Source organism: Pseudoalteromonas sp. A601 (genome assembly GCF_002165575.1).
In the GTDB taxonomy this organism is placed as follows: Bacteria; Pseudomonadota; Gammaproteobacteria; order Enterobacterales; family Alteromonadaceae; genus Pseudoalteromonas.
In genome coordinates this window covers 173015-288357 of sequence record NZ_MXQF01000001.1, presented here as the reverse complement: position 1 = coordinate 288357, position 115343 = coordinate 173015, and the positions used below count along the sequence as shown (strand labels likewise).

119 protein-coding genes and 1 tRNA gene (2 of these 120 running past the window's edge) are annotated in these 115343 nt (G+C 39.7%); 83 read left to right on the top strand and 37 right to left on the bottom strand.

Features of this window, described 5'->3' with window-relative positions:
* On the top strand, positions 1-363 hold the 3' portion of the coding sequence (locus B5G52_RS01400; RefSeq protein WP_087530907.1) for a 6-hydroxymethylpterin diphosphokinase MptE-like protein. 2469 nt of this gene lie to the left of the window's left edge; the window shows 363 of its 2832 coding nt (coding positions 2470-2832); its start codon lies off the left edge, out of view; the stop codon is at positions 361-363.
* Positions 364-411: 48 nt separating this feature from the next.
* Here the strand turns inward: B5G52_RS01400 and B5G52_RS01395 are convergent, their stop codons facing one another.
* Genes B5G52_RS01395 through B5G52_RS01370 form a run of 6 tightly spaced genes read right to left on the bottom strand, consistent with a single transcriptional unit; the run spans position 412 to position 8518 of the window.
* Complete coding sequence (locus B5G52_RS01395) at positions 412-1128, bottom strand: hypothetical protein (protein ID WP_087530906.1); 717 nt, start codon at positions 1126-1128, stop codon at positions 412-414.
* Entirely contained in the window at positions 1125-2654 is a 1530-nt protein-coding gene (locus tag B5G52_RS01390) for an FkbM family methyltransferase (protein ID WP_087530905.1), read from the bottom strand. The genes B5G52_RS01395 and B5G52_RS01390 overlap by 4 nt, the downstream gene beginning before the upstream one ends.
* Before the next feature lie 4 nt (positions 2655-2658).
* Entirely contained in the window at positions 2659-4845 is a 2187-nt protein-coding gene (locus B5G52_RS01385; protein WP_087530904.1) for a bifunctional 2-polyprenyl-6-hydroxyphenol methylase/3-demethylubiquinol 3-O-methyltransferase UbiG, read from the bottom strand.
* Entirely contained in the window at positions 4839-7151 is a 2313-nt protein-coding gene (locus tag B5G52_RS01380) for an HAD-IA family hydrolase (protein ID WP_087530903.1), read from the bottom strand. Before B5G52_RS01380 ends, B5G52_RS01385 begins: the two co-directional genes overlap by 7 nt.
* Positions 7152-7165: 14 nt before the next feature.
* The gene (gene tagD, locus B5G52_RS01375) at positions 7166-7624 is read right to left on the bottom strand and encodes a glycerol-3-phosphate cytidylyltransferase (RefSeq protein ID WP_033020803.1); all 459 of its coding nucleotides are present in this window, start codon (positions 7622-7624) and stop codon (positions 7166-7168) included.
* Complete coding sequence (locus B5G52_RS01370) at positions 7625-8518, bottom strand: nucleoside-diphosphate sugar epimerase/dehydratase (protein ID WP_087530902.1); 894 nt, start codon at positions 8516-8518, stop codon at positions 7625-7627.
* Positions 8519-8651: 133 nt separating this feature from the next.
* Here B5G52_RS01370 and B5G52_RS01365 point away from each other — a divergent pair, with 133 nt between their 5' ends.
* Genes B5G52_RS01365 through B5G52_RS01325 form a run of 9 tightly spaced genes read left to right on the top strand, consistent with a single transcriptional unit; the run spans position 8652 to position 16491 of the window.
* Positions 8652-9653: a hypothetical protein gene (locus tag B5G52_RS01365; RefSeq protein WP_087530901.1), complete on the top strand. Its 1002-nt coding sequence runs from the start codon at positions 8652-8654 to the stop codon at positions 9651-9653.
* Positions 9654-9655: 2 nt separating this feature from the next.
* Positions 9656-10732, top strand: coding sequence for a pseudaminic acid synthase (gene pseI / locus B5G52_RS01360; protein WP_087530900.1), 1077 nt, complete (start codon positions 9656-9658; stop codon positions 10730-10732).
* Entirely contained in the window at positions 10729-11469 is a 741-nt protein-coding gene (locus tag B5G52_RS01355) for an NTP transferase domain-containing protein (protein WP_087530899.1), read from the top strand. The genes pseI and B5G52_RS01355 overlap by 4 nt, the downstream gene beginning before the upstream one ends.
* 1 nt (position 11470) lies before the next feature.
* Positions 11471-12019 carry a GNAT family N-acetyltransferase gene (locus B5G52_RS01350; protein WP_087530898.1) on the top strand — a complete coding sequence of 183 codons (549 nt, stop codon included), beginning with the start codon at positions 11471-11473 and terminating at the stop codon, positions 12017-12019.
* A 1-nt stretch (position 12020) separates the two neighbouring features.
* Positions 12021-12260 (top strand): acyl carrier protein, encoded by a 240-nt coding sequence (locus B5G52_RS01345; protein ID WP_087530897.1) that lies wholly within the window; start codon positions 12021-12023, stop codon positions 12258-12260.
* Positions 12253-12999 carry an SDR family NAD(P)-dependent oxidoreductase gene (locus B5G52_RS01340; protein ID WP_087530896.1) on the top strand — a complete coding sequence of 249 codons (747 nt, stop codon included), beginning with the start codon at positions 12253-12255 and terminating at the stop codon, positions 12997-12999. Before B5G52_RS01345 ends, B5G52_RS01340 begins: the two co-directional genes overlap by 8 nt.
* Before the next feature lies 1 nt (position 13000).
* Positions 13001-14344, top strand: a complete 1344-nt coding sequence (locus B5G52_RS01335; RefSeq protein ID WP_087530895.1) for an AMP-binding protein — start codon at positions 13001-13003, stop codon at positions 14342-14344.
* Entirely contained in the window at positions 14331-15374 is a 1044-nt protein-coding gene (locus B5G52_RS01330; RefSeq protein ID WP_087530894.1) for an acyl-protein synthetase, read from the top strand. The genes B5G52_RS01335 and B5G52_RS01330 overlap by 14 nt, the downstream gene beginning before the upstream one ends.
* The gene (locus B5G52_RS01325) at positions 15358-16491 is read left to right on the top strand and encodes an aldehyde dehydrogenase family protein (protein ID WP_087530893.1); all 1134 of its coding nucleotides are present in this window, start codon (positions 15358-15360) and stop codon (positions 16489-16491) included. The genes B5G52_RS01330 and B5G52_RS01325 overlap by 17 nt, the downstream gene beginning before the upstream one ends.
* Here the strand turns inward: B5G52_RS01325 and pseC are convergent.
* Together pseC and pseB are read right to left on the bottom strand one after the other, a co-directional pair.
* Complete coding sequence (gene pseC, locus B5G52_RS01320; protein ID WP_087530892.1) at positions 16449-17651, bottom strand: UDP-4-amino-4,6-dideoxy-N-acetyl-beta-L-altrosamine transaminase; 1203 nt, start codon at positions 17649-17651, stop codon at positions 16449-16451. The genes B5G52_RS01325 and pseC overlap by 43 nt on opposite strands.
* 8 nt (positions 17652-17659) lie before the next feature.
* Complete coding sequence (gene pseB, locus B5G52_RS01315) at positions 17660-18661, bottom strand: UDP-N-acetylglucosamine 4,6-dehydratase (inverting) (protein ID WP_087530891.1); 1002 nt, start codon at positions 18659-18661, stop codon at positions 17660-17662.
* A 209-nt stretch (positions 18662-18870) separates the two neighbouring features.
* On the opposite strand from pseB, the gene B5G52_RS01310 reads away from it, so the two are divergent.
* From B5G52_RS01310 to B5G52_RS01300, 3 genes are all read left to right on the top strand, one after another.
* Positions 18871-19656 (top strand): flagellin, encoded by a 786-nt coding sequence (locus tag B5G52_RS01310; RefSeq protein WP_087530890.1) that lies wholly within the window; start codon positions 18871-18873, stop codon positions 19654-19656.
* Between the two features lie 47 nt (positions 19657-19703).
* Positions 19704-20978: an MBL fold metallo-hydrolase gene (locus B5G52_RS01305; RefSeq protein ID WP_087530889.1), complete on the top strand. Its 1275-nt coding sequence runs from the start codon at positions 19704-19706 to the stop codon at positions 20976-20978.
* 149 nt (positions 20979-21127) lie between these two features.
* On the top strand, positions 21128-22564 hold the full coding sequence (locus B5G52_RS01300) for a sigma-54-dependent Fis family transcriptional regulator (protein ID WP_087530888.1): 1437 nt from the start codon (positions 21128-21130) through the stop codon (positions 22562-22564).
* Positions 22565-22677: 113 nt separating this feature from the next.
* Here the strand turns inward: B5G52_RS01300 and B5G52_RS01295 are convergent, their stop codons facing one another.
* Positions 22678-23265, bottom strand: coding sequence for a DNA-3-methyladenine glycosylase I (locus B5G52_RS01295; protein ID WP_087530887.1), 588 nt, complete (start codon positions 23263-23265; stop codon positions 22678-22680).
* A 126-nt stretch (positions 23266-23391) separates the two neighbouring features.
* On the opposite strand from B5G52_RS01295, the gene B5G52_RS01290 reads away from it, so the two are divergent.
* The 31 genes from B5G52_RS01290 (at position 23392) to B5G52_RS01140 (ending at position 53925) form a co-directional block, all read left to right on the top strand.
* Entirely contained in the window at positions 23392-24504 is a 1113-nt protein-coding gene (locus B5G52_RS01290) for a PAS domain-containing sensor histidine kinase (protein WP_087530886.1), read from the top strand.
* Positions 24501-25922, top strand: a complete 1422-nt coding sequence (locus B5G52_RS01285; RefSeq protein ID WP_087530885.1) for a sigma-54 dependent transcriptional regulator — start codon at positions 24501-24503, stop codon at positions 25920-25922. Before B5G52_RS01290 ends, B5G52_RS01285 begins: the two co-directional genes overlap by 4 nt.
* A gap of 167 nt (positions 25923-26089) precedes the next feature.
* Positions 26090-26422, top strand: coding sequence for a flagellar hook-basal body complex protein FliE (fliE, locus tag B5G52_RS01280; RefSeq protein ID WP_087530884.1), 333 nt, complete (start codon positions 26090-26092; stop codon positions 26420-26422).
* A 20-nt stretch (positions 26423-26442) separates the two neighbouring features.
* On the top strand, positions 26443-28158 hold the full coding sequence (fliF, locus tag B5G52_RS01275; protein WP_087530883.1) for a flagellar basal-body MS-ring/collar protein FliF: 1716 nt from the start codon (positions 26443-26445) through the stop codon (positions 28156-28158).
* A complete protein-coding gene (gene fliG / locus B5G52_RS01270) occupies positions 28151-29197 on the top strand; it encodes a flagellar motor switch protein FliG (protein WP_087530882.1) in 1047 nt (348 codons plus the stop codon). Before fliF ends, fliG begins: the two co-directional genes overlap by 8 nt.
* A 3-nt stretch (positions 29198-29200) precedes the next feature.
* On the top strand, positions 29201-30016 hold the full coding sequence (gene fliH, locus B5G52_RS01265) for a flagellar assembly protein FliH (RefSeq protein WP_087530881.1): 816 nt from the start codon (positions 29201-29203) through the stop codon (positions 30014-30016).
* An 18-nt stretch (positions 30017-30034) separates the two neighbouring features.
* Positions 30035-31369, top strand: a complete 1335-nt coding sequence (fliI, locus tag B5G52_RS01260; RefSeq protein ID WP_087530880.1) for a flagellar protein export ATPase FliI — start codon at positions 30035-30037, stop codon at positions 31367-31369.
* Positions 31369-31815 carry a flagellar export protein FliJ gene (gene fliJ, locus B5G52_RS01255; RefSeq protein WP_087530879.1) on the top strand — a complete coding sequence of 149 codons (447 nt, stop codon included), beginning with the start codon at positions 31369-31371 and terminating at the stop codon, positions 31813-31815. The genes fliI and fliJ overlap by 1 nt, the downstream gene beginning before the upstream one ends.
* A gap of 100 nt (positions 31816-31915) precedes the next feature.
* A complete protein-coding gene (locus B5G52_RS01250) occupies positions 31916-34282 on the top strand; it encodes a flagellar hook-length control protein FliK (protein ID WP_087530878.1) in 2367 nt (788 codons plus the stop codon).
* Between the two features lie 66 nt (positions 34283-34348).
* Positions 34349-34870, top strand: coding sequence for a flagellar basal body-associated protein FliL (fliL, locus tag B5G52_RS01245; protein ID WP_087530877.1), 522 nt, complete (start codon positions 34349-34351; stop codon positions 34868-34870).
* Positions 34871-34879: 9 nt separating this feature from the next.
* A complete protein-coding gene (fliM, locus tag B5G52_RS01240; protein ID WP_087530876.1) occupies positions 34880-35974 on the top strand; it encodes a flagellar motor switch protein FliM in 1095 nt (364 codons plus the stop codon).
* An 18-nt stretch (positions 35975-35992) separates the two neighbouring features.
* Complete coding sequence (gene fliN, locus B5G52_RS01235; protein WP_087530875.1) at positions 35993-36391, top strand: flagellar motor switch protein FliN; 399 nt, start codon at positions 35993-35995, stop codon at positions 36389-36391.
* Positions 36388-36774, top strand: coding sequence for a flagellar biosynthetic protein FliO (fliO, locus tag B5G52_RS01230; protein WP_087530874.1), 387 nt, complete (start codon positions 36388-36390; stop codon positions 36772-36774). Before fliN ends, fliO begins: the two co-directional genes overlap by 4 nt.
* Before the next feature lies 1 nt (position 36775).
* A complete protein-coding gene (gene fliP, locus B5G52_RS01225; protein ID WP_087530873.1) occupies positions 36776-37516 on the top strand; it encodes a flagellar type III secretion system pore protein FliP in 741 nt (246 codons plus the stop codon).
* Between the two features lie 45 nt (positions 37517-37561).
* Positions 37562-37831, top strand: coding sequence for a flagellar biosynthesis protein FliQ (gene fliQ / locus B5G52_RS01220; protein WP_087530872.1), 270 nt, complete (start codon positions 37562-37564; stop codon positions 37829-37831).
* Position 37832: 1 nt separating this feature from the next.
* Positions 37833-38612 carry a flagellar biosynthetic protein FliR gene (gene fliR / locus B5G52_RS01215; RefSeq protein WP_087530871.1) on the top strand — a complete coding sequence of 260 codons (780 nt, stop codon included), beginning with the start codon at positions 37833-37835 and terminating at the stop codon, positions 38610-38612.
* 9 nt (positions 38613-38621) lie between these two features.
* On the top strand, positions 38622-39752 hold the full coding sequence (flhB, locus tag B5G52_RS01210) for a flagellar biosynthesis protein FlhB (RefSeq protein ID WP_087530870.1): 1131 nt from the start codon (positions 38622-38624) through the stop codon (positions 39750-39752).
* 82 nt (positions 39753-39834) lie between these two features.
* On the top strand, positions 39835-41943 hold the full coding sequence (gene flhA, locus B5G52_RS01205; RefSeq protein WP_087530869.1) for a flagellar biosynthesis protein FlhA: 2109 nt from the start codon (positions 39835-39837) through the stop codon (positions 41941-41943).
* A gap of 25 nt (positions 41944-41968) precedes the next feature.
* Positions 41969-43471 (top strand): flagellar biosynthesis protein FlhF, encoded by a 1503-nt coding sequence (gene flhF, locus B5G52_RS01200; protein WP_087530868.1) that lies wholly within the window; start codon positions 41969-41971, stop codon positions 43469-43471.
* Positions 43464-44324, top strand: a complete 861-nt coding sequence (locus B5G52_RS01195) for a MinD/ParA family protein (RefSeq protein ID WP_087530867.1) — start codon at positions 43464-43466, stop codon at positions 44322-44324. Before flhF ends, B5G52_RS01195 begins: the two co-directional genes overlap by 8 nt.
* A gap of 26 nt (positions 44325-44350) precedes the next feature.
* Positions 44351-45061, top strand: coding sequence for an RNA polymerase sigma factor FliA (locus B5G52_RS01190; RefSeq protein WP_087530943.1), 711 nt, complete (start codon positions 44351-44353; stop codon positions 45059-45061).
* A gap of 40 nt (positions 45062-45101) precedes the next feature.
* Positions 45102-45485 (top strand): chemotaxis response regulator CheY, encoded by a 384-nt coding sequence (cheY, locus tag B5G52_RS01185; protein ID WP_087530866.1) that lies wholly within the window; start codon positions 45102-45104, stop codon positions 45483-45485.
* Positions 45486-45501: 16 nt separating this feature from the next.
* Entirely contained in the window at positions 45502-46269 is a 768-nt protein-coding gene (locus tag B5G52_RS01180) for a protein phosphatase CheZ (RefSeq protein ID WP_087530865.1), read from the top strand.
* A gap of 14 nt (positions 46270-46283) precedes the next feature.
* A complete protein-coding gene (locus tag B5G52_RS01175; protein ID WP_087530864.1) occupies positions 46284-48506 on the top strand; it encodes a chemotaxis protein CheA in 2223 nt (740 codons plus the stop codon).
* Positions 48507-48571: 65 nt separating this feature from the next.
* Positions 48572-49705: a chemotaxis response regulator protein-glutamate methylesterase gene (locus B5G52_RS01170; protein ID WP_087530863.1), complete on the top strand. Its 1134-nt coding sequence runs from the start codon at positions 48572-48574 to the stop codon at positions 49703-49705.
* Positions 49698-50462: a flagellar motor protein gene (locus tag B5G52_RS01165; protein WP_087530862.1), complete on the top strand. Its 765-nt coding sequence runs from the start codon at positions 49698-49700 to the stop codon at positions 50460-50462. Before B5G52_RS01170 ends, B5G52_RS01165 begins: the two co-directional genes overlap by 8 nt.
* 3 nt (positions 50463-50465) lie before the next feature.
* The gene (locus B5G52_RS01160; RefSeq protein WP_087530861.1) at positions 50466-51422 is read left to right on the top strand and encodes a flagellar motor protein MotB; all 957 of its coding nucleotides are present in this window, start codon (positions 50466-50468) and stop codon (positions 51420-51422) included.
* Between the two features lie 11 nt (positions 51423-51433).
* The gene (locus tag B5G52_RS01155; protein WP_087530860.1) at positions 51434-52204 is read left to right on the top strand and encodes a ParA family protein; all 771 of its coding nucleotides are present in this window, start codon (positions 51434-51436) and stop codon (positions 52202-52204) included.
* 3 nt (positions 52205-52207) lie between these two features.
* The gene (locus B5G52_RS01150) at positions 52208-52990 is read left to right on the top strand and encodes a CheW domain-containing protein (protein WP_087530859.1); all 783 of its coding nucleotides are present in this window, start codon (positions 52208-52210) and stop codon (positions 52988-52990) included.
* Between the two features lie 19 nt (positions 52991-53009).
* A complete protein-coding gene (locus B5G52_RS01145; protein WP_087530858.1) occupies positions 53010-53507 on the top strand; it encodes a chemotaxis protein CheW in 498 nt (165 codons plus the stop codon).
* Positions 53508-53523: 16 nt separating this feature from the next.
* The gene (locus tag B5G52_RS01140) at positions 53524-53925 is read left to right on the top strand and encodes a DUF2802 domain-containing protein (protein WP_087530857.1); all 402 of its coding nucleotides are present in this window, start codon (positions 53524-53526) and stop codon (positions 53923-53925) included.
* 39 nt (positions 53926-53964) lie between these two features.
* On the opposite strand, the gene B5G52_RS01135 is transcribed toward B5G52_RS01140, so the two are convergent.
* Together B5G52_RS01135 and B5G52_RS01130 are read right to left on the bottom strand one after the other, a co-directional pair.
* The gene (locus B5G52_RS01135) at positions 53965-54270 is read right to left on the bottom strand and encodes an EscU/YscU/HrcU family type III secretion system export apparatus switch protein (protein WP_087530856.1); all 306 of its coding nucleotides are present in this window, start codon (positions 54268-54270) and stop codon (positions 53965-53967) included.
* Positions 54271-54272: 2 nt separating this feature from the next.
* Positions 54273-57020 (bottom strand): flagellar hook-length control protein FliK, encoded by a 2748-nt coding sequence (locus B5G52_RS01130; RefSeq protein WP_087530855.1) that lies wholly within the window; start codon positions 57018-57020, stop codon positions 54273-54275.
* A gap of 103 nt (positions 57021-57123) precedes the next feature.
* Here B5G52_RS01130 and ccmA point away from each other — a divergent pair, with 103 nt between their 5' ends.
* Genes ccmA through B5G52_RS01080 form a run of 10 tightly spaced genes read left to right on the top strand, consistent with a single transcriptional unit; the run spans position 57124 to position 64866 of the window.
* Positions 57124-57744 carry a cytochrome c biogenesis heme-transporting ATPase CcmA gene (ccmA, locus tag B5G52_RS01125; RefSeq protein WP_087530854.1) on the top strand — a complete coding sequence of 207 codons (621 nt, stop codon included), beginning with the start codon at positions 57124-57126 and terminating at the stop codon, positions 57742-57744.
* On the top strand, positions 57744-58430 hold the full coding sequence (gene ccmB / locus B5G52_RS01120) for a heme exporter protein CcmB (protein ID WP_087530853.1): 687 nt from the start codon (positions 57744-57746) through the stop codon (positions 58428-58430). Before ccmA ends, ccmB begins: the two co-directional genes overlap by 1 nt.
* A 1-nt stretch (position 58431) precedes the next feature.
* Positions 58432-59169, top strand: coding sequence for a heme ABC transporter permease (locus tag B5G52_RS01115; RefSeq protein WP_087530852.1), 738 nt, complete (start codon positions 58432-58434; stop codon positions 59167-59169).
* Positions 59170-59171: 2 nt separating this feature from the next.
* The gene (gene ccmD, locus B5G52_RS01110; RefSeq protein WP_087530851.1) at positions 59172-59375 is read left to right on the top strand and encodes a heme exporter protein CcmD; all 204 of its coding nucleotides are present in this window, start codon (positions 59172-59174) and stop codon (positions 59373-59375) included.
* Positions 59372-59851: a cytochrome c maturation protein CcmE gene (ccmE, locus tag B5G52_RS01105; protein WP_087530850.1), complete on the top strand. Its 480-nt coding sequence runs from the start codon at positions 59372-59374 to the stop codon at positions 59849-59851. Before ccmD ends, ccmE begins: the two co-directional genes overlap by 4 nt.
* Position 59852: 1 nt before the next feature.
* Positions 59853-61808, top strand: a complete 1956-nt coding sequence (locus tag B5G52_RS01100; RefSeq protein WP_087530849.1) for a heme lyase CcmF/NrfE family subunit — start codon at positions 59853-59855, stop codon at positions 61806-61808.
* Positions 61805-62377 (top strand): redoxin family protein, encoded by a 573-nt coding sequence (locus B5G52_RS01095; protein WP_087530848.1) that lies wholly within the window; start codon positions 61805-61807, stop codon positions 62375-62377. The genes B5G52_RS01100 and B5G52_RS01095 overlap by 4 nt, the downstream gene beginning before the upstream one ends.
* Entirely contained in the window at positions 62374-62835 is a 462-nt protein-coding gene (locus B5G52_RS01090) for a cytochrome c-type biogenesis protein (protein ID WP_087530847.1), read from the top strand. Before B5G52_RS01095 ends, B5G52_RS01090 begins: the two co-directional genes overlap by 4 nt.
* The gene (gene ccmI, locus B5G52_RS01085; protein ID WP_087530846.1) at positions 62836-64125 is read left to right on the top strand and encodes a c-type cytochrome biogenesis protein CcmI; all 1290 of its coding nucleotides are present in this window, start codon (positions 62836-62838) and stop codon (positions 64123-64125) included.
* Positions 64126-64134: 9 nt separating this feature from the next.
* A complete protein-coding gene (locus B5G52_RS01080; protein ID WP_087530845.1) occupies positions 64135-64866 on the top strand; it encodes a VacJ family lipoprotein in 732 nt (243 codons plus the stop codon).
* A 76-nt stretch (positions 64867-64942) separates the two neighbouring features.
* Here B5G52_RS01080 and B5G52_RS01075 read toward each other — a convergent pair whose 3' ends face one another.
* Positions 64943-66166 carry an EAL and HDOD domain-containing protein gene (locus B5G52_RS01075; RefSeq protein ID WP_087530844.1) on the bottom strand — a complete coding sequence of 408 codons (1224 nt, stop codon included), beginning with the start codon at positions 66164-66166 and terminating at the stop codon, positions 64943-64945.
* 367 nt (positions 66167-66533) lie between these two features.
* Here B5G52_RS01075 and putP point away from each other — a divergent pair, with 367 nt between their 5' ends.
* On the top strand, positions 66534-68012 hold the full coding sequence (putP, locus tag B5G52_RS01070; protein WP_087530843.1) for a sodium/proline symporter PutP: 1479 nt from the start codon (positions 66534-66536) through the stop codon (positions 68010-68012).
* A gap of 94 nt (positions 68013-68106) precedes the next feature.
* Here putP and B5G52_RS01065 read toward each other — a convergent pair whose 3' ends face one another.
* A complete protein-coding gene (locus B5G52_RS01065; RefSeq protein WP_087530842.1) occupies positions 68107-68418 on the bottom strand; it encodes a YebG family protein in 312 nt (103 codons plus the stop codon).
* A gap of 260 nt (positions 68419-68678) precedes the next feature.
* Here B5G52_RS01065 and B5G52_RS01060 point away from each other — a divergent pair, with 260 nt between their 5' ends.
* Positions 68679-68978, top strand: a complete 300-nt coding sequence (locus B5G52_RS01060; protein ID WP_087530841.1) for a ComEA family DNA-binding protein — start codon at positions 68679-68681, stop codon at positions 68976-68978.
* A gap of 46 nt (positions 68979-69024) precedes the next feature.
* Here B5G52_RS01060 and B5G52_RS01055 read toward each other — a convergent pair whose 3' ends face one another.
* Together B5G52_RS01055 and dsbB are read right to left on the bottom strand one after the other, a co-directional pair.
* Positions 69025-69336 (bottom strand): hypothetical protein, encoded by a 312-nt coding sequence (locus B5G52_RS01055; RefSeq protein WP_087530840.1) that lies wholly within the window; start codon positions 69334-69336, stop codon positions 69025-69027.
* Positions 69336-69848, bottom strand: a complete 513-nt coding sequence (dsbB, locus tag B5G52_RS01050) for a disulfide bond formation protein DsbB (protein WP_087530839.1) — start codon at positions 69846-69848, stop codon at positions 69336-69338. Before dsbB ends, B5G52_RS01055 begins: the two co-directional genes overlap by 1 nt.
* A 309-nt stretch (positions 69849-70157) precedes the next feature.
* Between dsbB and fadR the strand changes: the two genes are divergently transcribed.
* Both fadR and B5G52_RS01040 read left to right on the top strand, forming a co-directional pair.
* On the top strand, positions 70158-70871 hold the full coding sequence (gene fadR, locus B5G52_RS01045; protein ID WP_087530838.1) for a fatty acid metabolism transcriptional regulator FadR: 714 nt from the start codon (positions 70158-70160) through the stop codon (positions 70869-70871).
* A gap of 256 nt (positions 70872-71127) precedes the next feature.
* Entirely contained in the window at positions 71128-71733 is a 606-nt protein-coding gene (locus B5G52_RS01040) for a peroxiredoxin (protein WP_087530837.1), read from the top strand.
* A gap of 69 nt (positions 71734-71802) precedes the next feature.
* Here the strand turns inward: B5G52_RS01040 and B5G52_RS01035 are convergent, their stop codons facing one another.
* On the bottom strand, positions 71803-74394 hold the full coding sequence (locus tag B5G52_RS01035; protein WP_087530836.1) for a TonB-dependent receptor: 2592 nt from the start codon (positions 74392-74394) through the stop codon (positions 71803-71805).
* A gap of 184 nt (positions 74395-74578) precedes the next feature.
* Positions 74579-75058, bottom strand: coding sequence for an SsrA-binding protein SmpB (gene smpB / locus B5G52_RS01030; protein ID WP_087530942.1), 480 nt, complete (start codon positions 75056-75058; stop codon positions 74579-74581).
* 143 nt (positions 75059-75201) lie between these two features.
* Here smpB and B5G52_RS01025 point away from each other — a divergent pair, with 143 nt between their 5' ends.
* On the top strand, positions 75202-75642 hold the full coding sequence (locus B5G52_RS01025; RefSeq protein ID WP_087530835.1) for a type II toxin-antitoxin system RatA family toxin: 441 nt from the start codon (positions 75202-75204) through the stop codon (positions 75640-75642).
* Complete coding sequence (locus B5G52_RS01020; RefSeq protein ID WP_087530834.1) at positions 75639-75968, top strand: RnfH family protein; 330 nt, start codon at positions 75639-75641, stop codon at positions 75966-75968. Before B5G52_RS01025 ends, B5G52_RS01020 begins: the two co-directional genes overlap by 4 nt.
* A gap of 58 nt (positions 75969-76026) precedes the next feature.
* Here the strand turns inward: B5G52_RS01020 and B5G52_RS01015 are convergent, their stop codons facing one another.
* Complete coding sequence (locus B5G52_RS01015) at positions 76027-76386, bottom strand: outer membrane protein assembly factor BamE (RefSeq protein ID WP_087530833.1); 360 nt, start codon at positions 76384-76386, stop codon at positions 76027-76029.
* 182 nt (positions 76387-76568) lie between these two features.
* Here B5G52_RS01015 and B5G52_RS01010 point away from each other — a divergent pair, with 182 nt between their 5' ends.
* Complete coding sequence (locus tag B5G52_RS01010) at positions 76569-76850, top strand: GIY-YIG nuclease family protein (protein ID WP_087530941.1); 282 nt, start codon at positions 76569-76571, stop codon at positions 76848-76850.
* Here the strand turns inward: B5G52_RS01010 and B5G52_RS21990 are convergent.
* The 4 genes from B5G52_RS21990 to ilvC all read right to left on the bottom strand — a co-directional run bounded on the left by B5G52_RS21990 (position 76819) and on the right by ilvC (position 81870).
* A complete protein-coding gene (locus tag B5G52_RS21990) occupies positions 76819-76995 on the bottom strand; it encodes a hypothetical protein (RefSeq protein ID WP_176372478.1) in 177 nt (58 codons plus the stop codon). The two genes, B5G52_RS01010 and B5G52_RS21990, sit on opposite strands and share 32 nt — an antisense overlap.
* Entirely contained in the window at positions 76985-78178 is a 1194-nt protein-coding gene (locus tag B5G52_RS01005) for a tetratricopeptide repeat protein (protein ID WP_087530832.1), read from the bottom strand. The genes B5G52_RS21990 and B5G52_RS01005 overlap by 11 nt, the downstream gene beginning before the upstream one ends.
* An 86-nt stretch (positions 78179-78264) precedes the next feature.
* Positions 78265-80178, bottom strand: a complete 1914-nt coding sequence (locus tag B5G52_RS01000) for a methyl-accepting chemotaxis protein (protein WP_087530831.1) — start codon at positions 80176-80178, stop codon at positions 78265-78267.
* Positions 80179-80397: 219 nt separating this feature from the next.
* Positions 80398-81870 carry a ketol-acid reductoisomerase gene (gene ilvC / locus B5G52_RS00995; RefSeq protein WP_087530830.1) on the bottom strand — a complete coding sequence of 491 codons (1473 nt, stop codon included), beginning with the start codon at positions 81868-81870 and terminating at the stop codon, positions 80398-80400.
* Between the two features lie 149 nt (positions 81871-82019).
* Here ilvC and ilvY point away from each other — a divergent pair, with 149 nt between their 5' ends.
* From ilvY to B5G52_RS00970, 5 genes are all read left to right on the top strand, one after another.
* Positions 82020-82943: an HTH-type transcriptional activator IlvY gene (gene ilvY / locus B5G52_RS00990; protein WP_087530829.1), complete on the top strand. Its 924-nt coding sequence runs from the start codon at positions 82020-82022 to the stop codon at positions 82941-82943.
* A gap of 106 nt (positions 82944-83049) precedes the next feature.
* Positions 83050-83907, top strand: a complete 858-nt coding sequence (locus B5G52_RS00985; protein ID WP_087530828.1) for a MipA/OmpV family protein — start codon at positions 83050-83052, stop codon at positions 83905-83907.
* Between the two features lies 1 nt (position 83908).
* Positions 83909-84295 carry a DUF3019 domain-containing protein gene (locus B5G52_RS00980; RefSeq protein ID WP_087530827.1) on the top strand — a complete coding sequence of 129 codons (387 nt, stop codon included), beginning with the start codon at positions 83909-83911 and terminating at the stop codon, positions 84293-84295.
* A gap of 14 nt (positions 84296-84309) precedes the next feature.
* A complete protein-coding gene (locus B5G52_RS00975) occupies positions 84310-85002 on the top strand; it encodes a response regulator (protein ID WP_087530940.1) in 693 nt (230 codons plus the stop codon).
* A 6-nt stretch (positions 85003-85008) separates the two neighbouring features.
* Entirely contained in the window at positions 85009-86250 is a 1242-nt protein-coding gene (locus tag B5G52_RS00970) for an ATP-binding protein (protein ID WP_087530826.1), read from the top strand.
* 96 nt (positions 86251-86346) lie between these two features.
* On the opposite strand, the gene B5G52_RS00965 is transcribed toward B5G52_RS00970, so the two are convergent.
* The 3 genes from B5G52_RS00965 to B5G52_RS00955 all read right to left on the bottom strand — a co-directional run bounded on the left by B5G52_RS00965 (position 86347) and on the right by B5G52_RS00955 (position 88827).
* Positions 86347-86568 carry a DUF3820 family protein gene (locus tag B5G52_RS00965; RefSeq protein WP_087530825.1) on the bottom strand — a complete coding sequence of 74 codons (222 nt, stop codon included), beginning with the start codon at positions 86566-86568 and terminating at the stop codon, positions 86347-86349.
* 108 nt (positions 86569-86676) lie between these two features.
* Positions 86677-86958, bottom strand: a complete 282-nt coding sequence (locus B5G52_RS00960) for a hypothetical protein (RefSeq protein ID WP_087530824.1) — start codon at positions 86956-86958, stop codon at positions 86677-86679.
* A 297-nt stretch (positions 86959-87255) separates the two neighbouring features.
* The gene (locus tag B5G52_RS00955; protein WP_087530823.1) at positions 87256-88827 is read right to left on the bottom strand and encodes a cation:proton antiporter family protein; all 1572 of its coding nucleotides are present in this window, start codon (positions 88825-88827) and stop codon (positions 87256-87258) included.
* 266 nt (positions 88828-89093) lie between these two features.
* Here B5G52_RS00955 and B5G52_RS00950 point away from each other — a divergent pair, with 266 nt between their 5' ends.
* Positions 89094-89837 (top strand): sporulation protein, encoded by a 744-nt coding sequence (locus B5G52_RS00950; protein ID WP_087530822.1) that lies wholly within the window; start codon positions 89094-89096, stop codon positions 89835-89837.
* A 62-nt stretch (positions 89838-89899) separates the two neighbouring features.
* Positions 89900-90355, top strand: a complete 456-nt coding sequence (locus B5G52_RS00945) for a GNAT family N-acetyltransferase (RefSeq protein WP_087530821.1) — start codon at positions 89900-89902, stop codon at positions 90353-90355.
* Positions 90356-90371: 16 nt separating this feature from the next.
* On the opposite strand, the gene B5G52_RS00940 is transcribed toward B5G52_RS00945, so the two are convergent.
* From B5G52_RS00940 to B5G52_RS00915, 6 genes are all read right to left on the bottom strand, one after another.
* Positions 90372-91724 (bottom strand): sodium-dependent transporter, encoded by a 1353-nt coding sequence (locus tag B5G52_RS00940; RefSeq protein WP_087530820.1) that lies wholly within the window; start codon positions 91722-91724, stop codon positions 90372-90374.
* Positions 91725-91929: 205 nt separating this feature from the next.
* Complete coding sequence (locus B5G52_RS00935; protein WP_087530819.1) at positions 91930-93216, bottom strand: HAMP domain-containing sensor histidine kinase; 1287 nt, start codon at positions 93214-93216, stop codon at positions 91930-91932.
* Positions 93217-93247: 31 nt separating this feature from the next.
* A complete protein-coding gene (locus tag B5G52_RS00930; protein ID WP_087530818.1) occupies positions 93248-93952 on the bottom strand; it encodes a response regulator transcription factor in 705 nt (234 codons plus the stop codon).
* A gap of 10 nt (positions 93953-93962) precedes the next feature.
* The gene (locus B5G52_RS00925) at positions 93963-94355 is read right to left on the bottom strand and encodes a DUF3019 domain-containing protein (protein WP_087530817.1); all 393 of its coding nucleotides are present in this window, start codon (positions 94353-94355) and stop codon (positions 93963-93965) included.
* Positions 94345-95151: a MipA/OmpV family protein gene (locus B5G52_RS00920; RefSeq protein WP_254911130.1), complete on the bottom strand. Its 807-nt coding sequence runs from the start codon at positions 95149-95151 to the stop codon at positions 94345-94347. The genes B5G52_RS00925 and B5G52_RS00920 overlap by 11 nt, the downstream gene beginning before the upstream one ends.
* 143 nt (positions 95152-95294) lie before the next feature.
* Positions 95295-96101: a hypothetical protein gene (locus B5G52_RS00915; RefSeq protein ID WP_087530939.1), complete on the bottom strand. Its 807-nt coding sequence runs from the start codon at positions 96099-96101 to the stop codon at positions 95295-95297.
* A gap of 115 nt (positions 96102-96216) precedes the next feature.
* Between B5G52_RS00915 and B5G52_RS00910 the strand changes: the two genes are divergently transcribed.
* Both B5G52_RS00910 and B5G52_RS00905 read left to right on the top strand, forming a co-directional pair.
* A complete protein-coding gene (locus tag B5G52_RS00910) occupies positions 96217-97365 on the top strand; it encodes a serine hydrolase (protein ID WP_087530815.1) in 1149 nt (382 codons plus the stop codon).
* Positions 97366-97379: 14 nt separating this feature from the next.
* Positions 97380-97856, top strand: coding sequence for a histidine phosphatase family protein (locus tag B5G52_RS00905; RefSeq protein ID WP_087530814.1), 477 nt, complete (start codon positions 97380-97382; stop codon positions 97854-97856).
* Between the two features lie 91 nt (positions 97857-97947).
* Here the strand turns inward: B5G52_RS00905 and yhbY are convergent, their stop codons facing one another.
* Positions 97948-98244 carry a ribosome assembly RNA-binding protein YhbY gene (gene yhbY, locus B5G52_RS00900; RefSeq protein WP_058559834.1) on the bottom strand — a complete coding sequence of 99 codons (297 nt, stop codon included), beginning with the start codon at positions 98242-98244 and terminating at the stop codon, positions 97948-97950.
* Between the two features lie 88 nt (positions 98245-98332).
* Here yhbY and rlmE point away from each other — a divergent pair, with 88 nt between their 5' ends.
* The 8 genes from rlmE (at position 98333) to B5G52_RS00860 (ending at position 107076) form a co-directional block, all read left to right on the top strand.
* Positions 98333-98962: a 23S rRNA (uridine(2552)-2'-O)-methyltransferase RlmE gene (rlmE, locus tag B5G52_RS00895; protein ID WP_087530813.1), complete on the top strand. Its 630-nt coding sequence runs from the start codon at positions 98333-98335 to the stop codon at positions 98960-98962.
* 66 nt (positions 98963-99028) lie between these two features.
* A complete protein-coding gene (gene ftsH, locus B5G52_RS00890; protein ID WP_087530938.1) occupies positions 99029-100969 on the top strand; it encodes an ATP-dependent zinc metalloprotease FtsH in 1941 nt (646 codons plus the stop codon).
* A gap of 92 nt (positions 100970-101061) precedes the next feature.
* Positions 101062-101928 carry a dihydropteroate synthase gene (folP, locus tag B5G52_RS00885; RefSeq protein ID WP_087530812.1) on the top strand — a complete coding sequence of 289 codons (867 nt, stop codon included), beginning with the start codon at positions 101062-101064 and terminating at the stop codon, positions 101926-101928.
* Positions 101918-103267 carry a phosphoglucosamine mutase gene (gene glmM, locus B5G52_RS00880; RefSeq protein WP_087530811.1) on the top strand — a complete coding sequence of 450 codons (1350 nt, stop codon included), beginning with the start codon at positions 101918-101920 and terminating at the stop codon, positions 103265-103267. The genes folP and glmM overlap by 11 nt, the downstream gene beginning before the upstream one ends.
* A gap of 72 nt (positions 103268-103339) precedes the next feature.
* Positions 103340-104089 (top strand): triose-phosphate isomerase, encoded by a 750-nt coding sequence (tpiA, locus tag B5G52_RS00875; RefSeq protein ID WP_087530810.1) that lies wholly within the window; start codon positions 103340-103342, stop codon positions 104087-104089.
* 1 nt (position 104090) lies between these two features.
* Positions 104091-104441: a preprotein translocase subunit SecG gene (secG, locus tag B5G52_RS00870; protein WP_087530809.1), complete on the top strand. Its 351-nt coding sequence runs from the start codon at positions 104091-104093 to the stop codon at positions 104439-104441.
* A gap of 80 nt (positions 104442-104521) precedes the next feature.
* Positions 104522-104606, top strand: a tRNA-Leu gene (locus tag B5G52_RS00865).
* An 844-nt stretch (positions 104607-105450) separates the two neighbouring features.
* Entirely contained in the window at positions 105451-107076 is a 1626-nt protein-coding gene (locus tag B5G52_RS00860) for a methyl-accepting chemotaxis protein (protein WP_087530808.1), read from the top strand.
* Between the two features lie 87 nt (positions 107077-107163).
* On the opposite strand, the gene B5G52_RS00855 is transcribed toward B5G52_RS00860, so the two are convergent.
* Together B5G52_RS00855 and B5G52_RS00850 are read right to left on the bottom strand one after the other, a co-directional pair.
* Positions 107164-107571 carry a phosphate ABC transporter substrate-binding protein gene (locus B5G52_RS00855; protein WP_087530807.1) on the bottom strand — a complete coding sequence of 136 codons (408 nt, stop codon included), beginning with the start codon at positions 107569-107571 and terminating at the stop codon, positions 107164-107166.
* 12 nt (positions 107572-107583) lie between these two features.
* Positions 107584-108729, bottom strand: a complete 1146-nt coding sequence (locus B5G52_RS00850) for a porin (protein ID WP_087530806.1) — start codon at positions 108727-108729, stop codon at positions 107584-107586.
* Positions 108730-109149: 420 nt separating this feature from the next.
* Here B5G52_RS00850 and B5G52_RS00845 point away from each other — a divergent pair, with 420 nt between their 5' ends.
* Complete coding sequence (locus B5G52_RS00845; protein ID WP_087530805.1) at positions 109150-109809, top strand: hypothetical protein; 660 nt, start codon at positions 109150-109152, stop codon at positions 109807-109809.
* A gap of 26 nt (positions 109810-109835) precedes the next feature.
* On the opposite strand, the gene B5G52_RS00840 is transcribed toward B5G52_RS00845, so the two are convergent.
* Entirely contained in the window at positions 109836-110204 is a 369-nt protein-coding gene (locus tag B5G52_RS00840; protein ID WP_087530804.1) for a hypothetical protein, read from the bottom strand.
* A gap of 100 nt (positions 110205-110304) precedes the next feature.
* On the opposite strand from B5G52_RS00840, the gene B5G52_RS00835 reads away from it, so the two are divergent.
* The gene (locus B5G52_RS00835) at positions 110305-110841 is read left to right on the top strand and encodes a GNAT family N-acetyltransferase (RefSeq protein ID WP_087530803.1); all 537 of its coding nucleotides are present in this window, start codon (positions 110305-110307) and stop codon (positions 110839-110841) included.
* A 121-nt stretch (positions 110842-110962) separates the two neighbouring features.
* Positions 110963-112591 (top strand): gamma-glutamyltransferase, encoded by a 1629-nt coding sequence (ggt, locus tag B5G52_RS00830; RefSeq protein ID WP_254911129.1) that lies wholly within the window; start codon positions 110963-110965, stop codon positions 112589-112591.
* Between the two features lie 219 nt (positions 112592-112810).
* Here the strand turns inward: ggt and B5G52_RS00825 are convergent, their stop codons facing one another.
* Together B5G52_RS00825 and B5G52_RS00820 are read right to left on the bottom strand one after the other, a co-directional pair.
* Positions 112811-113860 (bottom strand): alpha/beta hydrolase, encoded by a 1050-nt coding sequence (locus tag B5G52_RS00825; RefSeq protein ID WP_087530801.1) that lies wholly within the window; start codon positions 113858-113860, stop codon positions 112811-112813.
* 335 nt (positions 113861-114195) lie between these two features.
* A complete protein-coding gene (locus tag B5G52_RS00820; RefSeq protein ID WP_087530800.1) occupies positions 114196-114525 on the bottom strand; it encodes a stress response translation initiation inhibitor YciH in 330 nt (109 codons plus the stop codon).
* Between the two features lie 142 nt (positions 114526-114667).
* Between B5G52_RS00820 and B5G52_RS00815 the strand changes: the two genes are divergently transcribed.
* Both B5G52_RS00815 and B5G52_RS00810 read left to right on the top strand, forming a co-directional pair.
* Positions 114668-114973: an STAS domain-containing protein gene (locus tag B5G52_RS00815; RefSeq protein WP_087530799.1), complete on the top strand. Its 306-nt coding sequence runs from the start codon at positions 114668-114670 to the stop codon at positions 114971-114973.
* On the top strand, positions 114973-115343 hold the start of the coding sequence (locus tag B5G52_RS00810) for a fused response regulator/phosphatase (protein ID WP_087530798.1). Its footprint extends 1273 nt past the window's final position; 371 of the gene's 1644 nt are visible here — the first part of the coding sequence; the start codon lies at positions 114973-114975; the stop codon falls past the right edge of the window. Before B5G52_RS00815 ends, B5G52_RS00810 begins: the two co-directional genes overlap by 1 nt.

The window sequence follows — 115343 nt, the reverse complement described above, 5'->3', positions numbered from 1 at the left end:
GAAATTACTAGCAAGCTAATGTCAATGGTTAAAGCATTCAAGGATAAGAAATTTAGGTCTATAATTTCAAGTGGTCAATCTTCTTTAGCTAACTTTTGTTCTTATTATAACTATAAATTTAACCTTAACTTGAATAGCATGGTGGTAATTAAATTTGAAGATTTTATTCTCAGTCCATCAATCATTAACACTGAGATAGCGAATTTATTAGATGAAGATATAGTTAAAAAAGCTGAAGAAGAAATTGTAAGCCTCAACTCATACATTGAGAATGACAAGTTACTTCTCAAATATATAACAAATGAAGAAAGAGCAGAAATAGAAGCTAATTGTTATGAGTTACTCAACTTATATGGGTACTAATATTATCTAACCAACGCCTAGACGTTGGTTAGATAAGTTAATGTATTATTATACGTAATCAAAATAAGCTTGGTAAGCTTGGCACTCTTCAGAAAGCTTTTCAGCTTGTTGGATATCTTTTTGAACAATATGCCTGTAAGGCTTATCTCGTTTTCTTATTTGACCTTTAAATAATTCCTGTTCAAATGTCCTATTGTAGATGTCAAAATTTCTATCTACAACACCTTCCCCTTCAAGTTCTAGTAGTTTGCAAAGCTCACTTCTGTAATCATAAGAATCAATAAAGTCTTCGTATCGAATGATTTTAGAACAGATATTCTTTTTGCAAAAACTTAATATGTACTTTGATTCTCTTAAGCAATATTCGTAAGACCAATCTTCGTTTAAAGGCACATTTTGTTGCCTGTGTTTCTCAACTAAACTTAAATAAATATCTTTAATATTTCTGCATGTTACAACGATTTTTTCAGGAGAAATAAGCTTGTTAACTTGAGAGTGTATGTCAGACTTTACTTCTTTTATTCCTATTTTATAGTTTTTTTCTTTTAATGATTTTAACGTTTCAGGCAATGAGCTAGGGTCATTTTGTAAAGAAAAGTCAGTTAATTGATTTATTAAATTAACATTAAAGCGATTGTTTTCTGAAACATTAGGTTCGACAAACATAAACTGTTTGGCATCAGGCTTTGTAAAGTAATTAGCGATTAATGTGCTTCCTGAACGCCCCATTGATGCAAAGTAGATGTACACTTCAAATTGATTCATTTAGGAAGCCTCAATAATGTAGCTGTGATGTCTTTATGGTCTTTTGTAAAAGCGTAACCATGGTCTATAAGCCATTGTTGAACCTCTAATTGTTCATCTTTTGGTAGATTATAGTATTCAAAGTTTATAATCATTGGCTTTATTTTTTTTATTGGAAATGAAGATAACACTTGCCAATCGTGGCCTTCCGTATCTATCTGAAGTAAATCTAATTCTAAGATGTTATATTCTGAAATTAAGCTTTCAAGTGTTACACAATCAACCTCTTCAGAGACCATATATTTTTGTATTAGCGAGAGGGTTTCATTGTCTACTTGCTTTCCCCCTAATGCATTTCTGTCTGTATATATAGATGAAATTCCTAATGCCCATTCAGGTAAGATTTCATTTTCTATTATATCTCTGGGGATCCTATTGAGTATGATTTTTTCTTCATCATGAATTGCAGCATTGATGAGTGTTAATTGATCATAAACTCGGTAATTTTCTACCAATAAGTCAAACATCTCTTTATTTGGCTCTAATAGAACTCCTTTTAAATTTTTCGCTTTTATATGCTTGTGAAGGGGATCGAATCGTTTACCATCCATAGCACCCACTTGAATAAACTCAAAGCGCTTATCAGAGCCACCTTTAATACTGTAAAGTCTATCTATTAATATATTGAGGTCCAGAATAATGTCTGGCCAAGTATAGTCATCAATTGATGTTCCTGTAGGCAAAATATCAAACCTCTCTTCATTAGCTATATTGTTTTTACGTAAAGATACTAGCCTATTACTAAAGTTAGGTTTTTTCTTCTTAGTTTGCGTGCGTGATTCTTGATAATGGATTATGTGCGGCGTAGAAATACAGTTTTTTTGATCGAATATATAAGTGTAACTATTCGGTAACCAACAAGTGATCAGTGGCGAAGAAGTCGAAACTTCACACCAAGCCTGATCTAATAACATTTGATCCCATATCAAGGGCTTTATTTTGCTTAAAAAGGTCCATTTTTCTAATAACTCAATAGCGTTTTTGGTGTAATTGAAAAAAAGAGTTCCACTGGCGAATTCCCAGCCATCGTACAAATGAACACCAAAGTCTACAAAATGAGGGAGCGATGGAGCTCTTTTTACTTTTGCATCTGCGTCAACCCAAAGAACGGGGCCTTTAGTTTCTTTTAATGTGTTTAAAATGAATTCAGGCTTTAAACTGCAATTGACTTCCCAATCACCCGCGGAGTCAACACCATGTATTAGGTAATTATTATACCCAATAGTATCAAGTGAACTTTTAAGTTCCATTGCGCAATCTTGATAACTTGTATTTTTAGTGTAGTAGCTGATTACTTTTGGTTTTAAACCTTTGTCAAAAAGTCTACTGCTTTTTGCACCAACCCATATGTTTTCACCAAAATTAGAACTTACAATAGGTAAAAATTTTGTTTTTAGTTCATTTTTTAATTCGTGATTTCTTAAGATAAGAGTGTCGTGCTCATCATATACACTTTTAATGTTATCTATTAATTTGTCTAAACTCATCTCATTATTCCCTTATAGAGATACTTAATGATTTTATATTTTTTGGAATTTGATTCTTAATTGTATCAGCCGATGTTATAGAGCAAATGATTATTAAATCTGGATGCTCTTTATACGCCTCTAGCGGTGTCATCATAGTCTTCGTAAGTGACGAAGCATGTTTATCAGGATTAGAATCGATGAAGAAGTAGTTATCACCAATGTACTCTTTCAAGGAACTCTCTAAATGCTTTGATAAAGCTGAAATTCCCCAAAAAGCTACTTTCTTTGGTTGAATAAGTTTTATTTTTTTAATCAAATTAATGTCGATAATTCTTAGAACTTGATCAACTAGATGAGAGTCTACCCGAGAATTAAGTAGTTTGAGTTTTTCTGAAAGATCGAATAAACCAAACCTACGAGAGTTCAATATGTTAGCAATCGTAAGTTTATTCTTTTCTATATTTGCTCCATCAAGCGCAAGAATACAGCGGTTTATGCTATCACCCAAGTCAATAATTTCTGCAAGTTCTGTCCATAAGAATGGAGCGTTATTATCACGGCCATTTTTAAGTTCATGATAAATTGCTTCACTCGCTTCTAGAACTTTATTCTTGGCAAGTGTTAAGTGACAGTGGCTTTTCTCTTTCAATCCTCTTGGTAGTAAAATTAGTGCTAAATATAAGCTTGATTGAGCAGTTTTTGTTACTAATAGTGAGCAAAACCTCTCAATTTTATAGCCTTCAAGAATGCAAAATTGTTTTTCAGCTTCTGCAAAGTTACCTGTGCTATAGAAGTAACTTCCGAGAGAGAAGCGCAGTGAAATTATCCACCTTAATGTAAAGCCAGAAGGTTTTGCCTTTTCAGCTTCATCAAGTAAGGCCAAGCTGTCATCGAGCCATTTTTGGGTATGTTCATCTTCTGCATAGCTAATAATAGTGTTAAGTAGCAATTTGTTTTGCAAAGAAGTATCGCTATTAAGGAGTTCGAGAGCATAAGAAGATCTTAATTTTTTGTCTTCAATACGCTGGCCAACCTGAATAACCTGTCTATGCAGCCAAGGAGAGTCCATACCGTTCGCAAAGTCAATATACGAAGGTAAGTTGTTACTTGAGTATTGGGGATTCTCGTAGCTTAAATCACTATTGATTTTTGCCCACATTGGATTCGTTAAATTTGGCGTCGCAACAACGATAATCCATTCAGTTTCAAATTCGCCTTGGCTAGGTGATATTTCGCTACAGGTTCTTGCAGCATCAAGGAGTTTAAATCCGCCAGGCGCGGTTTGTGCGAATCTTTTTTCGATCATGAACCCATAGCTTTCAATAAGCGTTTTAAACTTATTCCAATCAAATTCATGAAAATGGAACGGGTTAGGGTCTTTACCTGTCTCATCCACCCATAAATATGGGACGCTAAGGACTAAACGGCCATCAGGTTTTAAATTGGTAGTGCAAAACTTAAAAAAGTTCTCATAGTTTCTTAGATGCTCAATCGTTTCAAAAGACGTTATGGTATCTACGCGAGGAGTATTTAATTTATCGAGTAGATCTAAATCATATTGTTGATAAGATAATTCACTATTGCCATAAATAGTATTCGAATAATTGACGCTATCTTGGCAAATATCTAAGCCATAAGCACGTTGTGCTTTTGATAATTTTGAAAGTAAATAGCCACCATAGCCTAACCCTGAAGCGCAATCGATGACAGTATCACCTTCACGAATAAAGTTACATGCCCATACATAACGGTAGGTGTGGGCATCTGAGCGGGCGCCGGACTCCCTAAGCATGTCCATATGCAAGTCGCGGTTCTCTTTCAACCATATTAACGAGTCTTGCGTGTCTTGAGTGTTTCCTAAAAATCGAAAACTACCCAAAGTAAACTTCTGATTATCATAAAGCTTATCGTAAGTGTAATAATGATAGTCGATATAACTTCTTACAAAACCATGTTCAAATAATTCATTCTCAATTTCTTCTTTCGCAGTATTTAAGTGCTCATTTACCAATGTAAGTATTAGTTCTTGTTGAAAGTCTAAAGCATGGATCTCTTCTATAAGAAGGCTTAAGTCTTTAATGTCAGATATAATATGTGACTTCAAACTACAGTCTAACTCCGCCAAGCTCTTGCTAACTCGCCAATCTAAAGTTTGCTCCGGATGAAATATAAACTTTCTTTTTTCTAATTCATTCTTGAAGTTCAGCATTTAATTATAACTCCGTTACTTATATTCAGATTTTCAATGTGCTTTTGGATTTCATCTAAGAATGATTCAGATGCTACCACGACAGGTAAATTCAAGTTAGATGCTTGAGTAGGGCTTATAACGTTAAAGCCTCGTTTGCTATAATTTCCAAATTCTGCTTTTTTATCAACTAAGTGAACAATTCTTATACTAAGGGACTTTAGTAGCAACTCAAGTTCATCAAAAAAATCTCCTGCACCATAGACAATAACTTCTGTTAATTTTAGCTCTTTTAACTGTTCGTGGATTGTCATTATAGCTTCTTGGTGTTTGCTTTCAGTTTCATTGTGAAAAAAAACATTTTTTGACAAAAAGAGAGGATCAAGTCGAGTTATTAAACCTTGAGGCCAAGTAACACGCTTAGATAGAAGTCCTTTGAATGTTAAGTGATTGTTCCAAAACTCATTCAGACCAATATTTCTTATTTCATTGATCTCATTTTGTTCGATAATTGAATATTGGCTTTCTGAACCAAAATTATCTTCATGCTTCAGGTTACCCAAAAACTTTGCTTCAATTTCAGTTGGAAATCTAACTTGGCGTGCAATAGAAGTAACTGCCGCCAGTCTGTTGTTGTAAGTATGTTCATTTAAATTTAATGATTTACTGAAGTATAAGTAGCTATCAACGCCAAAATTAAATGCAGTGACTAACTGCTTGTGTTTTTCCGGTGAGGTATCTCTTGCGCAAATAGGCGTCACTTTTTCATTTTCAATAGTAAAATCTAAAGTTGTTGTGTTTTTGCCGACTAAAAAATACTCCACTATTTCAGGGCTTCGAGAAATAGCCATTACATCAGTAAAAGTAGATGTAACAAAAGGCAGAAACGACATGAAAATTAATTCATTAGCATGATTGTAAGCTCGTTCTGTTGTATAAAAAAGAATATTGAGTTTTGCGGATTTTGTTGTCGATTTTTCAATCTGATGGTTAATAGTGCCACCTGCACCAAAGTCTACAAAAGCATAGTCTTCATTTTTTGTGACTTGCTCAATGTACAAGTCTAAGAGAGCCTGTTTTTGTTTTATTGATAGTGTAAGCTGCTCACGATGCTTTTCTAAGAATGCATTAATAAGTTGAACTTTAAACTTATCATTTGAAATTTTATTAACTTCTTCAGCAAGAATTGATTGTAAAGAGTCATCTTTCTCATAAGGGAGTTGAAGGTCTGTAAGTAGATTCTTAACACAATAATTTTTTCTTGTAAGAACTTGAGATATGCCACGACTCAATTCTTTTGGATCTATTGATGGTAAATAGGTTGCTTTTCGAGAAGCATAAAACTTTCTTGTTGAAAATACTCCCGCTTCCTGAAAGAAAAAATCAAAAACATGCTTATATATTTCACCCTCACGCATCAGAAATAGAGGGTGACTTATTTTATTATGCTCACATTGATCTTTAATCCATTTGGCAAATCCTGCCAACGTTGGGCCATGTATTACAGCGCCAATAAGAAATGCTAGTTTTTCTTCGGACGATAAGAAGCTAGGAGCGAGCATTGCTGTGAAAATTCGAGCTTGATTAATCTCGTTAGGATAGAAATCTTTAAAGATTTTCTCTTGTGATAATACACGCTGAATCCATCGTGGCGGAGCAAAATGTAGCGATTTTATTTTTGCAGCTGAAGCATTTATTACATCTGATTTTAAGTTATCACCTATGTGGATTATTTGCTCTTGCGAAATGTTAAGTTGGTTCAATAAATGTGAATACATATCACCGCTTGCTTTTGTTAAGCGAGTTTCACTTGAAACAAAAATATGAGTGAAGTTAACTTCTGGAAAATTGGTTCTGAGTAGTTTTGATAAAAACGAATTACTTAAATACATATCTGATGTAGCAATAAATTCGACATTGTATTTAAACAAATGTTGGATAACTTCTTTACAGATAGGGTCAGGGTATAAATATTTTGCTTCAACTTCATGCTCAATTTTGATTAATGATAATTGAACTGATTCCGTATAAGGTGAGCATGCATAAATTTCTGGAAGAGTGATATCTTGATAGGGGCTTTGTAACCGGGCTTTTTTTTCGAAGAAAATTCTACTATTTCTGAATGTTTCAGGATCAGATTTTATTGGTATGTTTTGTTCGATAGCTGTTTCTGCAACAAACGTAAATATATCAGTTGGAGTGCCGCAGTTACGTCTTAATAATGTGTCAAAAATATCAAATGATACAGCCTTAACCTCTTTATCTTTAAAGATAAGATCAATTTCAGCGCATATTTCGCTATTTAAATATAAATCGTGTAAATTCATCAGAAGCCTATTTCTTACTGAATCGTGTTAATAATTGCTTTGATACCATCAAGCGCTTTTTTAAACTCATCGATTTTGGCTGTATTTAGTATATTGATACTTTGTTTTACAGCGGTAGACGAAATGTTTTCTGTTCTTGGTAAATAGATAACATCACATTGGTTTTTTAAGTGATCAAACTTACCTGCCCAATCATTGCCAATAGCGAATGTACTTACATGGTATTTTTCTATATCAGTTAATTTTTGTTCCCAGCTATATTCTGGAATAACTAAGTCTACACAACCAATTGCTTCTACTATATCGGCACGATCCTGATATTTATAAATACTTTGTTTGCCTTTCTCTAAATTAAACTCATCTGTGGATACACCAACAATTAAATGATCACCCATTGCTTTTAGTCTACGTAGTAGATTCAAGTGGCCAATATGGAACAAATCGAAGGTACCGTAAGTTAAAATCGTTTTCATCTACTCCCCCTTAAAAACGGTTGCATTACTTATCTGTCCTAAATGCCATTCTTTTTTCGGTGTACGCCAGTCATCACCATAGTGATCCTGTAGGTAACTCTCAGCTTCTTTAGGGATTATTAAGTTGTGAGCTTTAAACGTAATGTTTTTTCGATGAAACATATGTTTACTTTTAAAGGTGAAGCCGCGTGATGAAATAACATGATACATTTCATTACCATTGATATATTTAATAAAAAAATCAACTTGTGGGAACTCTTCGAGATTAGTTAATGGGCGTAATTTAAAACTAGCAATATCATTTTCTTCTATTGTAACGTAGTCACTCTTTGCATAATTCTCAGCAATATTCCATGCAACACCAAAACATTGCTCTAGTTTCGGTATTAGCTTATTGAGTGCATTTAAACACTGTTTTGCATGGGGGTGAGCGATAGCGATATCTAAATCATCGTCCCATGGGATTAATTCATCATCGCGAACAATCCCTAATAGCGTGCCTGCATCAACAAAGTAATCTATCGATTCAAGACTCAAGGCTCTGCAAATAAGGCCAAGTAATTGAGTTGCCCGCTGTTTAGTTTTGGTATCGCCAAGTTTTGTTACTTTAATAGCGTGAGCTGGGAGTACTTTCACTTTCTGAGCAGCTACTCCAAATTTAGTAATAAGTTGCTGCTCTATTTGTTCAAAAAACTCACTGGCAATAAAAATATAATCAAATTCAAAGTGAAGAACCTTTTCAGAGGCATATATGTTCAAACCATTTATTTTGGTTGCTTGTTTTTCAGCATCATTATCAATATAACCCTTTACACTATAGTGAGCTTTTAAAAAGTTGTATGCGGCGATACCGGCGTCACCAGCACCAAAAATATAGGCTGTTTGTTGTGTCATAGTGTTTGTATTGTTATTTACATATTAAAAATTAAGCAAACTTTAGACCATTTAGTAAATTTTGCTAGTGTACTTGAATATAAGCTTAACTGAAGGCATAGTCATTTGATAGTTTCTTCGAGCACTTATTTGTATGAAAGAACAAAGAAAAATCGCATTTTATGCAAATGCAGGTCAAGCAATTGGTTTTGGCCACATTATGCGCCAGTTAGCATTAATTGAAGCTGCTTTACTGCAAAACTATCAGGTTGTTCTATATGCACATGACATTGCCCCGACACTCCTAAAGCGCTTGTATTTATTGCCGATAAAAATAGTGTTGTTAGAAGGAAAAAGCTTAACCACGCAATTACATCTTACAGATGCAGTGGTTATTGATGACTATAATTTGACTGAATCGAATTTTATAGATTTAAAACAAACTTGTAGCTGTGTAGTTTTGTTTGATGATAATACGTATGAGCCTACTCTAGCGGTTGATTTAATAGTAAACCCTAGCGATGCGTTTGAGAGTAAGCATAATGCATCTATAATATTGCAAGGTCTAAGTTATAGGCTGATACGCCAAGAGTTTTTATTGCAATCCCATACTACTTTTCGAAAAAGTGGTCGGGTATTAGTGTGTTTAGGTGGTACTGATGTCAAAATGTTGTCGGCTAAAATATGTCATGCTTTACTGTCGCATTCTGCTGTTGAGTATATTGATGTACTAGCGACGAACTCGATGGCTAAGCAAACTCTCGAAGAATTAAAGAATTTATCGGCTTGTAATCGAATTACACTTCATCTAGATGCAATGAATGTTGCTGCAATTATGGCTCAAGCTGATATATCAATTGCAGGTGCTGGGGGGAGCCTTTACGAGTTGCTCTATTTAGGTGTGCCAACGCTTGCTTTGGTGATGGCCGATAATCAACAGCAAGCGCTTTTATCGCCTTTATGCGGTACTGCTTATATTGGTCTAGATTTGCGCAACAACGTGCAAAGCATTGAAAATATAACACATCAGGCTTTATTTTTATTACAATCAGCCGATAAGAAAAGTAATTTAAGGCAAGTGGCGAACGATTCGCTCGACGGCAAAGCCGCCACACGTATCTTAGATGCAATTAATCGACATATAGTGAAAAACTAATAATGACTCAATTTGATGTAGGGCAACTACAAAAACACATTACTATTGACGGTATTAAAATTGGTGAGGGTTGTCAGCCTTATACTATTGCAGAGCTTTCTGGAAATCACGGTGGCGATATTAATAAAGCACTTGAATTAATTGATGCTGCTGCTAAAACGGGGGCAAGTGCAATTAAAATACAAACTTACCGCCCAGATACGATTACACTTAACCATGATGGGCCAGAGTTTGTTGTTAAAGATAAACTTTGGAAAGGCCGTACTTTATATGATTTATATGAAGAAGCACATACTCCGTGGGATTGGCATGAAGCGTTATTCGCACGAGCAAAGCAACATGGTATTACACTTTTTTCTTCGCCATTCGACAAAACTGCAATTGATCTGTTAGAAGACTTAAATTGCCCTGCATATAAAATTGCTTCGTTCGAAATTACAGATATAGGTTTGATTCAATACGCGGCTCAAACAGGTAAGCCAATCATTATGTCTACTGGCATGGCCACCCTTGATGAAATTGAAGAAGCTGTGACTGCGGTAAAAGAAGTTGGTGGTAAACAGTTGGCAGTTTTACACTGTGTCAGCGGTTACCCGACACCAATCAATGACTGTAATTTATCAACACTTGCTTATTTAAAACAGCACTTAGCACTTCCTGTTGGTTTAAGTGACCATAGTCTAGCCGATACTGCTGCGATAGCATCAGTTGCACTGGGGGCGAGTATTATAGAAAAACATTTTAAATTAGAAGATGATACAACAAGTGTTGATGCTGCGTTTTCATTAAACCCTAGTGGTTTTAAAGCGATGGTTGATGCAACAACTGCAGCGTATTATGCGCTTGGTGAGCCTAGCTTTCGCTTAGCGAAAAGCGAGCAAGATAATGTCGCATTTAGACGTTCTTTGTATATAGCGCAAGATATTAAACAGGGTGAGTTATTTACTGAAACAAATTTACGCTCAGTTAGACCCGGCCTTGGTTTACATCCACGTTATTTAAACTCAATGCTAGGTAAGCCTGCTAGTAAAGCATTGAATAAAGGTAGCGCGATGAAGCTGGAGTATGTTCACAAATGAAAGTGATTGCTTGCTCACAAGCTCGGTATGATTCCAAAAGGCTACCAGGAAAAGTGCTACAAACTGTTAATGCTCAATCGTTGTTGCAATACCATATAACACGTCTTAAATCGGCAAAAAATATTACCGAACATGTAATTGCAACGAGTGATCATAATAATGACGATGATGTTGCTGTACATTGTTTAAAACTAGGAGTCAGGGTTTTTCGCGGGAGTAAGCTTAATGTGTTGCAACGCTTTACTGATGCTGTGCGGGTGCTTAGTTTGGATGATGATGATCGTATTGTACGTTTGACTGCTGATTGCCCGTTAGTGGATGCTCAACTTGTTGATCAATTAATCGCTTATCATCTTGAGCGAGGCGACGATTATTCGAGCCTGTACATCGGCGAGCATATCCGTGGTTTTGATGCAGAGATAATGTCAGTTAAGGCGTTAAAAATGGCAGCAAAAAATGCTGTGGAAGATTATCAAAAAGAGCATGTAACGCCTTATTTGTATCAGCATCCAAAGCAATTTAAAGTTAGTCAATATAAAGCACCATGTGATTATCAAGGCTATGCGCGATTATGTATTGATGAGCCAAGAGATTTGCAGATGTTTACACAGTTAGTGGCGGCTTACCCCAGTGATATTAGCGTAGCTAAGTACATTGATATTTTAGATTTTTTTAAATCACACCCTGAAATAGCTTTACTCAATCAAGATGTAAAACAAAAAAAGTTAGGAGAATAACGTGCGTCTTTCTCGATTAGCAAGTTATGCGGTACAGCTAAGGGAAGTTAAAGAAAGTGATTGTGAGCGCGTTTGGCAATGGCGAAACCTTGAGCATGTTCGAACCCAAATGAAGAATAGGGGGGCTATAGAGTGGCAGCATCATCAACAATGGTTTAATTCGATACTTGTAGATGATAAGCAGCAGCACTTTATTATTCATTATAAAGCCACAGCAATTGGTGTAATTAATATTCACGCAGAGCACAACCTTGAAATTGCCGAGTCGGCGAGTATCGGTATTTATATTTCTGATACACAATACCTAAATAATATACTGGCCTTTGCGCCGTCTTTAGTTATGCTGGATTATGCGTTTAATGATTTGAATATGTTATATTTACACTCAGAAGTAAGGCGGGAAAATCAGGCTGCAATTCGTTATAATCAACAGCTTGGCTATCAGCTCACTGAGCACCCAAGTGATAATCATATGCTCAGCATTTCTCTCAACCGATCAGAGTTTGAGCAAGCCACAACTAAAATAAAGCACTTTTTAAATCGAGGTTAATGTGTCATTAGAAAAGCTCACCACTGCATTTGTTAACGTATTAGAGATCACACCAGAAGAGGTGTGCAATGAACTTAGTTATTCTGAGCATCCTAAATGGGATTCAATGAGCCATATGATGTTGATTGCAGAGCTCGAAGGCGAATTTGATATTATGCTTGATACGGATGATATTATAGATATGAGCTCATTTTTAAAAGCCCAGCAAATTTTAGCTAAGTACGGAGTGTCATTTGAATAAGAGCGCTACTTACACGTTGATCACAGGTGCTAACAGTGGCATAGGGTTTGCCATTGCAAACAATCTTGTGGCGCAACATAAAGCTGTAATTCTGGTTGCTCGAAATGCTGAAAAGCTAAACATGGCGCGCGAGCAATTACTATTAAGTCATTCCATGGCAAATATACTCACAGAGATTACTGATTTAGGCGATAGTGCAGATATAAAACAACTTTTTAGCTCTATTTCTCAGCAGAAAATTAATATTGAAGGGGTCGTGCATTGCGCTGGTGACATGCTTGAAGCTCCCTTGATGATGAGCCGTGATGTGCAGATTGATCAACAATATCAAATACATTTAAAAGCAGCTCTATTACTTTGTCAAGGCGCTAGTAAACTGATGCTTCGTAAAAAGTGCGGTAGTATCGTGTTAGTTAGTTCAGTTGTTGCAGAGCAAGGTAGTAGCGGTCAAGTTGTCTATGCAAGTATGAAAGCCGCTATTAAAGGGTTAGTGACAAGTTTGGCGCAGGAACTAGGAAGTTATAATATTCGTGTAAATGCTTTAGCTCCAGGGGTTATAGCAACACCGTTAACCGCTCATTTTGATGATGCAAAGAAACAGCAACTCAGTCAACGAACCGCACTTAAACGTTTAGGACAAGGTGAAGATATCGCTAATGTAGCGGCATTTTTGTTAAGCAGTCAAGCGGCTTATATTACGGGTCAAACAATTGCGGTTGATGGCGGATTAAGGTTGTAATATGGCTGGAATGTTCTGGCAACTAACAGCAAAAAATTCTCAAGGACGGCTTTTTTATGGTACTCAGTCAATTGATTACATAGAACTTGAACAGCAAGTAAGCAGTGTCCAAAGTGTATTACCAATTGAGCGCGAATTAATCGCTCTTGTTGCAAATTCTTCACTTAATTTTATAGTTTATTATTTAGCATTATTAAGAACGCAACATGCTATCCTTTTAATTGACCCATCATTAAGTGACACCGAAAAACACGTTTTATACGAACATTATCAAGTTAACTCTATAATTATAGAGCAAACTATTCAGCCATTTAGCAAGATAAAACATAAACTTGCAGCTGAACTCAGTGTGCTTTTATCTACCAGCGGTTCAACTGGTTCGCCAAAGCTGGTGAAGTTAAGTAAAGCAAATATTGCGGCTAATTGTGCTTCAATCTGTGAGTTTTTACCGATAAAAAGTAGCGATGTAACAATGACATTTTTGCCGCTTTCATATTCATTCGGGTTGTCTATTTTGCACAGTCACTTGGCGTGTGGCGCCTCGATAGTTATACAAAATGAGAGCCCAATGTCAGCAAGCTTTTGGCAGCAGTTCCAAAAATTTAAAGTAAATAGCTTTTACGGTGTGCCATTTAGTTTTCAGTTGTTGGTGCGACTGGGTTTAGACAAACTACCTTTACAGCAAATTCGCTACATGGCGCAAGCTGGTGGAAAGCTGCTTGAGAAACAGTGGCAAACCCTTGCTAATTTCACAGAGGCTACTGATGTCGAGTTTTATACTATGTATGGACAAACAGAAGCCACTGCACGAATTGCTTATTTGCCCGCCGAGAATTTTACTGAAAATACAGGGGTAATAGGTCAAGCTATTCCCAATACAAAGTTGTCTCTCATTGATGGAGTTGAGCAAGAAATTACTGCCTGTAATACGCCTGGAGAGTTGTGTGTGGTTGGCGATAACGTATTTGGGGGTTATGCCACCTCTGTGGCTGAACTGAATACATTCACGCAAAATTTACCCTTAAAAACAGGTGATATTGCACAGCGTCTAGAGAATGGTTTTTATCAAATAGTAGGGCGCTCTAAACGTATTTGTAAACTTACGGGTAAGCGTATTAATCTTGATGAAGTACAAGCCTGGATCAGCACAGAGCTTGCATCAGAAGTTATTTGTACAGGAAGTGAAGATGCGTTTAATGTATATGTCACTGAACGCACGGATGTTGATGTAAAAAAAATGCTCGCCGACAAGCTCAAATGTCACAGTCGTTTAATTAGTGTCATTTACTTGCAAACTATCCCTAGGCTTAGCAACGGCAAGGTAGACTATCATGCACTTAACTGATGAACAGTTACTAGAATTACCCGTATATGGTTTAGCGAATAATGAAAAGCAATCTTTTTTACATAGCCAACTTACCTTTTTAGATAGTCATCATAAGAAACATTGTGCGCCTTATCAGCGTTTGCAGCAATCATTTGCAGACACAATGCCATTAGCTGTACCATTATTTAAGCAATTTTTATTATCCAGCATAAATGCAGATCAACAACATCGTTTGTTAACTTCGTCGGGTACCAGCGGCGCGGTATCTAAGATATCATTAGATGCACAGACTGCGCAGTTACAAAGTAAAATTTTGACAAAAACATTGCAGCATTGGTTAGGTAAACAACGTTTACCTATGTTGATTATTGATGCGAAACAGACGATACGAAAAAAAACAACAATGTCAGCACGTGCAGCAGGCATACAAGGCATGTTGTTTTTTGGTCGTGATCCGCATTTTGCCCTAAATGATGATATGACTTTAAACATGCCTGTCATTGATGCTTTTTTTGAAAAGTACAGGGCAACGCCAGTGTTTATGTTTGGTTTTACTTTTATTGTTTGGCAGCAATTTATTCAGGCATTGACTAAATGCGATAAAAACATGAAATTTGAAAAAGGGGTCTTATTGCATGGTGGTGGCTGGAAAAAAATGCAACAACACGCAGTGAGCAATAAGGCATTTAAACAAGCCGTAGCTGAGCAACTAGGTGCTATTAATGTGCATGATTACTATGGCATGGTAGAACAGACGGGCACAATTTACATTGAATGTGAGCATGGTTTTTTACATACACCAGCTTGGTCTGATATTAGTATTGTTGATGCTGCTACACAGCAGCCTTTACCTACTAATACGCAAGGGGTGATCCAAGTTGAGTCAGTGCTTGCTAAAAGCTACCCAGGACACCGTTTATTAACCGAGGATTTAGGCACTTTGCATGGTGAAGATAATTGCCAATGCGGCCGACTGGGTAAATACTTTACGGTACAAGGGCGGTTAGCTAAATCACAAGTTAGGGGCTGTAGTGACACCTTTATTTAAACATACCTCATTACAGCAATTGCAGGGGAATTTTACGCAGTTATCACCGCAGGCAGCGCCGTTTCAAGATGATACTGTTGCTGATATTGCTGCTTTCTCACAGTTCTTGTTGAAAAAGCAGCAATCGAATGCAATATCAGCACTGGGGTTTTGGTGTCGAAAGGCAAATATACTTGCTATGAAAAAACACTACATGGCGCTAAATCATAGTCAGCCAAGAGGATTGGTGTTTCATATTACTCCGGCTAATGTAGATACAGTGTATTTTTATAGTTTACTACTGAGTATGCTCTGCGGTAACTGTAATATTGTGAGGATCAGTGATCGCAGTGGCGAGCAAACTTATCAGTTGATAGCTTTACTGAATGAATTTTTATCCTTGCATCCATACTCGGTATTAAACTCATTGTGTGCCATTGTATCTTATCCAAGTAATGCGCAGGATATCACTGAGCATTTTAGTGAGCATTGCGATATGCGGATCATCTGGGGTGGCGATGATGCAATAGAAAAAATCAATCAACAAGCCAATGTTCAACACCAAGTATGCTTCCCTGATCGATACTCGTTAGCTGTCATTCGTCTTTCGACAAATCTCGATGTTGACCTTGCTGTGACACGTTTTATTCGTGACTTTAATGCTTTCTCTCAACAAGCTTGTTCTTCACCTAAAGCTATCTTGTGGTATCAGACATCCTTAGAGTTACAGCAGTTATTTTGGCAGGCACTTCGCTTAGCTCTTAGTAAAGATGAATCACAGTTTAGCCAAACCGCAAAAGCCAATCGTTTATATCATTTACAGCAGTTAATTCTACTTGCGAATATTAATATACAAGCTATTGATAAATACTCTGAATTTATGCGTTGTGAATTACTGACATTTTTACCAGATATGCTATTACATCACCAAGGTGATGGTTTGATTTTGTCTTATCAACTGCAGCGTTTAGAATTAAATAAAACGGATAAATTACAAACTATTAGTTGTTTTGGATTAAACGCCAGTGAGCAAAATCAACTTGCCACAGCTGCAATCAGAACGATTGCTTTAGGGCAAGCGCTCACATTTGATCATTATTGGGATGGTGTGGATTTACTCGAAGAACTAAGTTGTTGATAAAGACTCTTAACTGTACTTTTAACCGTGCCAATTTCTTGCTCTGTAAGTGCAGGGTGTAAAGGTATAGTAATAGCTTGAGAATAGTATTTCATCGCATTTGGGAAGGTTGATTTAGCAAAGCCCAGCTCTTGATAGAAAGGCTGCAAAAAGATTGGAATATAGTGCAAATGAGCTTGTATGCCCTGAGCTCTAAGTTGTTTGATCATCATAGCTTGCAGCGCTTGATTGCTAAACTCTAAGCGCAAAATATACAAATGATAACTACTGTAACATTCTTCAGTGACTAACAGCGATTGCATGCTTTGCTCAGTAAAAAATACATCGAATTGTTTTGCAATTAGATTTCGTACCTTAACAAAGTTGTCGAGTTGATTTAGCTGGCTTAACCCAAGTGCGGCTTGTAATTCTGTCATTCGATAATTAAAGCCAAGTTCAATTTGTTGATAATACCAAGGTCCGTGGCTTGGTTCTGTCATTTCATCAGGATTATTAGTAATTCCATGACTGCGCAAGCGCTTCAACTTGTTATCGATTTCTTCGCTGTTGGATACTGCCATACCACCTTCAGCTGAGGTAATAATTTTAACTGGGTGAAAGCTAAATACAGTGATATCTGAGTAGTCGCAACAGCCAACAGGTTTATTGTGATATTTAGCACCAATAGCATGAGATGCGTCTTCAATTATTTTGAAGTTGTACTTTTTGGCTAGATTTGCAATGGCCTGCATATCACATGATTGACCCGCAAGGTGAACAGGAATTACAACTTTCGGTAAAGAGTTTGTTTTTTCTGCTTCGAATAATTTCTGCTCCAAAGCCAATGGAGACATATTCCCTGTTTCGAGGTCTATATCGACAAAATCTACTTTTGCCCCACAATACAAAGCACAATTAGCAGAGGCAACAAATGAAATTGGGGATGTCCAAACGGTGTCACCCTCGCCAACGCCTAACGCTAAGCAAGCAATATGCAATGCTGATGTAGCGCTATTGGTTGCACAGGCAAATTTTGCACCACAGTAATTAGCAGTTGCGTGCTCAAAAGCGGGTACTTTAGGGCCTTGTGTAAGCCAGTCAGACTTTAATACATTAACAACGGCATCTATATCATCTTGTGAAATACTTTGCTTACCGTAAGGAATTACTTTATTTTTCATAGCAGTATTTACAACAATGCTTGCACATTAAAGTCTTTTATTTCTTCAAGCGTCATATACTGTGGGTTGCTTAAAGAGTTATATTCAAAACCTTGTTTTACTTTTTTGCCTTTTTCACCCAATGCATTAACAGTGAAATCATTACTGCGGCTACTAAATTTAATTCCAGGAGCTATCAAAAAATGATCTTGATATTCATAAGTTTCAAAGCATAAATCTTGCGGACACATTACTTCATGAAGCTTTTCTCCAGGGCGAATACCAATAACTTTGATAGGTAAATCAGGAGCCATTGCTTTGGCTAAATCTGTAATACGGATTGAAGGGATTTTAGGAACAAAAATTTCACCACCAAGCATACGCTCAAAGTTTGTTAGAACAAAATCAACACCTTGCTGGAGGCTTATCCAAAAGCGGGTCATTTCTTCATGGGTAATAGGGATATGGTCGCGGCCTTGGTCAATAAATTTTTGGAAAATGGGCACTACTGAACCGCGTGAGCACACTACATTACCGTAACGAACAACTGAAAATGTGGTGCGATTACCACCGGCAATATTGTTAGCCGCAACAAAGAGTTTGTCAGATGCTAACTTAGTAGCACCATACAAATTAATAGGGTTTGCCGCTTTGTCAGTTGATAGTGCAATGACTTTTTCAACATTGTTGTCCAGTGCTGCATCAATCACGTTTTCTGCACCATTAATATTGGTTTTTATACATTCCATAGGGTTGTATTCAGCCGCAGGCACTTGCTTTAAAGCAGCTGCATGAATAACATAGTTAACCTCACGCATTGCACGCCGTAACCTGTCTTTATCGCGTACATCACCGATAAAATAGCGCATACAGGGTTGATCGAACTCCTGTTGCATTTCAAATTGCTTTAGTTCATCCCGAGAAAATATAATGATTTTTTTAGGGTTATATCGCTCAAGCAATGTCTTTACGTACTTTTTACCGAATGATCCGGTACCACCGGTGATTAAAATTGTTTTGTTATCGAACATAAGATTATCCAAGCTATTTATCATTGGCGTAGCTGTATATAAAATGAAGTACGCATTGTGAGAATTTTGACACAATTCTCAATACTTTACATACTTATTAAGTATGTTAGCAAGCTCGATGCCAAGTTTATTTAGCTTAAACATGGTACAAAGTGTAAAAATTGGCAAATTAAGCTATAATTTATACGATCAGTTTGTCGGAGGCTGCCATGAAAATTCAATCACCAAACACTAGTTTACTTAGTCAAAATCAACAAACGTCCAATAAGCTTGCTGAGCAACTTGCGACAGGTAAAAAAGTTAATTCTGCGGCGGATGATGCCGCAGCTTTGCAAATTATAGACCGTTTAACCTCACAACAAGATGGTTATGGCCAAGCTGTACGAAATGCTTACGATGGTATTTCATACTCTCAAGTCACTGATTCAAGTTTGTCCGGTGTCAATGATGCGGTATCACGTATCCGTGAGCTTTCTATTCAAGCGGGCAACGGAGCCCTTAATGATAGTGACCGTGCAGCATTGCAAGAAGAGGTAGTTCAGCTACAAAGTCAAATCACAGAGACGTTTGAAAACGCGTCTTTTGGCGGTAAGCCTTTATTTGATGGTCAGCCGGTGTCGTTTCAAGTAGGGCCTGATGCCAATACCACACAAACAACCACGCCTTCAGATGGTAGTTTTGCATCAGTAATCTCAACTATTAATATCTCTACGCAAGCGGGGGCACAAGCCGCAATTGATATTAGCAACCAAGCAGCGGAAGAAATTAACGCCCAACGTGCAGAGCTAGGGGCTTTTCAAAATACTTTAGCGAGTACTATTAAGGGGCTGGGTACTCAGAAAGAAAATATTGCAGCGAGCCAAAGCCGTATTGAAGATACTGATTATGCACAGGCAATATCTCAGCAAGCCTCTAATGATATTTTGTCTCAAGCATCTATTGCACTGCGCGGTCAAGCAAATCAATCTGCTGAGTCAATTTTAGGTTTATTATAATATCATGTAGACTTCTTTCTTAGTTATTAAAGCAGGAAGAAGTCTTTATGAAGGTTCGTTATATTTATAGTGCTTGTATAGAAATCGAGACAAAAGATATTAGGATACTAACAGATCCTTGGTTTACACCTGGAGCATATGATGGAGCTTGGCATCAGTTTCCTTTGATAGATAATCCACTTGAGATTATAAAGGAACCGGATGTTATTTATATTTCACATATTCACCCAGATCATTATGATCCGATTTTTTTGCATAAACTATTTGATAAATATGGCAAAAAACCAGTGATAATACCTGTTTTTGAAAATAATTATCTCTTATATAAAGCAAGGGCTGATGGGATTGAAGTAACCCCTATAGAGTATGGCTTATACGGAGATACGCATTTATATGTGGTGCCAAATATACACGGTTCTGCTTCAGATATAGACTCTGCTTTATTTGTAAGTTGTGATGGTGTAAATATTTTAAACTTGAATGACTGTATAGAATCAGCTAAGCATACAACAAGATTACATTCGATTATTTCAAGGCATTGCTCAGAATTAGATTTGTTAGCTTTAGGCTACACTGGAGCTGGACCTTACCCACAAACCTATTATGATTTTGCTGATCCTGAATTAGAATTTAAAGCAGAACAGAAAAAGCAACAATTCTTTAAACGTTACCTAGATTACACAAAGTTATTTCCTGCTAAAAATCATCTACCATTTGCTGGTAAATATTTGTTAGGTGGTAAATTAGCTAAATTGAATGATTTTAGAGGGGTTGCAGATGCATATGAAGTAAAAGCATTTGATCCTAAAGCTATTATTCTAGCTGATAAAGGTGAGGGCGAGATAGACTTACAAACTGGTGAGCTATCAAAGGAGAGAAAGCAGTGTTATTCGAAAGAAGATTATGAAGCGCGAAAGTTAGTACTTCAAGAAGAGTTACTCGATTATGAAAGTGAAATATGTATCTCATATGAGAAGATAAAATTCTCAAAACTTGTTCAGAGTAGTCTTGTTAACGCGCTTAGAAAGTCCGAAAATTTAGAAGATTATTATTTTGTTTTTAATATTATGATTGATGACAAAATAAGAGAAAAATTTGTTATTAATACTCGTAAATCAAGTGCCGCAATCTTGTTATCTCATTCTGACAATTTAATACCAAGAAGTGAATATTATGTAGACTACAGGCATTTTTTTGGTTGTTTAACCGGTGTTTATCATTGGAATAATGCTGAAGTTGCAAGCTTTTGTAATGTACGAAGAACCCCAAATATCCATAGTCCTAAAGCACAAGCATTTTTAAACTTTCTCTCGATTTGTTAACAGATAATTCTTAAGTATTACTTAAAGTTAATCTAATGGCAGTTTTTTGGCAATGATGTCAAAAAACTGTCGCTTAGTGCTTGCATCCCTCTCAAACTCGCTTACAATTTAAATACTAATAGCTTGTTGTAACTGTGGTTCGCTGACTAATGATCTTGATTCTAGATAATAATAATAATCGTGCGATTGGTTTACATGCTTCACTGACATTTATTGGTGAAGCTGTTTTAAGCCTTGACGAGCAAAATTTCGAACAAGAGTGCAATAACTATCAAAAACAAGAATGCATGGTTATCTTGGGAGCGTTACAAGAGTTTGATCATGAGAGCTTAATTAAGCGCTATCCTGCAGTTCCTTTTTTATTGATTGGCGAGACCTTAAAACCACTACTGAGCATTGCTAATGTAGTGGGTTTGATTTCTGAGCCATTTAACCACGACGTTACTACTCAACTTTTGCATGATTGTCAGCAATATCAACGCATGTTGCCAAGCGATCATAAACACCCTAAGCCACATAAGTCGTTTGACGGGTTAGTTGGTGAAACAGAAGCAGTTAAAGATGTCCGTTTTTTAATTGAGCAAGTAGCTAAAACTGACGCAAACGTACTTATATTAGGTGAATCCGGCACGGGTAAAGAAGTGGTTGCTCGCAATGTACATTTATTATCTAAACGTAATTCAGGGCCATTTGTACCAGTAAACTGCGGTGCAATCCCCGGTGAGTTATTAGAAAGTGAATTGTTTGGGCATGAAAAAGGCGCTTTTACAGGGGCCATTTCAGCTCGAAAAGGGCGTTTTGAATTGGCTCAAGGTGGTACGCTGTTTTTAGATGAAATCGGCGATATGCCCCTGCAAATGCAGGTAAAACTTTTACGCGTGTTACAAGAGCGCAGCTACGAACGTGTTGGTGGTACGAAAGCGATACAAGCTGATGTGCGTATTATTGCGGCGACTCACCGAAACCTTGAAGATATGATTGAGCAAGGTTCATTTCGTGAAGATTTATATTATCGTTTAAATGTCTTTCCTATCGAAAACCCATCTCTTTCACAGCGGGCTGATGACATACCGCTTTTGTTGAAAGAATTAATGCGCCGTGTAAATGAGCAAAGTGGTACTACAGCTAAATTTACTGAGCGTGCCATTGAAAGCCTTAAAGAACACGCATGGCCGGGTAATATTCGTGAGCTTGCAAATCTAGTCGAGCGCATGGTGATTATGTTTCCTGAGAAGGTCGTTGATGTGCCAGATCTTCCTGCAAAGTATCGTTATATTGAAGTTGATGCCTACGAGCCTCAATACCCTGAAGAGCTGATGGAACGTGACGCGTTTAATGATATTTTTAGTACGGGCTTTAGTGATTACTATGAAGAGCCTGAGATTGAAGTAGCTTCATCTGATTCGGGGCTATTACCTGATGAAGGTATTGAATTAAAAGACTACTTAGCTGAGCTTGAAATAAGCCTTATTACTCAAGCACTAGAGCGTTATGATTACGTGGTTGCTCGCGCTGCTGAGATACTAGGGGTAAGACGTACAACCCTTGTTGAAAAAATGAAAAAATATAACCTATCACGAGATTAATTCGTGATAGGTTAAAACGAGCCTTTAAACTTTCACCTAGTACCTAGTACCTAGTACCTAGTACCTAGTACCTAGTACCTAGTACCTAGTACCTAGTACCTAACACTTAGCCCTTAATATTTTTCAATAATCTCAGCTTTTCTAAAACAATCATTACTGTGATCGTTTACCATACCGGATGCTTGCATGTGCGCGTAAACTGTAGTTGGGCCTAAAAACTTAAAGCCGCGTTTTTTTAAATCCTTAGCGAAAGCCGTTGATGCTTCAGTAATGGCGGGGTAGTCACTTAATTCATTTAAATTACTGACTTGTGGCTGGTTGTCGACAAACTGCCATTGGTAATTACTAAAACTGCCAAACTCTTGTTGAATTTCTAAAAAACGCTTTGCATTGTTGATTGTTGCACTGATTTTTAGCCGGTTACGCACAATACTCTCATCGAGCATTAAGCGCTCTATATCGGCTTCACTAAATGAGGCTACGGTTTTAACATCAAAATTTGCAAACGCGCGGCGATAGCCATCACGCTTTTTTAATATGGTGTACCAACTAAGCCCCGCTTGGGCTGATTCGAGCGTTATAAACTCAAATAACTTTTGGTCGTCATACAAAGGCACTCCCCATTCTTCATCGTGGTAGGTTACATAATCTTGTTTTGAAGTATCAAGCCATGGGCAACGACACTGTACATCTTTAGCCATAGTGTGTTTTCCTTGTGTCAGTTTATTGTCGCGTTAATTTAAAGCTAAGCTTATGAATTTTAGTTAATATAATTTTGGTATAGATCGTGCATTTAACACCGTAGAGAACCTTTATGAGAGTTTACTATGGCACTTGCAAACGTGTTGAAACCACAATTTATCACAGCTAATCAATATAACCCATGCCTGCAACAAGAAGAGTATGTAGGGGAGTTGAGTGAGCTTCGTCAACAAGCGAGTTGGTTAAGTCATTTGGTTGATACCATGCCTGCTGGCGTTATTGTGTTAGATGGTCGAGGCATGATTGCTAAAGCTAATCAAATTGCCATTGATATGCTAGGTGAACCGCTCGAAGGCGAGAAATGGTTTAGTATTATCCAGCGCTCTTTTCGTCCTCAACAAGATGATGGCCATGAAGTTTCATTAAAAGATGGTCGATTAATCAAGTTAGATATTACGGCATTGGCACCAGAGCCTGGCCAGCTAATACTAATGACTGATTTAACCGAAACACGGCGCTTACAAACGCGTGTGGCTCACATGCAGCGCTTGAGTGCGTTAGGTAAAATGGTGGCGTCATTAGCACATCAAGTTCGCACACCGTTATCTGCCGCTATGTTATACGCAGCTAATTTGGGCTCTAAACGTTTACCTGAAACTTCTCGTGGTAATTTTCATACTAAGCTCATGTCGCGCTTGAAAGATCTTGAAACACAAGTAAACGATATGCTGCTGTTTGCAAAAAGCGGTGACCAACAAGTTGTCGAGCAAGTGTCTATGCAGCAACTTCTTAGCGAAGTAAAAGCAGGTGCTGATGCCATGGTTGCACTTAATAATAGTGATCTTGAGGTTAATTTACCGGAGCCTGATATTGCCATTATGGGTAATAAAACGGCCTTAGCCAGTGCGATTCAAAATTTAATTCATAACAGCATTCAAGTAATTGGCTCAGGTGCCTTAGTGCGTGTAAATGCAGTTCGAGACAGCCATTTAGACGACCATGTGCGTATTAGTGTATGCGATAACGGGCCTGGGGTTGATATGAGTCAAGCTGAAAAACTTTTTGAACCTTTCTTTACTACTAAAAGTCAGGGGACAGGCCTTGGCTTAGCTGTTGTTAGCTCCGTAGCGAGTGCTCATCAAGGCAGAGTTGAAGTTACCAATAATACTGAAGGCGGAGCATGTTTTAGCATATTACTGCCTATTTGTACTGATTCTAAACCGGTGGAGGCATTATGAGTAATAACACTATTTTAGTTGTTGAGGATGACGCAGGTCTTCGTGAAGCATTAATCGATACTTTAGAAATGTCGGGTATTGCCTGTGTTGCGGCCGATAGTGCAGAGCAAGCTATGTTACTGCTAAAAAAAGACAGTTTTTCTTTAGTGGTGAGTGACGTACAAATGGGCGCAATGAGCGGGCTCGATTTATTGCGCAGCATTAATTTAAACTACCCAGATTTACCTGTACTCATGATGACAGCATACGCCACTATCGATGATGCAGTTGAAGCCATGCGCTTGGGGGCCATTGATTATATGGCAAAACCATTTGCGCCTGAAGTGCTATTAAATATGGTCAGTCGCTATTTGCCAGAGCCAGAAAAAGAAACTGACGGTCCCATTGTTGCGGACCCATCAAGTATTCAATTATTAGAGCTTGCCAGTAAAGTGGCAAAATCTGATGCCAGTGTCATGGTGTTAGGCCCAAGTGGTTCAGGTAAAGAGGTATTGGCTCGTTATATTCATGATAAATCAGAGCGTTCAAATGAACCATTTGTGGCAATCAATTGTGCTGCCATACCTGAAAATATGCTCGAAGCTACTTTATTTGGTTATGAAAAAGGCGCATTTACAGGGGCTATTCAGGCTTGCCCTGGTAAGTTTGAACAAGCCCAAGGTGGTACCATACTATTAGATGAAATCACCGAGATGGACTTAAGTCTTCAAGCAAAGCTGCTACGTGTATTGCAAGAGCGTGAAGTAGAACGTTTAGGTGGGCGTAAAACAATTAAGCTTGATGTGCGAGTACTTGCAACTAGTAATAGAGATTTAAAAGATGCTGTAAGCGAGCATAAGTTTAGAGAAGATTTATATTACAGACTCAATGTATTTCCGTTAATGTGGCGACCATTATGTGAGCGTCCTGGTGACATTATAGTGTTAGCAAAGCATTTAATTGAACGTCATTTAACTAAAAGTAAAGAATCACTCGCGCAGCTTAGCGAAAAAGCACAACAAAAATTACTCTCTCATGCATGGCCGGGCAATGTGCGTGAGCTCGATAATGTGATTCAACGGGCGTTGATCTTACGCCAAGGTGAAGTCATCGATGAGAGTGCTATTTTCATTGAGAATTTAACTGTCACTCCGTTTGTTGGTAAACCAGCTACAACGAATGAGGCTTACTATGATGCCGTTGCACCAGCGATTGCTGCAAAAACTGAGTCGGTAGAGCCTGTGGGGGAGTTACCAAGCTTAGACTCTGGTACTTATAAAGATGAACTCAAAGACAAAGAGCATCGTATTATTTTGGAAACCCTTACCCGTTGCCAAGGTAAGCGTAAAGACGTAGCCGAAACTCTTGGCATAAGCCCTCGAACACTACGTTATAAATTAGCACAAATGCGCGACTTAGGAATTGCATTACCAGCCTAACCCCTCAATGGGCTCCATTATATAGTAACGCTCAGCACTGCTGGGCGTTGCTATGTCAAAACTCTGACATTGAAAATAAACGCTAACTTATTGAATTTTATTATTTTGTTTTATGGCACGTTTTGTGCTTATTAAGTTATTAGTAAAGTGCAACGTCAGAGATAATTATGAAAATTCAAAATAGCGCGTTATTCCAAGAAATGCAGTCTATGGCTCTAGAAGCAGGCCGTAGTAACACCAGCAATGTAATTCCAACGCAAGCTCAACCCACTTCGTCTGCACAATTTGGTGACTTATTAACTAACGCTCTCGATACAGTTAATAATCATCAGCAAGAAGCAAAACAAAAAGTAACCGCGCTTGAAATGGGCGACCGGAATGTATCGCTTGCTGAAGTGATGATTGCATCACAAAAGTCATCGGTTGCTTTTGAGGCGACAGTGCAAGTTCGTAATAAGCTTGTTGAGTCTTACAAAGAAATCATGAACATGCCTGTTTAATTAGGTAGTGGAGAATTATTGTGGCGCAATCTAATCAATCAACAGACCTTGCATTAGCAGGTGGCGGTATCGACCAAAGCGATAACGATGATCAACAAGAGCAAAAGTCAGGCTACTTAAGTGCATTAAATGGTGTTGATGTACTGCGCCAAGTTACTTTGATCATCGCCCTTGCTATTTGCTTAGCTATCGCAATTTTTGTGATTATTTGGGCTCGTCAGCCAGATATGCGTCCGCTGGGTAAAATGCCGACAGAAGAGTTAATTCAAACCCTGGATTTTTTAGATGCGCAAAAGATTGAATATGAGCTGGATGGCAATGTCATTTCAGTTGCAGAGGGTGAATATCAGAATATTAAACTGCTTATGACCCGTGAAGGGTTAGATCAAGCGCCGAGTTCTGGCACTGACATTATAATGCAAGACATGGGTTTTGGTGTGAGTCAACGCTTAGAGCGTGAGCGCTTAAAGCATGGTCGTGAACAGCAGTTAGCGCGTACTATTGAAGAATTAAAAAACGTCACCCGTGCTAAGGTATTACTCGCCATTCCAAAAGAAAATGTGTTTGCTCGTCGTGAAAAAGAACCTTCTGCTACAGTGGTTTTAACACTCAAGCGCGGCAGAATGCTTGATAGTGAAGAAGTTGACTCAATTGTTGATATTATTGCCTCCGCGGTGCAGGGCCTATCACCAGCACGAGTCACAGTGACTGACCAAAATGGCCGTTTACTTAATTCAGGTTCGCAAAGCTCATTAGCGGCACGTTCGCGTAAAGAATACGATATTGAACGTAAACGTGAGCAAGAGTATCTACAAAAAATTGACAGCATCTTAATGCCAGTAGTTGGTATGGGCAATTATACTGCGCAAGTTGATTTAAGCATGGACTTTAGTGCAGTTGAAGAAACACAAAAGCGTTATAACCCAGATTTACCTGCAGTACGTAGCGAAACAACCTTTGAAGAAAATAACATTGGTGGACTTGCGGTAGGTATCCCAGGTGCATTGACAAACCAACCACCAGTCAATTCGGATATCCCTGAAATTGCGGGGCAAGGAGGAGCGGGTACAGGTACATCTCCGAGCAGAAGTCATAAAGAAGCGACCCGTAACTATGAGCTAGATACTACAATTTCACATAAGCGTCAGCAAACAGGTGTTATTCGCCGTATCAGTGTGTCAGTTGCGGTGGATTACTTGCCCACTGTGGGTGAAAACGGTGAAACCACTATGGTACCGCGCTCAGTTGAAGCACTGTCAAATATCCGTCGTTTATTACAAGGTGGGGTTGGCTTTGATTTACAGCGTGGTGATGCATTAGAAGTCGTTACGGTTCCTTTTGTTCGTGAGCAATTAGACGTGTTAGAAGAAGTACCACTTTGGGAGCAAAGCTGGTTCATGAAGGTTGTTCGTTTAGTACTCGGCGCATTAGTTATTATCGTATTGATTATGGCTGTGGTTAAACCTATGCTGAAACGTTTAATTTACCCTGACGACACACTTGAAGAATATGATGATGATGCACTAAGCTCAGGTGTTGATATTGGCGATAACACGCTAGATATGCTAAATAAAGATTTTGATTCTGCTTCGGTTGGCTTCTCAAGTGATGGTACACTGCAATTACCAGACTTACATGGCGACGAAGACTTACTTAAAGCTGTTCGTGCCCTTGTAGCAAATGAACCAGAACTATCCTCACAGGTTGTGAAAGCGTGGTTAAGCGAAGATGACTGATCAAGATTTAGAACAAAAACAACTACCCGCTGCATTTGATGTTGATAAACTAGATGGTGTAGACAAAGCGGCAATCTTACTGTTGAGCTTATCGGAAGAAGATGCAGCGCAAATACTTAAGCACTTAGAGCCGAAGCAAGTGCAAAAAGTAGGTATGGCAATGGCGGCAATAGATGATTTGTCGCAGGCTAAAATAAGTGCTGTACATAATTTATTTATTGAGCAAATACAAAGCTTTAGTACTATTGGCTTCCAATCTGAAGACTTTATAAAAAAAGCACTTACTGCTGCATTAGGTGAAGACAAAGCCGCCAGCTTAATTGATCAAATAGTTATGGGATCAGGCGCGAAAGGCTTGGATTCATTAAAGTGGATGGACTCAAAACAAGTAGCCAATATTATTCGTAACGAGCATCCGCAAATTCAAACCATTGTTCTGTCATATTTGGAACCAGAGCAATCTGCTGAAATCTTAGCGCAATTCCCAGAAAAAGTGCGCTTAGATTTAACCATGCGTATTGCTAACCTTGAAGAAGTTCAACCTGCAGCACTGCAAGAACTTAACGAGATCATGGAAAAACAATTTGCAGGTCAAGCGGGTGCACAAGCTGCGAAAATGGGCGGCCTGAAAGCTGCTGCTGATATAATGAACTACCTAGATACCAATGTTGAAGGTCAACTCATGGACTCTATCCGTGAGCATGACGAAGAAATGTCACAACAAATTCAAGATTTAATGTTTGTATTTGAAAACTTAATGGATGTCGAAGATAGAGGCATACAAGCTATCTTACGTGAAGTACAACAAGATGTACTGATGAAAGCGATTAAAGGTACGGACGAAGCATTAAAAGATAAAATATTGGGTAATATGTCAAAACGTGCTGCCGACATGCTTGCGGATGACTTGGAGGCGATGGCACCGGTGCGGATTAGTGAAGTAGAAGCTGCACAAAAAGAAATACTATCAACAGCTCGCCGTTTAGCTGATTCAGGTGAAATTATGCTTGGTGGCGGCGGTGGCGAGGAGTTCTTGTAAACCATGAATAAATCTCGCTCAACTCAAGGTCGGCCATTGCATGCAAATGAGGCGGTTGATGAGTTATTAGAAAACTGGCCTATCCCAGATGTAACTCAAGATACACGCAAATACGATGGTCGTTCAACGGCATTTGGTACGCCACTCGCAGAGCTTTACAAAAAAGAAGTTAAAGAACCGATTGAAGAGCCTGAAGCAGAAGAAGAGTTACCTAATTTAACGATGGCTGAACTGGAGCGTATTCGCCAAGATGCGTATGAAGAAGGTTTAAAGCAAGGCCATGAACAAGGTTATATTGATGGCTTTGAAAAAGGTGTATCAGAAGGCAAAGAAGCAGGCTACAAAGAAGGTGTTGAACTGGGTAAAACTCAAGGCCATGAAGAGGTTAAGCCATTAATTGAAGAGCAGTTAACGGGCTTAAAAACACTGCTTGATAGCTTAACAGCCCCCCTTGATAAAGTTGACGAAGATGCGGAAAAGCAATTAATTCAACTGGCGGTGATGCTGGCTGAAGCATTAATTTATCAAGAAGTTAAAACCTCGCCGAATGTGCTCTTACATAGCTTAAAACACGCTATTGATGCGCTCGGAGAGCAACAACAAAGTGTGCGTATTCACCTAAATCCTGACGATATCGAATTAGTTAAAAGCAGTTATGGTGAACAAGCGCTATCGCAAAGTAATTGGCAACTTGTGCCAGAGCCAACCTTAGAGCGTGGTGGTTGCCAAGTTAAAACCCCTCAATCATCCATTGATATGACGATGAAAACACGCGTCAAAGAAACGTTGGATAGTTTTTTGCATAGTAGTGGTATCTAACTCAATAATTGGTTTGCAATGAGTTCTCAACTTCGGCCATTAAGCGAACGCTTACAAGACTACCAAAAACATATTCACAGCCCAGCACCGGCTGTCGCGGGCATTCTTACACGCGTTGTAGGCCTTACTTTGGAAGCTAAGGGGCTTAGAGCCCCTGTAGGCAGCCAATGTAAAATCGAAACCATGCATGGCTTTGTTGATGCTGAAATAGTTGGTTTTAACGACCAAACCCTCTACTTAATGCCCAATGATCATATATCAGGTGTGTTGCCAGGTGCACGGGTTATACCGCAAGTAAATGAAACTGGCTTGCCGGTTGGTATGTGTTTACTTGGCCGGGTTGTAGATGGTTTAGGGCGCCCATTGGATGGTTTAGGGCCGATAAACGCAGAGCATCATTTAAAATTTGCCCAAAACACTATTAATCCCCTGTCTCGTAGACCAATCAGTCAGCCTATGGATGTTGGCGTGCGCGCGATTAACTCAGTTATTACAGTAGGTCAGGGCCAACGAATGGGCTTGTTTGCAGGTTCTGGTGTGGGTAAGTCTGTTTTACTGGGTATGATGACCCGAGGCTCTGAGGCCGATGTTATCGTCGTTGGTTTAGTGGGCGAGCGTGGCCGTGAAGTTAAAGAATTTATCGAAGAGATTTTAGGCGTTGAAGGGCGCAAGCGATCCGTAGTGGTTGCAGCTCCAGCAGATGCCTCACCGCTTATGCGCCTTAAAGGGTGCGAAAGTGCAGTGACTATTGCAGAGTATTTTCGCGATCAAGGTTTAAATGTTCTATTGCTGCTGGATTCAGTGACGCGTTATGCCATGGCACAGCGTGAAATAGCGTTAGCTGTTGGTGAGCCGCCTGCAACCAAAGGTTACCCGCCTTCAGTGTTTGCTAAACTGCCCGCGCTGGTGGAGCGCGCTGGGAATGGTGGTGAAGGGCAGGGCTCAATAACGGCATTTTTTACTGTGCTAAGCGAAGGGGATGACATGCAAGACCCAATAGCCGATGCTGCTCGCGCGATTTTAGATGGTCACATTGTGTTATCAAGAGATTTAGCCGATAGCGGTCATTATCCTGCAATTGATATTGAAAAGTCTATCTCGCGGGTTATGCCGCAAGTTGTTTCAGAGCCCCATATGCAGCAAGCGAGAGTATTAAAACAAGTGTATTCCATGTATCAACAAAATAAAGACATGATCACCTTAGGTGCCTACCAAAAGGGCACTGATCAAATGCTTGATCAGGCTATAAATATGATGCCAAGAGTAAACGCATTTTTGCAGCAAGGTATGAAAGATGTGATTAGTTATGATGATGGCTTGCAAGGGCTTGCCCAATTATTAGGACAAGCATAATGGCAAAGAATAAACTCGATCTATTGCTGAAATTAGAAAAAGACAAAGAAGAGTCGTTGCGAATGAATTATTTGCAAGCGCAACAACATTTTCAAGCTAATCAGCAAAAGCTCCAAGGATTAAATGATTTTCGCATGGAGTATACACAGCAACTTCACGTCAAAGGCCAATCTGGTTTGAGTAGTGCAGGGTTTAGTCAATATCATGCTTTTATCGCAAAAATAGAAGAAGCTATTCGCCAGCAAGCGAGCACTGTAAGTACAGCAAAGCAAGTTGTTACCCAGCGGCAAAGTTTGTGGTTAAAGCAGCAAATAAAGGCCAAAGCAGTTGCTAAGCTCATCGAGAAGCAGCAGCAAAAAGCGAATGCACTAATTTTAAAGAATGAACAAAAAATGCTTGATGAGTTTTCCTCCAATCAATTCTTTCAAAAACGCCAAGCCTTGTGAACTAATAACAATTTAGGCATATAAATTGCTTTATTCATTTATGAAGTCTTTATATTGGCAAACTGCGGCGGCAAATTGCCACGTTTAATGTAGGTGAATTATGTCGATTAGCGAATTATCAGTACTCATATCAGCAGAGCCAGATGCTAAATTAGCTAACAAAGATCAGGTGCATCAAAACAACACCGAAGATGGTCAGATCTCTGGTAGTGATTTTTTCAGCCAATTGCAAAGTGCTAATAATGCTGTTGAAACACCAAATAAAAAATCAAATACAGCCGAGCAGCAAGACCCCGAAGAGGTCAAGTTAGATCAAGATGAAATAAAAAAAGAGCAAGATAAACCTGAAATATCAGGTGACGATATGCTTGCACAAATTAATGCTGCAAATAATTTAGATACCAGTGTAAAGACCACATCAACTGATAAACCGGCAACTTCTGTAATTGACCTATTAGATAAATATGCTCAAGAAAAACTAGATCCAGGTTTGGTTAAAGTAAATGCACCACGCCCTATTGATGCTGTAACCCCAATTATTGACCCGCCACTTGAAGATGACAGTCAAGATGCTGAGAGTAACTATGTCAGCGATTTATTGGACAAGTACTCAAAAGAGCAGCTAGATCCTGAGTTGGTAAAAGTCAATGCACCACGCCCTATTGATGCGGTTACCCCAATTATTGATTCACCACTCGAAGATGATAGCAGTGAGAATAAGCTTGCTGTAACAAGTGATAAAACAGTTATTGCTGAAGCGATTGGTAAAGAAGTTAATTATAAAGGGGATCCTGGTGATGCTGTGACACCCATTGTTGATGAGGTTTACTCAGACAAAGAGGCTGTAGTAATCGCTAAATCACTTGAAGGAAAGTTAGTTGGTACTGCAACTAATAGCGAGAATGAATCCGCTCAGAGTGGGGGGGTAAAATCATCACACAATGGTGAGGCTAAAGCCTTAACTGACGTTGCATTGTCCCCATCAACAGATCAAAGCACAACAACTGAATTTGATGATGCTAGCAATACTGCAAAAGCAACTAGGGTGGAAAATACAACTGAAAACCCACCCGTTGACAAAGCTATGACACAAACGGCTGATACAGTAAAAGTGTTAAAAGACGCCGTTTCTGCAACGCAAACGGACGTTAGTTCAACGCCAGATAAATCCTTAGTAATGACTTCAGCGATTGCTAAAAGTCCTGACGTAACTCAAGCTGCGCAAACATTATTAAATGCAGATGAAAATAAGTCTCTAGCTGATGATAAACTACTTGCTAGCCTAACTACTGAGCAGCGTAAAGCATTACAAACGCAAGTAGCAAGCTTTCCAGCGCAAGGGCCGACATCACAACATATATCTGAGTTAAAACAGACCATTGCACAATTTGTAGTGACTAACAGCGACACTAGCCATAACTCAGTGTTAAAAAATACAACCGCCAATACAACTGCAACTATTGATGCGGCGCAATTAAGCGATGAAATAGCGAGTCTTTCAACATCAGAAAAACAAGTACTAGCAAAACAGTTAAATCAATTTCTCGCGACTGAAAAACCTCAAGGCGCGGTATTAAATCAAGTTAATGCCGCTTTGGCTGAACTTGAAGGCAAGTCAGTTACAACGATAAAAGAGCCACAACTAAACACACAAACTTCTACGCAAGCAGCAAACAATACACTTCTTGAATCAAGCAAAGCAGCACCTGTACCAAGTGCTGCGGGCAATGCATTGAGCCAAGAGCAAGCTAATAAACAGTCTGCTGTGCAAAGTATTGTTAAAGAGCAAGTCATCGTTGATAAAGATAACGCAGAAGCATTAACTCCTCGCGACACAGCTGTAACTCGAACAAATCAGCTATTCGCTCAAATTACGACTGCAACGAATCAAATTACAAGCTCTGTAGTGACGGGGATGAATGAGGTTATTGAGCAGCGTTATCAGCAAGAATTTACTGATATGCAAGTGCTTAATGCGCAGCAAACGACCGCTACATCTCAGAGCAAACAAATAAATGTTGACCCTACTATGCTACAGGCACTAAATATTGTTAAGAGTGATGCAGCTAAATTATTGCAAGAGCGCGTTAGTGCCTTATTAAATATTAATAATAAGGAAGCTGAAATTCGTTTAGATCCGCCAGAAATGGGCAGCATGCAAATTCGTATTCGCAGTGATGCGGAACAAGCACAAATAAACTTTGTGGTTCAAAACCAACAAGCAAAAGAAGCGCTTGAGCAATCTATGCCTAAATTACGTGAAATGCTTGCGGAGCAAGGCATAGAACTCGGAGAAAGTAGTATTCAGCAAGGTGATAGCCAAGAAAACATGGCAGAACAACAGCAGCAAAATGCTCAAGGTCAACTTGCAAATAATGCTGAAAATGATGATGAATCGACAGATATTCAAGCATCTACTAACAATATCAAGCAACAATCTTCATCATCAATAGATTACTATGCCTAACACCTGCTATTATAATGATATAAAAATAAATAACTTGCTGGGTCATTAAGACGCAAAGGAATTATCATGGCTGAAGAAGCAAATTTAGAAATCGAAGATGGTGGAAAAAGTAAAAAAAAGCTTATTATCATAATCGCGGTGATATTGCTTGTTATTGCGGGCGGCGCTGGTTATTTCTTCCTATCAGGCTCAGATGAACCTGCTGAAACTTTGGCTGATGAAACTGTTACTAGTGAAGAGGTGAACAATTCTGATTCAGCACAAATAGGTAGTGCTTTATATGTAGCTATGCCTAGGCCGTTTGTTTTTAATGTACCCGGTGCCAGCAGAGACCGTGTGGTGCAGATTAAAGTACAATTATTGGTCCGTGGTGACGTAAATGAAGAAATAGCTAAAAAGCATATACCACTTATTGAAGGGACAATATTAAGTGTATTTTCTACTACCACAGCCGATGAGCTAGGCACGAGTGAAGGTAAAGAAAGCTTGCGTGTAGCAGCACTTGAAAAAGTACAAACGGCATTGAATGATGTTGAAGGCAGCAAAGTAATTGAGCGGGTGTTATTTACCGGCTTTGTAATGCAATAAGGGGTCTGCGTGAGCGATTTATTATCCCAAGACGAAATTGATGCGCTATTACACGGTGTTGATGAGGTTGAAGAGGAAGATATACAAGACGGTGATGAAGGGGATGGTGGCAATACGCTACAATATGACTTCTCATCACAAGACCGTATTGTTCGCGGTAGAATGCCGACGCTGGAAATCGTCAATGAACGGTTTGCCCGCCACATGCGGATCAGTTTATTTAATATGATGCGCCGCACCGCCGAAGTATCAATCAACGGTGTGCAAATGATAAAGTTCGGGGAGTATATTCACACTCTCTTTGTACCAACAAGTTTAAACATGGTGCGTTTTCGCCCATTAAAAGGCACAGGCTTAATCACCATGGAAGCACGGTTAGTGTTTATTTTGGTTGATAACTTCTTTGGTGGAGATGGTCGCTATCATGCCAAAATTGAAGGGCGTGAGTTTACCCCTACAGAGCGCCGTATAGTGCAAATGCTGTTGAAAATAATCTTTGAAGATTATAAAGAAGCATGGGCACCGGTGATGGATGTGTCTTTTGAATACCTCGATTCAGAGGTAAACCCTGCCATGGCAAACATTGTTAGCCCAACAGAAGTTGTGGTGATCAGTTCATTTCATATTGAACTTGATGGCGGTGGCGGCGATTTTCATATTGCTTTACCTTACTCTATGCTCGAGCCAATCAGAGAGTTGCTTGATGCTGGTGTGCAATCTGACACCGAAGACACTGATTTACGTTGGAGTAAAGCATTACGTGATGAAATCATGGATGTAGAGGTTGAGCTTTCAACGCAATTATTAGAAGTGGATTTAAGCTTAGAACAAATTATGGAGCTTAAAGCCGGTGATATCATTCCAGTTGAGATGCCAGAGCATATAACTGTTTTTGTAGAAGAACTGCCTACATTTAGAGCTAAAATGGGCCGCTCACGGGATAATGTCGCACTGCAAATTAGTGAAAAAATTAAACGCCCTGAATCTGTCAAATCAGAATTACACGTCTTTACAAAAGGTGGTAAAAAACTCGATTCAGATGCAGAATTAGCAGAATTAGAAGACGATTTACACCTTTCTGAAGGTGTTGATTTAGACTGGTAAAGATTAAGGTTTTTAAGTATGAGTGATGACCAAGATACGATGGACGAATGGGCTGCAGCCTTAGCCGAAGCTGAAGGTGCAGACGAAGGTGGCGATGCAAAGGTTGCTGAACTGGATGAGTTAAGTGACGCTAAGCACGAAATGAGCAATGAAGAAAAGCGTAAGCTCGACACAATTTTAGATATACCGGTGACTATTTCGATGGAAGTAGGGCGTTCTAAAATAAATATTCGTAACTTATTGCAGTTAAACCAAGGTTCAGTGGTTGAGCTTGACCGTGTCGCAGGTGAACCGTTAGATGTGTTAGTTAATGGTACGCTTATTGCTCATGGTGAAGTGGTTGTGGTAAACGACAAATTTGGTATTCGCTTAACGGATGTAATTAGCCAAGTAGAGCGGATCAAAAAATTACGATGAGTGGCTGGTTTTTACTTTCCGCAGCTACAAGCACAGTAACTCCCTCGGCTACGCCGATGGGAGACGTTGTCTCAATGGCGATGTCGTTAATCATGGTACTGGTACTGATTGTGGTACTGGCATTTCTGGTTAAAAAACTGAACCCCAATTTGGCGAATAGTGAAGAGTTTAAAGTGGTGCGAAGTCTCCCCTTGAGCACGCGCGAACGCTTAATGGTCGTTGAGATAGACAACAGCCAGCACTTGTTAGGGGTAACACCTCATAGTATTAATTACTTACATAAATTAGAAACGCCATTAACCGAAAAAGAATTACCCGCTTTGGCACAGCGTTTTGGTAAGCTATTAAACCCAAATACCAACCACAATAAAAAGAATACATAATATGATGAAGTGGCTGCTGATACTTTTTACCCTAGTGTTTATTCCCCAAGTTAATGCTGAAGGCATTGAAGCGCTTAATATCACCACCAACCCTGATGGCTCACAAGACTACTCTGTAACACTACAAGTACTTGCTATCATGACCGCACTGAGCTTCATTCCTGCGGCCGTGATCATGATGACTTCTTTTACGCGAATAATTGTAGTGTTGGCTATTTTACGCCAAGCGATTGGCTTGCAGCAAACTCCGTCAAATCAAATACTACTTGGCATGTCATTGTTTTTAAGTATTTTCATTATGGCGCCTGTGTATCAAAAAGTGAATGAGCAAGCTATAGAGCCTTATATGAATGAACAGGTTACATCGGTACAAGCGTTAGAACTTGCTAAAGAACCGATGAAAGCATTTATGTTGTCACAAGTGCGTATTAAAGATTTAGAAACATTCGCCAAAATAGCAGGGTATGATCAGCTTAATTCACCTGAAGATACGCCCATGATTGTCCTTATTCCTGCTTTTGTCACTAGTGAGTTGCAAACTGCTTTTATAATCGGTTTTATGTTTTTCATTCCATTCTTAATTGTCGACTTAGTGGTGGCTTCTGTATTAATGGCAATGGGTATGATGATGCTATCGCCGATGATCGTATCTTTACCCTTTAAAATTATGCTGTTTGTTTTAGTTGATGGCTGGGGTCTTGTAATGGGCACCTTAGCAAAAAGTTTCGGACTCGGGGCTTAGACTATGTTGTTTATATTGACGCTTAAGCAAAACTAGGAGGGAGCCATGGAACCGGAAATTTTTGTTGATATACTCAGCGATGCATTATTTTTAGTAATTAAGTTAGTTTCCGCTATTGTTGTTCCCGGTCTACTCGTTGGTTTAGTTGTTGCGGTATTTCAGGCAGCAACGTCTATCAATGAGCAAACATTAAGCTTTTTACCACGTTTATTAATTACCATTAGTGCACTTATTTTTGGTGGTCATTGGCTAACTCAGGAGTTAATGGACTTTTTTACCCGTTTAATCATGATCATCCCTGAAATCGCAGGCTAATATGGAATTTCCATTTTCAGTTATTATTCAATGGCTCAGTGATTTTTTACTGCCATTAGTACGTATTAGCTCGATGATCATGGTTATGGCAGGTATTGGCGCCAAAAATGTACCTACCCGAATCAAAATGGGCTTGGCGGTGGTTATTACGTTTTTAGTCGTACCTGTGCTTCCTCCTGCAAGTTTCAATAACCTATTTTCTTTTCAAATGGTGTTAGTGGTGATTCAGCAAATGCTGATAGGAGTCGCTATCGGGTTTGCATCATTACTCATGCTTAATACCTTCGTGTTAGCGGGGCAAATATTGGCAATGCAAACGGGTTTAGGCTTTGCCTCTGTTGTTGACCCGTCTAATGGTATGAGCGTACCTGCGGTTGGTCAATTTTACTTAATCCTAGCTACTTTATTATTTTTTGTTTTTAACGGTCATTTAATGATGATCCAAATGGTGGTGCATAGTTTTAATGTTCTCCCTATTGATGGTAGCTGGTGGGCAGTTGATCACTATTGGGATATCGTGACATGGGGCGGTTGGATGTTTACTACTGCATTGGTGTTATCTTTAGCACCGTTAACCGCAATGCTGGTCATTAATATGTCGTTTGGAGTAATGACTCGTGCTGCGCCGCAGTTAAATATTTTCTCTATAGGATTTCCATTTACCCTTGTCGCTGGTCTTGTCATCATTTGGGCAACATTAGGAAACTTTGTCACTCAGTTTGAATTTCAGTGGTTAAAAATGGTTGAATTGATGTGTACTTTAGTTGGTTGTTCACCCTAGGAGCGCAATATGGCTGAAGATTCAGGTCAAGAAAAAACCGAAGAACCCACCGGTAAAAAAATTGAAGAGTCTAAGAAAAAGGGCCAAGTAGCGCGTTCAAAGGAGCTAGGTACTATGTTTGTGCTTATTTTTTCTGCTATTTCACTATTATTGTATGGTCCTGAAATTGGTAAAGGCCTGTATAATATTATGGGCCGAATGCTGAGTTTGAATCGCAACGAAACCTATGACACAACTAAGATGTTTTCGGTGTGGGGATCTGTAGCTGACGCGCTTGTTTTTCCAATGGCTATGTTTGTATTTATTATTGCTCTTGCGGGTATTATAGGAAATACATTACTCGGTGGGTTTAACTTTAGTTGGCAAGCCGCTGCACCTAAGGCAAGTAAAATGTCACCCGCTAAAGGTATCAAACGTATGTTTGGCCCGCAAGCTGGCGTGGAGCTGGTTAAGTCGATTTTAAAGTTTGCAGTGGTGGCTGGGTTTGCCATATTTTTAATTAATACCTTTTTTGATGAGATTCTTCATCTGAGCATTGAAAGTGCTCCGGGTAATATTATTCATGCTTTAGAGATTCTGGCGTGGATGTTTTTAGGTTTAACCTGCACATTAACGATTATTGCAGCGATTGATGCACCGTATCAAAGTCATAAACACCACAAAGAACTTAAAATGACTTTGCAAGAAGTAAAAGATGAATATAAGAATTCAGAAGGTGATCCGCAAATAAAAGCTCGCATTAGGCAAACCCAACGACAGATGTCGCAGCGCAGGATGATGCAAGACGTGCCTGATGCAGATGTAGTTGTAACCAACCCAACCCATTATTCCGTGGCACTTAAATATGATACAGAGCGTGCAGGTGCGCCAATTGTACTTGCTAAAGGGATTGATGAGATGGCAATGCAAATTCGAAAAATTGCAAAAGGGAACGAAGTCCCTGTAGTTGAATCCCCTATGTTGACTCGTGCGCTGTATCACACTGCAGAGGTTGGCGACCAAATACCAGATCAGCTGTTTACAGCGGTTGCACAAGTACTCGCTTATGTATTTCAACTTAAGCGCTTTCAAAAAGGCCGTGGTAAGCGCCCAACTGAGCTCAATAAAAAGCTTCCTATTCCAGACGCTTATAAATACTAGTCCTGCTTAATTTTAGCTTTGCAATAACTTGGAATAGTTATTGCAAATTCCGTGCAGTGTCAATTTTTTGAAATTGTGAGTTATGGAATTTAAAGCTGTATTACAACAACTTAATAAAGATAAAAAAGAGTATGCCAAAGGAGTTGGAACGCCTTTACTCGTACTAGCTGCGCTAGGTATGGTGATTTTACCGCTGCCGCCGTTTTTACTCGATATTCTTTTTTCGTTTAATATAGCCCTTGCCTTAGTGGTTTTGTTGGTGACTGTTTACACCATGAAACCTGTTGAGTTTGGTATGTTCCCCGCAGTACTGCTTATCGCAACCATAATGCGCTTAGCGCTCAATGTTGCCAGTACCCGAGTAGTTTTACTTGAAGGCCACAATGGCGGGGATGCCGCGGGTAAAGTTATTGAAGCATTTGGCTCGGTGGTTATTGGTGGCAATTATGCCGTTGGTTTAGTGGTGTTCTTAATTTTGATCATCATTAACTTTGTCGTAATCACCAAAGGTGCTGGGCGTATTTCCGAAGTATCAGCACGTTTTACCTTAGACGCTATGCCAGGTAAGCAAATGGCCATTGATGCCGATTTAAACGCCGGTTTTATCAGCGCAGAGCAAGCACGAGACCGCCGTGAAGAAGTCACCCGTGAAGCAGATTTTTATGGTTCAATGGATGGTGCCAGTAAGTTTGTAAAAGGGGATGCCATCGCAGGTATCGTGATTTTGATCATCAATATCATTGGTGGTTTATTCGTAGGTATGATCCAACATGACCTTAGTTTCGGCCGAGCGATGGAGGTGTATACATTACTGACGATTGGTGATGGCTTGGTTGCACAATTGCCTTCATTACTGTTATCAATTGGTACTGCAATTGTTGTAACACGCCAAAATGAATCGCTGAATATGGGCGACCAATTCAAAAGCCAACTTGGTAACGAAAAATCTCTGTTTATCGCATCAGGTATTCTCATAGTTATGGGCTTAGTACCCGGCATGCCGCATTTTGCATTTTTAAGTTTAGGTGCGCTGCTTGGTTACCTTGCGTACTACACACAACAAAACAAAATTAAAGAGGCCGCAGTTAAAGAAGAAGAGGCGGCAAATGGTGGGGCAGCTGGCACCGGTGTTGCTAATAAACAAGAACAAAAAGAACTTGGCTGGGATGACGTACAGCAAGTTGATGTCATTGGTTTAGAGGTCGGTTATAGATTGATCCCACTTGTTGATCAATCTCAAGGTGGCGAGCTACTTAACCGAATTAAAGGAGTGCGTAAAAAGTTATCACAAGAGCTGGGCTTTTTAGTACCACCGGTGCATATTCGTGACAATCTCGAATTAGACCCAAATGCTTACAGGATCACTATGATGGGTGTATCTAGTGGTGAAGGGGAGCTCAAACACGGGGATGAGCTGGCGATTAATCCAGGTCAAGTGTTCGGTCCAATTAAAGGCATTGAAACTAAAGATCCTGCGTTTGGCTTAGATGCGGTGTGGATCAAGCCAAATCAAAAAGATGAAGCCCAATCATTAGGCTACACAGTGGTTGATTCAGCGACTGTCGTGGCTACTCATATCAGTCAATTACTTACTAACAGTGCTGCATTACTACTTGGTCACGAAGAAGTACAAAATCTATTAGATATGTTAGCTAAAAGCCACCCTCGTTTAGTCGAAGGCTTAGTGCCAGATGTATTACCACTCACAACCGTGGTTAAAGTCCTGCAAAATTTATTAAATGAAGGCGTAGCAATTCGCGATATGCGCTCAATTGTACAAACCCTAGTTGAGTATGGTCCTCGTAGCCAAGACCCTGACGTATTAACGGCTGCAGTGCGAATTTCATTGCGTAGGTTAATCGTTCAAGATGCGGTTGGTATGTCATCAGAAATACCTGTCATAACCTTGGCGCCCGAGTTGGAACAGATGTTGCATCAGTCACTTCAGAATGCAGGCGACGAAGGTGCCGGAATAGAGCCAGGACTTGCTGAGCGACTTCAACAATCATTAAACGAAGCGCATCAGAATCAAGAAATGGCCGGTGAACCTTCGATATTGCTAACATCAGGAATGTTACGCACTGTGTTATCTCGATTCGTTAAGTACACCATTCCAGGTTTGAGAGTGATGTCTTATCAAGAGGTACCAGATGAAAGACAGATCAAGATTGTTAGCTCAGTAGGCCAATAATCGGATTTTAAAAGGGTTGTGAACCATGAAAATAAAACGTTTTTTTGCTAAAGATATGCGTACCGCACTAAAAGAAGTTAAAGATGAACTTGGTGTAGAGGCAGTAATTATGTCAAATAAAAAGCTAGCTAATGGCGTTGAAATTGTTGCTGCTGTTGATTATGACAAGTCTGCACCAAAAGAATCAGCACCACAACCTGCCGCGGCTCAAGCACAAAGAAATCCGAACTTTGTAAAACCTGCGCCGCAACGTGCTCAGCAAGAGCCACAAGCTGCGGTTGCTGATAGCCTACAAGCTTTATTAGAACGTCAGTCACCACAACCTAAATCACCAGAGCTTGCGTCTATGTTTAGCCAATCGGGTATTGATACTTCAACTCAATATCAGGGTAAGCCGCAGCAACAGCCACAGCCAGATCAAGCACACTATAGAGCAAGTGAACCGCAAGCACACCCAGAGTTTGCTCGCCGTGAAACGACAAATAAAGCACATACTCAAGCACACAGCTTAGGTTTTGATGACGAGTTAGAAAGTGGCTTTGATGATTTAGACACCCCTTTACACTCTCAAGCAGCTACAGGGAATGGCAAAAGTGACGAAATTTCGTCAATGCGTGATGAAATGAATGCGATTCGTCAACTGCTTGAACACCAAGTGTCAGGTTTAATGCAACAAGATATGGCACGGCGTGATCCAACACGAGCTTGTATGATTGACCGTTTAGTTGGTATGGGCATAGAGCATGATGTAGCCGAGCAAATGGCGTGTTTTATTCCTGATGATGTTTCTCGCCAACAAGCATGGCAGGCGCTACTGCAAATGGTTGAAAACCAAATGCATACAACGAATAACGAAATACTTCGTCAAGGTGGTGTATACGCATTAGTGGGGCCTACTGGCGTTGGTAAAACTACCACGGTTGCTAAGTTAGCCGCACTGGGCGCGCAAAAATATGGCGCAGATAAAGTCGCGCTGATCACAACCGATACCTACCGTATAGGTGCTTATGAGCAGCTTGCGACGTATGGTCGTATAATTGGCTGTGGCGTAAAACAAGTTAAAGATGCTAACGAATTAGCAGAAGTGTTATACCATTTACGAAATAAACGACTAGTATTAATTGATACGGCGGGAATGAGCCAACGTGATTTACGTTTAACACAGCAATTAAACACGCTAATGCGTAATCAACGTGTGGATATTCGTAATTATTTAGTCTTAAGCGCAACGGCACAAATTAACGTGTTACAGGAAACGGTACGACACTTTAAGAAAGTACAATTAAGTGGCTGTATTTTCACCAAATTGGATGAGTCGCTAAGTTTAGGTGAGATTATTAGCGTAGCGATTCAAAATCGCCTTCCAATAGGGTATCTTACTAACGGCCAGCGTGTTCCTGAGGACATTCGTGTCGCTAATTCAGAAAAATTAGTAAAAAAAGCTGAACAATTGTATTTAAAAAGAACAAAAGCACAACATTCACGACGTCAAGCAGTGGCGTCGAGCACAGTAGGGATGTATGATTAACACAGTATTAGATCAAGCAAGTGGCCTGCGAAAAATGAGTCAAAACAATAATAACGGTGTAAAAGTTATCGCTGTTACCGGTGGTAAAGGCGGAGTTGGTAAAACCAACGTGTCATTAAACACTGCAATCGCGCTTGGCCAGCTAGGCAATAGAGTTTTAGTACTGGATGCCGATTTAGGTTTAGCAAATTGTGATGTGATGCTAGGTTTACGTGTAGAGCGTAACTTATCCCATGTTTTATCGGGTGAATGCGAGTTAGATGAAATTTTAGTCGAAGGCCCCGCAGGGATAAAAATAGTTCCCGCAACGTCCGGCTCACAAAGCATGGTGGAATTATCGCCATCTGAGCATGCTGGTCTTATCCGTGCTTTTAGTGAGTTAAACACTGAATTTGATATTTTAATTGTTGATACCGCTGCTGGTATTTCTGATATGGTGTTGAGTTTTTCCCGTGCAGCACAAGATGTTATGGTTGTTGTATGCGACGAACCCACCTCAATCACCGATGCTTATGCCCTCATAAAGGTCCTTAGTCGTGAGCATGGTGTTTATAAATTTAAAATAGTTGCCAATATGGTGCGTAGCATGCGTGAAGGCCATGAACTATTTGCTAAATTATCTAAAGTAACTGACCGATTTTTAGATGTCTCTATGGAGTTGGTTGCTACCGTTCCTTACGATGAAAACATGCGTAAATCTACCCGCCGCCAAAAAGTAATTGTTGAATTATTTCCAAATTCTCCAGCGGCAGTTGCTTTTAAAACTTTGGCGACAAAAGCAGTTAAATGGCCAATACCTAATCAACCATCAGGCCATTTAGAGTTTTTCATAGAAAAATTAGTAAACGGCTAACTATGACAGCATCGGTGAGCAAAGCGATGGGCTATCAATCCACAGCAAATTTAAATGCAATAGTTGAAAAGCACGCGTCGCTTGTGAAAAAAGTGGCGTGTCATCTAATTGCACGTTTCCCACCGAGTGTACAGCTAGATGATTTAATTCAATCAGGCATGATAGGTTTAATTGAAGCGTCGAAAAACTTTGATGCTGCAAAAGGTGCCAGTTTTGAGACCTTTGCAGGTATTCGCATTCGTGGTGCAATGCTTGATGAAATGCGCCGTGGTGATTGGGCCCCTCGTTCAGTACATCGCAATAGCCGTATGGTTGCAGAAGCAATTACAGAACTAGAAAGTAAATATAATCGTGAGCCTAAAGATAGTGAAGTTGCTGAAAAACTTGATATTACGCTAGATGAGTACCATCATATTCTAAGTGATGTAAACTCAAGCAAAGTTCTGGGTATCGAAGACTTAGGGGTTGATGAAGATGTTATAACCCCAGTTGGGCAAGACTTAGCACTGGACAAGCCCTTTAATAACGTTAAGAATGAACGTTTTAATGAATCCTTGTTAGCAGCAATTAAGTCGCTACCAGAGCGTGACGGCCTTGTTCTTTCGCTCTATTACAACGATGAAATGAATTTAAAAGAAATTGGGCACATACTCGATGTTAGCGAGTCGCGTGTGAGCCAGATACATGGTCAGGCGATGATTAAGCTAAAAGCAAAAATCAATGACTGGATAAATTAGTAGTAAGTAAATATAGGTTCAGACCTCACCGGAGGATGTTTTGGATAAAAACATGAAAATTCTTGTTGTTGATGATTTTTCGACGATGAGACGTATTATCAAAAATCTGTTAAGAGATTTAGGTTTTACTAATGTGCAAGAAGCTGATGATGGTTCAACAGCTTTACCAATGCTACAAAATCAAGAATTTGATTTCGTAGTGACTGATTGGAATATGCCAGGTATGCAAGGTATTGATTTATTACGTGCTATCAGAGCTGATGACACGCTTGAACATATCCCTGTGCTGATGGTAACAGCAGAAGCTAAAAAAGAACAAATTGTTGCTGCTGCTCAAGCCGGCGTTAATGGCTACATCGTAAAACCTTTTACTGCTGCAACACTTAAAACCAAATTGGAAAAAGTGTTTGAGCGCCTAGGCTAATTAATAGGAGAGGCTTATGTCAGCACCTGCTGCGCCTCAGATCACTTTAGAACAAGCCCGTCAGCTTGTTGTTCACCTTGAAAACGATGAGCAAGATAAAGCTGATCAGCTCATCCTTGATGCGGCGACAAAAGAGCAATCAGAACTTTTTGCTGAAGTTGGTAAATTAACCCGCCAACTTCATGACGCGCTAAAGAATTTTGAACTCGATACGCGGCTCTCAGACTTAACAACTGATGCAATTCCTGACGCAAAGCAGCGTTTAAATTATGTTATGGAAATGACAGAAAATGCTGCTAATAAAACCATGGATGCAGTTGAAGCTAGCTTGCCAATAGCACAAGAGTTGGCTGATGAAATCGCCCAGATAAAGCCGACTTGGGACCGTTTAATGAGTCGTGAAATTGAGCTCGGTGAATTTAAGTCACTGTGTCATAGTTTAGATAAATTCATGAACCACTCCCACACTAAGACCGACGAACTGCAAGGTCTAATGACTAATGTGTTAATGGCGCAAGATTATCAAGACTTAACAGGGCAAGTTATCCGCCGCGTAATTGATTTAGTTAGAGAAGTTGAAGATAGTTTAATACATTTATTGACTGCATTTGGTAGTCATGAAATTGGCGAAGCTAAAACTAGAATAGCAGCTATAGAAGAAATACCGCCTGCAAAAACGACATTAGCAGGTCCAGAAGGGCCAATTATTGATAAAGAGTCGCGAGATGATGTTGTCAATGGGCAAGATGATGTTGACGATTTACTGTCAAGTTTGGGCTTCTAAGAGGAGAGCACTGCATGAGCTTTGAAGTCGATGAAGATATTTTACAAGATTTCCTAGTTGAAGCTGGAGAAATTCTTGAGCTTTTATCAGAACAGCTAGTAGAACTTGAAAATAATCCAGATGATACCGAGTTACTAAATGCTATTTTCCGTGGTTTTCATACCGTAAAAGGTGGTGCGGGTTTCTTAAGTATGACAGAGCTGGTAGATGCCTGTCATGGTGCAGAGAACGTATTTGATTTACTGCGTCAGGGCGTTCGAAAAGTTAACTCAGAGCTCATGGATGTAATATTACAAGCGCTCGATACAATTAATGAAATGTTTGCGACAATACAAAATCGCGAACAACCAGAACCCGCCGATCCTGAATTACTCGCTATATTACATAAGTTAAGTCAACCGCCTAGTGCCGATGAAGAGCAAGCGTCAAGCGCGCCAGCGCAAGAGTCTGAAGCGCTCGTCGAAGATGCTGATTCAGCAATCGATGAAGATGACCCTTTTGCTTTTGATATGTTGTTCAATGGCCAAGTTGACGACAAGCCAGAAGAAGCACAAATTGATGAGATCACCGAAGATGAGTTTGAAAGCTTATTAGATGAACTCCACGGTAAAGGTCAGAGTCCGATAGCGAATACAAGCGCTGCGCCTCAAGATAATGCCAGTAGCAGCGATATTACCGATGATGAATTTGACAGTTTACTCGATGAACTACATGGGGTAGGTAACTTTGGTGCGGTAAATCCTGCTCCAGCGCAAGAAGAACCTATTGAAGCAGCTACAACAGCTGAAGTGAAAAGTGTAGCGGCAAGCTCAGCATCAGACGATGAAATCAGCGATGACGAATTTGAAGCACTACTAGATGAATTACATGGCAAAGGTACTGCTCCTAAAGCGCTTACTGCGAGTAGTGTAGAAGATGATGCACCGAAGCCTGCTACAGAAGCGAAAAAACCTGAAGCAAAGGTTGAAAAACCTGCACAAGTAAGCAAGCCACAACCGGCAGCATCAAAGCCCGTTGAAAATAAGGCACCTGCGCCAGCAGCAGGTACAGCTAAAAAACATGCTCCACCTCAAGCTGAAACAACCGTGAGGGTTGATACGAAGCGCTTAGATCAAATCATGAATATGGTTGGTGAGCTTGTATTAGTGCGTAATCGCTTAGTAAGTTTAGCGACTAACACAAATAATGAAGTGATGGGCAAAGCAATCTCTAATTTAGATGTTGTGACTGCCGATTTACAAGGTGCGGTAATGAAAACCCGCATGCAACCAATCAAAAAAGTGTTTGGTCGTTTTCCACGCGTAGTCCGTGATTTAGCGCGTAGCTTAAAAAAAGATATTAACTTATTGTTAGTGGGTGAAGAAACAGATTTAGATAAAAACTTAGTTGAAGCGCTTGCAGATCCTCTGGTTCACTTAGTGCGAAACTCGGTCGACCACGGAATTGAAATGCCTGACGTACGTGAGGCCGCGGGTAAACCAAGAACAGGTACGGTTACTTTATCGGCTTCGCAAGAAGGCGACCATATTTTGTTGACTATTCGAGATGATGGTGCAGGTATGGATGCTGAGAAGCTGAAAAAAATAGCCATTAGCAAAGGTGTGCTTGATCATGACCAAGCGAGTCGTTTGTCAGATACTGAAGCATATAATCTAATTTTTGCGCCAGGCTTTTCAACCAAAGAACAGATTTCAGATATTTCCGGCCGTGGCGTTGGCATGGATGTAGTAAAAACTAAAATAACCCAATTGAATGGCTCAGTAAGTATTCAATCTGAGTTAGGTGTTGGCACTATATTAGAAATCAAAGTACCACTGACATTAGCTATACTACCAACCTTGATGGTTGTCGTTGGTCAGCAAACGTTTGCGTTACCGTTAGCCGGGGTAAATGAGATTTTCCATCTAGATCTGACTCGTACAAATGTAGTTGATGGGCAACTAACTATCATAGTGCGTAAAAAAGCAATACCATTATTCTATTTAGAACATTGGCTTGTAAAAGGCGCCGATACCTCGCAGCGGAAAGCTCAAGGGCATGTTGTTATCGTACAAATCGGTACTCAGCAGGTTGGCTTTGTTGTGGATTCATTAATCGGCCAAGAAGAAGTTGTTATAAAACCACTGGATGCTCTTTTACAAGGGACGCCTGGTATGGCAGGTGCGACAATTACTTCAGATGGCGGTATCGCCTTGATTTTGGATGTCCCAAGCTTGCTAAAATACTACGCAGGTTAGAGTAATCTTTATCTTTTTATGGGAGCCACTGGCTCCTGTAGATAAAATTTAACAAGAGTACGCCAATGGCAGTTAAAGTATTAGTTGTTGATGATTCGAGTTTTTTTCGCCGCAGGGTGAGCGAAATTCTAGAACAAGATAAGGACATTGATGTAATTGGTTTTGCGGTTAATGGCCGTGAAGCAGTCGATAAAGCGCGCCAACTTCGCCCTGATGTCATCACGATGGATGTCGAGATGCCGGTGCTTGATGGAATTAGTGCCGTGAAAGAAATCATGGCTGCAAACCCGACTCCTATTTTGATGTTTTCGTCGCTGACTCGTGATGGAGCAACCGCGACGTTGGATGCGCTTGATGCTGGCGCCTTAGATTTCTTACCGAAGAAGTTTGAAGACATTGCGCGTAATAACGAAGATGCGATTAAACTTTTACAAAACAAAGTAAAAGAAATCGGGCGTAGACGTTTATCAAGATTTAGCCGCCCAACTACGAGTATAAATAAGCCATCAGTTAATAAAGAAACAGCTCCAAGGGCGAGTATTACGCAGCCAGATCGCAGTTTTAGTCGCTCAGCGCCCCCCGCTGATACAAGCGCTGCGTCAGTGCGTGCCTCAGGTAAAAAATATCAAATTGTAGCGATAGGTACGTCAACCGGTGGGCCTGTCGCATTACAAACTATTTTGACTCGATTACCAGCGAATTTTCCGCATCCCATTTTGCTTATTCAACATATGCCTGCTGCGTTTACCCCAGCATTTGCAGCCCGCTTAAATGGTTTGTGTAAAATTCAAGTGAAAGAAGCGCAACAGGGTGATAAGTTAATGCCCGGTACGGCTTACTTAGCTCCAGGTGGCCAACAAATGTTGATTGAAGGGCGTGGTGGTAATCGAACGTTAAGAGTATTTGAAGACGACAGTGCGCGTATCACATATAAACCCAGTGTTGATGTGACATTTGCTAGTACTGCAAAAGCTTTTCAAGGAGATGTTTTGGCGGTGGTACTCACAGGAATGGGGGCTGATGGCCGCGATGGTGCGCGGATGCTCAAACAAGTAGGTGCAACGATTTGGGCCCAAGATGAGAGCACCAGTGTGGTTTATGGTATGCCACAAGCTGTTGCTGCTGCAGGGCTTGCTAGTGCTAGTATTGCATTAAATGATGTGGCAACTCGATTAGTACGTGAGATTGGTTGTGGATAAGCTATCAATCTTAGGGCTAGTAATTGCGTTAGGTGCAATAGCTCTTGGCTATACATTAGAAGGCGGTGCTGTTGCTGCTTTATTTAACGGCCCTGCACTGATCATTGTACTAGGCGGAACCTTGGGGGCAGTCATGCTACAATCGCCCTTAAGCACTTTTTTAAAAGCCCTAAAAATTAGTTACTGGGTTTTCTTCCCCCCTCGTCATGATATTGACGCAGCCATTGAAGAGGTTAAAAGCTGGTCCCACAAAGCGCGCCAAGAAGGGTATTTATCACTTGAAGATACGGCGCTGACTCACCCTGATAGTTATGCAGCAAAAGGCCTCAGCTTACTTATCGATGGTGTGAGTGAGAAAAAGCTGCGTGATACGCTTGAAATTGATTTGTTGCTAGAGCGCGAGCGACTACTTGAAGCAAGCCGTGTTTATGAAGCTTTAGGCGGTTATAGCCCAACAATTGGTATTTTAGGTGCAGTACTTGGACTTATTCAGGCTATGTCATTTATTACCGAGCCGCAAAAGCTAGGTGCCGGGGTGGCTACTGCGTTTATAGCGACAATTTATGGTGTTGGTTTAGCAAACTTATTGTTTTTACCTATGGCAAATAAATTAAAGCAACAAGTTGAGCAAAAAATGTTGTTTCATGAGCTACTCGCGGAAGGAATTATAGCCATCAGCCAAGGCGATAGCCCTGCTAATATTGAGCTAAAACTAGAAGCTTACCGAGTTGAACGACCTAATCTATTAGCCAATTAATTTATGATCCGTCGCCGACTTCGTCATCAACCTAGCAACAATCAGCACACAGAGCGTTGGTTAGTCTCCTATGCAGATTACATGACTATTATGTTTGCGTTTTTTGTGGTGATGTATGCAATTGCTATTAATAAAGAAGAAAGCTTTCAAATTTTATCAGACTCATTAGAGCAAGTATTCGATCAATCTGCGCGTCAGCATAGTCAAGAGGGCACCGGAGTGACGGGGACAGGTTTATTAACTGATAGAGTTAGCCCAGAAAAAGAGTTGCTATATGGTGAAAGTATCCAAAAGCAAGAAGCAGGTCCAGAGCTACTTGATGGGCAAAGCGATACCAGTAATATCAAACAAAAGCATTTAGGCAAGCCTTTAGATAGCTTATTAACCAAATTACAATCAGCGCTGATTGACGAAATTCGCGATGGTGAGGCGAGCCTAGAGCTGCACCAAGACTGGCTGATCATAGAGCTGAGCTCAGGCATGTTATTTTCAAGCGGCAGTGCGGTTGCACATAGTCGCGCTAAAACCGTGATTGGTATGGTTAACGATATTATCGCACCGGTTGATAATTATGTCAGAGTGCGTGGGTACACAGATAACGAAACAATTCGAAACGAAATATTTCGCTCTAACTGGGAGCTTTCTGTTGCGCGGGCAACCTCAATTTTAGTTGAACTTGAATCTCTGGGAATTAACCCAGCTAGAATGGCTATTGAAGGCTACGGGCAATATTCGCCATTTGCAGATAATAGTACAGAGCAAGGCCGCGCTGAGAATAGAAAAGTAGTGGTTGCATTATCTAAGTATGGCTTACCAGAGCAAGAAACGCCCCGAGAAGGAGATCTTGAAGAAGAAAAAGCTGAACCTGAAGTAATTGAATTGCCTTCGGACGATAACACGATTAAAGTAATTCAATTACCACATGGCGGTATACGAATTACAACGCGCAATGAACAATAATAAGGTGTGATGTGAAAATTTGGACGGTGGCGAATCAAAAAGGTGGCGTAGGTAAAACAACAACTGCGGTAAGCCTTGCTGGTACATTAGCATTGCAGGGAAAGCGTGTGTTATTGATAGACACTGATCCGCATGCCTCTTTGACTTACTATTTTGGTATCGATTCTGAAGATTTAGAAGTCAGTGTTTATGATATATTCGCTCGCGGCAATACCATGCAAAGTGAAGAAATACTGCAATCACTGTGTCCGTCAAATATTGCTAATTTAGATATAATGCCTGCGACAATGGCCATTGCTACCCTTGATCGCAGTATGGGCAATAAAACTGGTATGGGGCTTATTTTAAAAAAAGCGTTAGCCAAAATCAGTGAGCATTATGACTATGCAATCTTGGATTGCCCACCCGTTTTAGGGGTCTTAATGGTCAATGCACTTGCGGCGAGTGAACGCATTTTAGTGCCAGTACAAACTGAGTTTTTAGCCTTAAAGGGCTTAGATCGTATGATGCGTACAATGGAATTGATGCAAAGCTCGCAATCAAAGCAGTATCAATATACCATCATCCCAACAATGTACGATAAGCGCACAAATGCGTCGTTAGAAGCATATAAAACGTTGCAAAAAACGTATAATGATAAAGTTTGGCCAGGTGTTATACCTGTCGATACCAAATTTCGAGATGCAAGCTTAGCACAACAAGTGCCAATTCAATTTTGCCCTCGTTCACGTGGTGTATTTGCCTATCGTGCGTTATTAGATTATTTGATTGAGCAAGGTTAATTAATGAGTAAACAATTGTTTGCTAATGAAAAAGTGATGACCCAGTACTTGGGTGCTTTGCTGTGCGAAGAAGATGAGAATACAGACTTAGAACCTGTCGCAAAATTACTTGAACAAGTAGGGCCAGTTCAAAAGCAGACTCAGATGCCAGCAAAAGCTGCTAAGCAGGTAATTGTTCAAGAGCACGCCCTTGAAGAACCCCAAGAAATACCACAAGATACCAAAACAGCGCTTGAGAAACCGCAAATTCAAGCTAAAATCAAAGATATAGATAATATTGCCAGTGATGCTCTAGCTACACATGCTAAAACCCCGACTGAGCGACAGCAGGATTATTTTGACGGTGAATTCCAGGCATTATTTTTCGAAGTGGCAGGGCTTACATTAGCTGTGCCCCTTAAGGCATTGGGTGGCATTCATCAATTGGGCGATGTGAATCAATTGTTTGGTAAGCCCAAGTGGTTCAAAGGGGTTATGCTTAACCGTGATGAGAACCTCAATGTGGTTGATACCGCTCGGTGGGTAATGCCAGAGAAATACACTCAAGAATTAGAAGAGAAACTAAACTATCAATATTTAATAACGCTTGGTGATAGTCAGTGGGGATTATTAGCTGAGAAGCTTGTTAATAATATAACCCTGCGTACAGAAGATGTTAAATGGCGAGCTAAAACCGGTAAACGACCATGGTTGGCTGGCGTCATTAAAGAAAAAATGTGTGCCTTAATTGATGTAGAAAATTTAAATCAATTACTGGAGCAGGGCTTAGATAGCCGTGAGCAGTAACGATATTCGGAGTAATAGCATGAGTGAAGAAAGACTAGTATCAAACAGTAAAAATGCCGATAGTAATGATGAAGTATTGCAATGGGTAACATTTAAACTGGAATCAGAAACATACGGCGTTAACGTGATGCAAGTTCAAGAGATTTTGCGTTATACCGAAATAGCCCCTGTACCAGGTGCGCCAAGCTATGTACTTGGTATTATCAACTTACGTGGTAATGTGGTTACCGTGATAGATACTCGTGCTCGTTTTGGTTTAATTTCTGCTGAAACAACAGATAACTCACGGGTATTAATTATCGAAGCGGAAGAGCAGGTAATTGGTATTTTGGCTGATAGTGTGGCTGAAGTTGTTTATTTACGTAGCTCAGAAATTGATAGCGCACCGAATATTGGCACTGAAGAAAGTGCTAAGTTTATTCAGGGTGTGAGTAACCGTGATGGGGAACTTTTGATTTTGGTTGATTTAAATAAGCTATTAAACGATGAAGAGTGGGATGAGTTAAGCAATATTTAATGCTGACGGATAAACTATGTTACTACTCTCTTTAGTTATAAGCGCACTGGGTTTAATCCTTGTGTGCTTTGTTATTTTATATAGCTTGAATAAAAAAATATCGCATGGTGAGGCTAAAATCCAAAAACAGCTTACAGATACGCTACAACAAAACAGCATTTTACGCAGCGAAGTTGCTGAAATGCGTGCGGGCATGCTGAGTATTGGTAAAAGGTTAGTTGCTGTTGAGCAGCGCAATCAAGAGCTAGCGCAACAGCAAGATGCACAAAAATACGATGATCCTGATGCTAAAATTTATTCACGTGCAGTGAAAATGGTGGAATTAGGCGCTGATATCGAAGAGATAATTCGTGAATGCGAATTACCTCGTGCAGAAGCTGAATTACTTATGTCGTTACATAATCAAAAAGGGCGCTAAATAGCGCCTTTTTGCTAATTCAATTTTTACTTACTGCGTTTAAGCCTTAATATTTAACTTACCCTGAAAATCTTCCCAGCCAGGTGGAAACTTACCTCGAAGTACATATGAAAATGCAATAAGCTCAGCAATTACGTAGTAGAGTTCTTTAGGTATCTCTTCGCCAAGTTCTAAATGCGAAAGCGTTTTAGCAAGTGCTTCATCCTGATGAATTAATATGCCTTTTTCTTTCGCTGTTTTGATTATCTGTTGTGCTAACTCACCAAACCCTTTACTGGAGACGGTAGGCGCTCTACCTGCTTCATATAATAAACCAATGGCTGATTTATGTTGTGAATCACTCATGATCAAACCTTAATATTGATAATTGCATGGGACTGATAAAAAGCTTGGTGTTGTGGTGCACCTTGGCTTAAATTTAATTCGCCCACTTGCAAACCGTGTGCTGATAATTTATGACGTAGGCTCTCTAAGTGTGGGTGGGCTATTGCTGTTACCTCTTGGCTTGAAGCGAGTAGCTTACAATCTAAAGCTTTATCCATCAGCTCGGCGGTGATTTGTAGCTGGCCAAGAGTTGCATAATCAAAATTTAAACGCACAAACCAAACGTCTTTTCCTTCGGGTTCATCTTTACTTGGTTTTTTATATTGGCCAAGTGATATTTCAGTTTGCGCAGCGTCCGGCGGAAGTCGCATAGGTAAAAAAAACTGCACAAGCGCATTACTATCCGTTTGTTGATTAACAGCTGTGGTGGCAACTTGGCTAATATTACTTTTAATTTGCCCAAGCTCTGCTGCCAGAGTTTGGCTGCTGGCTTGTTGTAATTGCTCTTGAAGTTTTTCGCTGTTCACAGCTTTAAAATTCGGCACTAACACTTGTAGTAAAGCATCAACTGAGCTTTGGCCAGTAAAATTCAAGGCACTAATATTATTCAGTGCCGGGGCTGCCAAAATTGCGACACTCAAATTTTCGATTGCTTGGCTAAAGCTTTGTTGCATCGCGCTTGTTGAGAGACTATTCGGTGAAATAAGGCTCAATATTTCTCGTTGTACAATTGAAGGGTGAGCGGATTGGCTGTTTATCATTCGATTAAATGCCTGGTTAACAAGTCGATTTAGATCCACATTATCGCTTATTTTCCCCTGCGCTAGTTGTTCTATTTTTTGGCTTAAATCTATTTTTGTTGAATTATTTTCACTGCCAGTAGCTGCATTTGATGAGGACTGCAATTGTGGTTTTGCTATGTTTAGTAATGGAGCCGTCAGCTTTGCTTCTATCGGGAGGGTAACTTGGCTGCGCACTGGTGTGGCAGTTAAAGGTGCTTTGATGTTTTCCTTTTGAGTTTGCACCATAAGTGTAGGCGACACTGAAGCAAGTTTTTGGGTTTTGCTCGTTTCATTTACGCTGCTAGAGTGAATGTTTACTTTGTCTGTGGTCTTTGTAAAGTTAGGGTTGCTTGCTAGCTTTTTATTAACTGTCGATGCTTGTTTTAACTTGTTTGCTGTTTCACTAACTGATTGACTCACCGTATTAGGATTTTTAACTTCAATTAATGGCGCATTGCTATTTTTAGCAATTAGAGGGGAGTTAATCGTTGAGCTGTTTTTTTGGTTGGTGAATTGGCTATCCACTTTTGCTGTATTTGTGTTTGTTATGTCTTTGTTTATTGTACTGTGTGTTTTTGCAGTCTCTTTCTCTGTGGTTGAAAAAGATATTTTTTTGTCGACAGCGGGCGTTTTAGCTGTATCAGCTTTAGCCGCTATTTCAGCCTGAGGTATTGATGCTTTGCCGCTACTGATTGATAGGTTGTTATTACTTACAACAGGGTTGGCTGTTGGTGTAGTGATACTAGCCAATGTCGCTTTAACTTGTTGAAATAGTTGTATCAGCGGTGGAGCGCTATGGAAGTGCTTAGGTAACGCGGTGCCTTTACTTATATCAGTTAAAAGTGGGGGTACATTCTCACGAGCTAAAGCTGCTAAGTTTATTTGCGACACTGATTTTGGGATCAAACTTAATTGTTTCGGCGCTTTTTCGTTACTCGTTGAGGAAATAGCTGCTTTAAGTGGATTATCATTTTTATCAGCTAATTGATTAAATGGTTTATTTTCAAAGTAACGAACAGCATCGTTTACCCGAGTTTTTAAATCGGCAAAACTGGCTTTTAACCATGACTTTATTGGGCTGCTGGCATTTATTAAAGGGCTTTGAACAGGGGGGGCGTCGGTTGTTATTTTTGTTATTGCAGCACTTTGTTGCGCTTTCACTAAACTATGAAAGGTTTGAGTCAACGAATTTTTAAGCACAACAGCAACCTCATTGGTGAGGGATTTCAATGTAAGTTGGTCTTTCGTTGCTATTATTTTGACTGCTTGAGGCTCTGCACTTAGCTGTTGCGCCTGTGTATGTTTAATAGGAATATTAAAAGCGCTTTTTTGCTGCGGGATTGTTAATTGCGCTGCGTTATTCGTCCTTTGTAGTTGACCTTGCGGGGCGAGCTTTGCTAGCCATGTCGCCAATTTAGCTTTTGTGATGGGCTGTTGGTGCAGGTTATCAGCAAAACGGTTAATAACCACAAGCTTTAATAGCCCCTTTTGCTCCATATTGATGATTGCTTTTAAAGGTTGCTCACTCTGTAGAAGTTGTGCCACTTCTGTATTTATCGGTAAGCTGGCATTCAACTGCGCTATTTGTATTTTAGGTGTCGGTTTAGTGGCTACAGTAACAGCGAAAGGTTGATTGCTCAGTTGGCTGCCGGAATGAATGAAATTAAGTAAACTCTGTAATTGCTTTGCTTGATTAAGCGCTAATGATGTTTGTGTTGGCAAAATAGTCAGTTGTTTGCCATCAGTGCTTAACTGTATTTCAGCGGCAGGAATTTTTTGCATGTTGCTTGGTGATTGGCTGGTCGCTAAACGCAATGTTTGCCAATGATCATTAACTAATATATCCATTTGCACAGAGCCTTTGGCAAATGTGATGTTTTTAGCGTTAAGTGTTTCCCCATTTAGGTTCACACTTTGTTGCCAAGCATTACTCGTTGACTGTTTAACCGTCAATGAGTTAGCTAAAGAAATCTGCGTAGGTTCATTCATTATTTTAAATCAAGTTTTCACTAATCGGTTTCATTGCGTTATTCGTATTACCCTATCATTATGGTAGACTAACGCCTAATTTTGGGTATAGAGAATCGTCATCTTGCTACACATTAAGTCCGTCACTTGCATCAAACAAGAGCGCTGTTTGTTTGAGGATCTTAATTTCAGTTTGAAATCGGGACAAATTATGCAATTAGCAGGCCCTAATGGGGCTGGTAAGACATCATTATTGCGCATTATTGCAGGTTTTGCTGCTCCTGATGAAGGCGATATCTTTTGGCACGATACATCAATAGCCAAAAACTATGACGAGTTTGCCCGTGAGCTATTATTCATTGGCCATAAAACCGGTGTAAATGCTCAGCTTACTGCGCTGGAAAATGTACGCTTTTGGTTACAGATCCAAGGGTATGATGATAATCAAGACTTGTATGCTTTATTGGCTAAAATAGGCTTGGTGGGTCTTGAAGATGTGCCAGTACGCACTTTATCCGCAGGACAACAACGCCGTGTTGCATTACTTCGATTATGGCTTAATGATGCCAAGCTTTGGATCCTCGATGAGCCATTTACTGCTTTGGATAAAGCGGGAGTGGCATTCTTACAGGCGCGCTTTGTTAGCCATTTAGAAACCGGTGGTGCTATTTTATTAACGACTCACCAAGATTTAACAACGCACTTTAATGATTTGCAAACAGTTACCTTGGAGTACCGTCACTGATGCAACGACAACACTCTTATTTACAGCTATTTAGTGCCGTATGTAAAAAAGATTTACAGTTAGCGTTTCGCCAGCGAGCAGAAATTGTTAATCCATTATTATTTTTCTTAATTGTTATTACCTTATTTCCGTTAGCTATTGGTCCAGAGCCCGGTCTACTTGCTCGTATGGCTCCAGGTATTATTTGGGTTGCGGCGCTTTTATCGACCATGCTTGGTCTTGATAAAATTTTTCGTGATGATTTTCATGACGGCAGCCTAGAGCAATTAATTGCATCATCGTATCCATTGCCGTTAACTGTACTGGCGAAAGTGCTTGCTCATTGGGTTATTACTGGGTTGCCTTTGGTGTTAATGACACCGGTTTTTGCGCTACTGCTTAACTTAGATAGCCAAGCGCTTGTTGCGACAGTTATTACTTTATTATTAGGGACTCCATTATTGAGTTTTATCGGCGCGATTGGTGCGGGTCTCACTGTGGGGTTACAAAAAGGCGGAATATTGATGAGTCTGCTAGTTCTGCCTTTGTATATCCCTGTGTTAATTTTTGCAACGTCTGCTATTGATACCAGTACTATGTCACTGGATTATAGTGGACAGCTTGCCATCCTTGGTGCAATGCTTGTCGTTGCTATTTTAAGCGCACCAATTGCCATATCGTCAGCATTAAAAGTGAGTGTAAGTTAATATGTGGAAGTGGTTACATCCCTACGCTAAAGCAGATCGTGCATATCAATTATGTAATACGTTACTGCCATATTTTGCCGTAATAACGGTTGTATGCATGGTTGTTGGTTGGGTTTGGGGGCTGGCTTATGCGCCTGCAGACTACCAACAAAAAGACAGCTATCGCATTATTTTTATTCATGTTCCTTCAGCTATTTTATCAATGGGCGCTTATTCATCAATGGCTATCGCGGCGGTGGTCGCCTTGGTTTGGCAGCTGCGAAATGCAGAACTTGCTGTTATCGCTATTGCCCCCGTGGGCGCCTGTGTTACTGCAATTGCGCTTATCACCGGTGCTGCATGGGGTAAGCCTATGTGGGGCGCTTGGTGGGTGTGGGATGCACGTCTTACTTCTGAGCTTATTTTATTATTTTTATATTTAGGGGTGCTGTCTTTGTATCACGCCTTTGAGGATAAAAAAGCAGCGGGTCGAGCTGCTTCTATCCTTGCTATTGTAGGGGTGATTAACTTACCAATTATTCACTTCTCTGTTGAGTGGTGGAACACCCTTCACCAAGGGGCGACCATTACTAAGTTCGATACTAAGGCGATTGATCCAAGTATGTTTTGGCCGCTGATGGTTAACATTGTGGCGTTTGCTGCATTTGTTGGCACAGTGACATTGATACGTCTTAAAAATGAAATTTTACAACGCGAAAAACACCGTCCTTGGGTTCGTCAGTTGTTAAATAGGGGCTAGTTATGCAGTTTGATTCTTTTTCTGATTTTATAGCCATGGGTGGATATGGCTTTTATGTATGGTTGTCTTTTGGCACGTGCGCGCTGATTTTATTAGGTATCTTATTTAGTTCTTTGAACGATACCAAGCGTATTTTAACTTCTGTTCAGGAGCAAGCAGCTCGCGAACAGCGTATTAAGCAAGCTAAACAGGAGCAGCAAATATGAATCCAAGACGTAAAAAACGGCTATTAGCAGTGACTGCGATCGTGTTTGGTATTGGTGCAGTGATAGGTTTGGTTTTATATGCCTTACAAGAGAATATAAATCTTTTTTATACCCCAAGTGAGTTAATTGACGGCAAGGGGCCAAATCTCGAGAAGCCTCATATAGGTCAAAAGTTACGTATTGGCGGCATGGTTGTCCCAGGCTCAGTGGTACGTGATGAAAGCAGTTTACAAGTGAGCTTTAAATTAATAGACACTGGCCCGCTAGTGACAATTCGTTATCAGGGTATTTTGCCTGATTTATTTCGTGAAGGGCAAGGCATCGTTGCGCAAGGTGTGTTAGTTGAACCTGATGTTATTGAGGCATTTGAGGTATTAGCAAAGCATGATGAAGAATACATGCCAGCAGAAGTTGCCGAAGCGGTTAAAGGGATTAAACACGAAAAACCTAAATATAACTTAGATAGTGGCAATTAATATGATCCCTGAAATTGGTTATTTTTCTTTAACACTGGCCATGGTGCTAAGTGTTTTATTATGTATTTTTCCTTTGTGGGGCGCGCATACTGGTAATTTGCGTTTAATGCGTGCAGCCCCCTCGTTAGCTGTCGGCCAGTTTGCTTTTGTTCTAATTTCGTTTGCAGCACTTATTTATGCAAGTTTGACGGATGATTTTACTGTCGCTTATGTAGCCTATCATTCAAGTAGTACCTTGCCATGGTATTACAAAATAACCTCGACATGGGGAGGCCATGAAGGGGCCATCTTACTGTGGTTAGTTATGCAAGCTGGCTGGACTGCTGTTGTTGCGGTGCGTTCACGTTCACTGCCTTGGATATTACGAGCGCGAGTTCTGGGTGTACTTGGCTTCTTAGGTGTCGGCTTTATGCTTTATACCTTGTTAATGTCGAGCCCATTTGAGCTGTTATTACCTTACTACCCTGTAGAGGGGCGAGATTTAAACCCACTATTACAAGACCCAGGCATGATTATTCACCCGCCATTATTGTATATGGGCTATGTTGGGTTATCTGTGTCGTTTTCATTTGCGATTGCAGCTTTATTGACAGGTAAGCTTGATAACTCATGGGCGAAATGGTCACGCCCGTGGACAATGACTGCATGGGGCTTTTTAACACTCGGTATCACTATTGGTAGCTGGTGGGCTTATTCCGAGCTTGGCTGGGGCGGTTGGTGGTTTTGGGATCCGGTAGAAAATGCCTCCTTAATGCCTTGGCTGGTTGCGACTGCGTTATTACACTCATTGTCAGTGACAGAAAAGCGTGGCGTATTTAAATCCTGGACTGTATTGCTGGCCATCGCTGCTTTTTCGTTGAGTCTTCTAGGTACTTTTATTGTTCGTTCAGGGATTATTGTTTCTGTTCATGCGTTTGCTACAGACCCTGATCGTGGCTTATTTATTCTTGCCTTTTTAGCTATTGTTGTGGGTGGCGGTCTTACACTTTATGCACTTCGCGTATCACAAGTGAAAAGTGAAGGGCGTTATAAACTGATTTCCCGTGAAGTGGCACTTTGGCTTAATAATATATTTTTAGTTGTTGCGACGTTTATTGTATTACTGGGCACTTTACTTCCAATGGTTCATAAGGAGATGGGCTTAGGCAGTATTTCAATAGGCGAACCGTTTTTTAATAAAATGTTTGCAATTTTATTAGTGCCATTTGCAATCTTAATGGGGATTGGGCCCTTATTGCGTTGGAAACAAAATAAGTGGACATTTTTACAAAATAAAATGCTGCTTAGTGCTATCGCGAGTATTGTTGTTACGTCAGTTTGGTTGTTTTTAAGCTACGATGTTGTCGCTCCTCTAACGCTGTTAGCAACAACATTAGCAATTTGGATTGTATTTACAACAGGCCTTGATGTCTTTGATAAAACCCGTGTACATGGCAGTTTAACAAACGGCTTGAAGCGTTTAAGCTTAAGTTACTGGGCTATGGTACTTGGTCACGTTGGAATTGCATTTGTAATTGCTGGGGTTACTTTGACATCAGCCTATTCGGTTGAGCGCGATGTTTCAATGAAGCCATTAGATGTAGTTTCGCTGAATCAATATGACTACCGTTTTGAGGGAGTTAAAAGCATCCGAGGGCCTAATTACAGTGGCCATGCAGGGGTAGTAACTGTGCTTAAAAATAACAATGTAGTTACCAAATTGCATGCTGAGAAACGCCAGTATGATATCGGCATGCAGTTTATGACTGAAGCGGCCATTGATGCTGGTTTTTCTCGTGATTTATACCTTGCCCTAGGCGAGCAGCTTAGTAATGGTGGCTGGTCATTGCGGATTTATCATAAACCATTTGTGCGTTGGATGTGGCTAGGCGGCTTACTTATTTCTTTAGCCGGGTTTATGATTTTAGGCGATAAACGCTATCGTAATAATAAAAAACGTGAGCAGGAGGTAGCATGAATCGTAAATTTTTAGCGTTATTGCCACTTTTGGCATTCATTTTGGTCTGTGTGTTTTTATATCAAGGGTTATTTGCCAATCCTCGTGAATTACAAACAGGAAGGATTGGCCATACAATGCCGGCTTTTAACTTGCCAGATCTTATGCAAGATAATAAACGCTGGCAGCAAGCGGATCTCGAAGGCGAAGTGTATATACTCAATGTGTGGGGCACGTGGTGCCCAACGTGTTTAGCCGAGCTTGGTTACTTAACTAAGCTGCGCGAGCAAGGCGTAAAAATTGTCGGCCTTTATTATGTGCAAAGCTACGATGCTGATTTTGATGGTGCGTTTGATATGGCAGCACTGCGAGAAGAAGTAAGTAGTATGTTAAGCCGAGCAGGCGACCCGTATCAATTTAATATTCTTGACTTAGAGCGAACATTAGCGCTTGATTTAGGCGTCTCAGGTGCACCGGAGACATTTTTGGTCGATCGTAAAGGTACTATTTTGTTGCATCATACCGGCGATATTAACCCACGAGTTTGGCGTGCGAAATTTGCACCAATCATGCAGGAGTTACAGCCATGAAGTATTTTTTAATCAGCTTGGTTTTACTTATCAGTTTTGCTGTATCAGCTGAGCAAGACAGGTACGAATTTGCTAATGATGAACAGGCACAGCGTTTTGGTGAGTTAACAAAAGAGCTACGTTGTCCTAAATGTCAGAATCAAAATATTGCTGATTCGGATGCAGTAGTTGCAAAAGATTTACGAGATAAGGTACTTACCTTAGTACAAGAGGGTAAATCAAAAGATGAAGTCATTGACTACATGATTGACCGATATGGCTACTTTGTACATTACGACCCACCTGTTACACCCGCTACTTTAGTGTTGTGGGTATTTCCTGTGCTGATTGTTATTTTTGGCTTGGGTTTTATAGTTATTCGTCAACGCAAAGCTGCTGTTAAGCAAACTTGGGACGAACAAGACGAAGCGTTATTAGCAAAATTAATTGCTCAGAATCAACGTCAGGAGCAAAGCTAAATGATTTTAATGTGGGCTTCTTTTGCGCTACTAACTTTAGTAGCAGTGGGGTTTGTGGCTTTACCTTTTTTAAAAAAAGAGCGTGTGCAAAGTGTGACGCATAATGCTAATTCAGATCTGATCGCAATTTATCAGCAGCGCTCGGAAGAACTTGCAAACGATTTACAAGAACAACGTATTGAGCAGCAAAGTTATAATGAATCTGTTATTGAATTAAAGCGTCGCTTATTAAACGAGCTTTCGCCAGAAAAATCGCTTTATAGCCGTGGCAACAATGTGATTTTTGCTTTGACGGGAAGTGCTTTTTTAGTTGTGCTTAGCTTGGTTTTTTATTCTGCAACGGGGTCTCAACAGCAACTTGAAAGCTGGTATACAGCGATGGAAAATTTACCTGAGTATGGTGAACGTGCTGTGATGCAAACGGGTGAGCCTCTTAGTCAGAATGAGCTGCAAGCTTTTGCTTTAGGTTTACGTACAAAGTTGGCAAAAAATGGCGATGACCAAGTTGCTTGGATGCTACTCGGTCGCGTCGCTATGTCACTGAATGAATTTGATATGGCGCAGCAGTCGTTTGATAAGGTATTGCAAATTAACCCGGATCATCTAGGCGTGTTAGTGAGTTACAGCCAAGTGTTGTTACTTGAGGGCAGTGAAGCAAATATGACGCGTGCAGCAGGTATGTTATCGCGCGTATTAAAAGATGAACCAACTAACATTGATGCCATTTCCTTGCTTGCATTGATTGCTTATGAGCGCCATGACTGGGCGCAAGCAAAATCAGCATTTGAAGTATTACTCAGTTCAATGGAGCCAAACGATAGCCGCTACGCAATGGTTGAGCAGCGAATAGTTGACATTGAACAAAAAATTGCTGAGCAACAAAACAGTCTAACCCCTGTGGCGAATGCTGCAACTCAATCAAATTCAGATGTAGCTACAGATTCAAGTGCTATTATGGTCACTGTGGAGTTAGCACCAACATTAGTCGATAACTTGCCAGACAATGGCACTTTATTTGTTTTTGCAAAAGCTGCGAATGGCCCACCGATGCCGCTTGCAGTAGTAAAGTTGACCCAGTTTAGTTTTCCTCTTAAAGTGCAGTTAAGTGATAGTAACTCAATGGTAGATGGGCTCACGCTATCATCATCTAAAGAAGTTGTGATCACGGCACGAATTTCGAAAGATGCCTCTGTGATGCCTTCAACAGGTGAGTTAGAAGGTCGTTCGCCAATATTAGAGCGTGAAAATATCACGCAACATACATTACTCATTGATGAGATTCTGCCTTAAGGATAAAAAATGTTCAAACAAAGTTTAATAATTCTAGGGTTATTGATCAGTGCCGGTTGTGCACAAGTTCCTGAAGAAAAAGCGGATGAGCGAGATCCGCTACAGTCATTTAATCGGCCCATGTATGATTTTAATATGGATGTGTTGGACGCTTATATTTTGCGCCCAGCAGCTGTCGGCTATGTTGCTATTACCCCAACTCCAGTGCGTCGAAGCTTAGTGAATTTCACCGATAATATTAGTGCGCCAACGGATGTTATTAATGCAACTTTACAAGGTAAAGCAGGTAATGCAGGCGTTAGTGTTGCCCGATTTTTAGTTAACTCAACGGTAGGTTTGTTAGGGCTATTTGATGTTGCAAGTTCATTAGGCCTTGAAATCATAGATGAGGACTTTGGGCAAACGCTGGGTGTATGGGGCATTGGCGATGGCGCTTACTTAATGCTACCAGGCATGGGACCTTCTACTGCACGTAACCTGACTGGTGATGTTGTTGATAGCTTTGTATTACCGGAAATTGCTTTAACAACGCCGCAAACGGTACTTGTATTCGCACTGAAAGCAGTAGAGGCAAGAGCGTCGTTAATTCCGCAAGAGAGCCTACTTAATGAGTCGTTGGATCCTTATATCTTTATGAAAGATATTTACTTCCAACGTCAGCTCTATGAATTGCACGATGGCAACCCACCAATCGAAGAAGAGCCTGATGACTTTGATGAAGACTTTTTAGAAAGCCTATAATTTATCTGACGCGAAGTTAGAAAAAAGCCAGCAAAACTGCTGGCTTTTTACTTTTATATAATTGAAGATAACAGGACTATTCGCCTAATATTATCATTTGTTCATTAGCCCAGCTAAGCGCTTCATGATAGGAGTCAGGCACTTTATCTGCTGCTAAACCTAATTCATTTTTTATGGCGTTTGCCCCTTCCCAATTCGCTTGCTCGTATAACTTAACTAAACGCAAATACTGCGCGAGTATGCCTTGGTCATCAACAAGGGCTACCTTGATATCATTAGAAAGTGGTAATTTATTCATCACACCTTCCATCGTCTCATCTAAAATTGCATCCATTAATGACATCATACCGGTTAAAAAAGCCATGCCAGTATCTTTAAGTTGATTGTGATTGATGGCTAAAAGCTCAGTAAAACGAGCACGGGTTAACGATAAACGGATCAACTCTGCGGGTTTATTTGCGGCAACTTGGGAGGCAAATAACAAGGATAATAATTTTTTAATTTCTTCTGCACCAAGTACTATCAGCGCCTGTTTTATAGTACTGATTTCAGCTCGGCGTTTGAACGCAGCTGAATTACTATAGCGAAGTAATTTATAGGAAAGTGTGACATCTCGTTCGAATACGCTTGTGATTTTTTTTAAATTAAGCTCAACTGATGAGGTTTCATAAAGTAACTCAGCGAGCGCTATTTGTGAAGGAGGTAGCGATTTGCTTTGTACCATTTCAGGCTTTGAGAAAAAGAAACCTTGAAAATAACTAAACCCCAAATCTAATGCAAGTTGATATTTCTCGTAGGTTTCTACTTTTTCTGCCAGTAATTTTATGTGCTTGTGGGGCTTTATTTCTTCGATGATCTGCTTGATGGTTTGAGTGTCACAGCTTAAAAAGTCGATTTTTATAATATCAATATATGGGTAAAAGTGACGCCATACAGGTTGGTGTATGTAATCATCTAGCGCTAGGGTATAACCTTTTTCTTTAAGATCTTTAACCAGCGCGAGTAAGCGCTTACCAGGTTGTATAGTCTCTAAAATTTCAACAACTATTTGCTCTTTACCAAGTAAAGTTGGGTAGCCTTTTTGTAATGTTTTTAAAGTAAAATTAATATAGGCGGGTTTATTGTCCGTTAAATCTTCTAAACCGAAATTAAACTGACTGCCTTCAATTAAACGAGAAGTTGCTTCATCACCATCAATATCAGGAAAAACATTATCAACGCCATCTCTAAAAAGTAACTCATAGCCGACGAGTTTTTTTTCACGATCTAAAATGGGTTGACGCGCAGCGTAAAAATACATAAACAACAGATCCGATTGATTTAAACATTAACAAAGGCAATATAAGACAAAACATAGAAAATAGCATTAATTATATTTTACAGACCTACTGCTAAAGTACTGATTTTTTATAAATATATTGTTTTAATCGTAAGGCAATTAATATTAAATTTCCATTTATATCCTCTTAAATAAAAAAAATAGTTAAAAACCTATTAACCTCAGTTACTTATTTGATTAACGCAGAGAGTGGAGTTATTTGCCCCAGCCATGATATAGTCAGGTTCTAAGTTGGTTTTTACACCAATAATGTCTTTTGTATTACATTGATTAATGAGTCATTATTAGGATTAAAAGCCAGATTTAAACTTCTTAAGCGGAGGCAAATTTGGAAACAGGAATGATTATTTCTTTAGCTGCGTATTTTATCGTTATGTTAGGGATTGGCCTATATGCGTATAAACAGTCAACCAGTGATGTATCTGGTTATATGCTTGGTGGGCGTAGTTTGTCACCTTCAGTAGCTGCACTTTCAGCAGGCGCGTCAGATATGAGCGGCTGGATATTAATGGGTTTACCTGGCGCTATGTTTGTAACCGGCTTTAGTAGCACTTGGATTGCAATTGGGTTAGTACTCGGGGCTTGGGCAAACTACTTCTTAGTTGCACCACGGCTTAGGGTTTACACTGAGAAAGCAAATGACTCAATCACCATTCCAGACTATTTCTCAAATCGTTTCACCGATAAATCAAACTTACTCCGTGTGGTATCAGCGGTAGTGATCATTGTGTTCTTTACACTCTATACTTCTTCGGGCGTGGTTGCTGGCGGTAAGTTATTCGAAAGCTCGTTTGGCTTGAGCTATGAAATGGGTCTTTACATAACAACAGGCGTGGTTGTTTTATACACCTTGTTTGGTGGTTTCTTAGCAGTAAGCTTAACCGACTTTGTACAAGGCTGTATTATGTTTGTTGCATTAATATTGGTACCGACAGTCGCGTATTCATTATTGGAGCAACCATTAGAGTCTACATTGCACAGTGTTAATCCAGATATGCTTAACTGGATTGGTGCAGGCTCAGCTCTGGGAATTATTTCGGCGATGGCGTGGGGCTTAGGTTATTTTGGTCAACCACATATTATTGTCCGTTTTATGTCTGTACGTAGTGTAAAAGATATGCCGACTGCTCGTCGCATTGGTATGAGCTGGATGATAATCGCCGCCATTGGTGCTGTAGGCACTGGTTTATTTGGTGCAGCTTATACCTACGAAAATAATATTGTTGTTGACGATCCTGAAACTATTTTCTTGATTTTGTCAGAGCTGCTATTCCATCCATTAATTGCAGGCTTTTTATTAGCAGCAATTTTGGCTGCTATCATGAGTACGATTTCGTCTCAGTTATTGGTTAGTTCAAGTTCATTGACTGAAGATTTTTATAAAACCTTCTTACGTAAAGAGGCAAGTGACACCGAGCTGGTAACAGTAGGGCGTATTAGCGTTGCCATTGTCGCGCTATGTGCAATCTACTTAGCGTATGATCGCGATAGTTCAATATTAGACTTAGTCAGTAATGCATGGGCTGGTTTTGGTGCCGCATTTGGTCCACTTGTATTATTTAGCCTGTACTGGAAACGAATGAACTTTGCTGGTGCACTTGCCGGTATGCTAGTGGGTGCTATAACCGTATTGGTCTGGATTTATGCGCCTATAACAATTGATGGTGAAAAACTCAGTAGCCTTATTTATGAAATTGTACCTGGCTTTATTCTTTCAAGTATTGCCATTTTAGTCGTAAGCTTAGCGACACCTGCTCCAAGTAATGAAATTACTACTTTATTTGATGATGTAGAAAAGTCACTGTAAAAGTAAGATTTATTCCCAAATCATTCCAAGGTAGTTTGGGGTAATAAAAAAAGGAGCTTAATAACTCCTTTTTTATTACCTGAATTAAGTTCTATTACGCTTTATCTTCTGCGTTTTTTAAATCGGCCACATTAGCTGTGTCTTTCTTGGTTTTTGCAGCAGGTTTGCTTACAGGTTCTTTTGCGCCTTTTAATACATTGATGAAATCATCTTTGCTTTTTGCGATTTCAAGCGCTAAAGATTCAATTTGTTGCTCGCTTAATGGTACATCTACTTTTTCAAGCATTACCTCAAGTGATTCTGCAATATCGAGCATTTTGTCATACGCATCAGCTTCTTTTTTAGTAGTAAACGTCATTCGCTCGACTCCGTTTCTTTCTACAACATATTTAACAACAACAGCCATGATCTCTCCTGCCAATTTGCTTAGTGTGAATTAACGCACTGATATTGATTACTGTTTTTATATACAGTAATTGTTTGCGGGCGTATTTGCAAGTTAACTTTTTTATTTTTTATTATAGGTACAGTTGACAAAGTAATTGCTCTTTACTTTATTTATAGAGTCACACTTTTTTAGTACCTAATGGTTTTTATATTGCTTAAAAGGGTGTCGTAAACATTTACTATTAATTGAGTCCATGTATGGATATCACGGAGGAAAACATGAAGTTACTAAGTTTAGTAGTTGTACTAGTCTGTTTAGGTTTTATAAGCCCAAGTTATGCGAGTGATACTAAGTCTGCACCAGCTAGTCAGGCGGTAAAAAAGCTTGAGAGTATCAATGTAAATAAAGCCAGTGTAGAGCAACTGATGCAGTTGCCTGGTATTGGTAAGTCAAAGGCGCGCGCTATTATTGACTATCGTACAAAACAAGGAGAATTTAAATCAGTTGCTGATTTAACGAACGTGAAGGGCATTGGTGATAAATTGCTGGCAAAGTTAGACGGCAAAATTAAAATCTAAGCTTATAGCTAAGTTACAGGTTAATTACTTTAGAATATAAGGCGAATTAATATTCGCCTTGTTTCCCTTCTTGTTGCTTTAATGCATCGGCTATAAAAGGCTTGGCAAATGCAATTTCAACGGGCGTGGTTAATAATGGATAGCTTAAACCTGCTACTAATAAAGCAGCTAACATTAACCAACCTTCAATATAAATAAGCGAGGCGAATACAGGTGTGAGTAACAGCAACTTGACAATACGTAAGCTGATTTTTTGCAGTGGTGAAAGCATTGATAATGCAACTGCAATTATGTGTTGTCGTTGACGTACTTTAAGGTGCTGCAATTGCTTAACTTGGCTTGAAAAAAACGCAAACATTAGACGCTCTTCTTAATCATTAGGCGTGAAAAAACAACCACGATTAAAACTAAGCTGATCAAGCCAAAGATAATTTCCATCCACGCGGGCATACTTAAACTTAAAAATTGCCAATCAATATTACCGCAATCACCTGTTGCAGCGAAAAATTGTGGGACCCATTCATGTAATGGCACGGGAAAGTTAGGCTCAAATTCACAGCTAAATGCGAATGGGTCGGTTGTTGTTTGCATATCAATATGTTCACGGGCTAATAAAAATCCCCAAATACTCGCACCAGCCCAGCTAGTGAATGCAGTAATACGTATTAGTATGTTACTAGGATTAATCGCTCCAATAATCCCCGCGATTAATAGCCCGAGCATCGCTGTGCGTTGATATATACACATGATACAAGGCTCTAAGCCCATTTGATATTGGAAAAATAAAGCAATAACTTCAAATGTAAAAGCAGTCAATGCTAATAAAACCCAAGGCGTACGTTTGTGTGCTAAATTTGCTAACCAATTCATAAGAGTTCCGTTTAACTATTTTATAGTGAGATTATGGCTTAGTCATTAATCAAGGTGCAAGGATAAACCTTACTGGAGTACTTAAAATCATGTAAAGTTTACTAAATTTGCTTTATTAAATGTGGGTGTATGCGTTTGTCTAGGTTTTGTTATGTTCTAATTCATTGGCTATTTATTATCTGCATTGCACAAACCTGAAAAATAGCCCAGTTCTGAGTTACTTTACTTGTTAGTTTTGCTTCGTCTGGTACAATCAGTCAGTTAATAGTGTTTAAGTGAAGTAATATTGATAACTCGAGTGGGAATTGAATGAGAATTTTTAAAGCGAAAAGTCCAGCTGGATTTGCAGAAGAGTATATTGTTGAATCAATCTGGAATGGTGATTTCCCTCCAGGCTCTATACTTCCTGCTGAACGCGAGTTATCAGAGCTAATCGGTGTTACGCGTACTACATTACGTGAAGTGCTGCAGCGTTTAGCACGTGATGGTTGGTTAACAATTCAACATGGTAAACCCACACGAGTAAATAATTTTTGGGAAACATCTGGCTTAAATATTCTTGAAACACTCGCTCGTCTTGATGAAGACAAAATGCCAGAACTTACCGACCAGTTACTTTCTGCACGTACTAATATCAGTGCAATCTATACACGTGCTGCAATCAAGTTAGCGCCAGAGCGTGTCATTGAAATTCTTTCACAAAGTGATGAGTTAGAAGACAGCGCGCAAGCATTTGCCGATTATGATTATAAAGTTCATCACGAATTAGCGGTTGCAGGTAACAACCGTATATACGTACTAATTTTAAATGGCTTTAAAGGCTTTTACTCCAAAATTGGTTGCCATTATTTTTCAGATCCCGGTACTCGCCAGCTAGCACGTCAATTTTACAAAGACTTGACGACTTTAGCTGAAAACCGAGAGCATGATGGCGCTATTTCTATGATGCGTAAATATGGTCACCAGACAGGTGAAATTTGGCAAGAAATTCGCGGTGATATGCCAGAAGATATTATGGATTAACTATCAAAGCATTAAAATAAAAAGCCTGTTTTTACAGGTTTTTTTGTGCGTGTTTACTGCGTGATTGCTGCGTATTTAAGTATTCTATATTTTCGATTGCTGTGATTTGAAAATCTGATTGTCTATTTGTTCTGATTACCCCTAAAATATTTCCACAATTATGCGTGCTAGCCCTTGGTATTTAATTTTTAGATCCCATAATAAAGCAAGCATTGCGTAAGCAATTAGAAATAAACCTAAATATTTGGAGAATAAAATGGGTGTATTAGTAGGCCGCCAGGCACCAGACTTTACCGCTGCAGCAGTACTAGGTAACGGCGAGATCGTAGATAGCTACAATCTTCACGAAACAATCAAAGGTAAAAAAGCAGTTATCTTCTTTTACCCACTCGATTTCACTTTCGTATGTCCTTCTGAACTAATTGCTTTTGACAAGCGTTATGAAGAATTTCAAAAGCGTGGCGTTGAAGTAATTGGTGTTTCTATCGATTCACAATTCTCGCACAACGCATGGCGTAAAACTGCTGTTGCAGACGGCGGTATCGGTGAAGTTAAATATGCACTAGTTGCAGACGTTAAGCACGAAATCTGTAAAGCATATGACGTTGAGCACCCAGAAGCTGGCGTTGCATTTCGTGGTTCATTCCTAATCGACGAAGAAGCTAACGTACGTCACCAAGTAGTTAACGATTTACCGCTTGGCCGTAATATCGATGAAATGTTACGTATGGTTGATGCACTAGCGTTCCACAGCGAGCACGGCGAAGTATGTCCTGCTGGTTGGACTGAAGGTAAAAAAGGTATGGACGCAAGCCCTGCAGGCGTTGCAAAATTCCTATCTGAAAACGAAGGCGACCTATAATATAGGTTTGCTTTTGTTTTAGACTATAAAAAAACCCGCCAAATGGCGGGTTTTTTGTTATCTTTACTTCTAGAATGAGAACGACACTTTTGTGTAAATGTAACGTCCTCTAGGATTGTGCACTGCTGATGCGTAGCCATACAAGTCGCTATCACCATCGCCAATAGCAAACGGTGGTTCTTCGTCAAATAAGTTGTTAACCCCAATTGATACTTTGGTTGATTCAGTAATGCGATAAGCAGTTTGTAAATCAACCAGCACTTGTGAGTCAACCATTCTCGATGTGTTGCTATCGAAATCGAGCGTGCCATCAAAATCAATATCAGGGGTATCTTCAAACTCCCCGACATAACTGATATTTACATTGGTGTTAAATTCACCTAATTCCCAATTAGTTGAAAAGATCCCACGGTGCTCTGGATAGCCATATTCACCAGTATAATCACGGCCATCTTTTTCAAATTTATTTTGGTACGCCCATTCTAAATTGAATTTAAGTAAACCTAACTCATCCAATGAATGATTATAGTTTGCCGAGAAGTCGATACCAGATACTTCTTGTGAAGAGACATTCTCAAAAGTACTGTGAATTTTTTGTATCACTCCAAGGGTTTCGTTTCCAGATGGGGCCAAACGAACACAGATAGTACTGTTTTGATTATCACATTCTGCATCATAGATAGGGCCAAATCCTTGCTCATCAATTTTATTGTCTTGAGTTATACTCCAGACATCGATACTTAAACCAAGCTCTGCTGTAGGAGCCCAAATAAAGCCAACGTTCCATGACTCAGACTCTTCGGCTTGTAAATCAGGATTACCTGCAAATTGAATATTGTAATCAAGGGCATCACAGTCAAGACCAGTAGCCTGACAGCGATAGGTATCAACAAAGAATTGACTTTTTTCTGATGGACCCAGACCAACTTGTGCTAAAGAAGGAGCTCTAAATCCTTGCGCCCAAGAGCCTCGAACCGTTATTTCGTCCGTAGGTGCCCAGCGCAATGCTACTTTAGGGTTTGTTGTGGTGCCAAAATCGCTGTAATCATCATAACGCCCAGCTAGTTGTAATTCTAAGCTATCAGCTAAAGGAATTGAGAACTCAACATAAGCTGCGTACTGGTCACGCTCAGCCGCTGCAGAAACGGATTCGGTGCCAAAAATCAAGCCACGTTGAAATTGGTCATCGGGGATATCACTGACATCTTCTTCACGATACTCAATCCCCGCGGCCATCATTACGGCGCTATCACCAAAGCTAAACGCTTCACCTGTTATATTGGCATCAAATGACGTCATATGTGATTCGCCACGACGAACTAAGCTGGTTGTAATACGATCGATTACAGCCGGGTTGTTATAAGTGCCACCAAAAGGGTTATAAGTTCCTGCGTCAATTTCTTGTTGTAAAAAATCTGTTCTTACCCAGCCTTGAGTACGGTCACCTGTTTGCAATGATTTACTGCGGCCTTTTTGTACAGCGGCTTCCCAACCCCAGTCATTTATTTCGCCTTTTAAACCAGCCACAAAGCGTAAGGTATCAGACTCAATATCCCATTGGCGTGCACCAGCATCTACAGTTCTAAAGAAGTTGATACCCACTTGTTGACCAAATGGGTTATTAGGGTGATTAGCTGGCACAGTTAAGCCTGCATCCTTATCCAGTGGCGTTGGTGCACCCATTGCGATAGAGCTGTTGTGTTGTAGTGCCAGTTCCATAAAAGCTGTTATGCCATTATCAAAGTTATATTCAAACTGCGAGATAGCACCAACACGCTCTGAAGCTGGAGAAATATACCCAAAAGGACCATAATCAAATACACAGCTATTGCTGCTACTTAATTGATCTGTAGGGCAACTCGGGTCGGGGGTTTGGGTGCCATTTACATCAAATGTTCCAGGGAAACCTCGAGATGAGCGAAAATCCATGCCACCATATGGGGCTTGATTTGCGGTACCTAATCGGCCCATTTCACTTGACGATAAAGAGGTATTTTTAAAGTAATCAACGATCACTGAAGCACTGCTTTTCTCATTTGAAGTACCCCAAACAATACTCGCTGAGGTTTCTTCATAATTAGGGCCATCAGTGCCACCGTAGCCTAAATTAACTTCAATACCATTAATATCTTTTTTCAAAATAATATTAACTACACCAGCCACAGCGTCTGAACCATAAATCGCAGAGGCACCGTCTTTTAAAATATCAATGCGTTCAATAGCAGAAACCGGGATACTATTGATATCTACAAATGAGTTGGTGATGCTCTCGGCAAATGCACTGATAGCCACTCGACGACCATTAATTAATACAAGTGTTGCATCTGCACCAAGCCCGCGTAATGACACTGCGGCGGAGCCATTAGCGGTTGAGTCTTGATTATTACCTCGGGTAGAAAAAGTGCCATTACCAGCAACGGGCATTCGCTCTAATAGCTGCTGAAGATTGTCATAACCCATGTTATCGATATCTGCGCGGCTAATTGATTGGACAGGCGAAGGGCCTTCTATATCAGTGCGTTTAATTCTAGAGCCAGTAACTTCAATGCGTTCGACTTTCTTTGCTTCGTCTGCTGCGTTTGCATGTGCAGAATAACCAGTTGAGAGAGCAAGTGTTATGCTTGCTAGTAGGGTAGGTGTAAATGGTAGTAATTGCTTCATCCTTTAAGTCCTTGTTGTCATGATAATTATATTTGGTTCTATAACCGGTAATATTAGTATCATGTAAATTTGTTGTTATCAAATTGTTTGTTTTGGCTGGGCGGTTTTTGAAGCATTGAATCACAACAGAGTGGAATTTGAATAGGCAAACAAAAACGCCTAACTGAGTTAGGCGTTTTTGGAATTAAACTTTGTGTTTCATTAATCGTTCTTTTTCACGAGACCAGTCTTTATTTTTACCGTCTTCGCGTTTGTCATGCATTTTTTTACCTTTACCTAGGTGAAACTCAAGTTTAACCCAGCATTTCTTCCAATACATGGCAGTGGCAATTAATGAATACCCGTCTCGCTCGGTAGCACCTACCAATCGATCTAGCTCTCGTCTACTTAGAAGTAGCTTACGATAACGCATAGGGTCACAAATAACATGGGTAGAGGCACTGTTAAGAGGCTGTATTTGACTGCCAAGTAAAAATGCTTCGCCATTTTTAAGGTGAATATAAGTTTCAGAGATATTTACTTTGCCAGCTCGGATGCTTTTTACTTCCCAGCCCTGCAGTTCGACACCTGCTTCAAACTTGTCGTGTAAAAAATACTCATGACGCGCTTTTTTATTCAACGCGATGGTATTCGTTGTCGATTTAGATGATTTTTTCTTAGCCATAGTGCCCATATTATACGTAAAGCTCTGCTTTTTACATCGATTTTTTAATTTTGCAGATAAAATTTGATGTAAATAAAGCGTCTAGAAAGTTTGGGGAAAAACGCAAAGCTTGCTAAAATTCGCCCACACAGTTGGGAGCCAGTATGCCACAAATAGAAAAAAGTGCGCTAGTAATGTATAGCAGCAAAGAGATGTTTAACTTAGTAAATGATGTGGATGCTTATCCTGAATTTTTACCACATTGTTCTGATGCAAAAATAGTTACCCAGCAAGCTAACACCATGACCGCTAGCTTAGAAATTTCAAAAGCAGGAATAAAAAAGTGGTTCACTACACAAAACACATTTGCTGACGAGAATACCGTAACTCTTCGTTTAGTCGATGGCCCATTTAAATCTCTTCAAGGGCAGTGGCACTTTCGCACGTTAGATGAAAGTGCGTGCAAAGTAGAGTTACGCTTAGAGTTTGAATTTTCAAGTAAACTAATCGAGTTAGCGTTTGGCAAAATTTTTAATGATGTTGCCAAAAATATGGTCAATGCGTTTACGCAAAGAGCAAAAGATGTTTATGGGCCAAGAATATGATTAATGTAGAAGTCGTTTTTGCACTACCAACTACAGCAACGAGTTTGCAGGTATCGGTGCCAGTTGGCAGTACCGCAGAAGAAGCTGTTATTAAGTCAGGTATACTAGAAAAGTGCCCTGAAATTGATGCATCAAAATTAACCCTTGGTATCTGGAATCGAACGTGCAAATTAACTCAAGTGCTAGAGCAGGGCGATAGAGTTGAAATATACCGACCTTTAATTGCTGACCCAAAAGACGCAAGACGTAAACGTGCAGAAAAAGCCAAAGATGAAGGTCGAGCTAATAAAATAACGGGTGGGCGCCCAATTGATAAAGCAAAATAGCTTTAGACAAAAAAGGTTAGCAGCTGCTAACCTTTTACTATAATAAATAAAAGTTAGTTTATTGTTCTAAAGGTGTATTAAACTCTTCAGGTTGTTTGTAATCGCCAGATAAAGATACTAGCTTTTCATTTTCAAAATTAAGTGTGAGTGATTTACGCTGTTCATTCTCACGGCCTAGATTGAATGAATACAAATAGTGCCATGTATTTTTATCAAAAGCGTCTTCAGCGACAGGTTTACCTAATACATAGACTACTTGCTCTCGTGTCATATTTATACGAAGTTTATCAACATCGGTTTGCTCTAAAAAGTTACCTTGAGGAATGTTGATACGGTAAACCCAACTAGAACAACCTGCGGTTGCGCTTAAAGTAAGTGCGACAATAAACCAAAGAGAAAGAGATTTTAACGACTGCATTGTTAGTTTGGATCCTTATTTTTTATAAACTGCATGATACCGATTAGTCAGCTAAGGTAAAACCTTTTTGCACAATTGTTTGGCAGTTAATTTTTACTATCTATGTTTGGAGTGATAGTTTGACCATAAAGGCCGCTAAAAGTTTAACCGCTTTAGAAAATACTCAAACAGACGACGAAAGAATGTGGTCTTTGTATGTAGTGCAAACTCGGTTTGGGCATTGGTATACTGGTATTTCAACTGATGTAACTAGGCGGTTTTCTGAACATCAAGCTGGTACAGGGGCAAAAAATTTACGCGGTAAGGGGCCGCTAACATTAATTTTTCAACAACAAATTGGTAGTCGTAGCGCTGCAACAAAGTTAGAAATTAAAGTAAAGCGACTCACCAAAGCGCAAAAGCGAGAGTATGTAAACAGTGCCCAGCATGCAATCAAAACGCAACTAAATCAAGCTGACGAATAAAGCTTTCTATATAAAGCACAGTATCAATGTAGCGTGCTTGATCGATATTTTCTATGGTCTCAGTCGCTTTGTGATGGTGCTCATCATTCCCCATACCAAAATATATAAATGGTATCTTTGCTTTAATTATTACTCTAATAACCATCCACTTTTGCCGTCATATTGCTTAATGCTGTTAATTTCAACTGGTAACGCTTTTTATCATGTGCAAAGTCAGCATGCTTATTAGCTAAACGTAGTTGCTTATTGGCATGTTTAAGGTCGCCTAACTTAAAATATGTTCTGGCCAAGCCAAAGTAGCTATCATGAATTAGATTATCAAGACGCTTAGCTTTGCTGTAATGCTTAATTGCGTCTTGATAAGCTTTATTCTGATAGGCAGTATGCCCTAGAGATATATGATAATAAGGGTTTGCTTGACGTTTTTTATCAAGCATAGTCAAAATTTTATCGGCCTGATCGTGCCGTTCGGTAATTCGGTAAAGCAATGCTAAATTCCCCAGCGCAGTATTGTTATTTTCATCAATTGCCAACGCGTGATTATAAGCAAGCTCTGCATTATTCAATTGGTTGTGAATTCTTAAAAAAACAGCCAAGTTTCCCCATGCACCCGAATATAAAGGGTCGGCTTTAGTCGCTGCTAAAAAGTAACTGTACGCGGTATTATGCTGTTTCTTTAGCATAGCGGTTACCCCTTTATTGTTATAAAACATAGCCGTAATTCGCGCTTTTGAGATAGCACTCGTTTTAAACTTTTCAGAGTGAGAGTTAGGGTCGAAGTCGATGATTAGTGAACTTTCAGTGGTATAAACGTAACTAATATTTGAACCACTATTTCGAGGTGGTGACACGCGCAGATTGATATGTCCTGTGAGTAAATTATACCCTTTATTAAGTGCCCAATATTCAGGGATATGTACTTGCTGAAACTGACTGTGCATACCTAAAAAGTCGGCCATACTGTAAGCTAAAATAGACAGAGATAGACAATTAGCATTTAAATCATTGTAAGCCTGATTAGCAATAAGCGTTGCACCTGATTGATATGACAGTGACGCGTCACCATTATCGAGTAAAAATTGTAGTAGCTTGCGAGTTGAACGCAAGTTTCGTTTCTTAGCTGGAAATGTGGTAGTTAATTGCTGTTTTATGTCGTCATTGAGTTCAAAAATCTCAGCTTCAGTTTCGACAGGCAATAAAGTAAATGGTTGATTTTGGCTAATGTTTGGTGGGGCGCCCAACACTTGATTCGGTGTACTTTGGCAAGCCGTAATAAAGCTCATAAATAGCGTTATTACTAGGTATGTAAATCTGTTTGATGTTGTCATAATTCTGCCCCAATCAATCTTACACTTTACAAGTATAGTTTGTTTTTTGCTCGGAGCAGAATTCAATTGTTACAAAGCGTGTTTACTCAGCGCTTGTCAAAGGTTGCGACCAGTTTATCAAGTGTTTGAGCGCTGTTAGCTAAATCACTAATAGCTTGCTCTGTACTGATTTGTTCTTGCATTGCTTTATCGCTGATTTCACTTATTTGTTCTATAGTTCGCCCTACATCAGCGACCACAGTGCTTTGCTCTTCAGTTGCGGTAGCAATTAAAGTCGCCATATCGTTAATTTCATTAGCGGTATTGGTGATTGTTGTTAGTAATTGCACTGAATTTTGCATCGCAGATACACTATCTTGTGCTTTGTTTTTCGATAGACTAATGTTACTAACAACGTGGCTTGAGGTTGTTGTTAACTCCTCTATCATCGTTTGTATTTCGGTGGTTGATTGTGATGTTCGACTCGCAAGCGCACGCACTTCGTCAGCGACCACTGCAAAACCTCTACCGTGTTCACCCGCGCGAGCTGATTCAATAGCCGCATTCAAGGCCAATAAATTTGTTTGCTCTGAAATCCCACGTATAGAATCGACTATGGTAGCAATCGCTATGGTTTTTTGTGCCAGTTGCTCAACCTGCTGCGTGATCACATCAATATCATCAGCTAACGCAGAAATGGTTATTTGGCTTTGGGTAACTTGATGATGACTTTGCTCTGTGTTCGCTTTGCTATCTTCGGTTAACTTTGCAGCTGTTGCTGCACTGCTTGCTATTTCTTGTACTGTTGCACCCATTTCATTTATCGCAGCGGCTACTGATATCGTTTGAGCTTTTTGCGTATCCATCGCTTGTGAATTACGCTGTGTTTGATCAAACACATGTTGTGAACTTTGGCGTATTTCATGACTTTCACTGGCAACTTTTGCTATAGCTGTTTCAATCTTAGCAATAAATAAATTAAAACCATCACTTAGCTTTGCTAATTCAGGCTGTGTTGATTCTGGCAAGCGGTAGCCTAAGTTAGCATCGCCTGAGCCTAAGCGAGTAAATAGTTCAGCCATGTTTGAAAGAGGGGACGACAGTGAACGTGCAAGTAAGAAGCTAACTACCGAGGCGATAAATGCAATTAAAATAGCGAAGCTGATAATTTGCCATTGCAACTCACTGATCCCTGCAAACACCTCATCTTTAGCAACTTGTGCAACTACAAATAATTGGGTTCCTTTGATTGGGCTAGCTGCAAGAAAATAAGCTTCATCGTTTAGAGTAACTTCTAATAAATTAAAATCAGCGCTTTGTAATAATTTTCTTGAAACACCTTCGCCGTATAGTTTATCTAAACGGGCTTTAGCTACCTTATCGGCATCGGCATGAAGTTTTACTAACCCTTCATTATCGGTGATAAATACAAACCCAGTTTGTTCTATCTTAAACTGGTTGAGTAGTGCCTGCATGGCTGAAATACTTTTTGCAAGTCCTGCTAAGCCAACCCCGTTAGGCTGCTGGTGGTTAATAAACATTTTTACGTCATTTTCGCTTTCTTGAAAAATGCTGATAGAAAATGCTTGTTTACTCTGCTTAAAGTTATAAAACCATGCATCTTGTTGATTATTTAGTATTCGTAAAAAGCCATCTTGATTCCAATATTGTGCACTTTCACGGTTTGCCCAAGATGCTGTGGCTAAGTTGTATTGACGTTGGACGCGTTTTAATTCTTCGATTAAAACTTCATCATTAGTGTCATTGCTAGCGGCCCAATTGAGAATGAATCGATTGCTAGAAATTTGCTGAGCAGCATTTTTTAATTGATTTATTTCTATGCTGATATAGTTGTTGATAGCCTGTACTTTACTGGGCAGCTCTGAGCCAATCATACGTTGTTCAATGATTTTTTTTGCACTATAAATGGATGTAAGTCCAATTAAAGCTGCGACGAGCAGGGCGATGCAGATACCTAAAAGTGTAATCTTTTGCGGAATAGGGGTGCGTTGTAAGAACATAATTTTGTGTTTATTTACTACTTTGGATAGTTATTTTAGCACACTATTATAACAGCACGATGTTGATAGTTTTTGAAAGAGGAAAATGATGATTTTAACTTATATTAGGTTAATTAGTTAAAGCTAAATGTAAAAAGTATGAAAGATAACGAAAAAGCCCACAGCATAAGCGTGTGGGCTTGGTTTCTAACAAGCGAAACTTTTATTGTCCAGGGTTAATTAAACAATCTTTTTCATCGCAGACATATAGCCGCGTAGTTTTGCACCTACGATTTCTACCGGATGCTCACGTAATACTTTGTTTATCTCGATTAATGTTTGGTTATCCACGTGGTTGCTTTGCTCACCAAGGCCTTTACCGATTACATCTGTAGAGATTCCTTTCATAAAATCAGCTAATAATGGTAAACACGCATGGTTATATAAGTAACAACCGTATTCTGCTGTATCAGAAATAGTACGGTTCATTTCAAATAGTTTTTTACGCGCAATGGTATTTGCAATCAATGGCGTTTCATGAAGAGACTCATAATACGCTGACTCTTCAATAATGCCCGCAGCAGTCATGGTTTCAAAGGCAAGCTCAACGCCTGCTTTAACCATAGCAACCATTAAGATACCGTTATCAAAAAATTCTTGCTCTGTAATTTCAACATCACCAGCTGGGGTTTTTTCAAAGTTAGTTTCAGCTGTTTCTGCGCGCCATTTTAATAGGTTTGCATCATCATTTGCCCAATCTTCCATCATAACGCGAGAGAAAGTTCCGTCGATGATGTCGTCTTGATGTTTATTGTAAAGCGGACGCATGATCTCTTTTAGCTGTTCACTTAATTCAAACGCTTTTACTTTTGCTGGGTTTGATAGACGGTCAAGCATATTTGTTACGCCACCATACTTAAGTGCTTCAGTGATCACTTCCCAACCATATTGAATTAACTTAGATGCATAGCCTGGCTCAATATCGTTTTCGATCATTTTATCGAAACATAAAATTGAACCGGTTTGTAACATACCGCATAGGATAGTTTGCTCGCCCATTAAGTCAGATTTTACTTCAGCAATGAATGATGATTTCAGTACACCGGCTCTATGGCCACCAGTGCCTGCCGCATAGGCTTTTGCTTGTGCTAAGCCATGGCCTTGAGGGTCGTTTTCAGGGTGTACGGCAATAAGTGTTGGAACACCAAAACCACGTTTATATTCTTCACGTACTTCAGAGCCTGGGCATTTCGGGGCAACCATAATAACGGTAATATCGTCACGGACTTGCATGCCTTCTTCAACAATGTTGAAACCATGTGAATAAGCAAGCGTAGAGCCTTGTTTCATCATTGGCATAATTGCACTGACAACTGCTGTGTGCTGCTTATCTGGTGTTAAATTAAGTACTACATCAGCAGTAGGAATTAATTCCTCATAAGTTCCTACTGTAAAGCCATTTTCAGAGGCGTTTAGAAATGATTGGCGGCGCTCACTGATTGCTGAATCACGTAATGTATAAGAAACATCAAGGCCTGAGTCACGTAAGTTAAGGCCTTGATTTAAACCTTGTGCACCACAGCCAACAATAACCAGCTTCTTACCTTTTAGTGCTTGTACACCATCAGCAAACTCAGCAGGGTCCATAAATTCACACTGTGCTAATTGAGCTAATTGCTCGCGTAAAGGTAGAGTATTAAAATAATTCGCCATTGTTAGTATCCTATATATTCATATTTGTTAGATGCAAGCTCATTTGGTCTTGCTTGTAGTTACCATAAGTAAAATTCATCCTTGCGTAAAATGATATATTTGCATTAAAGTGTTTCATAAAATGAAATGCTGTTGTAGAGCTTTATAAAATGGATCATAAACGTTTAGATTATTTTTTGGTGTTAGCTAAAACGCTACATTTTGCTCGTGCTAGTGAGCTTTGCCATATTAGTGCGCCGACATTAAGTCGCAATATTAAACAGCTTGAAGAGGAAGTAGGTGTTGCCTTATTTAGTCGAGATAACCGTAGTGTTAAATTAACACGAGAAGGGGAGTCATTTATTGATTATGCCAATGCGACACTGGCTAATTGGCAACGTTTTCGTACCAATATGCAAGATCCTGAACAATTAATTTATGGTAAAGTGAGTATCTATTGCTCTGTAACGGCTTCTTATAGCTTTCTATATCAAATATTAGAGCAGCTGCGGCTGAAGCATCAACATATTGAAATAAAGCTCAACACAGGTGATCCTGCTTTAGCTATTAATCGCGTATTAGATTCTCACGAAGAGATGGCCATTGCTGCCAAACCAGATAGGCTACCCGCACAAATCGCTTTTGCCAGTATTGGTTATTCTTCATTGGTTTTTATAGCGCCTAGAAGCCCATGTAGCATTACTGAAAAACTGGCCAATTTTAGCAATACTATCAACTGGTCACAGTTAGAGTTTATTGTTCCTGAGCAAGGCTTTACTCGACAGCGATTAGAACATTGGTGGAGTAAAAATAATATTAACGCAAAAATTTATGCTCAGGTGGCTGGTCATGAAGCCATGGTCTCCATGGTGAGCTTGGGCTTGGGCATTGCCATGGTGCCAAAGATCGTATTAGACAACTCCCCACTAAAAGATAAAGTTCAAATAATTAACGATCAATGTGAAGCACCAGCAGGCTTTGAGGTAGGACTTGCTGTACTAAAAAAAGAGCTCAGTGATCCAGCCTTAACAGCATTGTGGGATATTGCGCAAGAGTTGAAGGAAATAAATAGTACTTCGCTAAATATGATTTAAGTACATATGTATCAAAAGTGTGAATGATTGTAATCAGTTAGGGATAAGTGATTAATACCTTGCTATTATGGCGTTATCAGTAGTTCTAATCTATATAAGAAAAACAATGAAGTTGATAACTTATATTTTGGGGATAGTTAGTATCTCTTTTGGCCTTGTGACTGCATCTTTTGCACAACAATCCGAAGTTGATCCTAGCCAGAATATTACCACAGGGCAGTGGCACCTCAGTTTAAATACTGGGCTAGGTGTTATGACTAACCCATTGCAAGGTGGTGATGATTTACCTTTAGTATTGCTCCCTGAAGTTGCTTATTACGCCGAACAATTCTTTTTTGATAACGGCCGTATTGGTTACAGTTTAAAACCTGACTCACCCCATGTATTTAACCTCGTTGCTGAATTAAATCCCGAAACGCGCTTTTTTGTTGATTGGCACCCAAGCAACATATTCGCTTTATCGACATCGAACTCATTAAGTTTTGCGCAAAATGAGCAATCAGAACAACAGCCTAAAATAGCCATAAATGAATTAGATAAACGAAAGTGGGCATTGGATGCGGGGTTAAGCTACCATTATATTCACCATCAACATGTGTTTTCTATGCAGGCTTTAGCTGATGTATCTGGTGTATATGAAGGTTGGCGCACAGCCTTACAATGGCAGATGCACCGTAAACTAGGTGAACTACAAATAAAGCCAAGTCTAGGTATTTGGTATAAATCAGCCAAACTGAATGACTATTTTTATGGTTTAGCAGAAAAAGAAAGCCCATATGGTGCAATTGCTGTTGGTAGTAGCTGGCAGCCTTATGCTAAAATAGACGCCCGCTGGCCATTAAGTGAGGCCAATTCAGTGCGTTTTCATTTGGCATATTATGATTATTCTGCTTTAGATGACAGTCCGCTGTTCGAGCAAACGTATTCAATGACTGCTTTTATAGGAATTGATCATATTTTTTAATATGAAGTATCTACATTGTGCTGTGTACACTGTATTTTTGGTTTTTTGGCCAAGTAATGCAGTTGCAAAAAAAGGTAAGCTTAGCGTATCACCCAAAGTCTGTGTGGTTTCAGAACAACAAGATTTTTGTGATCTTGATTTAAAGTTTACAATCACATTGCCGCAGGCAATGGACGTGTGTTTGTATCAGCAAAAGCAACAGTTAAAATGCTGGCAAAAAATGCAATTTACTCACTTTGAATATAAAGCGCATGTTCAGGTTGAAACCATATACTCCTTGATCAATTCTCACACGGAAAAACCTATAGCGGCCGCAAGCATTGAAGTACAAAGCACTCATGCTAAAACTACTCGGCGCAGGTTACGTTCTCCGTGGAGCTTTTTTTAATTCTGGAGCTGCAAATGGCAAAAATTTTACTCGTTGAAGATGATTTAGGATTACAGCAATTAACGCGAGATTACTTAGAAAGTAATGGCCTTGAAGTTGCGGTACTTGACCGTGGTGATGAGGTATTTGACTACCTTGAAAACAACCAAATAGATTTAATGATTCTAGATGTTATGTTGCCAGGCAAAGACGGCTTTAGCGTGTGTCGCCAAGTGCGAGATAAATTTAGTTTGCCTATTTTGATGCTTACAGCAAAAGGTGAGGATTTTGACCAAGTAATAGGGTTAGAGTTAGGCGCGGATGATTACGTAATTAAGCCTGTTGAGCCTCGTGTTTTGTTAGCCCGTATTAGTGCTTTACTTAGACGTGGTCAAGCAACAATTAAAGTGCCTGAAGAGCTTCAATTTGGTGATTTGAATATTGATAAAACCAGCCGAATTGTACGCTTAAAAAACAATGAAATTACACTGACTTCTCATGAATTTGAGTTACTTTGGTTATTAGCATCAAATGCAGGTGAAGTGTTAAGTCGTGAGCATGTACATCAGCACATGATAGGGCGCCAGTATGATGGTTTAGACCGCACCGTAGACGTACGAGTATCTCGTATTCGCAAAAAGCTAGGTGATAATAGCGATAAGCCTTATCGTATCAAAACTGTCTGGGGACAGGGTTACTTATTTGTCTCAGATGCGTGGGGCTTATAATCGTTAATGGGGAAACTGTTCGCAAGTTTATATTTGTATATTATAGTTTCCCTGTTTCTAGTTAGTGGGGTTATTGAACAGCTTTGGCCCTATGAAGACTCGCAACAACAATTATCTCTCGATGATGAGTTTGGTCAATCCCTTTGGCTACTAGCTCAAACAGAACAAGGTGTTGCCCATATATCGGCAAACTTCGGCAGCAATATAGTACCAAAGCAAGATTTAGTCCTGCCAGAAGTTCAACAACAGACATTACAAAATAAGCAGTATATCTATCTATTTGATCAGCAACAGCGCGCTATTTGGTATGTCGCACTCGATAGTGAGCGGTTATTGCAAATTGGTCCTATAGACGTCTCAGCACCTGCGTTTTCTTCCGTATGGCCTTATTTATTACTACTGTGTGTAGTAGGTATCCCAGTTGGTTTGTGGAGCTTCCTACTGTGGCGTGACTTTTCCAAATTGCGACAAGCTTGTGAAGCGGTTGATGGCTCACAAGATTTTGAGTTAAGTGAATCATCAAAGTCGTTCTTTTTGCCTATTACAGACACGTTAAGCGCGATGCAGCTTCGTATTCAGCACTTATTGAACGCTCATCAAGAACTTACTTCATCAGTTTCACACGAATTTAGGACGCCTTTAGCTCGATTAAAGTTTGCACTGGCCATGCTAGAAGAACGCATAACCGATGAAAAATCGTTCGATTATATTGATACTATGCAGTTAGACATTATTGAGTTGGAGTCTTTAGTAAAAGAGATGTTAGATTATGCTCGCCTTGATAGTCAACAGCCAAATATGACAATGCAGCAATGTGACTTAGTGCAATTAGTGCATAGCGTGATCACTAAACTTGATTTTGCTACCGAGGTACAATTAGTGACAAACTTACCGCAACATTATGTTTATTTGTGTGATAGTCACTTTATCGCGCGTTGCATTCAAAATTTGATAGGCAATGCGCTTAAGTATGCACAGCACCAAGTTAAAATTAGTCTTGTAGAAGAGCCTCAAAGTATTTTACTTATTGTAGAAGATGATGGCCAAGGTATAGAAAAATCGCAATGGGAGGAAGTATTTAAACCCTTTGCACGGTTAGATAAAAGTCGAGATAAAAAAACCGGTGGCTTTGGTTTAGGTCTAGCAATTGTGGCTAAAATTGTTTCTTGGCACCAAGGGAACTGTGAGGTTAGCAACTCTTCTTTTGGTGGCGCGAAACTAACAGTTCGATTGAATAAGCAGCAATAAAAAAAGCGCCAATTAGGCGCTTTTTCATGGTTTAAACCAAAATCAACAAGTAGCAAAGTAATAGACTAAGACCTTATTGATAAGTTCATTTTAAAATTAATATTTTTTATTTTTTAAAAGTGGCATTAACATTTCTTCCAAGCCATTAAGTTTGACTTCATACATCATGGCTAATTGGCTACCAAGTTGTCCTGCTGGAAAGCCTTGTTGTTTAAACCATACTAAATAGGGTTCGGGTAGTAATAGTAAAGGGCGGCCAGCGTATTTACCAAATGGCATTTTTGTATTGATGGCACTTTTAAGTAGATCGGGATCCATTTTCAACTTAGACAAGTATAATTAGTCGGTTAGCTTATTATAAGAAAATAGGCTGTGACGGGCAAGAAACAGCCTATTTAAAGCGAGAGAGTAGGCCTCGCTGTTTACTTAATGAATTTGATAACTTGGTTTTTTTACAAAGCCTAATTGCTTTAAGCGATTAATGATTGATGGGTCGTCAATACGCTGCGGTGTTTCACTTTTCCGTAAAAAGTGATCACTTGGTACTTGATACACATCAAGCATTTTATGGAAAAGCACATCACGCATAGTCATCGCTGTCATTCCATTATTTTGCATTTCGTCTAGGCGATTTTGCAGCTCGACTAGTTTAGAGGTTTTGGAATCATCAGCCACTGCTGAAAACTGTAAACTCAACTTATATTTCATAGAAAAACCTTTAACATTGCAAAAATTAAAAAATAATTGACTATGTTTATGTGCACATAAAAAATTAATTTCTGTGTTAAAAATAGATACTTACGAATTATCAATGACCGCAGTTTACTCTGTTTTACGGGGGGAAAGCCAATTTGGATGTAAAGCTTTGTAAATGCACTTGACTTTATAATGGGTACTTAAAATAAGCAGTTTTAGCTGACTAGATATAACTCAATGAATATTAAATAAAAATAGTTATCAGTTCCCTGTTTGGTGCTAATAACTATTTTTCCTTAGTGTTTTCCATTAAGAAAATAATTTTTGTTTAACGTGTTCAGCAAAGCCACTACCTGCTTCTAGGTAGAAGTTGTAGGTCGAATCAACACCCATTTCTTCTAGTTCTTTTTGCTGATCGGGGTAGTTTGCAATAGCAGTCACCTGTCCTTGATAACCAGAAGCTTTGAGTTGTTCAAGGGCAAAAATATTTTGCATATGCTTTGGCATAGCCAACATGATCATTTCGACATGGGAGTGATTGACTCGTTGCCAAAAATCAGGATCGGTCGCATCCGCGAGTAGGGCTTTACGTCCTCGGCTGATATGTTTGTCAACAACTTCAGGTTTAATGTCTACACCAGCAACAACACCAGGGTGAGTTACATTGATTGTTTCATATGCACCGGTGCCAATACGGCCCATACCAAAAATAACTATTCTAGTGTTGTTTAGATTTACAGGTAACTCTTCTGCTAAACGGGTTGGGCTTTCAAATCGTAGTAGCCATTTTTCAATTTTAACGTAAATTTCATTGGATCGTTTATTAAGTGGTGAGGCAATAACAAATGTAAGCGACACTGCAATAGCCATAACCGCCAACCACTCTGGTGTGATCATACCACTCGTTGTTGCAACCATACATACAATTAAACCAAATTCACTGTAATTTGTTAACGTAAACGCACTTAATAAAGATGTGCGGGCACGTAATTTAAATACATTGGTTAGCATGTAATAAACTACCACTTTTAATGGCAATACACATACGATAACTAAAGCGATAAATAGTGAGTTAATTGTCAGCTCAGCGCCTAAGCCAATGGTTAAGAAAAATCCAACTAAGAGAATTTCTTTTAAGTTGAGGAGTGATTTAGCAAGCTCACTGGCTTTTCTGTGCGGTGCGAAAATCATGCCGATAATGAGCGCTCCTAAGTCACCTTTTAGGCCTGCAAACTCAAAAGCATGATAGCCAATTACTAGAGCAAAAAAGAAGCCAAACAAGGGTAAGAGCTCACCATGTTTAGAGCGATTCAATATCCAAAACATCACAGGGCGTAGCAAAGGCAATAATACAAACAATGCAATTGCCCAACCGTTAGGTATTTTCCCAGTACTAATGGCTAAAAAAATCACAGCAAAGATATCTTGCATAACTAAAATACCAATAGCAATTTTACCATGTAGACTGGCCATTTCACCGCGCTCTTCAAGCACTTTTACAGCAAATACGGTACTAGAAAAGCTAAAGGCAAATCCTACTAGTAAGGCGCTTTGCCAGCTCAGTTCTTTAAATAAGGGCAGAGCAAGTGATCCAAGTACAAGCATCAAGCCACAAAAAAGCAAGCTACTAATAATAATGTGTAATGAAGCTGGAGCCCACACTTGCGGCTTAATTAAGTTTGCAACTCTCAGTTTTAAGCCAATGCTAAATAGCAATAAGGTTACACCGAGATCAGCAATAGTATTGAGCAACTCAGTGGTTTTAAATCCTGCTAAATTTAACGCAAAACCTGCAACTAAAAAGCCAACTAATGGCGGGAGCTTAAGTTGATAAACGACAAAACCGCAGACAAAAGCTGCTGCAAAATATAATAGTTCCATAATACTTAACGTGACTTCATTTGTTATTACAGTGTATCGAAAGATCCACATTTTTGAAATTAAATAGTATGTAAAGAGATGATGAAAACAACATAAATCAGGTTCGCTTTGTATGAAAAATACTCTCTTTCACATTTTTTAGCTGAAAATCTAAAGAAATCACTATTTTTTCACTGACATCAGCTTTTAAATGTGGTTAAGATGCATTAACAAAGGATTTTAAGTGCAATTTTAGTCGTGGATAAGTTGTACTTAAGGAGAAATAGATGTTTAAAAAGATTCTTGCATCAGTCGGTATTGGTGCAGCAAAAGTTGATACCATTTTAGAAACTGAACACCTGCAACCAGGACAAAAGTTTAATGCTCAAATCGTCATAACCGCAGGCGATGTTAGCCAAGAAATTTCAGGCCTTGATCTTGCTCTTATGACTCGTGTCAAAGTAGAGGGTGAGGATGGCAGCTATTTTACTAATCACGTTATCGACAAATGGCGTATTACAGACATTGGTACAATAGAGCCAGGCCAAGAAAAGCATATTCCATTTGAAGCACGCTTGCATTCAGAAACACCTATTACAGAAATTAACGCTGGCTATAATCAATCCCATGTTTGGCTTGAAACGGGGTTAGATATTGATTTAGCGCTTGACCCAAGTGATAAAGATCACCTACATATTTATCCAAACGACGCTGTTAATACATTTATGCAAGCAATGGATAAACTGGGTTTTAGTTTGGTTAAAGCGGATGTTGAAAAAGGTTTCTTACGTGCTTCAACATTTAGCTCAGTGTCAGGTTGTTATCAAGAGCTAGAATATAAGCCTAACAGTCGTAGCTTGTTTGGTCTGCAAGAAGTAGAGCTATCTTTTGTGCCTGAAGCGCATAAAACTCATGTTTTAATTGAGTTAGACAGGGCATTTCGTGGTGACGGTTATGTTGACCTTACTATAGAGCATGATCATGTCAACCTTTCGCAATTGTGCGACCAACTTGAGCGCTTATTTGCTTAACGTTAAAATGAACACATTAATTACAGCCCAGTATCGTCTGGGCTTTTTTATCAGGGTTTTTTATGAATTTAACGGTGAAGCCATTTTCAGCTCTTACAACCAATGAGTTATTTATTATTGCAAAAGGTCGAGTTGATGTATTCGTAGTTGAACAAGCATGTGCATACCCAGAGTTAGATGAAGTAGATTGTCACAGTGCAACACGGCACGTGTATTGGTTGACACAACAAGAGCAGCTTGGCGCATATGCCCGTTGCTATGTTAAGAATGAACAGTACAGTGCTATTGGACGTGTACTTATCAATGAATCACAGCGTGGTAGTGGGTTTGCAAAAAAGCTAGTGAAGCAGGCTATCGCTGTATGTGTTGAGCAATGGCCTAGCAAAGATGTATATATAGGTGCGCAAACCTACTTACTCGATTTTTACCGGGGTTTTGGATTTACAGCCATTGCACAACCCTATTTAGAAGACGGTATTGAACATCAAGATATGATTTTAAAAAATCCATCAGCTTAGCTGATGGATTTAATTATTAACCAAATATAGAGTTAATGAATACAAGTCCGATTGCAATTGGGCAAATAAACTTTATGTACCAAGGCCATACTTTCCAAAATAAACTGTGAGCTACATCTGGGCAGCCTTGTTTTATTTCGTTCAGTAGTGAGTTTCTATACCAAATCCAACCAACAAACAGGCAACACATCAAGCCCAGTAGCGGCTGGCCAAATTTGGTGGTTATGGTGATTACTAAACCAAATAAAGCGCCAAAGTTAATTACAATGATTGAACTTACCAAGGTAATTATTGCACCGATTAGCCAGGTTGCTTTTACCCTTTCTAGTGAAAAGCGCTCAACAGCATATGATACAGGAGCTTCAAGCATAGAAATTGAAGAGGTGAGTGCAGCTATACTCATTAAAGCAAAAAAAGCAAAACCTACAAATAGACCTATTGTACCCATACCATCAAATAGCGCCGGTAATACCTGAAACACTAGCGTGTCCTCTGATAGCAATTTACCAGTGTCACTGAAAATCTCAACGCCTTGTGCTTGCGCTACATACATGGCCGGGATAATCAGTAATCCCGCAACAAAGGCGATGAATACATCAATAAGGGTTACATAAGCACCCAGTGACACAAGATTTTCTTTTTTACTGATATAAGAGCCATAAATGATCATCACACTGGTGCCAAGTGACAATGAAAAGAATGCTTGGCCCAAAGCATTAACTAATAATTCTGGGTTTAGAATTGAGCTAAAATCAGGCACTAAGTATGCTTTAAGCCCTGTCATTGCACCTTCTTGCATCATTACATAAATAATCAGCGCAAATAAAATAGATAGTAGTGCAGGCATTAAGCGTTTTGACCATTTTTCAATGCCATTCTCAACGCCACGACTAATGATTGCAACGGTTAAAACTATGAAGCCTGCAGTAAATAGTAGGTTTCTTGATAGTGATTGTTCACTTAACCAACTGGCGGTACTGTCGCTACCACTAAGTGTTGCTATTGGAGCAAAAGTTGCACTTATCATCCAACCAGCCACTATGGCATAAAAACTTAAAATCAGTCCTGCACAAATTATCCCACCAAAGCCAACAACAAAGGCAAAACGCTTCTGTGCGTCAGAATTCGAGATTTTACGTAAAGAGGAAACTGCATTTGCTTGCCCATGACGGCCAATTGTCAGCTCAGCCATTAATGCAGGATAAGCTAAACAAAAAGCGAGGATAAGATAGGCAACCAAAAATGCTGCACCGCCATTACTAGCTGTTTGGGTGGGGAATCCCCAAATATTTCCCAGACCCACCGCTGAGCCAGCTGCGGCCATGATGAATCCAAATCGGGAGCTGAACTCCCCTCTAATTGCGCTCATTATTATTACTTCTCTATTGTGTGACGGCGGTGACAATCTACTGTAAATGCTAAAAAATAAAAAGCACTTATTTTTTCATATAAGCGTGTTTGCTTGATTTTGAATCATTGCTAGCGTACGTTTACATTTCGGTGGTTGCTAAGTGATTGTATAGTTTAACATTTCAATGAAACACTTGATGTAAACTGTAACATAATGGTTACATTTAAGTGGTGTCGTGTATTTTTAGAGTAAAACAGGCGCCAGGTAGTCGTTTACTTCGCCCTACAATAACTGAACCATGATGCCAATCAGCAACTTTGGCAACAATTGCTAAACCTAAACCATAGCTCTGATCACCACGGTTACGGTGACTCTGTTCTTGGAAAAAGGGGCTAAATACCTTACGCCAATTAGTTTCATCAATACCCGGGCCATCATCCTCGACGGTGAAAACAACCATTTGGCTTTGCTTGTAAGCAGATAGAATAATTTTTTCGTTAGCAAAATCACATGCATTACTGAGTAAGTTACTGATTGCCCTCGCAAGCCAATGTAAGTCGGCACAAATACTAATATCGCTACAATTTAGTTCCAAGTCGAGCTGCTGCTTAATAATCTTAGGCTCAAGCTGTTGTACTACAGTGGTTAAATATGCATTTAACTGGGTTCGTGTATAAGTCAGTTGTGTCGCTTTTTGCTCTAAAGTGGCAAATGCTAAGTAGCTTTTAAGCATTGACTCCATTTGATCTAAATCTGACTCCATTCTTGATAAGTAATTTTTTCTTTTTTGTTCGTCTGTACAATCGAGTGCTGCGTCTAAACCAAAGCGTAAGCATGCGATTGGTGTGCGAATATCATGTGATAAACTAGACGCCATGAGTTTGTTTTCATCAAGCAGCTTTTCAATCTGGCTAGCCATGCGATTAAATGTCATCTCGACGTCTTTAATATAAGTAAAATGGGAGACCCCGATCCGTGCTTGTAAATTACCACTGGCGAACTGTTTAGCAGCTTCATTCACTACACTCAAGCGTTTAGCAAGCGGCGCAATAATAAAGCCCATAAAGACACATAAACCCGCATAAAAGAGCAAAGTGAGCAACATATCATTTTGCTGGGTAAGTTCTTGGCGCTTTTCTAATCGTAGCTTTAAATGAAAAGGTGCAAGCTGACTGTTACTGTAGAGCAAGTAAAACCCCAGTTGATCTTCGAGGATAAGGCCACCTTGTTTATTCATTTCATTGACTAATGAAGTCGGTAAAGCGAGTGCTTGAGTAGCTCTGTATGTTAAAGGTAAAGAAAACTGGGTTGCCAGTTGTTGGGTAAAAGAGGCTCTTTGCTCCATCGCAACTGCACTTACTTGTTGGCTAAACCCCATAAGTAACTTACTTTGTAATTCAAACTCATCTTTACTACTGTAAGTTTGCTGGCTAAATGCATCGATAAGCCAACCCAGTACCACGATTGAAAGTAGGGCACTGGCTAGTAATGAAATATAAAACTTTTTCATTGCTTGCTATAACCTCGGCTCGTTTTTACATTTACCATGCACTGGCAACAAGTAGGTAGCCTCGGCCCCAAATCGTTTTTATTTTTTCTGGGTGTTGTGAGTCATCATTAAACTTTTTACGCAGTGCAGAAATAAGCACATCTACGCTACGGTCTAGGCCATCATATTCGCGTCCTTTGGTTGCTTTAAATACCGCATCGCGCGAAACAACTTGCCCTGCATTAGCTGCCAAATATTGTAGCAACAAGTATTCCGCACTCGAAATGGGTTGCTCTACATTATTAATAAACACATTTCGAGCTTGAGTATCAATTTTTAATGAGCCAACTTCGATAATAGTGTCGTCTTGCCTGTTATCTGAAGTATCATTATTTAAACGCAGCGCAGCTTTTATACGTGCAAGTAATGCTCTGGGTCTGACTGGTTTCATTATGTAGTCACTTGCGCCTACTTCTAAGCCGATCACTTCATCCATTTCATCATCGCGTGCGGTCAGCATAATTATAGGGCGTTGATAGAATTGGCGAAGTTCTCTGCATACACTAATACCATCTTGGCCAGGCAACATGACATCAAGTAAAATTAAATCTGGGTTTAATTGTTTTACTTGCGTAACAACTTGATCGCCACGAGCGCATATTTGTGCGGTATAACCTTGCTCAGTTAAATACTCAGCTACCCATTGTGCAAGGGAGCTGTCATCTTCTACTAGTAAAATGGTGCCGTAATTATCCATAGAATTCTCTTTAAAAAAGTCGCCAGCGACGTTTCTTTTGGCGGTTTTGATAAACCCATTGTAGTTGTACTTGAGTCGTTGCGATTATTTTACCGTTATCACTATTGATTAGCTCAAAAGCAATTGTTTCAACAGAATCAAAAGCGTAATTGAATTGGCCAGACTGCTGCCTTAACCAGCATTGCATTATATGTTTTGAAGTCGCATCGCGTAGGCAGTAATTGCCAACCTCAGGCTGTTGCCAATTCAGTGCAATATCAGCATAGCAGTTACGTCCTTCGCGAAGCGCAACACAGGTATCTGGTACAGCGAGAAGGTTATTCTCTTGTGCTTGCTCGCCGTGGACTAAAAGCGATTTAGACCCCAGTAAACAAAAAATTATAGTAAGAGTTTTAGAATACATATCGCACGCCTACCATGGCTTTATGTTGATAGCTTTGTGAGACAATGGGGCTATCAGCTATTTCGTCGGAAAACCACGTTGATAGCCAGCCGCTTAAAAATACCCAATGTTGATTAAGTGGATACTCGGCATGAAATTCAAAGATTAAGCTACCTGATGTGCCTGTGCTGTATATGGGTCTAGTTGGCGTGGCTTCATCTGCTGCGATACCAAAGTAGTAATTAGTAAAATCAGCTGAATATGCACTGATCCCTACGCCGGTGCGAAATTCCCAATTCCGCCAAGGTAGAATATGACTAAAAAACGAATTCATCACCCAGCCATTATGGGCGTTTGATATATCGTGGAGGTATTCAAATGATATTTGTGAGTTTTCAAAACGACGGGCTAAGCGTAAACCAGTATTAAAGTCATATTTTCGAGTATTAATACCGGCAAGTTCTTCTATGGTACCGGTGTTATAAAAGTCGAGGCCAGTATCATCAAAGCCTGCTTGAACATTAGCACCAATTATATCCAGTTCCCAATTAAACTGTTCAATTATACTATAGCCAACGATGACGCCACCACTGAGCTGACTGTGATCTATATCGAGGTAAAAACGGTCGTAAGATAGCGCGAGATTTAGGTCAAGCTCTAAGCCATCATTGTATGAGTCCATTCCAACCAAAAAGGAGTCTTCAATATAATAACCCGCTCCCGCACTCCAATCCCACGCAAACCCGCTAGTGGGCTCAAGAGTGTTATCTGCATAGTAGCGATTGCTTGCTGCACTGGTGTTGATCCACAAACACATACTGAGAAGGGTAAGTTTCAAATATGGTGCTAATTGATTGTGCAGCATCTGTTTTCCGGCAGCGTAAATAGAGTAAGTATGTGTATTATATTGTTAAAGAGTACCTTTTATCTGTAAAAAAATGTACGAAATGGTGTTTAATTTTATAACACTTTAATTTTATCAATCAAAATACTGGTTAAATAATACTGCATCATTGGAGTCAAAGCGCTTATTTCAGTGCGATTACATGGCCCTTGTAACTTAGTTAAGTTACTCATTTTGCTGATGGTTTTATACTCTGGAATACTCACGTCCTGATTTGCACGTGCCATACGCGCTTGCTCTGTATTTTGTTCGTGAATAAAAGATGCAATTTCTAATTCATTACTGATTAATTGTTCTTGTACAAAGCTATATACCAACGGCTCTCTGTGAAAACTGGCACTATCAATAGATGATTTTCCAAACCACACAACATCACCTGAGGCTCTGTGGGTTAAGCGCATGCTTACTTGTGCGTTGATGGTCGCACATTGTTGTGTCGGGTAAAGCATAGCGACTTTTTCAAATGTAGTTGTTGTTTCGCTAGGAACTTGTATTTGATATTTGGTGTCGTCAATAAAGTTAAGTTCCAGTTGATGAATTGATAGAGTGTAATCAGTAACACCTTGTTCAACAACACGCAAATTAATTGCAGTTATTGCATCACTTATTTGCTTGAATAATGTGTCTGTGACACTGGCTTTATCTGCGACGATTCTAACAGTTTGATTACGGCTTACTTTATGGGCTGGTAGCTGCACCGACTTCACTTTAGGGGAAGCATGTTTAGTTGCGTATTCAACTTGGTAGCTTTGGCTTTTCAAAGATGGCTTTGCTGGCATTGCTAATGGTGCTGCTATTGGCGGTGGGGCGGTAACACACGCTGTGGTTGTTAAGATAAAAACAGCAATAATAAGAATACGAATAATCACAATAAACCCTTTAAAAATTCATGAATCTAGACATTGTACGTTAGTCTTAATAAAAGTTCATGGTATTATGGACTCAGAATATTCTCAATGTAGATAAAAATAATAAAAAATGAAGTATTTTTTGCCCTGGGTTTATACCGTTTTTCTCCTTACTCTGTTGTTTTTTTCTGGGCTTAGTCATGCAACTGATAAACAGTGGCAATCACTTGTCAGTGATTATGAAAAGCATCTAGCTGCAAAATTAAAAAGTAAAGGGATCCCTGGTGGTGCGCTGTCTATAGTAAACGGCCCGGATAATCTTTTTGTAAAAGGGATTGGTGTTACAAAGCTTTCTAAGGGGCGCAAGGTCGATGCCCATACTCGCTTTCGCTTAGCCTCAGTATCGAAAACATTTGCAGGCTCCCTGACGGCAAAACTCGCCAATGAAGGGCGCTTTTCTCTCGAAGATCCTGTTAGCAAATTTATTCCTGAATTCAGTAATACGAGTTATAAAAACAACTTGAAGGTTTATCACTTATTGAGCCATTCAGGAGGTTTAGTGCCCAATGCATATGATAACTTGATTGAGTCGAGAATGAGTTACCCTGATATTGTATCTAAGCTTTTAAGTGTAGAGCCCATTTGTAAGCCCGGACAGTGTTATGGCTATCAAAACGTGATGTTTAGTTTGGTTGATGAAGTAATTAAAGCAAGCACTAAAATGGGCTATGCTCGCTGGTTAAATGAATTCGTTTTTGCACCTTTGCAAATGAACGATGCTAGTTTAGGGTATGAGCAAATGATAATTGATAACAACTACGCCCACCCACATGTTAGGGGGCGTAAGCGTTGGCATACGGCAAGATTAAAACAAAACTACTATAAAGTGCTGCCCGCTGCGGGTGTTAACGCCAGTGCCAGTGATATGGCTATATGGCTTAAAGCACAATTGGGTTACTACCCAAGTGTGTTGTCGCCTGAAGTACTTGCAGATCAAACTCGTCCTTATACGCATACTAAAAAAGAGTTACGTCGTAGGGTGTGGAAAAAACACCTCAAAGAGGCTTATTATGGTTTAGGTTGGCGGGTTTATAATTATGATAATGAAACCCTTTATTACCACAGTGGCTGGGTGCAAGGCTATCGTAGTGATATCGTTATTATGCCGCATTTAAACATTGGTTTTAGTTTGATTTTAAATGCGGAAACAGGTTTGATCAATGAGCTTACCACAGAGTTTATTGACCAAGTCCTTGCTTATAAACGTCAGCAGAAATAACGCTAGGATCATTAATGAAGTACTTACTGAGTTTTTTAATTATTTTTTATACTGGCGCGGTTTATGCGACACCTGAAAATATTTTCTTATTTCGTCATAGTGAAAAAAGCGAAGGCAAGAACCCGCATTTAACAACCGCTGGAAAGCAAAGGGCGCTGCAATTACCTACTTTAATTCACCAAACTGAAACGGTTACGTTATACAGCACTAATTATAATCGTACCGTTGAGAGTGCAAGTGAATTAGCTAAGCACTTTGCTGTTGAGATTAATATTTATGATCCGCGAGATTTAGTGGCGTTTAAAGAGCATATTTTGCAACAACAGGGCACAGTGATAGTCATTGGTCATAGCAATACGAGTGTTGAACTAGCGGCTTTAATTTCTGAATTAACGGTAAGTAAAATGCTTGAATCAGAATTTTCACGTTATTTCTTACTACAGCGCAGAGGGAAAAATTATCATCTAAGTGATTTACGAATGAATTTTTAGTCGATTGCACATTCTTTTACATTTTTCTTCGCCGTAAAATTTAATTATAAAAAAACCAGCTTCCGCTGGTTTTTTTAGGAAGCTAAAAAAATTAATTGCGCGGCAACTGAATTTTTTTCTCTTCACTTTGGCGATAAAGCACAATCGTGTGACCGATTGTTTGCAGTTTTTCTGCGCCAGTTTCACGTACAATTGCCTCAAATATCAAGGCTTTAGTTTCACGATCGTCAGTTGGTACTTTAACTTTAATAAGTTCGTGAATCTCTAATGCACTTTGTATTTCAACCACAACACCTTCGGTTAAACCGTTTGAACCAAGTAATACAACTGGTTTTAGGGAGTGTGCTTGACCTTTTAAAAACTGCTTTTGTTTGTTCGATAATTTCATGTTGTTACAAATTTTGCTGAATATGGCTTGAATTAAGGGTATTCTAACGCCATCTAAAGAATATTACTAATTAGTTGCGTGTTAATTTATGACAAATAAAAAACATTCAGCCAGTTCACAGCGTTGGTTGAAGGAACATTTTGATGATCCTTACGTTCACGAAGCCCAAAAGAAAGGTTGGCGCTCTCGTGCGATTTTTAAACTTGATGAAATTCAAAATAAAGATAAATTACTACGCCCAGCAATGACCGTGGTAGATTTAGGTGCGGCACCCGGTAGTTGGTCCCAGTATTTAGCAGAAAAAGTTGGCGCTAAAGGCCAAGTTGTTGCATGTGATATATTACCTATGGATTCACTGGCAGGTGTTGATTTTTTACAAGGAGATTTTCGAGAAGAGGCTGTACTCGATGCGCTATTAAATCGTATTGGGGGTAAAAACGTAGATGTGGTGCTTTCCGACATGGCACCGAATATGAGTGGCAATAGCTCTGTTGACCAAGCAGGCAGTATGTATCTGGTGGAACTAGCGCTGGACATGTGTCACCAAGTGTTGAAGAAAAATGGTGCATTTATTGTTAAAGTTTTCCAAGGTGAAGGTTTTGATCAATATTTACAAGATGTACGTAATAGCTTTAAAACAGTGAAGATACGCAAACCCGACGCCTCGCGTGCTCGTTCTCGTGAAGTATATATAGTAGCGACAGGCTACAAACTGTAGTACAGTTGTCAGGCGTGTAGTTGAATTTAAATTAATTGGATACAAGAGGTTAACCCCTTGAGCGATATGGCGAAAAATCTAATACTCTGGCTGGTAATTGCAGTTGTGCTAATGTCAGTCTTTCAGAGCTTTAATGGTGGCGATCAAATCGATCGTCAAACTAGTTACAGTCAATTTGTTAAAGACGCCCGAAATGGCGCTATACAAGAAGTGGCAATTGAGAGTACCAGTGGCACAATCACTGGGACTAAAAGTAATGGTGAGCGCTTTCAAACCATTATGCCTATTTATGACAAAGACATTTTAAATGACTTATTAAAAAGTGATGTGAATGTTAAAGGTGTTAAACCTGAAGAACAGTCGTTCTTAGCAAGCATACTTATTTCATGGTTCCCGATGCTGCTCCTCATTGGTGTGTGGATTTTCTTCATGCGTCAAATGCAAGGCGGTGGCGGTAAAGGTGCTATGTCGTTCGGTAAGAGCAAAGCACGCTTGATGAGCGAAGACCAAGTTAAAACAACCTTCGCGGATGTTGCTGGGTGTGACGAAGCGAAAGATGATGTGACCGAATTAGTGGATTTCTTACGGGATCCGTCTAAGTTCCAAAAGTTAGGCGGTAGTATTCCTAAAGGTGTACTGATGGTCGGTCCTCCTGGAACGGGTAAAACATTGCTTGCCAAAGCTGTTGCCGGTGAAGCAAAAGTACCGTTTTTTACTATTTCAGGTTCTGACTTTGTAGAAATGTTTGTTGGTGTTGGTGCGTCACGTGTTCGTGACATGTTTGAACAAGCTAAAAAAGCAGCGCCATGTATCATTTTCATCGATGAGATTGATGCAGTTGGTCGTAAGCGTGGTGCAGGTATGGGCGGCGGTCACGATGAGCGTGAACAAACTCTAAACCAAATGTTAGTAGAAATGGATGGTTTTGAAGGCAACGAAGGTATTATCGTTATCGCCGCAACGAACCGCCCTGATGTACTTGATCCAGCATTACTTCGTCCTGGTCGTTTTGACCGTCAAGTTGTGGTTGGTTTACCTGATATTCGTGGTCGTGAGCAAATATTAAAAGTTCATATGCGTAAAGTGCCTTTAGGCGACAACGTAGAAGCGGCTGTTATTGCCCGCGGCACGCCAGGTTTCTCAGGTGCCGACTTAGCAAACCTTGTCAACGAAGCTGCTTTATACGCTGCTCGTGGTAATAAGCGTGTAGTTAGCATGGCTGAGTTTGATGCTGCTAAAGATAAAATCATGATGGGTGCTGAGCGCAAGACCATGGTGATGAGTGAGCAAGAAAAAGAAATGACAGCCTACCATGAAGCGGGCCACGCAATTGTTGGTCGGTTAGTGCCAGAGCATGACCCTGTGTATAAAGTGTCTATTATTCCTCGTGGCCGCGCCCTTGGTGTAACTATGTACTTACCAGAGCAAGACCGTGTTAGTCATTCAAAAGAGTTGCTTGAGTCAATGATTTCAAGCCTTTATGGTGGACGTATTGCAGAAGCACTTATCTACGGTGAAGATAAAGTAACCACAGGTGCGAGTAACGATATTGAAAGGGCAACTGATATTGCGCGTAAAATGGTTACTCAGTGGGGTTTGAGTGAAAAGCTTGGGCCATTACTTTATGCAGAAGATCAGAATGAAATGTACATGGGTGGCGGCGGAGGCCGTGCTATGAGCATGTCGGATGAAACTGCAAAAGTAATTGATACTGAAGTACGTTTGTTTTCTGATAGAAACTACCAACGTGCTGAGGATATTCTTAAAGAGAATATCGATATCTTACATTCGATGAAAGATGCATTAATGAAGTATGAAACAATTGATGCAAAACAAATTGATGACTTAATGGCACGTCAACCAGTGCGCGAGCCTCGCGATGCGCATGACAGACGTGACACAGACGATAAAAAGCCAGCACCAGCCCAAGTAAAAGCTGAACCTGAGAATAAAGATCAAGAATCATCGCAAAAAGATGAAACAAACCTTGATGACAAAGCTGAATAATAGTTAAAATAGCTTATCTAAAAACCCCGGGCCACCGGGGTTTTTTGTATTAAAAAGAATAATCAATACGATGGATGTATTGAAGGTGAAAAATGACCACAGTTAATTTACCTCGAGGTCGTAAGTTGCACCTCAACACCCCAATCATTATGGGGATCTTAAATGTTACTCCTGATTCCTTTTCAGATGGTGGTTCATACTATCAAACGGACAGCGCTGTCATTCAAGCTCAAGCCCTTCTTAACGATGGTGCGACCATAATAGATATTGGTGGTGAGTCGACGCGCCCAGGTGCGCCTGATGTCACGCTTGAAGAAGAGTTAAGTCGTGTAATACCCACAATAAAAGCAATAAGGGCTCATTCAGATTTAGCTGTAAGTGAATGTATCATTTCAATTGATACCAGCAAAAGCGAAGTAATGCACCAAGCAATACGCGCTGGGGCTGATATAATAAATGATGTGCGTGCTCTACAAGAGCCTGGTGCGCTTAGCGCAGCAGCCCAGTTTAAAGATGTCGCTATTTGCTTGATGCATATGCAGGGGCAGCCTCGCACCATGCAAAGCAATCCGCAGTACGATAATTTATTTGCAGATATCAATCATTTTTTTCAGCAACGTATTGATGCTTGTAAAGCAGCGGGCATTAAGCCAGAGCAACTTATTCTAGATCCAGGCTTTGGCTTTGGAAAAAGCTTGACTCACAATTATCAATTGTTAGCACGATTTGATGAATTTAATCGATTTAATTTACCAGTGTTGGCAGGGCTTTCACGTAAATCAATGATTGGTAATTTACTAAATAGAACAACGGATGAGCGCCTTGCCGGCAGTTTAGCTGGGGCACTTATAGCAGCGCAACGTGGCGCAAAAATTATTCGAGTACATGATGTAAAAGAAACCGCAGATGTGCTTGCTGTTTGGCAAGCTTGCGAACAAGGAATATCAAATGAGCAATAGAAAATATTTTGGCACCGATGGTGTACGTGGCATGGTTGGGGAGTTTCCAATCACCCCTGAATTTGCACTTAAACTTGGCTGGGCAGCTGGTCGTGTACTGTCACAAAATGGCACTAAAAAAGTTATTATTGGTAAAGATACGCGGATTTCTGGCTATATGCTTGAAACATCACTCGAAGCTGGCTTAATTGCCGCAGGTATCGATGTGGTTTTACTAGGGCCAATGCCAACACCGGCTGTTGCTTATCTTGCGCAAACATTTCGTGCTGAAGCGGGTATTGTGATCAGCGCCTCACATAATCCTTATCATGATAATGGCATTAAGTTCTTCTGTGGTCGAGGGTTAAAACTCGGTGATGACGTAGAGTTGCAAATCGAAGCCATGCTTGATGAGCCTATGACGTGTGTAGCCTCTGATAAGTTAGGTAAAGCACGCCGTCTAGAAAGTGCTGATGGGCGTTATATTGAGTTTTGTAAGAGCCAATTCCCGCAAGGTTTATCACTTGAAGGACTAAAAATTGTATTAGATTGTGCTAATGGAGCCACTTACCATATAGCACCATCAGTCATGCGTGAGCTAGGTGCTGAGATTATTTGTCATGCATGTGAACCAAATGGTGTAAATATCAATTTAGAGTGTGGTGCAACTCATGTAGATGCACTTAAGCGTAAAGTGCTTGAGCATAACGCTGATGTGGGTATTGCCTATGACGGTGACGGTGACCGTGTCATGATGGTTGATCATAATGGCCGTGTATTTGATGGCGATGATATTGTTTACATTATAGCTTGTCAGGCTGCCCAAGATGATATTTTAGGTGGTGGTGTTGTTGGTACGGTTATGTCTAATATGGGTCTTGAAAACGCATTAAAAGCCAAAGGTATCGCATTTGAACGTAGTAAAGTTGGCGACCGTTATGTAATGGAACTATTGCAAGAAAAAGGCTGGAAAATCGGTGGCGAAAGCTCTGGGCATGTATTGAATTTAGACCTTATTAGCACGGGCGATGGAATCATCTCAAGCTTACAAGTATTAGCCGCAATGGTTGCACAAAACCGCACATTGAAAGATTTAGGTGCTGGTTTTACTAAATACCCAATGAAAATGATTAACGTGCGCTACAAAGCGGGTACTGATCCAACCCAAGCACCAGAAGTACTTGCTGCAGTTGCGGAAGTTGAAACTAAACTGGCCGACAAAGGTCGAGTTTTACTACGTAAATCTGGCACTGAGCCGGTAGTGCGAGTAATGGTTGAAGCTGAAGAAGAAAAAGTAGTACTTGATAGCGCAAGCAAAATTGCTGCAGTTGTCGAATCTATGAGCAAACAAACTGATTGATAACAATAACCTCTTGTAACTTTGGGCGAGTCGAGTTACTATCTCGCCCGCTTTCTAATCTGGAGTGGAAAAATGGCAACACGCAAGCCAATGGTAGCTGGGAACTGGAAAATGAATGGCTCTTTAGAGCTTGTTAATCAGTTATCTGTTGCAGTAAATGACGTCAAATCAGCTGATTTAGATGTTGTAGTATTTCCTCCTTACCCGTTGTTATCTTCGTTAATTAAACAAGGTGTAACAACAGGTGCGCAAACTGTATCGGAAAATGAGCCAGGCGCTTTCACCGGTGAAGTAGACGCACAACTAATTAAAGACTTAGGTGCTAAGTATACATTGGTTGGTCACTCAGAACGCCGTAGTATTTATGGTGAAAGTAATGACACAGTTGCTAATAAATTTGCGCGTGCACAGCAAGTAGGCTTAACCCCTATATTATGTGTAGGTGAAAGTGAGCAACAACGTGAACAAGAACAAACTGAATTAGTGGTTGCTGCACAAATTGATGCAGTAATTGATAAATTAGGTCTAGCAGCACTGAAAGATTCTGTGATAGCATACGAGCCCGTTTGGGCCATTGGCACAGGTAAGACTGCATCGCCTGAACAAGCACAAAGCGTGCACAAATTTATCCGTGATAAAATTGCTACTTTAAGCAGCGATTTAGCACAAGGGCTGACCATTCTTTATGGTGGCAGCGTTAATGAAAAAAATAGCGAATTATTATTTGCACAGCCAGATATAGATGGTGGCCTGATTGGTGGCGCTAGTCTAAAAGCAGATTCCTTTACTGCAATCTGTAATAGTGCAAAAAGGACCGTATAAGATGTACGAAATTTTATTAGTAGTTTATTTAGTTGTTGCGCTTGCACTTGTTGGTATGGTTTTAATCCAACAAGGTAAAGGCGCAGATATGGGCTCGTCATTTGGCGCTGGCGCATCAGGAACTGTGTTCGGTTCATCAGGTGCGGGTAACTTCATGACAAAAACAACCACAATTTTAGCGACAATCTTTTTTGTGCTAAGTATTGTGCTAGGTAATTTAACCGCGAATCAAATTAAGCAAAGTGATGAGTGGGAAAACTTAGAAGCAGCTCCTGCAGTTGAAACTGTAACACCGGCTGATAGCGATGTTCCAGTAACATCTACGAAAGAAAAATCTGACGTACCAAATTAATTTATAGAATATTGTTAAGCGGTTTACATTCCTCAAGTAAACTAACAAGCTTAACAGGTAAAAGTGAAAGCTTTAAAAATGCGGTTGTGGTGGAATTGGTAGACACGCTACCTTGAGGGGGTAGTGCTTTCGGGCGTGGGGGTTCAAGTCCCCCCAACCGCACCATATCAAAGAAACCGGTAACAGCGATGTTACCGGTTTTTTTATACTTATACATTCAGTTAGTTAGGTGTAATTTATAGATATTATCAATGTCAGTACCGGGTTTTAGCCCTTTACAGCTGATTGGTTATCAGTCTAGCTAAATGAAAAGTTGTTTCTAAGTTTTGTCTCACTGTTTATTAGCTAACACATCACTACCAGGTTGTCGTGCTTGCTCAATCAAACTTTCTCCGTTATTAATAGAGGCTAAAGCTAGCCCCTGGCTGTTGTTTTTGTTGTTATCTGCTGAGTAAAGTATTCGATTGTTTACTCTTTATTAGTTGCAAATGTATGATCTTCGTTGATTAATTGAAATTTCAGAACAAATACCGCACTTTAAAGGCTTGATATTTAGCTAGAACTGGTGTTTTTTGACCGTGTCGACCAATGCGGCCTATTCTTTTGTGCAACTGCTCTTGGGTAAGTCAGTTTGAATCAGATGCAAGCTGCTAAACTTACCATCATTGTATTAAACAATATTTAGTATCAAATAGGTTATCTTATAGTAAAGGTGTCACTTTTTTTAAAAACTTAGGTGAGGTTTGAGTTAAATTGGTGAGTTTAATAAAATTTTCTTTATATTTAATGCTAAAACAATTAATTACAACAAAAGAGAATTGCAATTAACTAATAATAGCCTATAAATAGAGGATGTAAGTAAAATCTAACAAATAGTGTTAAAACTCTGATTGATTACGTATTGATGAGATGATTATATATAGAAAAAGCTATATAAATTATAAATATAGTTAAATATTAGGCCATCTAGCCGATAACACACATAGTTATAAAAATTAAGGTACATCGAATGGCGTCAAGTATGTCTTTTCAAAATATCAGTATCACCAAAAAAATCCATGCCATTACTAGTATTGCAGTGGTCGCTTTTATAGTGATAGTGCTGATAAATTATATTGCTATGGATGACAACCGAGGTTCATTGGATGAGCTAGAGAAAACCTCTTACCAGGTGGTTAAGTTAACATCTTCAAATGTTGTTCTATTAGAAAAACTAGACGAACTCTATACGCAAGCTGTAACGTTTGGCGAACAAGAACTGGTAGACAAAGCCGGTGACACATATGCAAAATTAACCGTTAACCTTGAAAAAATCACAGCTATTAACAGTAGTTACATCGACTCTCAAACACGCATCCAACTTAATAGTTATTCTAAGGTTTCTTCTGAAATAGCGGTTGGAATGATAAAAGGTACTGCTGATTTTAGTAAGATCCAACAGCAAGCTCAGTCTAAAACACAGATGTATAACTCTGTTTTAGAGAGTTTTAAAAATGCGCAGCAACGTGCTGATGACCGTTTTTTTGAATTAGTTAAAGATACTAAGTCTCGTTCTGATAATGCTTTAACTTTGATGTTCGTCGTGTCTTTAGTGTCTTTGGTTTTACTTTTATTTATGGCTGTCTGGATTGCAAGAGGTATTGGGTCTGCAGCGAGTGAGGCGGCAGGAAATTTACGTTTACTAGGCGAAGGTAAAGGCTCACTAAGTACGCAGCTAACAGTACGATCTGAAGATGAAATTGGTCAAGTAGCAATCAATTTCAATACGTTTATAGCTTTATTACGAGGTTCAGTTTTAGATGTAATGGCTGTATGTGAGCCATTAATGGAAAATTCAACACGCTTAGTTCAAGGTATGGAGCAAGCTGAGCGGGCAACCAGTAAACAAACTTCAGATGCAGAGATTGTTAAACAGTCGATGGAAGAGATGAAGCAGAGTGTGGGTGATATCTCTCAATCGGCTGCTAACGCATCTCGTGCTGCACAAACAGCGGAGCAAGAAGTAGAACAAAGTCGTAGCCAGATTCAAACATCGGTTTCAGAATCTAAAACGCTGAGCAATGAAATAAATCATGCGGCAACTACAATCAATAAGTTAGCTGATGACACTAAAAATGTAACACAGATTTTAAATGTTATAACGTCGATTGCTGAACAAACAAATTTGTTAGCACTCAATGCCGCTATTGAAGCAGCTCGAGCTGGTGAGCAGGGCCGAGGCTTTGCGGTAGTAGCCGATGAAGTTAGAGAGCTTGCATCACGTACAGCTAAATCAACAAATGAAATCCGAGAACTATTAAATATACTGACAACAGCTGCAAATGAGTCGGTAAATGCAATGACTTCGGCACGGGATATGGCGACTAATAATGCCATTGCAGCAGAAAATACCGGTGTTTCAATTGAAAAAATTGCCGAACAAATGCTTGAGATTAATGGAATGAACTCGCAAATAGCAGCGGCCACTGAAGAGCAAACTTCCGTTGCTGCGATGGTTGTCGAGAATGTCTCTAACATGCATACGTCATTCGAAGATACAATGCAATCACTTGCCGCTGTAAGGGATGTTGCTAAAAATCTACATTATTTATCAGATAACTTATTAGATGCGACTGCGAAGTTTAAAGTTGAATAAAGGCGAATCTAAACTTTAAAATATTTAAGTAGATAATAAAAAACCACCTCGTTTGAGGTGGTTATTCAATTGAAAAATAAATAATTTTTAAAATTTGCCAATAACTTTTACGCTATCAGTCACCTTTGCGCTATCAATGTAGCCAATTCCATCCTTGTTGTTACTAACGAAATCAATCACAGCTTGATCATTACTAAGTTTTTCAGGTGGAGTTCCTTTACCGGTAAATATCAATTTTGACCAATAAGCATTGAGTTGACTGCCAGACTTACCAACCACTTTGTCGTTGAACTCATCTGCTACACTATTACTATCTTGGTTAACTGGGTTCACTTTCATACCATCAGCAAAAGATTTACTTTTTCCTAAGTAGATTTTTTTAATGGTATTAGCGTCAATTTGATTCGCATTTGCAGGGTTTACGATTACAGCAACTTCTGCAAATGTGTTCAATGAGCAAACAGTCAGTGCAGCGGCTAAAAATAATTTTTTCATCACAAACTCCAATTAAAATACTAAATCTACAGCGACAGCAACAACATCAGTCTCAGTATCTGTGATATCGTTTTTAAAGCGGCTAAAGTCTACCTTTAAAGCTGCAGAAGGGTGGAAGTCATAACGAGTGCCAATAGTGTATACATTACTTTTCGCTTTTGATCCCTCTAATACCAAGTTGATACCTTGATTTAAATCAGGAACGGCTGGTAGCGCATTATAACGGCTTTTTTCATGCTTATCGTCGTTATTCTCATAAGTCAAATGAACAGTCCACTCATCTATACGATAGCCTACAGATGTATAGTATTGAGTTTGCTTAGCTAATGCACTGTTATCTACTTCAAACTCCGTATATTCAGCATCGAATAACACGTTGTTATAATCAATAGAGAAACCAAGTGCTAAGAATGATCCGTCATCTTCATCGACAGCGATGTTATCAGCCTGATCAACAAACCCTGCGTTTCGTAATGTTGTTTCTAACTCATTGAGTGCGACAGCTGTTGCGTTATCATTTTCAATTGCTATAGATGTATCAGCTATAAAGTAGGCTGCGCGAGCACTAAACCAGTCGTAGCTTAGTGTCCAGTTAACGCCTGCTATATCATTAAGCTCAGTGTCACCATTAACTGATACAACGGCAATTGTACCGTCGTAGCTTCCATAAATACCTTGAAGTGTCGAGTCCCAATCACCAATTTGTGATGAATATAATAAACTTAAACCTTCATAGGTTGAAAAAGGAAGGTTATAAACTGATTGAGGTGGCCTTACCCAGCGGTATGCATAGCCAACATCTAAAAAGTCTGAATAACGATAAAAAGGTACGCGCATTTTACCTGCACTGAGTTGCAGCTCATCGGTAAACTCGTATGTTAAGTACGCCCATTCAAACTCAGCGTCAAAGTCATTTTCGCCACGGGCTACTATTTGTGCTGTTGCGCTTAATTTATCTTGCAGATCAGCAGATAATTGCAGCGCAAACACGCTTTCATTTTTAAAAGATATATCGTTATCATACCCATATAAAGTTGTATCATCGTCTAATGTTTTACCGCCAACAATAGAGGCAAAACCATTGATACGCACTTCTGCATATGAGCTTGCAGACGCACATACAGCGCAAAGAGCAATTGCGATAGGAAGTTTTTTCATTGTGTATCCTAATATTTAAAGAAATGTTGATTTCAAAGATATTCTAGTAGTAAAAGAGCGACTTAGCGACGCTATCGGTAAATAAAGTAGTTAAGGCCAATTTTAAGAAGTGAAAATTCAGAATAGATAAGGTGGATTATTTCATATGTTAGACTAATTTATAATAATTTTATTAGATTTTTAATTTTATCCAGCTAAATCATACCTAATTCAACCAAATAACTATAACCTTCTTCCTGAGGTGGCTGCTCATCGGACTTAACGTTCTTTTTAGGTTATGTGGCATCGTAAAAAACTCTTTAAAGGTGTGGTATTTAAAGATAAGAACTTGCGCAGTTCTAGTGCCAGTTATATTGTTGTTATTTATTGGTGTTTTAACAGCACCATACCGTATAAAAATAACAATTGAGGGTAGCCACAGTGGAACATAGGTTTTATGTGCTTAGTGATAAGCAGCAACGGCGCTTTCAACTAAAGCTAATAGGCTTGTATGTTCTTTTAAATATTCTGCTAGGAAGTGTGTTTACTTTTCTTGGAGTCCCTTTTGTTACTTTATTTGTACTGTCAGTAAGCTTGTCTGTATTAGCCCCTTTTATTGATGTACCAAGTGGCATAAAAGCAGGGAACTTAATTTATTACTCACCGTTACTCATTGCGGAAAAAGTAAAAAATAACAGTTTGGCTTTACATGGTGGGAGTTTATTCGATTACTACTTTGTTCTAGATTCAAGCCAAACCGCCCAGCAACGAAAAAAACAGGTCTTAAGCGGCTATGTTGCGGGGTTAATTAAACTAATTGAACATTATGAGCAGCAACAACATAAAAATATAACCATTAAGGCGACCAGTTATATTATTAATCCTAAAACAGCACAAAAAGTGGGCTTTAACCAGGTACAAACCGATGGCTTACAGACGTTACTTTTATATTTTAACTGGGTAAACATAAGCTGTTCAATGTCTATAATAAAAGGGCGCCTATCATTTGCTGATATTAGTAAAGTGTATTCATACCAAGGTAAATTGGAAGAGTTGATCGCCCGCAAAGCTTATTTGAAAGCTTTACAGGCACGGTTGTAAAGCAGGCAGGTTACCAAGCTTGAGTTTTAATTATCGTTATCTTGCTCGCGCTGTTCGCGGGCTTCACGTAATTCTTGGGCGAGTTCTTGTGCTTTTTGCTTGGTTTTTTCAGTTAACTCACCTGCAGCTTCTTTACTTTCGAGCCATGCGTCAAGGGCAACTTCTTTACCATCATCGTACATGTCTAAGCCAAGCTTTTTACTTTCAGCTAATAGCTCGTCAAGTGATTCATCCTTGAATTCATTAGTGGTATCTTTTACCTCATCCCACGCATCACCTAATGCTTTTTTCATTTCGGCTTTGGCTTCTGCTGCATCTTCTTTTACTTCATTAGCGTCTTCACATCCGCTGAGAATAACGCAACCTAACAAAACTAAACTCGCGATTTTTTTCATATTTGTTCTCTGTTAAAAGGGGGAGTGTTCCTAAGACCGTCATTCTTAGGTAAAGTAATTTTAGTAATAATTTAAAAACATGCAATATACAGGTAAAAATATGAACGTACCTAGAACAGCTCGACTTAGTTTTCGGTTAATGGATGAGCACGATGCACCGCTATTGTATGAATTAGATAATGATCCGCAAGTTATGCAGTACCTAACACGAGGGAAAGTGAGTAGCATGCAGACAATTCAAGAGGTATTTGTCCCACGTATGCAAGCGTATCGCAATGCTGAGAAGGGCTGGGGATTATGGCAGGTGAATATTACGCAAACAGGTGAGTTTATAGGCTGGGTACTGAGCAGGCCGATGGATTTTTTTACTAAATCACCTAACTATAATGACATTGAGATTGGTTGGCGTTTTAAACGCTCGAGCTGGGGCAAAGGGTTTGCTAGTGAAGCGGCTATAGCAATAGCTGATTGTATTGCCCAGCAGCCTCAAGTGCATGCTATTAGTGCGACAGCATTACAAGACAATCTAGCTTCAATTAAAGTTATGGAAAAGTTAGCCATGAAATTTATTAAAAATTACACTCATATAGATGAGGAAGGTGAGCTACCTGCTGTGCTATATCGAAAGTTAGTTTAATTGCCGTTTGACCTAGTGCGGTACAGTATGCATTAATGGTGAAATAATTTAGTTAAAAAATAAAATTAAAAAGGAATGAACTATGTTTTCTCGTGGTAAAATTTTGCTTTTATTGTGCTTCATGGTAATTCAGCTAAATCTAATGCTGAGTGCTGCAGAAAAAACGAGCCAAGCTGCGGTTGCCATGCCTGACAGTTATAGTAGTGATACCGCAAGGGCTATTCTAGAGCAAGGCGGTAATGCCGTTGATGCGGCTATCGCGGCACAATTTGTATTGGCTGTAACCCTACCTGAGGCTGGGAATATTGGTGGCGGTGGTTTTATGCTGATCCAAAAAGACGGCGCAAGTGACTTTATTGATTATCGTGAAACAGCACCGAGTGCGGCACATCGCGATATGTATTTAGATAAGCAGGGTAATGTTATTAAGAATCGCTCTGTGTATGGTATTCATGCCAGTGGTGTGCCTGGAAGTGTTGCAGGTATGTGGCTTGCTTATAAAAAACACGGGACTCTTGCTTGGAAAACCTTAGTTGAACCCGCTGTTAAATTAGCTGAACATGGCTTTATTGTACACCCAAAGCTTGCCAGCAGCATTGAGCGTTATATAGCTCGTATGGCTAAAAAAGACGTTTCGATTAATTTTGCTGATTATTTTGCCAGCGCTAAAGCAAAGCAAAACTTTAAGCAGCCAGAGCTTGCCGCGACACTTAAGCGCATTCGTGATAATGGTAAAGCAGGGTTCTATGAAGGCGAAACAGCTAAAATTATCGCCGATTTTATGGCGCAACATGGTGGCATAATCACTCAAGCCGATTTAAAAGGTTATCAAGCAAAATCTCGCGCTCCTATTAAAGCCAGCTGGAATGGTTATGAAATCTTAACATCACCTCCACCAAGCTCAGGCGGCATTGCTATTTTACAATGGCTAAGAATGTATGAGTTAACTAAGCCAAGCGCAGGTTTTGAGCATAATTCTACTGGCTATATCCATTTACTATCTGAAATAGGTAAACGCGTTTTTGCAGATAGGGCAGAGTACTTAGGTGACCCAGACTTTTTTGACGTACCACAAACAGAGCTGATTGGCAGTGAATACCTTAAAAAGCGCAGTAGCACGATTATCCTTGATAAAATATCAACCACCGAAAGCATTAAACCAGGTTTGTATGAAAGCGAACAAACCACTCACTTTTCAATTGTAGATAAGTGGGGGAATGCAGTGTCAAACACCACAACGATTAACTTAGGGTACGGCAGTGGCGTCGTTGTTGCAGGTGCTGGCTTTTTACTTAATGATGAGATGGATGACTTTAGTGCAAAACCAGGCGTGATGAACGTTTTTGGCGCGCTTGGTGGCAAGGCCAACGAAATACAGCCACATAAACGTATGCTCAGCTCAATGACGCCAACTATCTTACTTAAAAACAATAAAGTAAAAATGGTCACCGGCTCACCTGGCGGCACGACGATTATCAGCTCAGTGTATGAATCGATTTTAAACGCGGTTGAATTTAATATGAGCGCAGAAGAAGTGGTGAATAGCCCACGTTTTCACCACCAGCTATGGCCTAAAAATGTGATTCGCCATCACAGTGGTTTAGATGCTGATGTTATCAGTGCACTTGAAAAAATGGGTTACACATTAGATGAACGCCGCTTTGGTGATATGCATGTGATCATTGAGCGTGATGGCAAACTTGATGCAGGCTCAGAAGCGTCGGGCCGCGGCAAAGCAATGGTGTTTTGAGCGCAGTTACAAAAGGTTTTAGGGGCTAGGTAACTAGGAGCTAGGGGAGTGTGTTGTAAGCGCGAGTTTATCTTGCGCTTTGGGCATTTTGTAAAAATATACGTTAATTGCTGACAGCTAATAACAATGCTTGGCGTAAACTAGGAATTAGAATTATCGATTGTCTTCACTGTGCCATTTACGGACACTCATAACTTTAGTCACTTGTTATAACACGCTCTAGCCATTACACCTTTGGTCACCTTTAACCTGATTGCATATTTCACTAAAAATACTCTCACCAGCATCTTTATATCCATTGCTAGACAAATAGTCAGATATTTCAAACAATGAGTCTATGCCATCTGAAGATTGATTAATTGTGAAAGCTATGTGCTTGTGAAGTTCTTCTGTAGCATTTTCAGAAATTGCATAATGAGCTGTTAGCCTTTGCAAGGTTTCGTTAGGAACAGAAACCTTAAACCCAAATTTTTCAGATAAATCTGTATAGTGTTTTTTTAAACCATCTAATCCTGAAGTTTTTACTTCGTAGGTTGGTTCCCAGCCCGTAAATGTTGATTGTAAAGCATATTGCATAGAAGAGTGTTTAGTGGTTCTGTGAGATTGCTCTGGGAATTTTTGGAATTCAAAAGAACCTTTAGATAAGCTACTTAACTTCTGAGTTAATTTAGTAAAAGGCTCTTGCATATGTTCACCTTCATTTGCGATGGTGATCGTAAGAGGAGCTTTCTTTTTTAAAGCCTTAATTTTTGATTTGGATACCATATCTAAGATGTAATTATCATCAAGAGAAGGACTGAAAGCGAAGTATTTTGAAAAAGCAGGATTATTACTTAACCAATAATCTAAGACGAAACGGCCTGAATTAGAGTGCCCAGATAAAATTGTATAAGGTGCAACTCGGTATTTATCATTAACAAAGGAAACGACTTCTTTCGCAAGGAAGTTAGCAAAGGGCGTTGTTTTTCCGTTTTCAGGGCTAAGTTCTTTTCCTCTACTTTCGATACCGACAACAATAAAGTTTGGAATTTGATCTTCTAATAAATCAATAGTCGATAAAGTTGAAAGCATATCCCATTGACCGTGCAGTACGTATAGTACTGGATATGAATTATCTTCATCATGATATTTCTTTGGCAGCTTTATTAATAAGTTTCTTTTTTCACCAAGTGAATTGGACTGCAACTTAATTTCTTCAGCTAACATCAAATCTGATGCATATGAAAACTGTGAACAAAGTAAAACAAAACTAAAAAACGATACTCTCATTTATAACTCTCCATGTTGATGAAACACTAGGAATATAATAATTTAATAGTGCGCTCATCGCGCATATTTCTGCTGACGCCACGCTCACTTATCTACTTTTAACAAATAACCTAAGGTATCACTATCACTAAGTATTCTAAATTTTTTAGGTAAAGTTAAGCGAATCAATATGCGCGCAGCGCTCATTTTCATGAATATATGCACAAAGAGCAGTTTAACGAATCAATTAACGACGATATTTAGCCAATCTCAATGACCGGTTCTCGCTCAAACCCTACGCTCAGACTGTTATGAATCACTCATTAAATACTACTAAACGCCATCAAAGTAGGGGCTTAGCCCCCGGCAATTTTCACTTTAAATTTAAGTGCTTCAAGTATGGCTTTGAGTTTATCGCGGTCATCGCCTTGTACTTCGATGATACCGTCTTTTACTGCGCCGCCTTGGCCCATTTTACTTTTGATTGTTTTGGCCAGTTTTTTTAGGTCATGTTGTTCGCTATCAATACCGGTTACTAGCATTACGCCTTTGCCTTTACGGCCTTTAGTTTGGCGTTCAATTCGCAGAGCGCCATCTTTAAATACTTTGCCAGCAACTTCCTTTGTTGCTTTTGGTTGGCTAATACGACCAGTTTCTGTTGAATAAACGAGATTATTGTCACTCATACTAAACCTGCAATGAAAAAGTTATATAAACAATGACTTCTATAATAACAAATTTACAACAAGACGCTTTTATTTTTGGCGAATTTAGTCTTAAAAGGTTATATTAACTCTATAGAATGGATAATCTAATCAGGAATTAAGTATGAGTTTAAGTAAGACAGCCTCAGCAGATGGCACAACATTAACTATCCAAATTAAAGGTAAGTTTGATTTTAATTTGGTGCAGTCATTTCGACAAGCTTATGCTGAAATCGGCGATAAAACTGCAAAAGTTGTTATCGACCTTCGCGAAACAGATTACATGGATAGCTCTGCTTTGGGCATGTTACTAAATATGAAAAAAACATTAGGTACTTCCGTTGATGCCATTCATATTAGTAATTGTCAGCCGCAATTAAAAAAGATATTACAAATCTCACGGTTTGATAAAAAGTTTGATATCGACTGATGCATGTACTCGTTGTTGATGATCAGGCTCTAAACCGCTCATTGCTTAGCGTAATGCTAAAGCAACAAGGATATCAAGTAACGACAGCAAACAATGGTATTGAGGCATTAGCCGTAATAGATAGCCAGTCGATTGATATCGTGCTACTTGATGTATTAATGCCAGAAATGGATGGCTATGAAACTGCCCCAAAAATAAAACAGCGTAGTGAAGATGTTTACTTACCGATTATTTTTATCACCTCGTTAGAAGACAAAGATAGTTTAGAGCATTGCTTAGCCGTTGGGGGCGATGATTTTATTCATAAGCCGTTTGATAAAGTTATCTTAACCGCTAAAATAAAAGCCCACAGTCGTACTCGCCAACTTAG

Coding starts and splice junctions, on each gene's coding strand:
- flhA (WP_087530869.1), top strand. CDS start 39,835: ATGGAATTTAAAGCTGTATTACAACAACTTAATAAAGATAAAAAAGAG.
- ccmD (WP_087530851.1), top strand. CDS start 59,172: ATGCAGTTTGATTCTTTTTCTGATTTTATAGCCATGGGTGGATATGGC.
- rlmE (WP_087530813.1), top strand. CDS start 98,333: ATGACAAATAAAAAACATTCAGCCAGTTCACAGCGTTGGTTGAAGGAA.
- B5G52_RS00905 (WP_087530814.1), top strand. CDS start 97,380: ATGAAGTACTTACTGAGTTTTTTAATTATTTTTTATACTGGCGCGGTT.
- fliG (WP_087530882.1), top strand. CDS start 28,151: ATGACTGATCAAGATTTAGAACAAAAACAACTACCCGCTGCATTTGAT.
- fliL (WP_087530877.1), top strand. CDS start 34,349: ATGGCTGAAGAAGCAAATTTAGAAATCGAAGATGGTGGAAAAAGTAAA.
- fliQ (WP_087530872.1), top strand. CDS start 37,562: ATGGAACCGGAAATTTTTGTTGATATACTCAGCGATGCATTATTTTTA.
- B5G52_RS01080 (WP_087530845.1), top strand. CDS start 64,135: ATGTTCAAACAAAGTTTAATAATTCTAGGGTTATTGATCAGTGCCGGT.
- B5G52_RS00840 (WP_087530804.1), bottom strand. CDS start 110,204: ATGAAAAAAATCGCGAGTTTAGTTTTGTTAGGTTGCGTTATTCTCAGC.
- B5G52_RS01015 (WP_087530833.1), bottom strand. CDS start 76,386: ATGCAGTCGTTAAAATCTCTTTCTCTTTGGTTTATTGTCGCACTTACT.
- B5G52_RS01305 (WP_087530889.1), top strand. CDS start 19,704: ATGAAGGTTCGTTATATTTATAGTGCTTGTATAGAAATCGAGACAAAA.
- B5G52_RS01095 (WP_087530848.1), top strand. CDS start 61,805: ATGAATCGTAAATTTTTAGCGTTATTGCCACTTTTGGCATTCATTTTG.
- B5G52_RS01195 (WP_087530867.1), top strand. CDS start 43,464: ATGATTAACACAGTATTAGATCAAGCAAGTGGCCTGCGAAAAATGAGT.
- flhB (WP_087530870.1), top strand. CDS start 38,622: ATGGCTGAAGATTCAGGTCAAGAAAAAACCGAAGAACCCACCGGTAAA.
- pseC (WP_087530892.1), bottom strand. CDS start 17,651: ATGAAAAATAAAGTAATTCCTTACGGTAAGCAAAGTATTTCACAAGAT.
- B5G52_RS00820 (WP_087530800.1), bottom strand. CDS start 114,525: ATGAGTGACAATAATCTCGTTTATTCAACAGAAACTGGTCGTATTAGC.
- B5G52_RS01355 (WP_087530899.1), top strand. CDS start 10,729: ATGAAAGTGATTGCTTGCTCACAAGCTCGGTATGATTCCAAAAGGCTA.
- pseB (WP_087530891.1), bottom strand. CDS start 18,661: ATGTTCGATAACAAAACAATTTTAATCACCGGTGGTACCGGATCATTC.
- ilvY (WP_087530829.1), top strand. CDS start 82,020: ATGGATCATAAACGTTTAGATTATTTTTTGGTGTTAGCTAAAACGCTA.
- B5G52_RS01060 (WP_087530841.1), top strand. CDS start 68,679: ATGAAGTTACTAAGTTTAGTAGTTGTACTAGTCTGTTTAGGTTTTATA.
- yhbY (WP_058559834.1), bottom strand. CDS start 98,244: ATGAAATTATCGAACAAACAAAAGCAGTTTTTAAAAGGTCAAGCACAC.
- B5G52_RS00985 (WP_087530828.1), top strand. CDS start 83,050: ATGAAGTTGATAACTTATATTTTGGGGATAGTTAGTATCTCTTTTGGC.
- B5G52_RS00935 (WP_087530819.1), bottom strand. CDS start 93,216: ATGAAAAAGTTTTATATTTCATTACTAGCCAGTGCCCTACTTTCAATC.
- fadR (WP_087530838.1), top strand. CDS start 70,158: ATGAGAATTTTTAAAGCGAAAAGTCCAGCTGGATTTGCAGAAGAGTAT.
- B5G52_RS01380 (WP_087530903.1), bottom strand. CDS start 7,151: ATGAATTTACACGATTTATATTTAAATAGCGAAATATGCGCTGAAATT.
- B5G52_RS00860 (WP_087530808.1), top strand. CDS start 105,451: ATGGCGTCAAGTATGTCTTTTCAAAATATCAGTATCACCAAAAAAATC.
- B5G52_RS00920 (WP_254911130.1), bottom strand. CDS start 95,151: ATGTGTTTGTGGATCAACACCAGTGCAGCAAGCAATCGCTACTATGCA.
- B5G52_RS00950 (WP_087530822.1), top strand. CDS start 89,094: ATGTTTAAAAAGATTCTTGCATCAGTCGGTATTGGTGCAGCAAAAGTT.
- B5G52_RS00970 (WP_087530826.1), top strand. CDS start 85,009: ATGGGGAAACTGTTCGCAAGTTTATATTTGTATATTATAGTTTCCCTG.
- tagD (WP_033020803.1), bottom strand. CDS start 7,624: ATGAAAACGATTTTAACTTACGGTACCTTCGATTTGTTCCATATTGGC.
- B5G52_RS01035 (WP_087530836.1), bottom strand. CDS start 74,394: ATGAAGCAATTACTACCATTTACACCTACCCTACTAGCAAGCATAACA.
- B5G52_RS01335 (WP_087530895.1), top strand. CDS start 13,001: ATGGCTGGAATGTTCTGGCAACTAACAGCAAAAAATTCTCAAGGACGG.
- B5G52_RS01175 (WP_087530864.1), top strand. CDS start 46,284: ATGAGCTTTGAAGTCGATGAAGATATTTTACAAGATTTCCTAGTTGAA.
- B5G52_RS00975 (WP_087530940.1), top strand. CDS start 84,310: ATGGCAAAAATTTTACTCGTTGAAGATGATTTAGGATTACAGCAATTA.
- B5G52_RS01395 (WP_087530906.1), bottom strand. CDS start 1,128: ATGAATCAATTTGAAGTGTACATCTACTTTGCATCAATGGGGCGTTCA.
- fliI (WP_087530880.1), top strand. CDS start 30,035: ATGAGTTCTCAACTTCGGCCATTAAGCGAACGCTTACAAGACTACCAA.
- B5G52_RS01130 (WP_087530855.1), bottom strand. CDS start 57,020: ATGAATGAACCTACGCAGATTTCTTTAGCTAACTCATTGACGGTTAAA.
- B5G52_RS01180 (WP_087530865.1), top strand. CDS start 45,502: ATGTCAGCACCTGCTGCGCCTCAGATCACTTTAGAACAAGCCCGTCAG.
- B5G52_RS01115 (WP_087530852.1), top strand. CDS start 58,432: ATGTGGAAGTGGTTACATCCCTACGCTAAAGCAGATCGTGCATATCAA.
- B5G52_RS00855 (WP_087530807.1), bottom strand. CDS start 107,571: ATGAAAAAATTATTTTTAGCCGCTGCACTGACTGTTTGCTCATTGAAC.
- B5G52_RS01160 (WP_087530861.1), top strand. CDS start 50,466: ATGATCCGTCGCCGACTTCGTCATCAACCTAGCAACAATCAGCACACA.
- ftsH (WP_087530938.1), top strand. CDS start 99,029: ATGGCGAAAAATCTAATACTCTGGCTGGTAATTGCAGTTGTGCTAATG.
- B5G52_RS00925 (WP_087530817.1), bottom strand. CDS start 94,355: ATGTATTCTAAAACTCTTACTATAATTTTTTGTTTACTGGGGTCTAAA.
- fliJ (WP_087530879.1), top strand. CDS start 31,369: ATGGCAAAGAATAAACTCGATCTATTGCTGAAATTAGAAAAAGACAAA.
- B5G52_RS01145 (WP_087530858.1), top strand. CDS start 53,010: ATGAGTGAAGAAAGACTAGTATCAAACAGTAAAAATGCCGATAGTAAT.
- B5G52_RS01310 (WP_087530890.1), top strand. CDS start 18,871: ATGAAAATTCAATCACCAAACACTAGTTTACTTAGTCAAAATCAACAA.
- glmM (WP_087530811.1), top strand. CDS start 101,918: ATGAGCAATAGAAAATATTTTGGCACCGATGGTGTACGTGGCATGGTT.
- B5G52_RS00945 (WP_087530821.1), top strand. CDS start 89,900: ATGAATTTAACGGTGAAGCCATTTTCAGCTCTTACAACCAATGAGTTA.
- B5G52_RS01090 (WP_087530847.1), top strand. CDS start 62,374: ATGAAGTATTTTTTAATCAGCTTGGTTTTACTTATCAGTTTTGCTGTA.
- ccmE (WP_087530850.1), top strand. CDS start 59,372: ATGAATCCAAGACGTAAAAAACGGCTATTAGCAGTGACTGCGATCGTG.
- B5G52_RS01000 (WP_087530831.1), bottom strand. CDS start 80,178: ATGTTCTTACAACGCACCCCTATTCCGCAAAAGATTACACTTTTAGGT.
- B5G52_RS01150 (WP_087530859.1), top strand. CDS start 52,208: ATGAGTAAACAATTGTTTGCTAATGAAAAAGTGATGACCCAGTACTTG.
- B5G52_RS01170 (WP_087530863.1), top strand. CDS start 48,572: ATGGCAGTTAAAGTATTAGTTGTTGATGATTCGAGTTTTTTTCGCCGC.
- B5G52_RS00940 (WP_087530820.1), bottom strand. CDS start 91,724: ATGAGCGCAATTAGAGGGGAGTTCAGCTCCCGATTTGGATTCATCATG.
- B5G52_RS01285 (WP_087530885.1), top strand. CDS start 24,501: ATGAGTAATAACACTATTTTAGTTGTTGAGGATGACGCAGGTCTTCGT.
- B5G52_RS01075 (WP_087530844.1), bottom strand. CDS start 66,166: ATGTATTTTTACGCTGCGCGTCAACCCATTTTAGATCGTGAAAAAAAA.
- B5G52_RS00955 (WP_087530823.1), bottom strand. CDS start 88,827: ATGGAACTATTATATTTTGCAGCAGCTTTTGTCTGCGGTTTTGTCGTT.
- pseI (WP_087530900.1), top strand. CDS start 9,656: ATGACTCAATTTGATGTAGGGCAACTACAAAAACACATTACTATTGAC.
- B5G52_RS01005 (WP_087530832.1), bottom strand. CDS start 78,178: ATGACAACATCAAACAGATTTACATACCTAGTAATAACGCTATTTATG.
- B5G52_RS00960 (WP_087530824.1), bottom strand. CDS start 86,958: ATGAAATATAAGTTGAGTTTACAGTTTTCAGCAGTGGCTGATGATTCC.
- B5G52_RS01290 (WP_087530886.1), top strand. CDS start 23,392: ATGGCACTTGCAAACGTGTTGAAACCACAATTTATCACAGCTAATCAA.
- B5G52_RS01040 (WP_087530837.1), top strand. CDS start 71,128: ATGGGTGTATTAGTAGGCCGCCAGGCACCAGACTTTACCGCTGCAGCA.
- B5G52_RS01295 (WP_087530887.1), bottom strand. CDS start 23,265: ATGGCTAAAGATGTACAGTGTCGTTGCCCATGGCTTGATACTTCAAAA.
- B5G52_RS01025 (WP_087530835.1), top strand. CDS start 75,202: ATGCCACAAATAGAAAAAAGTGCGCTAGTAATGTATAGCAGCAAAGAG.
- B5G52_RS21990 (WP_176372478.1), bottom strand. CDS start 76,995: ATGGTTATTAGAGTAATAATTAAAGCAAAGATACCATTTATATATTTT.
- B5G52_RS00850 (WP_087530806.1), bottom strand. CDS start 108,729: ATGAAAAAACTTCCTATCGCAATTGCTCTTTGCGCTGTATGTGCGTCT.
- B5G52_RS01385 (WP_087530904.1), bottom strand. CDS start 4,845: ATGCTGAACTTCAAGAATGAATTAGAAAAAAGAAAGTTTATATTTCAT.
- tpiA (WP_087530810.1), top strand. CDS start 103,340: ATGGCAACACGCAAGCCAATGGTAGCTGGGAACTGGAAAATGAATGGC.
- B5G52_RS01330 (WP_087530894.1), top strand. CDS start 14,331: ATGCACTTAACTGATGAACAGTTACTAGAATTACCCGTATATGGTTTA.
- fliH (WP_087530881.1), top strand. CDS start 29,201: ATGAATAAATCTCGCTCAACTCAAGGTCGGCCATTGCATGCAAATGAG.
- B5G52_RS01055 (WP_087530840.1), bottom strand. CDS start 69,336: ATGTTTGCGTTTTTTTCAAGCCAAGTTAAGCAATTGCAGCACCTTAAA.
- B5G52_RS00835 (WP_087530803.1), top strand. CDS start 110,305: ATGAACGTACCTAGAACAGCTCGACTTAGTTTTCGGTTAATGGATGAG.
- B5G52_RS01020 (WP_087530834.1), top strand. CDS start 75,639: ATGATTAATGTAGAAGTCGTTTTTGCACTACCAACTACAGCAACGAGT.
- B5G52_RS00910 (WP_087530815.1), top strand. CDS start 96,217: ATGAAGTATTTTTTGCCCTGGGTTTATACCGTTTTTCTCCTTACTCTG.
- B5G52_RS01250 (WP_087530878.1), top strand. CDS start 31,916: ATGTCGATTAGCGAATTATCAGTACTCATATCAGCAGAGCCAGATGCT.
- B5G52_RS01300 (WP_087530888.1), top strand. CDS start 21,128: ATGATCTTGATTCTAGATAATAATAATAATCGTGCGATTGGTTTACAT.
- folP (WP_087530812.1), top strand. CDS start 101,062: ATGACCACAGTTAATTTACCTCGAGGTCGTAAGTTGCACCTCAACACC.
- dsbB (WP_087530839.1), bottom strand. CDS start 69,848: ATGAATTGGTTAGCAAATTTAGCACACAAACGTACGCCTTGGGTTTTA.
- B5G52_RS01100 (WP_087530849.1), top strand. CDS start 59,853: ATGATCCCTGAAATTGGTTATTTTTCTTTAACACTGGCCATGGTGCTA.
- ccmI (WP_087530846.1), top strand. CDS start 62,836: ATGATTTTAATGTGGGCTTCTTTTGCGCTACTAACTTTAGTAGCAGTG.
- B5G52_RS00965 (WP_087530825.1), bottom strand. CDS start 86,568: ATGGATCCCGATCTACTTAAAAGTGCCATCAATACAAAAATGCCATTT.
- B5G52_RS01390 (WP_087530905.1), bottom strand. CDS start 2,654: ATGAGTTTAGACAAATTAATAGATAACATTAAAAGTGTATATGATGAG.
- B5G52_RS00980 (WP_087530827.1), top strand. CDS start 83,909: ATGAAGTATCTACATTGTGCTGTGTACACTGTATTTTTGGTTTTTTGG.
- B5G52_RS00930 (WP_087530818.1), bottom strand. CDS start 93,952: ATGGATAATTACGGCACCATTTTACTAGTAGAAGATGACAGCTCCCTT.
- fliE (WP_087530884.1), top strand. CDS start 26,090: ATGAAAATTCAAAATAGCGCGTTATTCCAAGAAATGCAGTCTATGGCT.
- ilvC (WP_087530830.1), bottom strand. CDS start 81,870: ATGGCGAATTATTTTAATACTCTACCTTTACGCGAGCAATTAGCTCAA.
- secG (WP_087530809.1), top strand. CDS start 104,091: ATGTACGAAATTTTATTAGTAGTTTATTTAGTTGTTGCGCTTGCACTT.
- fliN (WP_087530875.1), top strand. CDS start 35,993: ATGAGTGATGACCAAGATACGATGGACGAATGGGCTGCAGCCTTAGCC.
- B5G52_RS01140 (WP_087530857.1), top strand. CDS start 53,524: ATGTTACTACTCTCTTTAGTTATAAGCGCACTGGGTTTAATCCTTGTG.
- B5G52_RS01010 (WP_087530941.1), top strand. CDS start 76,569: ATGTGGTCTTTGTATGTAGTGCAAACTCGGTTTGGGCATTGGTATACT.
- ccmB (WP_087530853.1), top strand. CDS start 57,744: ATGCAACGACAACACTCTTATTTACAGCTATTTAGTGCCGTATGTAAA.
- B5G52_RS00815 (WP_087530799.1), top strand. CDS start 114,668: ATGAGTTTAAGTAAGACAGCCTCAGCAGATGGCACAACATTAACTATC.
- ggt (WP_254911129.1), top strand. CDS start 110,963: ATGGTAATTCAGCTAAATCTAATGCTGAGTGCTGCAGAAAAAACGAGC.
- fliO (WP_087530874.1), top strand. CDS start 36,388: ATGAGTGGCTGGTTTTTACTTTCCGCAGCTACAAGCACAGTAACTCCC.
- fliP (WP_087530873.1), top strand. CDS start 36,776: ATGATGAAGTGGCTGCTGATACTTTTTACCCTAGTGTTTATTCCCCAA.
- B5G52_RS01065 (WP_087530842.1), bottom strand. CDS start 68,418: ATGGCTGTTGTTGTTAAATATGTTGTAGAAAGAAACGGAGTCGAGCGA.
- B5G52_RS01365 (WP_087530901.1), top strand. CDS start 8,652: ATGAAAGAACAAAGAAAAATCGCATTTTATGCAAATGCAGGTCAAGCA.
- B5G52_RS01135 (WP_087530856.1), bottom strand. CDS start 54,270: ATGAGTGATTCACAACATAAATCAGCCATTGGTTTATTATATGAAGCA.
- smpB (WP_087530942.1), bottom strand. CDS start 75,058: ATGGCTAAGAAAAAATCATCTAAATCGACAACGAATACCATCGCGTTG.
- fliR (WP_087530871.1), top strand. CDS start 37,833: ATGGAATTTCCATTTTCAGTTATTATTCAATGGCTCAGTGATTTTTTA.
- B5G52_RS01370 (WP_087530902.1), bottom strand. CDS start 8,518: ATGACACAACAAACAGCCTATATTTTTGGTGCTGGTGACGCCGGTATC.
- flhF (WP_087530868.1), top strand. CDS start 41,969: ATGAAAATAAAACGTTTTTTTGCTAAAGATATGCGTACCGCACTAAAA.
- B5G52_RS00825 (WP_087530801.1), bottom strand. CDS start 113,860: ATGAGAGTATCGTTTTTTAGTTTTGTTTTACTTTGTTCACAGTTTTCA.
- B5G52_RS01190 (WP_087530943.1), top strand. CDS start 44,351: ATGGGCTATCAATCCACAGCAAATTTAAATGCAATAGTTGAAAAGCAC.